The organism is Listeria booriae (assembly GCF_000766865.1).
Lineage (GTDB): Bacteria > Bacillota > Bacilli > Lactobacillales > Listeriaceae > Listeria_A > Listeria_A booriae.
On record NZ_JNFA01000031.1, the window covers coordinates 1 to 115343 of the forward strand.

At 41.3% G+C, this 115343-nt stretch carries 113 protein-coding genes and 1 other RNA gene (1 of these 114 running past the window's edge); 97 read left to right on the forward strand and 17 right to left on the reverse strand.

What is annotated here, in order from left to right:
* The 12 genes from EP57_RS15510 to EP57_RS15565 form a co-directional block, all read left to right on the forward strand.
* The coding region (locus EP57_RS15510) for an immunoglobulin-like domain-containing protein (RefSeq protein ID WP_036088214.1) at positions 1-2751 on the forward strand (2751 nt) is incomplete at its 5' end.
* Between the two features lie 133 nt (positions 2752-2884).
* Positions 2885-3382 carry a DUF4352 domain-containing protein gene (locus EP57_RS15515; RefSeq protein ID WP_036088215.1) on the forward strand — a complete coding sequence of 166 codons (498 nt, stop codon included), beginning with the start codon at positions 2885-2887 and terminating at the stop codon, positions 3380-3382.
* A 28-nt stretch (positions 3383-3410) separates the two neighbouring features.
* Positions 3411-4697 carry a nucleotide sugar dehydrogenase gene (locus EP57_RS15520; protein ID WP_036088217.1) on the forward strand — a complete coding sequence of 429 codons (1287 nt, stop codon included), beginning with the start codon at positions 3411-3413 and terminating at the stop codon, positions 4695-4697.
* Between the two features lie 14 nt (positions 4698-4711).
* A complete protein-coding gene (locus tag EP57_RS15525; protein ID WP_036088219.1) occupies positions 4712-5440 on the forward strand; it encodes a YveK family protein in 729 nt (242 codons plus the stop codon).
* Positions 5441-5446: 6 nt separating this feature from the next.
* Entirely contained in the window at positions 5447-6124 is a 678-nt protein-coding gene (locus tag EP57_RS15530) for a CpsD/CapB family tyrosine-protein kinase (protein WP_036088221.1), read from the forward strand.
* A 10-nt stretch (positions 6125-6134) separates the two neighbouring features.
* Positions 6135-6785: a sugar transferase gene (locus EP57_RS15535; protein WP_052167722.1), complete on the forward strand. Its 651-nt coding sequence runs from the start codon at positions 6135-6137 to the stop codon at positions 6783-6785.
* Positions 6786-6809: 24 nt separating this feature from the next.
* On the forward strand, positions 6810-7544 hold the full coding sequence (locus tag EP57_RS15540) for a WecB/TagA/CpsF family glycosyltransferase (RefSeq protein ID WP_036088225.1): 735 nt from the start codon (positions 6810-6812) through the stop codon (positions 7542-7544).
* A 1-nt stretch (position 7545) separates the two neighbouring features.
* The gene (locus EP57_RS15545; RefSeq protein ID WP_036088226.1) at positions 7546-8058 is read left to right on the forward strand and encodes an acyltransferase; all 513 of its coding nucleotides are present in this window, start codon (positions 7546-7548) and stop codon (positions 8056-8058) included.
* 8 nt (positions 8059-8066) lie between these two features.
* Entirely contained in the window at positions 8067-9311 is a 1245-nt protein-coding gene (locus tag EP57_RS15550; RefSeq protein WP_036088228.1) for an O-antigen ligase family protein, read from the forward strand.
* A complete protein-coding gene (locus EP57_RS15555; protein ID WP_036088231.1) occupies positions 9311-10750 on the forward strand; it encodes an oligosaccharide flippase family protein in 1440 nt (479 codons plus the stop codon). Before EP57_RS15550 ends, EP57_RS15555 begins: the two co-directional genes overlap by 1 nt.
* Positions 10747-11823 carry a glycosyltransferase gene (locus EP57_RS15560; RefSeq protein ID WP_036088232.1) on the forward strand — a complete coding sequence of 359 codons (1077 nt, stop codon included), beginning with the start codon at positions 10747-10749 and terminating at the stop codon, positions 11821-11823. The genes EP57_RS15555 and EP57_RS15560 overlap by 4 nt, the downstream gene beginning before the upstream one ends.
* A 240-nt stretch (positions 11824-12063) precedes the next feature.
* Positions 12064-12624 carry a cyclic nucleotide-binding domain-containing protein gene (locus EP57_RS15565; protein WP_143812820.1) on the forward strand — a complete coding sequence of 187 codons (561 nt, stop codon included), beginning with the start codon at positions 12064-12066 and terminating at the stop codon, positions 12622-12624.
* Between the two features lie 137 nt (positions 12625-12761).
* Here EP57_RS15565 and EP57_RS15570 read toward each other — a convergent pair whose 3' ends face one another.
* Positions 12762-13619 (reverse strand): GRP family sugar transporter, encoded by an 858-nt coding sequence (locus tag EP57_RS15570; protein WP_036088237.1) that lies wholly within the window; start codon positions 13617-13619, stop codon positions 12762-12764.
* A gap of 161 nt (positions 13620-13780) precedes the next feature.
* Here EP57_RS15570 and EP57_RS15575 point away from each other — a divergent pair, with 161 nt between their 5' ends.
* The 9 genes from EP57_RS15575 to ffs all read left to right on the forward strand — a co-directional run bounded on the left by EP57_RS15575 (position 13781) and on the right by ffs (position 22455).
* The gene (locus EP57_RS15575; RefSeq protein WP_036088239.1) at positions 13781-15742 is read left to right on the forward strand and encodes a BglG family transcription antiterminator; all 1962 of its coding nucleotides are present in this window, start codon (positions 13781-13783) and stop codon (positions 15740-15742) included.
* Positions 15742-16206 carry a PTS sugar transporter subunit IIA gene (locus EP57_RS15580; RefSeq protein WP_036088241.1) on the forward strand — a complete coding sequence of 155 codons (465 nt, stop codon included), beginning with the start codon at positions 15742-15744 and terminating at the stop codon, positions 16204-16206. The genes EP57_RS15575 and EP57_RS15580 overlap by 1 nt, the downstream gene beginning before the upstream one ends.
* The gene (locus EP57_RS15585) at positions 16203-16523 is read left to right on the forward strand and encodes a PTS fructose transporter subunit IIB (protein WP_036088242.1); all 321 of its coding nucleotides are present in this window, start codon (positions 16203-16205) and stop codon (positions 16521-16523) included. Before EP57_RS15580 ends, EP57_RS15585 begins: the two co-directional genes overlap by 4 nt.
* 12 nt (positions 16524-16535) lie before the next feature.
* The gene (locus EP57_RS15590; protein WP_036088244.1) at positions 16536-17642 is read left to right on the forward strand and encodes a PTS fructose transporter subunit IIC; all 1107 of its coding nucleotides are present in this window, start codon (positions 16536-16538) and stop codon (positions 17640-17642) included.
* A 17-nt stretch (positions 17643-17659) separates the two neighbouring features.
* Entirely contained in the window at positions 17660-20230 is a 2571-nt protein-coding gene (locus tag EP57_RS15595; protein WP_036088246.1) for an alpha-mannosidase, read from the forward strand.
* Between the two features lie 223 nt (positions 20231-20453).
* Positions 20454-21113, forward strand: a complete 660-nt coding sequence (locus tag EP57_RS16755) for a glycosyltransferase family protein (RefSeq protein ID WP_077916886.1) — start codon at positions 20454-20456, stop codon at positions 21111-21113.
* Between the two features lie 30 nt (positions 21114-21143).
* The gene (locus EP57_RS16760; protein ID WP_255309238.1) at positions 21144-21572 is read left to right on the forward strand and encodes a glycosyltransferase; all 429 of its coding nucleotides are present in this window, start codon (positions 21144-21146) and stop codon (positions 21570-21572) included.
* 23 nt (positions 21573-21595) lie between these two features.
* Positions 21596-22102 carry an acyltransferase gene (locus EP57_RS15605; RefSeq protein ID WP_036088248.1) on the forward strand — a complete coding sequence of 169 codons (507 nt, stop codon included), beginning with the start codon at positions 21596-21598 and terminating at the stop codon, positions 22100-22102.
* Between the two features lie 86 nt (positions 22103-22188).
* Positions 22189-22455, forward strand: an RNA gene (gene ffs, locus EP57_RS16765) — signal recognition particle sRNA large type.
* 72 nt (positions 22456-22527) lie between these two features.
* Here the strand turns inward: ffs and EP57_RS15610 are convergent.
* The gene (locus EP57_RS15610) at positions 22528-23241 is read right to left on the reverse strand and encodes a Crp/Fnr family transcriptional regulator (protein ID WP_036088250.1); all 714 of its coding nucleotides are present in this window, start codon (positions 23239-23241) and stop codon (positions 22528-22530) included.
* A 514-nt stretch (positions 23242-23755) separates the two neighbouring features.
* On the opposite strand from EP57_RS15610, the gene EP57_RS15615 reads away from it, so the two are divergent.
* From EP57_RS15615 to EP57_RS15675, 13 genes are all read left to right on the forward strand, one after another.
* Entirely contained in the window at positions 23756-24418 is a 663-nt protein-coding gene (locus EP57_RS15615) for a Crp/Fnr family transcriptional regulator (RefSeq protein ID WP_036088252.1), read from the forward strand.
* Entirely contained in the window at positions 24406-25887 is a 1482-nt protein-coding gene (locus tag EP57_RS15620; protein WP_036088254.1) for an AcpB/EbpR/MafR family transcriptional regulator, read from the forward strand. Before EP57_RS15615 ends, EP57_RS15620 begins: the two co-directional genes overlap by 13 nt.
* A gap of 255 nt (positions 25888-26142) precedes the next feature.
* Positions 26143-26331 carry a hypothetical protein gene (locus EP57_RS15625; protein ID WP_036088257.1) on the forward strand — a complete coding sequence of 63 codons (189 nt, stop codon included), beginning with the start codon at positions 26143-26145 and terminating at the stop codon, positions 26329-26331.
* 32 nt (positions 26332-26363) lie between these two features.
* Positions 26364-30554 (forward strand): SdrD B-like domain-containing protein, encoded by a 4191-nt coding sequence (locus tag EP57_RS15630; RefSeq protein WP_036088259.1) that lies wholly within the window; start codon positions 26364-26366, stop codon positions 30552-30554.
* Between the two features lie 97 nt (positions 30555-30651).
* Positions 30652-32151: an ArnT family glycosyltransferase gene (locus EP57_RS15635; protein ID WP_036088262.1), complete on the forward strand. Its 1500-nt coding sequence runs from the start codon at positions 30652-30654 to the stop codon at positions 32149-32151.
* Between the two features lie 75 nt (positions 32152-32226).
* The gene (locus EP57_RS15640) at positions 32227-32481 is read left to right on the forward strand and encodes a GntR family transcriptional regulator (protein ID WP_036088264.1); all 255 of its coding nucleotides are present in this window, start codon (positions 32227-32229) and stop codon (positions 32479-32481) included.
* The gene (locus EP57_RS15645) at positions 32478-33098 is read left to right on the forward strand and encodes a class F sortase (protein WP_036088266.1); all 621 of its coding nucleotides are present in this window, start codon (positions 32478-32480) and stop codon (positions 33096-33098) included. The genes EP57_RS15640 and EP57_RS15645 overlap by 4 nt, the downstream gene beginning before the upstream one ends.
* A 15-nt stretch (positions 33099-33113) precedes the next feature.
* Positions 33114-34400 (forward strand): glycosyltransferase family 2 protein, encoded by a 1287-nt coding sequence (locus EP57_RS15650; protein WP_036088268.1) that lies wholly within the window; start codon positions 33114-33116, stop codon positions 34398-34400.
* 26 nt (positions 34401-34426) lie between these two features.
* Positions 34427-35287: a carbonic anhydrase gene (locus tag EP57_RS15655; protein WP_036088271.1), complete on the forward strand. Its 861-nt coding sequence runs from the start codon at positions 34427-34429 to the stop codon at positions 35285-35287.
* Positions 35288-35324: 37 nt separating this feature from the next.
* On the forward strand, positions 35325-36305 hold the full coding sequence (locus EP57_RS15660) for a glycosyltransferase family 2 protein (RefSeq protein ID WP_036088275.1): 981 nt from the start codon (positions 35325-35327) through the stop codon (positions 36303-36305).
* A 149-nt stretch (positions 36306-36454) separates the two neighbouring features.
* Entirely contained in the window at positions 36455-37963 is a 1509-nt protein-coding gene (locus EP57_RS15665; protein ID WP_036088277.1) for a PA2928 family protein, read from the forward strand.
* Between the two features lie 115 nt (positions 37964-38078).
* The gene (locus EP57_RS15670) at positions 38079-38333 is read left to right on the forward strand and encodes a DUF2187 family protein (protein WP_036088280.1); all 255 of its coding nucleotides are present in this window, start codon (positions 38079-38081) and stop codon (positions 38331-38333) included.
* A gap of 116 nt (positions 38334-38449) precedes the next feature.
* Positions 38450-38719, forward strand: coding sequence for a YiaA/YiaB family inner membrane protein (locus tag EP57_RS15675; protein ID WP_036088283.1), 270 nt, complete (start codon positions 38450-38452; stop codon positions 38717-38719).
* Between the two features lie 292 nt (positions 38720-39011).
* Here EP57_RS15675 and EP57_RS17035 read toward each other — a convergent pair whose 3' ends face one another.
* Positions 39012-39164: a hypothetical protein gene (locus EP57_RS17035; RefSeq protein ID WP_159106443.1), complete on the reverse strand. Its 153-nt coding sequence runs from the start codon at positions 39162-39164 to the stop codon at positions 39012-39014.
* A 141-nt stretch (positions 39165-39305) separates the two neighbouring features.
* On the opposite strand from EP57_RS17035, the gene EP57_RS15680 reads away from it, so the two are divergent.
* The 7 genes from EP57_RS15680 (at position 39306) to rpsN (ending at position 44531) form a co-directional block, all read left to right on the forward strand.
* On the forward strand, positions 39306-39758 hold the full coding sequence (locus EP57_RS15680) for a DUF3284 domain-containing protein (RefSeq protein ID WP_036088285.1): 453 nt from the start codon (positions 39306-39308) through the stop codon (positions 39756-39758).
* Positions 39759-39981: 223 nt separating this feature from the next.
* The gene (gene dnaX / locus EP57_RS15685) at positions 39982-41715 is read left to right on the forward strand and encodes a DNA polymerase III subunit gamma/tau (RefSeq protein ID WP_036088287.1); all 1734 of its coding nucleotides are present in this window, start codon (positions 39982-39984) and stop codon (positions 41713-41715) included.
* Positions 41716-41746: 31 nt separating this feature from the next.
* Positions 41747-42064, forward strand: coding sequence for a YbaB/EbfC family nucleoid-associated protein (locus tag EP57_RS15690; RefSeq protein ID WP_036088289.1), 318 nt, complete (start codon positions 41747-41749; stop codon positions 42062-42064).
* 117 nt (positions 42065-42181) lie between these two features.
* Positions 42182-42778 (forward strand): recombination mediator RecR, encoded by a 597-nt coding sequence (gene recR / locus EP57_RS15695; protein WP_036088291.1) that lies wholly within the window; start codon positions 42182-42184, stop codon positions 42776-42778.
* Between the two features lie 17 nt (positions 42779-42795).
* Positions 42796-43056, forward strand: a complete 261-nt coding sequence (locus tag EP57_RS15700) for a YaaL family protein (RefSeq protein ID WP_036088292.1) — start codon at positions 42796-42798, stop codon at positions 43054-43056.
* Positions 43057-43111: 55 nt separating this feature from the next.
* Entirely contained in the window at positions 43112-43978 is an 867-nt protein-coding gene (locus tag EP57_RS15705; protein WP_052167723.1) for an alpha/beta hydrolase, read from the forward strand.
* Positions 43979-44261: 283 nt separating this feature from the next.
* Positions 44262-44531, forward strand: coding sequence for a 30S ribosomal protein S14 (gene rpsN, locus EP57_RS15710; protein ID WP_036088293.1), 270 nt, complete (start codon positions 44262-44264; stop codon positions 44529-44531).
* 45 nt (positions 44532-44576) lie between these two features.
* Here the strand turns inward: rpsN and dhaM are convergent, their stop codons facing one another.
* From dhaM to dhaK, 3 genes are read right to left on the reverse strand one after another with little or no spacing between them, the layout of a single operon-like run.
* The gene (gene dhaM / locus EP57_RS15715; RefSeq protein ID WP_036088295.1) at positions 44577-44951 is read right to left on the reverse strand and encodes a dihydroxyacetone kinase phosphoryl donor subunit DhaM; all 375 of its coding nucleotides are present in this window, start codon (positions 44949-44951) and stop codon (positions 44577-44579) included.
* Positions 44952-45551: a dihydroxyacetone kinase subunit DhaL gene (gene dhaL, locus EP57_RS15720; protein WP_036088297.1), complete on the reverse strand. Its 600-nt coding sequence runs from the start codon at positions 45549-45551 to the stop codon at positions 44952-44954. It lies immediately after the preceding gene.
* An 11-nt stretch (positions 45552-45562) separates the two neighbouring features.
* Positions 45563-46555, reverse strand: coding sequence for a dihydroxyacetone kinase subunit DhaK (gene dhaK, locus EP57_RS15725; RefSeq protein WP_036088298.1), 993 nt, complete (start codon positions 46553-46555; stop codon positions 45563-45565).
* Positions 46556-46662: 107 nt separating this feature from the next.
* On the opposite strand from dhaK, the gene EP57_RS15730 reads away from it, so the two are divergent.
* The 3 genes from EP57_RS15730 to EP57_RS15740 all read left to right on the forward strand — a co-directional run bounded on the left by EP57_RS15730 (position 46663) and on the right by EP57_RS15740 (position 49152).
* Positions 46663-48024, forward strand: a complete 1362-nt coding sequence (locus EP57_RS15730) for an aminotransferase class I/II-fold pyridoxal phosphate-dependent enzyme (protein ID WP_036088299.1) — start codon at positions 46663-46665, stop codon at positions 48022-48024.
* 69 nt (positions 48025-48093) lie between these two features.
* Complete coding sequence (gene tmk, locus EP57_RS15735; protein WP_036088301.1) at positions 48094-48720, forward strand: dTMP kinase; 627 nt, start codon at positions 48094-48096, stop codon at positions 48718-48720.
* 102 nt (positions 48721-48822) lie between these two features.
* Positions 48823-49152: a cyclic-di-AMP receptor gene (locus tag EP57_RS15740; RefSeq protein ID WP_036088303.1), complete on the forward strand. Its 330-nt coding sequence runs from the start codon at positions 48823-48825 to the stop codon at positions 49150-49152.
* A 213-nt stretch (positions 49153-49365) separates the two neighbouring features.
* Here EP57_RS15740 and EP57_RS15745 read toward each other — a convergent pair whose 3' ends face one another.
* Positions 49366-50829, reverse strand: a complete 1464-nt coding sequence (locus EP57_RS15745; protein ID WP_036088304.1) for an AcpB/EbpR/MafR family transcriptional regulator — start codon at positions 50827-50829, stop codon at positions 49366-49368.
* A 238-nt stretch (positions 50830-51067) separates the two neighbouring features.
* Between EP57_RS15745 and EP57_RS15750 the strand changes: the two genes are divergently transcribed.
* The 17 genes from EP57_RS15750 (at position 51068) to EP57_RS15830 (ending at position 70108) form a co-directional block, all read left to right on the forward strand.
* On the forward strand, positions 51068-51736 hold the full coding sequence (locus EP57_RS15750; RefSeq protein ID WP_036088306.1) for a helix-turn-helix domain-containing protein: 669 nt from the start codon (positions 51068-51070) through the stop codon (positions 51734-51736).
* 393 nt (positions 51737-52129) lie between these two features.
* On the forward strand, positions 52130-56695 hold the full coding sequence (locus EP57_RS15755; RefSeq protein ID WP_036088307.1) for a toxin Cry1Ac domain D-VI-related protein: 4566 nt from the start codon (positions 52130-52132) through the stop codon (positions 56693-56695).
* Positions 56696-56938: 243 nt separating this feature from the next.
* The gene (locus EP57_RS15760) at positions 56939-57565 is read left to right on the forward strand and encodes a sugar transferase (protein WP_036088309.1); all 627 of its coding nucleotides are present in this window, start codon (positions 56939-56941) and stop codon (positions 57563-57565) included.
* A 10-nt stretch (positions 57566-57575) separates the two neighbouring features.
* The gene (locus tag EP57_RS15765) at positions 57576-58049 is read left to right on the forward strand and encodes a hypothetical protein (protein ID WP_036088310.1); all 474 of its coding nucleotides are present in this window, start codon (positions 57576-57578) and stop codon (positions 58047-58049) included.
* 11 nt (positions 58050-58060) lie between these two features.
* A complete protein-coding gene (locus EP57_RS15770; RefSeq protein WP_052167724.1) occupies positions 58061-58711 on the forward strand; it encodes a CpsD/CapB family tyrosine-protein kinase in 651 nt (216 codons plus the stop codon).
* Between the two features lie 21 nt (positions 58712-58732).
* Positions 58733-59995 carry an O-antigen ligase family protein gene (locus EP57_RS15775; RefSeq protein ID WP_036088312.1) on the forward strand — a complete coding sequence of 421 codons (1263 nt, stop codon included), beginning with the start codon at positions 58733-58735 and terminating at the stop codon, positions 59993-59995.
* Entirely contained in the window at positions 59992-60657 is a 666-nt protein-coding gene (locus EP57_RS15780) for a YveK family protein (protein ID WP_052167725.1), read from the forward strand. The genes EP57_RS15775 and EP57_RS15780 overlap by 4 nt, the downstream gene beginning before the upstream one ends.
* Before the next feature lie 18 nt (positions 60658-60675).
* A complete protein-coding gene (locus tag EP57_RS15785) occupies positions 60676-60915 on the forward strand; it encodes a helix-turn-helix domain-containing protein (protein ID WP_036088316.1) in 240 nt (79 codons plus the stop codon).
* A gap of 7 nt (positions 60916-60922) precedes the next feature.
* Positions 60923-61699: a glycosyltransferase family 2 protein gene (locus tag EP57_RS15790; protein WP_036088317.1), complete on the forward strand. Its 777-nt coding sequence runs from the start codon at positions 60923-60925 to the stop codon at positions 61697-61699.
* Positions 61696-63015, forward strand: a complete 1320-nt coding sequence (locus EP57_RS15795) for a UDP-glucose dehydrogenase family protein (protein WP_036088319.1) — start codon at positions 61696-61698, stop codon at positions 63013-63015. Before EP57_RS15790 ends, EP57_RS15795 begins: the two co-directional genes overlap by 4 nt.
* The gene (locus EP57_RS15800) at positions 63012-63827 is read left to right on the forward strand and encodes a glycosyltransferase family 2 protein (protein WP_052167726.1); all 816 of its coding nucleotides are present in this window, start codon (positions 63012-63014) and stop codon (positions 63825-63827) included. Before EP57_RS15795 ends, EP57_RS15800 begins: the two co-directional genes overlap by 4 nt.
* 1 nt (position 63828) lies before the next feature.
* Positions 63829-65115: a phenylacetate--CoA ligase family protein gene (locus EP57_RS15805; RefSeq protein ID WP_052167727.1), complete on the forward strand. Its 1287-nt coding sequence runs from the start codon at positions 63829-63831 to the stop codon at positions 65113-65115.
* A gap of 14 nt (positions 65116-65129) precedes the next feature.
* Entirely contained in the window at positions 65130-66107 is a 978-nt protein-coding gene (locus tag EP57_RS15810; RefSeq protein WP_036088325.1) for a glycosyltransferase family 2 protein, read from the forward strand.
* Positions 66104-67258 carry a CDP-glycerol glycerophosphotransferase family protein gene (locus EP57_RS15815; RefSeq protein WP_036088328.1) on the forward strand — a complete coding sequence of 385 codons (1155 nt, stop codon included), beginning with the start codon at positions 66104-66106 and terminating at the stop codon, positions 67256-67258. Before EP57_RS15810 ends, EP57_RS15815 begins: the two co-directional genes overlap by 4 nt.
* The gene (locus tag EP57_RS15820; RefSeq protein WP_036088329.1) at positions 67255-67686 is read left to right on the forward strand and encodes an FAD synthase family protein; all 432 of its coding nucleotides are present in this window, start codon (positions 67255-67257) and stop codon (positions 67684-67686) included. Before EP57_RS15815 ends, EP57_RS15820 begins: the two co-directional genes overlap by 4 nt.
* Positions 67687-67709: 23 nt before the next feature.
* Positions 67710-69128 (forward strand): lipopolysaccharide biosynthesis protein, encoded by a 1419-nt coding sequence (locus EP57_RS15825; protein WP_052167728.1) that lies wholly within the window; start codon positions 67710-67712, stop codon positions 69126-69128.
* Positions 69125-70108: a GDP-mannose 4,6-dehydratase gene (locus tag EP57_RS15830; protein ID WP_036088330.1), complete on the forward strand. Its 984-nt coding sequence runs from the start codon at positions 69125-69127 to the stop codon at positions 70106-70108. The genes EP57_RS15825 and EP57_RS15830 overlap by 4 nt, the downstream gene beginning before the upstream one ends.
* Before the next feature lie 403 nt (positions 70109-70511).
* On the opposite strand, the gene EP57_RS15835 is transcribed toward EP57_RS15830, so the two are convergent.
* Positions 70512-72131, reverse strand: coding sequence for a PucR family transcriptional regulator (locus EP57_RS15835; protein ID WP_036088332.1), 1620 nt, complete (start codon positions 72129-72131; stop codon positions 70512-70514).
* Between the two features lie 306 nt (positions 72132-72437).
* Between EP57_RS15835 and EP57_RS15840 the strand changes: the two genes are divergently transcribed.
* Positions 72438-73649: a pyridoxal-phosphate-dependent aminotransferase family protein gene (locus tag EP57_RS15840; protein ID WP_036088333.1), complete on the forward strand. Its 1212-nt coding sequence runs from the start codon at positions 72438-72440 to the stop codon at positions 73647-73649.
* Positions 73650-73758: 109 nt separating this feature from the next.
* On the opposite strand, the gene EP57_RS16605 is transcribed toward EP57_RS15840, so the two are convergent.
* From EP57_RS16605 to EP57_RS15860, 4 genes are all read right to left on the reverse strand, one after another.
* Positions 73759-74127, reverse strand: coding sequence for a DUF1700 domain-containing protein (locus EP57_RS16605; protein ID WP_052167729.1), 369 nt, complete (start codon positions 74125-74127; stop codon positions 73759-73761).
* Entirely contained in the window at positions 74120-74449 is a 330-nt protein-coding gene (locus EP57_RS15850; RefSeq protein WP_036088336.1) for a PadR family transcriptional regulator, read from the reverse strand. Before EP57_RS15850 ends, EP57_RS16605 begins: the two co-directional genes overlap by 8 nt.
* 311 nt (positions 74450-74760) lie before the next feature.
* Positions 74761-76134, reverse strand: a complete 1374-nt coding sequence (gene allB, locus EP57_RS15855; RefSeq protein ID WP_036088339.1) for an allantoinase AllB — start codon at positions 76132-76134, stop codon at positions 74761-74763.
* 22 nt (positions 76135-76156) lie between these two features.
* Positions 76157-77641 carry an allantoin transporter gene (locus EP57_RS15860; RefSeq protein ID WP_052167730.1) on the reverse strand — a complete coding sequence of 495 codons (1485 nt, stop codon included), beginning with the start codon at positions 77639-77641 and terminating at the stop codon, positions 76157-76159.
* Positions 77642-77905: 264 nt separating this feature from the next.
* On the opposite strand from EP57_RS15860, the gene EP57_RS15865 reads away from it, so the two are divergent.
* From EP57_RS15865 to EP57_RS15900, 8 genes are all read left to right on the forward strand, one after another.
* Complete coding sequence (locus EP57_RS15865; protein ID WP_036088341.1) at positions 77906-78400, forward strand: dual specificity protein phosphatase family protein; 495 nt, start codon at positions 77906-77908, stop codon at positions 78398-78400.
* A gap of 78 nt (positions 78401-78478) precedes the next feature.
* Positions 78479-79471 (forward strand): DNA polymerase III subunit delta', encoded by a 993-nt coding sequence (gene holB / locus EP57_RS15870; RefSeq protein WP_036088343.1) that lies wholly within the window; start codon positions 78479-78481, stop codon positions 79469-79471.
* A gap of 5 nt (positions 79472-79476) precedes the next feature.
* Positions 79477-80307: a PSP1 domain-containing protein gene (locus EP57_RS15875; protein ID WP_036088346.1), complete on the forward strand. Its 831-nt coding sequence runs from the start codon at positions 79477-79479 to the stop codon at positions 80305-80307.
* Positions 80308-80318: 11 nt separating this feature from the next.
* Positions 80319-80708: a DNA replication initiation control protein YabA gene (yabA, locus tag EP57_RS15880; RefSeq protein WP_036088349.1), complete on the forward strand. Its 390-nt coding sequence runs from the start codon at positions 80319-80321 to the stop codon at positions 80706-80708.
* 55 nt (positions 80709-80763) lie between these two features.
* Complete coding sequence (locus tag EP57_RS15885) at positions 80764-81501, forward strand: tRNA1(Val) (adenine(37)-N6)-methyltransferase (RefSeq protein ID WP_036088350.1); 738 nt, start codon at positions 80764-80766, stop codon at positions 81499-81501.
* Positions 81488-81751, forward strand: coding sequence for a GIY-YIG nuclease family protein (locus EP57_RS15890; RefSeq protein WP_036088351.1), 264 nt, complete (start codon positions 81488-81490; stop codon positions 81749-81751). Before EP57_RS15885 ends, EP57_RS15890 begins: the two co-directional genes overlap by 14 nt.
* Positions 81752-81758: 7 nt before the next feature.
* Entirely contained in the window at positions 81759-82640 is an 882-nt protein-coding gene (gene rsmI, locus EP57_RS15895; RefSeq protein WP_036088353.1) for a 16S rRNA (cytidine(1402)-2'-O)-methyltransferase, read from the forward strand.
* A 32-nt stretch (positions 82641-82672) separates the two neighbouring features.
* Entirely contained in the window at positions 82673-83254 is a 582-nt protein-coding gene (locus tag EP57_RS15900) for a nuclear transport factor 2 family protein (protein WP_036088354.1), read from the forward strand.
* Positions 83255-83504: 250 nt separating this feature from the next.
* On the opposite strand, the gene EP57_RS15905 is transcribed toward EP57_RS15900, so the two are convergent.
* A complete protein-coding gene (locus tag EP57_RS15905) occupies positions 83505-83789 on the reverse strand; it encodes an AbrB/MazE/SpoVT family DNA-binding domain-containing protein (protein WP_036060638.1) in 285 nt (94 codons plus the stop codon).
* A gap of 312 nt (positions 83790-84101) precedes the next feature.
* On the opposite strand from EP57_RS15905, the gene metG reads away from it, so the two are divergent.
* The 22 genes from metG (at position 84102) to EP57_RS16015 (ending at position 108182) form a co-directional block, all read left to right on the forward strand.
* Positions 84102-86099: a methionine--tRNA ligase gene (gene metG / locus EP57_RS15910; protein WP_036088356.1), complete on the forward strand. Its 1998-nt coding sequence runs from the start codon at positions 84102-84104 to the stop codon at positions 86097-86099.
* Positions 86100-86255: 156 nt separating this feature from the next.
* Positions 86256-87023, forward strand: a complete 768-nt coding sequence (locus EP57_RS15915) for a TatD family hydrolase (RefSeq protein ID WP_036088357.1) — start codon at positions 86256-86258, stop codon at positions 87021-87023.
* 295 nt (positions 87024-87318) lie between these two features.
* A complete protein-coding gene (locus EP57_RS15920; protein ID WP_036088359.1) occupies positions 87319-88575 on the forward strand; it encodes a G5 and 3D domain-containing protein in 1257 nt (418 codons plus the stop codon).
* 121 nt (positions 88576-88696) lie between these two features.
* Positions 88697-89269 (forward strand): ribonuclease M5, encoded by a 573-nt coding sequence (rnmV, locus tag EP57_RS15925; protein WP_036088360.1) that lies wholly within the window; start codon positions 88697-88699, stop codon positions 89267-89269.
* Positions 89262-90146, forward strand: a complete 885-nt coding sequence (gene rsmA, locus EP57_RS15930) for a 16S rRNA (adenine(1518)-N(6)/adenine(1519)-N(6))-dimethyltransferase RsmA (RefSeq protein WP_036088362.1) — start codon at positions 89262-89264, stop codon at positions 90144-90146. Before rnmV ends, rsmA begins: the two co-directional genes overlap by 8 nt.
* A 122-nt stretch (positions 90147-90268) precedes the next feature.
* Positions 90269-90529 carry a biofilm formation stimulator Veg gene (gene veg / locus EP57_RS15935; protein WP_036067518.1) on the forward strand — a complete coding sequence of 87 codons (261 nt, stop codon included), beginning with the start codon at positions 90269-90271 and terminating at the stop codon, positions 90527-90529.
* A gap of 174 nt (positions 90530-90703) precedes the next feature.
* Positions 90704-91564, forward strand: coding sequence for a 4-(cytidine 5'-diphospho)-2-C-methyl-D-erythritol kinase (gene ispE / locus EP57_RS15940; RefSeq protein ID WP_036088364.1), 861 nt, complete (start codon positions 90704-90706; stop codon positions 91562-91564).
* A 33-nt stretch (positions 91565-91597) separates the two neighbouring features.
* Positions 91598-92338, forward strand: coding sequence for a chitin disaccharide deacetylase (gene chbG, locus EP57_RS15945; RefSeq protein ID WP_036088365.1), 741 nt, complete (start codon positions 91598-91600; stop codon positions 92336-92338).
* Between the two features lie 150 nt (positions 92339-92488).
* Positions 92489-93316, forward strand: coding sequence for a pur operon repressor (purR, locus tag EP57_RS15950; RefSeq protein WP_036088366.1), 828 nt, complete (start codon positions 92489-92491; stop codon positions 93314-93316).
* A gap of 259 nt (positions 93317-93575) precedes the next feature.
* Positions 93576-94253 carry an efflux RND transporter periplasmic adaptor subunit gene (locus EP57_RS15955; RefSeq protein WP_036088368.1) on the forward strand — a complete coding sequence of 226 codons (678 nt, stop codon included), beginning with the start codon at positions 93576-93578 and terminating at the stop codon, positions 94251-94253.
* 29 nt (positions 94254-94282) lie between these two features.
* Positions 94283-94972: an ABC transporter ATP-binding protein gene (locus EP57_RS15960; RefSeq protein WP_036088370.1), complete on the forward strand. Its 690-nt coding sequence runs from the start codon at positions 94283-94285 to the stop codon at positions 94970-94972.
* Positions 94969-96162 (forward strand): ABC transporter permease, encoded by a 1194-nt coding sequence (locus tag EP57_RS15965; protein ID WP_036088372.1) that lies wholly within the window; start codon positions 94969-94971, stop codon positions 96160-96162. The genes EP57_RS15960 and EP57_RS15965 overlap by 4 nt, the downstream gene beginning before the upstream one ends.
* Before the next feature lie 773 nt (positions 96163-96935).
* A complete protein-coding gene (spoVG, locus tag EP57_RS15970; protein WP_036088374.1) occupies positions 96936-97247 on the forward strand; it encodes a septation regulator SpoVG in 312 nt (103 codons plus the stop codon).
* A 139-nt stretch (positions 97248-97386) separates the two neighbouring features.
* Positions 97387-97701 (forward strand): septation regulator SpoVG, encoded by a 315-nt coding sequence (spoVG, locus tag EP57_RS15975; protein WP_036088375.1) that lies wholly within the window; start codon positions 97387-97389, stop codon positions 97699-97701.
* A gap of 502 nt (positions 97702-98203) precedes the next feature.
* Positions 98204-99577 (forward strand): bifunctional UDP-N-acetylglucosamine diphosphorylase/glucosamine-1-phosphate N-acetyltransferase GlmU, encoded by a 1374-nt coding sequence (gene glmU / locus EP57_RS15980; RefSeq protein WP_036088376.1) that lies wholly within the window; start codon positions 98204-98206, stop codon positions 99575-99577.
* Between the two features lie 108 nt (positions 99578-99685).
* Complete coding sequence (locus EP57_RS15985; RefSeq protein ID WP_036088377.1) at positions 99686-100642, forward strand: ribose-phosphate diphosphokinase; 957 nt, start codon at positions 99686-99688, stop codon at positions 100640-100642.
* A gap of 258 nt (positions 100643-100900) precedes the next feature.
* Positions 100901-101614: a response regulator YycF gene (gene yycF, locus EP57_RS15990; protein ID WP_036088378.1), complete on the forward strand. Its 714-nt coding sequence runs from the start codon at positions 100901-100903 to the stop codon at positions 101612-101614.
* Positions 101615-101623: 9 nt separating this feature from the next.
* Positions 101624-103453 carry a cell wall metabolism sensor histidine kinase WalK gene (gene walK, locus EP57_RS15995; RefSeq protein WP_036088380.1) on the forward strand — a complete coding sequence of 610 codons (1830 nt, stop codon included), beginning with the start codon at positions 101624-101626 and terminating at the stop codon, positions 103451-103453.
* On the forward strand, positions 103450-104748 hold the full coding sequence (locus tag EP57_RS16000) for a YycH family regulatory protein (protein ID WP_036088381.1): 1299 nt from the start codon (positions 103450-103452) through the stop codon (positions 104746-104748). The genes walK and EP57_RS16000 overlap by 4 nt, the downstream gene beginning before the upstream one ends.
* Positions 104748-105563 carry a two-component system regulatory protein YycI gene (locus EP57_RS16005; protein ID WP_036088382.1) on the forward strand — a complete coding sequence of 272 codons (816 nt, stop codon included), beginning with the start codon at positions 104748-104750 and terminating at the stop codon, positions 105561-105563. The genes EP57_RS16000 and EP57_RS16005 overlap by 1 nt, the downstream gene beginning before the upstream one ends.
* Before the next feature lie 107 nt (positions 105564-105670).
* On the forward strand, positions 105671-106501 hold the full coding sequence (locus tag EP57_RS16010) for an MBL fold metallo-hydrolase (protein ID WP_036088384.1): 831 nt from the start codon (positions 105671-105673) through the stop codon (positions 106499-106501).
* Positions 106502-106607: 106 nt separating this feature from the next.
* Positions 106608-108182: a S1C family serine protease gene (locus tag EP57_RS16015; protein WP_114982789.1), complete on the forward strand. Its 1575-nt coding sequence runs from the start codon at positions 106608-106610 to the stop codon at positions 108180-108182.
* Between the two features lie 53 nt (positions 108183-108235).
* Here the strand turns inward: EP57_RS16015 and EP57_RS16020 are convergent, their stop codons facing one another.
* On the reverse strand, positions 108236-108616 hold the full coding sequence (locus tag EP57_RS16020; protein ID WP_036088385.1) for an ACT domain-containing protein: 381 nt from the start codon (positions 108614-108616) through the stop codon (positions 108236-108238).
* 127 nt (positions 108617-108743) lie between these two features.
* Between EP57_RS16020 and EP57_RS16025 the strand changes: the two genes are divergently transcribed.
* Entirely contained in the window at positions 108744-109079 is a 336-nt protein-coding gene (locus EP57_RS16025; RefSeq protein ID WP_230910748.1) for a PadR family transcriptional regulator, read from the forward strand.
* On the forward strand, positions 109079-109498 hold the full coding sequence (locus EP57_RS16030) for a permease prefix domain 1-containing protein (RefSeq protein ID WP_036088387.1): 420 nt from the start codon (positions 109079-109081) through the stop codon (positions 109496-109498). The genes EP57_RS16025 and EP57_RS16030 overlap by 1 nt, the downstream gene beginning before the upstream one ends.
* Positions 109499-109532: 34 nt before the next feature.
* On the opposite strand, the gene tatC is transcribed toward EP57_RS16030, so the two are convergent.
* A complete protein-coding gene (tatC, locus tag EP57_RS16035; RefSeq protein WP_036088388.1) occupies positions 109533-110261 on the reverse strand; it encodes a twin-arginine translocase subunit TatC in 729 nt (242 codons plus the stop codon).
* Positions 110258-110455, reverse strand: a complete 198-nt coding sequence (locus tag EP57_RS16040) for a twin-arginine translocase TatA/TatE family subunit (RefSeq protein ID WP_036088389.1) — start codon at positions 110453-110455, stop codon at positions 110258-110260. Before EP57_RS16040 ends, tatC begins: the two co-directional genes overlap by 4 nt.
* A gap of 126 nt (positions 110456-110581) precedes the next feature.
* Here EP57_RS16040 and EP57_RS16045 point away from each other — a divergent pair, with 126 nt between their 5' ends.
* The 3 genes from EP57_RS16045 to efeB are packed head-to-tail and all read left to right on the forward strand — an operon-like array spanning position 110582 to position 114531.
* A complete protein-coding gene (locus EP57_RS16045; RefSeq protein ID WP_052167734.1) occupies positions 110582-112087 on the forward strand; it encodes an FTR1 family iron permease in 1506 nt (501 codons plus the stop codon).
* The gene (gene efeO, locus EP57_RS16050) at positions 112084-113250 is read left to right on the forward strand and encodes an iron uptake system protein EfeO (RefSeq protein ID WP_036088390.1); all 1167 of its coding nucleotides are present in this window, start codon (positions 112084-112086) and stop codon (positions 113248-113250) included. Before EP57_RS16045 ends, efeO begins: the two co-directional genes overlap by 4 nt.
* A gap of 21 nt (positions 113251-113271) precedes the next feature.
* Complete coding sequence (efeB, locus tag EP57_RS16055) at positions 113272-114531, forward strand: iron uptake transporter deferrochelatase/peroxidase subunit (protein ID WP_036088392.1); 1260 nt, start codon at positions 113272-113274, stop codon at positions 114529-114531.
* Positions 114532-114787: 256 nt separating this feature from the next.
* Here efeB and EP57_RS16060 read toward each other — a convergent pair whose 3' ends face one another.
* On the reverse strand, positions 114788-115343 hold the 3' portion of the coding sequence (locus tag EP57_RS16060; protein ID WP_036088394.1) for a carbohydrate ABC transporter permease. Its footprint extends 275 nt past the window's final position; the window shows 556 of its 831 coding nt (coding positions 276-831); the start codon falls outside the window, past its right edge; the stop codon is at positions 114788-114790.

Sequence of the window (115343 nt, forward strand, 5' to 3'; positions counted from 1 at the left end):
TTAACAACAAAATCAACAACTGCTGTAGGAACAGCAGAGCCGAATGCAACGATTGAGATAAAAAATAATGCTGGTGATGTGCTTGGTTCAGGAAAAGTAGGATCAGACGGCAAGTACAGCATTACCATTCCGAAGCAAACCGCTGGAACAGAAGTAATTGCGATTGCAACATTAAACGGCAAAACATCTACAGCACAAACAACAGTCGTTCGCGGTGAACTTGATGCGACAACAATTAACAAAATTACTACGGAATCCGTATCTGTTTCAGGAACAGCAGAACCGAATGCAACTATCGTTATTACAGATCAAGATGGTAAGGAATTGGCAACAGGGCGTGTCGGATCAGATGGCAAGTACAGCTTGACGATTGCGAAACAACCAGAAGGAACAACTGTTTTAGCAACAGCATCTTTAGGAGGTCTTGAATCTGAGGCGTCAACTATCGTTGTACGTGACAGTATTGATCAAACGACGATTAACGCACTAACAACAGACTCTGTATCTGTTTCAGGAACAGCAGAACCAAACGCAACCATCGTTATCACAGATCAAAATGGTAAGGAATTGGCATCAGGACGCGTTGGATCAGACGGTATTTACAGCTTGACAATCGCGAAACAAGCAGAAGGAACAGTAGTAACAGCAACAGCAACAAAAGATGGTAAAACAGCAAGTACAAATACAACAGTAATACGTGATGGAATCGCCCCAACAACAATTGAAGCTTTGACAGCAGATTCCACGGTAGCAACAGGAACAGCAGAACCAAATGCAACAATCGTGCTTACAAACACAGCAGGAGCAACGATTGCATCAGGAACAGTAGGATCAGATGGTAAATACAGCTTGATAATTCCGAAACAAGCAGAAGGAACAGTAGTAACAGCTACAGCTACAAAAAATGGCAAGATTGCTACTGCAAACACAATTGTAACAGCAGGACAAACGATTGCACGAACAACAATTGGTGCTTTAACAACTGATTCTACAGTAGCAACAGGAACAGCAGAACCGAACGCAACAATCGTAATCAAAAATGCGGCCGGAACAATAATCGGATCAGGAACAGTAGGATCAGATGGCAAGTACAGCTTGACAATTGCAAAACAAGCAGCAGGCACAGTGGTAACAGCGACAGCAACAAAAGATGGTAAAACATCTAGCGCTTCAACAACGGTTACAAAACAAGCAACAGGAACAGTCGTAGTTACTGCACCATACTATGTCGGTCATGATTCTAATATTCAAGCAACAGTTTCTGGAGACGCAACAAAAGTATATCTTCTAGTAGATAATACGAAATATACAACTGTTCCAGTATCTGGGAAGTTCCAATATTATGCGAAAGACAAGATTACTAGCATCACACAAGACGCGTATATTGTTGCTACAGATGCATCAGGCAAAGAATTATCACGCGCGAAAGTAACATTGAAAGACGGTAACCTATTAAAAGGTACAGTTAAGGCAGATGAGTTCATTGTAGGTGCTACGAATTTTGTAACTGGTAATTTCACTGGTTCTGTAAGTAAAGTAGCTATTTCTGTCAATGGAACAGTGTACCCTGCTGTTGCAGTAACAGGTGCAGGTAAGCTTCAGTACTATGCGAAAGACAAAATCATTAATGAAACGGATGTTGTAAAACTGATTGGTTACAACTCAGAAGGCACTGTTGTTGCTACATCTGACGTTCCAGTTGCTGGACCAGAAAGCTTAACCGGTGACCTTACAGCAAATCCTAAGAATTTTGCGATTTCAACAGATTCTTATGTAAAAGGTACATTTACAGGGAATGTAAAAACAATTGCACTTGTTGTCAATGGCGTAGAATCAGCTAAAGTTGGTGTGCTTGATGCTACAAACTGGCAGTACTATGCGAAAGGTAAAATTCTAGCTCCAACAGATGTTGTTCTTGTAAAAGGTTACAATGCCGCTGGAACATTAGTGGATACAGAAGCAATCACTGTTTCGCAAAATCCAGCTGGACAAAGCACAATTACACCAGCCGCATTCAAACTGAAAACAGATACGTATGTTAAAGGTACTTTCAATGGTAGCGTGAAATATGTAGCGCTTAAAGTTGGAGATACAGTTTACAACAAGGTTGCAGTATTGGATGGCACAAACTGGCAGTATTACGCAAAAGACAAGATTTCAGATGAAACAACGCCAGTTTCCATTATCGGTTACGACAGCACAGGCACGCAAATTGTAACAGCACCTGTCACTATCACACCAGAAAACAAATCAACTCTAACAGCGAACACGTATAAACTAGGCGATAGTAATGTTACCGGAGCATATACAGGTTCCGTGAAATATGTTGCTGTTAAAATCGATGACACAACATATAGTAAAGTTCCAGTAAACACAGATGGTAGCTATCAATATTACATCAAAGATAAAGTAACAAACAAAGATAACAAAGTAACAGTCTTAGGTTATGACTCTACTGGTGCGGTTGTTGCTCAATCAGCAGTAACCATCGATCCAGGCGTAGCACCAACGATGACAGCAGATGATTTTGTAGTGGGTACAACAAAAGAAGTAACGGGTACATTTACAGGTGGTATCAAATACGTTGCTATTAAAGTTGGAGACACAACATACAGCAAAGTCCCAGTAAATGCAAACGGCACATACAAATATTATGCAAAAGATAAAATTACAGATACAACAACAAAAGTAACTGTTCTTGGTTATGACTCCACTGGATTAGCTCTAGAAGTAGACCTGACAGTTAAGTAAACACTTGATACAAACCGGTGTGATGACTAAATATCATTTAGTCATCACACACTTTTAAAAAATGGCTTTGAAAAATAGCTGTTTAAAAGTGGACAGCTCTATATAAAATAATGCAATACAAAGGAGTAATCAAATGCTAAAAAAAGTTATGTTAATTGCAATGCTAGGAGCCGGTGCTTTATCACTAGCCGCCTGTTCTACATCCACTTCTAATGAGGAAGCACCAAAGACAAAACAAGAAACAAAAGTGGAGAAAGAAACAACGTATCCAGTTAAGACGGTAAATAATATTGATATGCAAATTAAAAATATCGAAACAACAGAAAATGGAAAAGGCGACAAAAATATCGTCCAGCTAAACATGACTTTTAAAAATGAAACAGACAGTAAATATGGTATCGGCGGCAATGACTTTATTTTGAAAGCTGGCGATAAAACATACAACGTGAAAGCCGATGCGAACAATATAGGGACAGAAATTGCACCTGGTAAAACAGCGAGCGGTGCCGTGAATTTTGAAATACCGAAAGACGTGAAGTCTGGTGAGTTCTCTTATCAACCAGTGACATTTGGAAAAGACAAACCCAAAATACTTGCAACATGGAAAATTATGATTCCAGACAGTAAGTAATTTTTAAAATTTACGAGGAGATGATTCTTTGAAAATCGCAGTAATTGGGTTAGGCTATATCGGTTTGCCAACAGCTATTATGTTTGCTAATCACGGGCAAAATGTAGTAGGTATCGATCTAAAAGAAGACGCAGTGAACATGCTTAACGCAGGAAAAATCCACATTGAGGAACCCGGGCTTCAAATAGAGCTAACGAAAGCCTTACTATCTGGAAATTTTAAGGCGCAGTTGCAGCTAGAGAAAGCGGATGTTTTTATCGTGGCCGTACCAACGCCGAATAGAGCGGATACCTATCTATCCTGCGACTTAACGCATGTTCAAGATGCCATTCAGAAAACAATCCCTTATTTGGAAAAAGGTAATGTCTTGATATTAGAATCCACAATTGCACCACGCACGACGGAAGATGTCGTGAAGCCGATGTTGGAAGAAGCAGGATTTATCGTGGGACAAGATATCTTCTTAGTACATTGTCCAGAACGCGTATTACCTGGGAAAATTATTCACGAGTTAGTGCATAATAACCGTATTATCGGTGGGTTGACGTCAGCGTGTGTCGAAGCAGGAAAAAAAGTGTATGGCGTCTTTGTACAAGGAGAACTCATCGAAGCATCTGCGGGTGCAGCGGAACTATCGAAATTGATAGAAAATACGTATCGCGATGTCAATATTGCGCTAGCGAACGAACTAGCCAAAATTGGCAATGCGCTTGGTATTAACGCACTGGAAGTCATCGAGATGGCGAATAAGCATCCTCGCGTGAACCTACATTCCCCAGGACCAGGTGTTGGCGGTCATTGCTTAGCGGTCGATCCGTACTTCATCGTTGCTGCGACACCAGAAAATACACCATTGATTCAGCAAGCACGCGCTATTAATAGTTCGATGCCAGACTTTATTGTGGAAAACATAAAAGGCTTGATGGCAAACATCGATGGTAAAAAAGTGACCGTTTTTGGCACGACGTATAAAGGGGATGTGGATGATATCCGCGAAAGCCCAGCCATTGACATTATACAGCTTCTAGAAAAAGAAACCGATTTTGAATTGGTCGTATTTGATCCACACGTGAAAGCACCTTGGATTGAGTCAGATTTGGAAAAAGCGGTAGAAAATGCAGATTTAGTCTGTGTTCTAACGGACCATAGTGAATTTAAAACGGTAACTGCAACACAATTTGAAGGCATGAAACAGAAAAATATATTCGATACAAAACATGTCATTCCAGAGCTGGAAAAAATGGTGATTTACAATATGGGAAACTTGTATGAGATGAAGAAGGGGAGTAAAAAGTTAGTTCCAATAACGGAATAAGCCAGGAGGAAACAATGGAAGATAGTTTGAATATAAAACAAATATGGGATCTGCTGAAGAAGAATAAATGGATTATTTTTATCAGCGCGTGTGTGTGCACCTTGCTTATGAGTGGCTACCTGTATTTCTTCTCGACACCAATCTACCAGAGTGAAACGCAAGTATTAATCAATCAGTCTGTTCCACAAAACACGATTGTCCAGTCACAAGATGTGGAGGCGAACTTACAACTCATTAATACGTATACATCGATTATCATGAGCCCACGAATTTTGGAACAAGTATCTAACAACATGGATGACGCTTATTCAACGAAAGATCTGGAGCAAATGATTAAAGTAAATAGCACCTCAGATTCACAAGTCATCAAAATTAACGTGGAGAGCACTAATCCTTCAGACGCTGTTAAAATTGCTAATGAAACGGTCCGAATATTTAGTAAAGACGTTCCGAAAATAATGAAAATTGATAATATTTATGTTTTATCAGAAGCTTCTTTAGATGCAGACGCAGCACCAATAAAACCTCATACTACGTTACTCATTGTTGTAGCCGCCTTGTTAGGAATAATTTTGGGAATTATTATCATGTTTATTCGTAATTTATTTGACCGCTCTATTAAAACAGTAGAGGATATAGAACAAACGTTGGGGCTTCCCGTGTTGTCCATTATTAATGAAATAAAAGATGAGGACTTACAAGGAAAGCAAACAGGGAGAAAACGAAAGAAGCGGAAAGGATAATGTCCATTGAGTAGGCCAAAAATAACCAAAAGAAAGTTAATTACCGCAGTAAATCCAAGCTCGCCGATTTCGGAACAATTCAAGACGTTGCGGGCAGGCATTCATTTTTCATCCGTAGATAAAGAATACCGATCTATTTTAGTAACTTCGCCAGAACCAGAAAGCGGAAAATCCACGGTATCAGCGAATCTTGCAATTTGTTATGCCAAGCAGGGTAACAAAACATTATTAATTGACGCAGATATGAGGAAGCCGACAAGTCACCGTACATTTGGCATTCCTTATAATGTTGGTTTATCCAATATGCTTACAGATAGCAAAACAGAGTTTAAAGATGTATGTCACCCCACAGAAATCGAAAATTTAATGGTTTTAACGAGTGGTACCATGGTGCCTAATCCAAATGAATTATTAGGCTCTAATAGAATGGAGCAGTTGTTAAAGCATTTATCAGAACAATTCGATCAAATTATTATTGATACCCCACCTATTTTAGCTTCATCGGATGCGCTTGTTTTAACCCCCTATGTAGAAGGCGCAATTGTCGTGCTCTGTAGTGACAAAACGCTAAAAGAACGCGCAAAAATAGCAGTGCAACAACTTCAAAAAACACATATTCCGATTATTGGTACGGTTTTGAATCGTGTGACGAATAATTCGGATAATTACTACTACTATCAATAAGGAGATTACCATGGAATCCATGAAAAGTGTGGCTAAGCCCACAAAAACAACTATTAAATTTTACCCGATTGTCAAACGCGTAATGGATGTGCTCGGTGCAAGCGTTGGCCTACTTCTTTTGACGCCATTTTTAATCATCTTAGCATTAATTATTAAATTAAGCGACTTGAGAGCTCCTGTATTTTTTAAACAAGAACGAATTGGAAAAAATGGAAAACGATTCCTGATGTATAAATTCCGTACGATGATTCCAAATGCTGAGGAAAAGCTTGCGGAGCTGCTTCAGTTCAATGAAGTAGAAGGTGCGATGTTTAAGATGAAACACGATCCACGGGTTACGAAACTAGGTAGTTTTTTACGAAAGACAAGTATTGACGAATTACCACAACTTCTCAATGTAATAAAAGGAAATATGTCCCTTGTCGGACCACGACCGCCACTGGAACGTGAAGTCGCTGAATATTCTGTACGTGATTATGGAAGACTATCCATTACTCCAGGCTGTACAGGATTATGGCAAGTGAGTGGACGTAATGATGTGAGTTTTGCAGAAATGGTGGATTTGGATTTGGAGTATATTCAGAAAGTTAGTTTTGCGCTAGATATCCAAATATTACTCAGAACGGTACGGGTTATTTTTGTCCCGAATGGCGCCTATTAAGTCAGAGGAGAAGTGAAATATAGTATGGCACGAGCGTTTTTGTTAGGTAGCTATGTCGATTTGCTTACGATGCAAGAAACTTTGGATAAAGTCGAATCGATTATTCAAATTGGAAAGCCGGTGCAACATGTTGTTATTAACGCTAGCAAAATTAATTTGATGGCAGAAAACAAGGAATTAGCGGCTATTGTGAATGCGTCACCGCTGATTAATGCGGACGGACAGTCGATTGTATGGGCGATGAAATTCCTGGGACATGGAGCTCAGGAACGAGTTACAGGCATCGATTTGTTTGAAAAGTTAGTGAAAAAGAGTGCGGAGAAGGGCTATCGTGTCTATTATTTCGGTGCTAAAGAGGACGTAGTGCAAGAAGTCGTCCGCCTACATCAGCAACAGTATCCGAATCTGGCGGTTGCTGGATATCGAAACGGGTATTTTGACGACATAGAATCAGAAGAGATTGCGCTGGATATTCGAAAATCGAAAGCCGATATCGTCTTTGTTGCTTTTTCCAGCCCTAAAAAAGAGCAGTGGATTCATGCCTATAAGGACACTATGGGTGCACCATTTGTGATGGGCGTCGGCGGTAGTTTTGATGTGATGGCTGGTGTAACGAAACGTGCGCCGCAATGGATGCAGAAAACAGGGCTCGAGTGGTTTTACCGATTTATGCAAGAACCAAAGCGCATGTTTAAACGTTATTTTATCGGTAACCTAAGTTTTATGTCAAAAGTTATACAAGAAAGGTGGCGGCAATAAGATGTTAGCAAAATGGACTTTCTCAGTCTTTAATGTGCTTCCGATGCCGAATCGATTGCTTTTTGGACGGATTATTCGTCACATAAAGAACCAGATGGCCCAGTCTTTCTTTGGAAGTTGTGCCAAAAACAGCAATTTGCGTCCTAAGTTGAAATTACGCCATCCTAAAAATATTCACCTTGGTAAACGTTCGTCGATTGGGGACAATGCGCGCATTATTGCGACGGCTCCTGTTCATATTGGTGATGATGTATTGATGGCGCCAGATGTGGTGATTTTAACGGATACGCACTGTATTAATGGCAGGGAGAAGATTTTAGATAGTGGAACAACAAAAAAACCTGTGTTTATTGGCAATGACGTTTGGATTGGGACGCGTGTCACCATTTTAGCAGGTGCGGAAATTCCAGATGGTTGCGTGGTGGCAGCAGGTGCCGTTGTGCCAGCTAAAAAATATCCGCCATATAGTGTGATTGGTGGGGTACCTGCCAAAGTGATTAAACAAGAGAGGTAAGGATAACGTTGCTCAAAGAAACCAAAATTTTCATCATTTTATTCGCCATGTTCCCTGTCGTCGATGCGCTGAATGGATTTGTGCTGTCAGCTGGTATCAACCTCCCTATCGGTGTTGTCTATCGCCTGATTTGTGTTGGCTTTCTCGTTTTTCAAATCGCTAGAAAAGGATTCCCAAAAAGGCTCTACACGATACTGTCTATGACCTTTATCTTGTATGGTGTAATCGCGCTGTTCATACAGACTATCGTATTACAAAATGATGTGTCGGCGCTCTTCTATGATCTGACGAATATGACTAAGTTTTTCCTTTGGGCGCTTATTCCTTACTACGTCTATCAAAGGCGGAATCAGCTGATGGAAACGAGTTATGAAAAAATTTTCTTAGCGATTAGTATCTTCTTTACGCTCGGACTACTTATTCCGTATACACTTGGGATTGGTAATCAAACATATGCTGGTTCGGATGCAGGGTATAAGGCTTTTTTCTTTGCTAATAATGATACGACAATTGGATTCATTGTGTCGGCGACGTTCACGGGTTGGTATTTGTTTCGACAGACGAAGGCAACGAGATTACGGACACGTCTGATGTTGGCTTTGCTCTATTTAGGCAATTTGCTTAGCTTGTTGCTTTTAGGAACGAAAACGGGGATTGTATACGGCGTCGTGTTAACGATTTTCTTACTTCTGCGCTTTTTCTTCTTTCAAAAACGTGTTGGTCCAGCTGTGAAATGGGGGGTAGGCGTGACAGTCGTTACGGTGTTGACGTTTATTCTATTCCAAGGTCGCGCTTTTATTGTCGAGACGATGTCTGGACTTGTACAACGACTCACGTATTTCTACACCTTGTACAACGGCGATTTAGTCCGGTTTATCACAAGTTCGCGCAGTGAATTTCTAGATTCGGCTTTCCGCTCTTTTATAGATAGCGGAAACTTGATAACACAACTTTTCGGTTATGGATTTAGTCATCGTGTCGCGACATGGGGACTAGGCGATTTAGTGGAAATGGATTTCTTTGACGTATTTTTCTCGCTGGGCATTTTGGGTCTCCTAGTTACTCTAAGTCTCTTACTCTTCTTTTTTGTAACAGCCTGCAAAAAACGAAGCATCTACAGTATGCTTTTCCTCATCCTCATACTTTATGGCGTTTTTGCCGGTCATGTTTTATTTTCCGCTCTATCATCCACTTTGTTCGGTCTCGTATGCGGTGGCCTATTCCTACAAAAAGAAAGTTTGTGTGAAAAATAATGAAAGCTTTTGTAACACGTTTGATGCAATTTGCAGTTGGTTCCCTCGGCGCGGCACTATTAAATTTGCTGACGATTCCAGTTATTACGTTTTTTATCTCCCCAGAAGAATACGGTAAAACCAGTATGTTTATGCTGGCGCAGACATTGTTAATTTGTGTTATTTATTTAGGTTACGATCAAGCCTTTGCACGTGAATTTTACGAGTATCCAAATAAGAAAAAACTGTTTAGCACGGCGATAGTGGTTCCTTTTCTATTCTCCGGTGTTGTCATTGGTTTGATGTGCTATTTTGCCAAGCCTATTTCTGCTTTTTTGTTTGGCAGTGACATGTATTATCATGCGGTGTATCTCATCGCAGCATCCATCCCTTTTCTTATCTTTGAGCGATTTCTATTCTTGTACGTTCGGATGCAAAACAAAGCGTTGGAATTTTCCTTGTTCAATATTATCGTGAAATTTAGTATCTTACTTTGCACCGTTCTTTTCCTCTTATTCTTTCCTCATACGTTTATCACGGTGATTTATGCCACTATTATTGGACAAGTAATAGGAGACACTATTTTAATGCTCCGAAATGTGCGAATTCTTTATATGAGTCCGGTTAAAACAGATCCAGACCTTTATCCGAGACTCGCCAAGTTTGGTCTGCCGATTGCAGCGGCGACGGTAATTTATAGCATGTTTGTGGTTATTGATAAGCTGTTTATCCGTTATTTTTGTGACTTTGAACAGCTGGGCTTATACACGGCCGCTTTTAAAATTGCGAGTGCCCTATTGATTTTGCAGACAACATTTTCTAACTTTTGGGTACCGACGGCGTATGCCTGGTATAAAAAGCAAAAACCGATGCACTATTTTAAATTGGTGAGCGATAGCATTATGTTCCTCATCGCGATTCTCTTCATGGGGCTACTTCTTTTTAAAGGCGTGATTATGCTGGTTTTGTCACCAGAGTATAGTCAGGCACAGTATATTTTCCCATTCTTATGTTTCTATCCCCTGATGATGACAGTGAGTGAGACGACGAATCTAGGTATCGTTTTTCTGAAACGAAGCTCGCTGAACATTCTTGTTTCTATTATTGCGCTGATTGTATCTGTTGGCTTGAATTTGCTACTCGTGCCAACATATGGAGCGATTGGAGCTTCAATTGCAACAGGATCCGCTTACATTGCGTTTTTCTTGGCACGGACGTATTTCTCGATGCGGATTTGGAAAGGCTTTTCTGTTAAAACACATATGATGACAACCTCGTTACTTGTTGTCGCAGCTAGTTTAAATAGTATGATTCACACGGTGTGGCTGATCTCGATTATTAATGTGGCCGTATTGTTGTGCATTATCATTATCTACATTCCCTTACTTCGCACGCTATATCGTTCTTATTACGCCAAGCGGCAACAATCTATTTCACACGAGAAAGGAATTGAAGCATGAAAATACTTGTTATTTCCAATATGTTTCCATCGAAAGAATACCCATCTTACGGCATTTTTGTTAAAAACCATGTTCGCTTGTTAAAAGAAGCAGCAGACAAAATAGAGACGATTACGATGAGAAAAGAGTTAAATAAAATGAAGAAATTATGGCTTTATATTCAATTTTACTGTCGCATTTTCTTTACCTTATTATTTAAAAAATACGATATAGTCTACTTGCATTATGCGTCTCACAGCGCGTTCCCGATTTTAGGTGCTAAGTTTTTGAAGCGCCAAATAAATCTTATTGTTAACCTCCATGGAAGTGATGTATTCCCGGAAACCCGTCTCCAAGAACGTTTACAAAAATGGGTAGCGCGACTTCTAAAACAAGCAAGTCATGTTGTCGTCCCGTCAGATTATTTTAAGCAGGTGGTTGTCAAACGATATAAGCTTGCATCTCAGGACGTCTTGATTTCTCCATCAGGAGGCGTCAACCGCGAGCTTTTTACACCGCAACACATAGTGAAAGATCCGTCTGTTTTTCAGGTGGGTTATGTTGGACGGATTGATGTTGATAAAGGATGGGATGACGCGTTGCGAGCTTTTTCTGAATTTAAGCATCAATCGAATCGACCGGCGCAATTAATTATGGTTGGAAGTGGGAAAGAAAATCCGCGAAAAGAAGCAATGATTCAAGCCTTAGGATTAGAAGATGTGGTACGTTGTTATGATTTATTGCCACAAGAAGAACTGGCGGCGCTATACAACGAAATGGATGTGTTTGTTTTCCCAAGCCGTAGAAAAGGGGAAAGTCTGGGCCTTGTTGGACTTGAAGCAATGGCTTGCGGGATTCCAGTGATTGGAAGCCAGATTGCAGGGATTCAAGGCTACCTTGTGGAAGGAAAAAACGGTTACTTAACAGAAGTCGGAAATCCTTATTCGATTGCGGAAAAATTGCTAGCGTTTCACGCCAATAGTGAGGAAGAAAAAGCTCGGTTACGTCAGAATGCTTTTGATTCTGCGATTCCTTACGATCAGCAGCAGGTACAAAAAGAGATGGTTCATATGCTGGCAGTTTTAGCGAAATAATGAGTTGGATGGTTAATCGAACTGGGCGCTTAAAAAGGAACACTTATGCACTTAAAAGATGAAATCACTGAAATACTAGTTAATCAAATTAGGCCGTTAAAATAATGCTTGCTTCCCGTTTTTTTAATCAAGCATCAGTTTAAGGTCAGTAATTTATGGAGGGGGCTGGTGTCATTAGTGAAAGTGATAGCGCAAGGGGATTTTGTGGCTTTAATAAGAAAGTAGAGAGAGGAGTAACCAATGATGAGAGAACAAGATTTAATTTATTTAAAAAAAGGTGAGAAGGTAACACAATCAGGAGGATTAAGCTTGATTGAAGGCTATATTGAGTGCACGACGTCAGGTAGGTTAATCTGTTTTATTGGGCCAGGGAACATTTTTATAACAAGTGATAAGCTTAACTTTAAAAATTCAATCGTGTACAAAGCAAAGTGTGATGTTATTCTGCTGGAAACGTCGGATATAGCATCAAATAATTCGTTTGATGCAGAAAAGAAATGGAACGATTACATTTTAACGCAGATATTTACTAAGTTCGAAATTCTTTATTTTCCAGCAAAAGAGCGATTTTTGAATATACTTTTTCAAATTGCCAATGATATTGGAGATCAGATTGCAAGTGATTGTCATGTACCCAAAATATTGGTACAGCGAGAACTTGCAGAGTACGCTAATTGTACCCGTGAATATTTGAGTATAATCAGAAAAGAGCTTATTTCTGATGGATGGATTACGGATTCAAAACAGTTGGTATTACTTGATTGGAAACGATGGAAGCGAAAATTTGGAACGAATATCTAAATGAAAACGAATTACTATGGAGTTGGAGTTTGAAATTTTTAATTCTAAAATAGCTTTATTTCTAATGGTAGTCGTAGTTTAAGTAATCCAATATAAAGAAAAGGAATGAAGTCGACTGCTGACTCCATTCCTTTTCTCTATTTCAATATACTAAGCAACACAACCCCAATCATAATTAACACAATCCCCGAAATAATAAACCCCCATTCCAACAAGTTTTTCTTCTGCTTAAATATTAAAATCCCACCAATTGTCGCTACAATAACACAGGCTTGCGAAATCGAGAAGCTGGTCGCAACTCCAAGTACCGCAGTCGCCAAGAACATGCCTAAATTCGCGATTGACCAAGAAAGTCCGGTCATCAGATTGAAGGCTACATTTTTGCTAGAAATGGTAGATTTTTTCGCTAAGTTAATGCCAATGGCGCATGTCAGCATCCCGATGGCTTGTGGTAAGATGATAGAAAAGCCAGTGACATGAAACAGCTGGTTTGTCACTACGTAAAGCGTTAAAAAGAACGAAGATAAAATAACGATACCGTAGACATGAATGGAAACCGACTCCGTGATATGATTCCCACGTTTTTGAAAACCGGTCATTACAACCCCAATCAATATTAAAATTACTGCAAAAATACCAATCACAACGGCCGTCATCGTCTGCCACTCTTGAAAAACAAGAACCGCAAAAAGTGTCGCGCCAATCAATTGTGTCCCGTTCGAAATCGGCATAGCTTTGGCGACACTAGAAGCCGCAATCCCTTTAAATTGCAGTAATTGTCCAAAACTCCAAAAGATTCCTGAAACAAAACTCACAATAAAAGAAAGACTTGTTATCTCTGGCGATAAAATCCAGAATAAAACGAAAGCAAACAATAGCGCGCTAATCGATGTCCCCAAAAGCTGTTCCTCGGGGGTACTTTTTCGCAAGTTTGCAATAATCGGCATGAATCCCCACCCAAGAACAGGGAGTAAAGCGATAAAATAAATCAACATAATTAAAAGCTTCCTTTCTAGGTTAGTGGTGCCATTTAAATCTATCATTCTCCCAATTCAACAGCAATATCCCAAAATTACGGTATTCAATGCGGTAATTTTCGTAGTTTTCGGGAGGAGGAACTTTGTAATAGAATAAGCGTAGGGAAAGGAAATTAAAAATGAAAGCGGTAACGAAAATGATTGCAAATCGCGAAAAAAATATCATTCAGTTTCTCATGAAAACAGGTCAAACAAGTGTTGGAAATATCGCGAATCACCTCGGACTCTCAGAAAAAACTGTCTCGAATTCACTAAAAGAAATTGATCAGTTTCTGCAAAGTTTCAATATGACGGTCGTTCGCAAACCAAAAATCGGCGTATACATGGAAGGCGATAGCAACGCGCTTGCTCAAGTTACGCGCTTTCTGGACAATCAAGTCAGCACGATTCCATCAACAAAAGAAGAACGTGTCATCTACATTTTCAGTACATTACTAAAAGCAGACGACTACATCACGATTCACCAACTCGCAGAAGCGCTCTACATCAGCCGCGGTACCATCGAAAAAGACATGCTAGAAGTCGGAAAACTGCTTGAAAAAGAAGGCGTCACCTTGTATAAAAAGCCTAGTAAGGGGATGAAATTACTTATTAGCGAGCGAGAAAAGCGCGCCCTAACATCCAAATTCATCAATAACTTCTGGGGCAACAATTGGTATTTGAAACAAGAAGGCGAAAAAGTATTGCAGGCTTTCGACACGATTCAAGCAGATGTTACAGGCATTTTTCCAGAAGAAGGCCTGAAAGAAATCATTGCGATTGTTCAAGAATTCAGTGAAAAACATGATTTTGCCTTCACGGATTACGCGTTTCAATCCATCGTCATTCATTTGGCCATTGCTGTCGAGCGAATTCGCAAAGAAGAATACGTGGAAAACATCGGAATCGATCCAATGAAAGACGTCTTCGAATCACAGCAACAAAACACCGAAATCCTAGTCAATATGTTAGAACAACGCCTATCTATCAAGATTCCAACATTCGAAGTAGGATATATTCAGCTTCACTTGACCGCCGCCTACAACCAGCGCCACGACGAACTGCTCGTAAATGAACGCACCACAGAAGACCATGTCGCCACATTTGTAAGCACATGCCTAGCGGAAACGAACTACGACCAGGAGCTGCTTGAAGGCCTAACAACACACATGAAATCCGCGATTAACCGGTTAAAACTCGGTATGCACTTCAAAAATCCCTATCTCAGCAAAATAAAACAAAACTTTCCCCAAGCATTTGAACAAGCGCTGTATTTCAAAGCCAATTTTGAAAAGGAATATGAAGTGCAGGTAAACGAAGACGAAACGGCGTACATCGCGTTACATTTTGAAGCCTATAACGAAAGAAGTCGTTCCTTCCCAGACCAAATTCGCGTTATCCTTGTGTGTAGCACCGGCCTTGGTTCATCCAGACTACTTGCCGCTAGAATTAAAAAATATTTCCCAATGATTACAATTGAAAAAATACTGTCCGTTCAGGCGCTCATGGAAACCGAAGTGGACGTGGACTTAGTTATCAGCACGATTTACCTCGAACTAGAAGACATTCCAAGCATTGTCGTGAGTCCGATGATGAGTAAAGCCGATTTACAACAAGTCGAACGCCAAATGGAACAAACGAGACGCCGAAAAAAGAAATATAGCCAAGCATTTCTTGATTTAATCCAGCCAAAAACGATTTTTGCGCAACTCGATGTTATTACAATGGAAGACGCGATTTTTGAAATTGGCAACAAGCTAATCACAGAAGGCATCGCCAAACCAGGCATCGTAGAAAGCGCTCTGCGACGGGAAGCCTTGTCTTTCACATCGTTTGACGAAATGGCCACACCACACGCCGAACCAGCGCTTATCACGGAATCTCGAATTGTCATTGCGACTTTAGCGAAACCTGTGAAATGGGGAACCGTCGACGTAGACAAAATCTTCTTTATCGCCTTAACGGAGCAGAACGGACTCGATTTAGACGCAGTGTACGAACAGTTTTACAAATATATTGATAATAAAAAATGGATGGAAAAGCTTGCCCAACTACAGAGCGCGGCTGAAATCTATGAGCATTTATTAAAGGATGGGATGTAATGGAAGTAAAAGATATTTTAACAAAAGAACTGGTCGTCTTTGATTTAGAAGCAACGACGAAAGAAACGGCAATCGAAGAAATGGCAGAAATTTTGAATGCGCATGGATTTTTGGCGGACAAAACAACGTATGTCCAAGCCGTCTTAGAACGAGAAGCGCACGCGACGACAGGAATCGGCAACAACATCGCCATCCCTCACGGCAAAAGCGAAAGCGTCACCAAATCAGCTATCGTTTTTGCCAGAACAAAAGCCTTGATTGAGTGGGAATCGCTTGATGATGAGCCGGTAAATATGATTTTCCTGTTAGCAATTACCGACTCGGATAAAACCGACGGACACTTGAAAATCCTTGCTGAAATCGCGACCAAACTCATGGACGACGACATAGTAGCAAGCTTGAAAAACACGCGCGACCAAGAAGAAGTTATCCGAATTTTAAACGAAGGAGTGGTAGAAGTATGAAACGCAAAATTATCGCAGTAACTGCCTGTGCAACAGGTGTAGCCCACACATTCATGGCCGCACAAGCCTTAAAAAAAGGTGCGAAAAAAATGGGGAATCTAATCAAAGTAGAAACACAAGGCGCGACAGGTATCGAAAACGAGTTGACAGAAAAAGACGTAAACATTGGCGAAGTGGTCATTTTTGCAGTAGATACGAAAGTTCGCAATAAAGAGCGCTTCGATGGCAAAGTCATTCTAGAAGTACCGGTGAGCGCGCCAATCAAAGACGCAGAAAAAGTAATCAACGCAGCGCTTGCGCTAATCGACGAAAAATAAGGAGGATGTACCATGTTCAAAAAAATTGGGAGTGAACTGAAAAAACACGTTTTAACAGGTATTTCATATATGATTCCGCTCGTTATTGCAGGTGCCGTCATTATGGCGATTGCCCGTGTTGGCGGTTCGTTTTACGGTATTACAGATATTTGGGACGCAAAATACGCGGATAGCGCGAATAATATTATTTCATTGTTGCATAGTTTAGACGGTTTTGGTGGCTTGGCATTGGGGATGATGTTCCCCGTTATCGCCGCGTTCATCGGTTATTCGATTTCCGACAAATTAGCGATTGCACCAGGTCTTGTTGGTGGTTTGCTAGCTCGCGATATCGGCGCAGGTTTCCTTGGCGCATTAGCAGCTGGTTTGATTGCAGGTTATGCGTGTCTTCTAATTAAAAAATACGTGAAACTGCCAAAAGCTGCGGCTTCCATCGTGCCCGTCTTTTTAGTTCCTGTTTTTGGGACATTGATTACTGTTCTTATTATTAATTATGTTGTAGGAATTCCGTTCGCAGATTTGAACAAAGCGCTGGAAAGCTGGCTAAACGGTATGTCAGGCACGAACCAAATTTTGATGGCGGCAATTATTGGCGCGATGGTTGGTTTTGACTTAGGCGGACCAGTGAATAAGGCAGCGGTAACAACGGCGATGGCCCTTTTAACCAGTGGGATTTATGCTCCAAATACGGCGGCGCAAGTAGCGATTATCATTCCACCGCTTGGTCTTGGTTTGGCAACACTCATCGCAAAACGCAAATACAACGCGGAAATGCGCGAAGCTGGGAAATCCTCACTTATCATGGGCCTAGTCGGCATTAGTGAAGGCGCGATCCCGTTCGCAGTAGAATCCCCGCTAAAAGTTATTCCGGCAACCGTTATCGGCTCGGCAATTGGTGGCGCACTCGCTGTGGGACTTGGCGCAGTGAACCAAGCACCAATCAGCGGCTTTTATGGCTGGTTTACGGTACAAAATTGGCCAGTTTACATTCTTGCCATTGCAGTCGGAACTCTGGTCGTAGCAGGGATGTCAGTGGCTTTGCGTAAAGCAAGTGCAGGACAAGAAATGGCTGGTGCTGTAGACGAAGATGATTTTGATGAAGCAGAATGGGAAGCTTAAAAAAAACGGAGGTAGTTATGGTAAAAGCACATATTGTGAATCATACGCATTGGGACCGGGAGTGGTATTTCACTTCGGCCGATGCGCTGGTTCTAAGTGAACAACTTTTTACGGAAGTCATTGAGGAGTTAAAGACGCATCCAGAAGCGAATTTTGTATTGGACGGTCAATTGTCGATTTTAGATGATTATGTCGCGCTGTATCCAGAGAAAATGGCGGATATTAAGCAGTTAATTGCAGACAAGCAGTTGTTTATTGGCCCGTGGTTTACGCAAACCGATGCCTTTTTCGCGCACGGGGAGTCGATTTTGCGAAACGCGATGATTGGGATTTTTGATAGTAAGAAGTACGGCGATTATATGAAAATTGGTTATTTGCCGGATACGTTCGGTTTTAATGCCCAAATTCCGACTTTATTGGCGCACGCAGGGTTTGATAATGTGATTTTTTGGCGTGGGATTCATCTTGGAGAGCATGTCAATTCGCCGTATTTTAAATGGCAAGGTCTTGGCACAGATTCATCAGTTTACGCGATTAATATGCCCCAAGGTTACGGCACGGGGATGTTGCTTGAGCCAACGACGGCGTATGTGGATGGTCGGCTTGATCCAGCGATTGATTTTATTGAAAAGTATAGCAAAACGACGGAAGTTCTGATTCCATCTGGGAATGATCAGCTGAACATTATTACCAATTTTGCGGAAAAATTAGCGGAGATAAACAAGATGGGGCGCCATTCTTACGCGTTAAGCACGTATCAGGACTTCATCCAATATGTGAAAGAACTGCCTGATTTAGAGGAATATCGCGGCGAATTCCGAAGCCCAGTTCTAGCCCGAGTACACAAAACAATCGGTTCAAGCCGCATGAACATCAAGCTAAAAAGCGCCGAATTAGAACAAAAATTGCTAACTCGCATCGAGCCACTTCTAGTCATCGCGAAGGCATCAGGAATTTCTATTAGTGAACGCTTGCTGATGCATACGTGGAAGAAGTTGCTGGAAGGGCAAGCACACGATAGTTTGGCGGGATGTGTTTCGGACGCGGTTGCCGAGGATATTTTGCATCGTATGAAAGAAGCTGACGAATTATGTGATAGCATAGAAAACACGATTGTGAAGAAAATCGCCGACGACTTGTCACTAGCAGCAAATGAAATTCTCGTTTTTAATACCGAATTACACGATTTTGACGGCTATAAAGAAATTCAAGTAGTAACAAAGCATAAAAACATTCATTTCCCAGAATTTCCGAACGCGACAATTATTCACGAGCAGTTTATCGAACCGCGCCAGAACGTGTTGGAAGAAACGCCAGCCGGGAATCGTTACATCGAGGAGCCGGGCTATTATGTCCTTCAAGTGCGCGTGAAGATGGCGCTCCCAGGCCTCGGCTACCGCGTCATTCATTTTACAGAAAATCAGCAAGCCTTAGAGTCTATGACGCAAGCAAGCGGCACATCAATCCAGAACGAATTTTACAAAATTGCTTTTGAACACGGCGAAATCATAATCGAAAATGGCAAACAAACAGCTTCTATCGAATTAGAGGACGACGCGAATGCTGGAGATACGTACGATTATTCACCGCTAGCAGGAGATATAGCGCGAGTTCTCACTTTTTCAGAAGCAGTGACGGAGAAATCGAGCGAAGTAGAGCGACTAATTTTGACAGGTACAAACACATTGCCACTAGACCGTTTAGCGAACAAAGGGCAAGGCGAATTACGCATTCAAATGACACTAGAATTAAAAAAAGGCAGCGAATTATTGGACTGCGAAATAGGAGTCGACAACCAAATCAAGAATCACCGTCTCCGCCTGAAAGTGAATACAGGCGTTGTAACAGATTACAATATCGCTTCCTTACCATTTGGCTACATCGAACGAAAACCAGGCGTACCAGCGAATTGGCAAGAAACATATAGTGAAATGCCGATCGACATCGAGCCGCTAGAACAAAGCGTAACATTAACCAATGAAGCCCAAAGCTGTACCATTTTTACACGCGGAATCAAGGAATACCAACAGCTAGACCAGCACATCGCACTGACCCTACTCGCAACAACAGGTGAACTCGGCAAACCAGATTTAGCCTACCGACCAGGTCGAGCGTCCGGCGACACAACCAAGAAAGGCCACGTCCTTATCCCCACCGAAGGCGCACAACTCATAGGCACACACCAATTCTCACTAGCCATCTATCTCGGCGCCGAACCGTTCGATGCCCGCAAAACAGCTTGGCGCACAAGAGAATTTAACCAACAAACCGTGTCCTATCAACGCCAGCCGTTCAATCACTTTTTACATCGCTTAGACAACAAAATCCAGAAAACCGAACGACAACTAGGCGCAAAACGAACATTAGGCCTGCAACATTTACCGAAAGAATATCTCATCTCAGCATGCCATCCATCCTACTACGACCCAAATAAATACATCATCCGCATTGAAAATCCAACAAGTACACCGCAAAAAATCGATTTGCACGGCGGGGAAGTAGTCAATGCCATCGAAGAAACTATACAAAACACAAACAACACGATTCCAGCGTATGATGCGATAACATTACGATTACAAATTAAATAAAAACAAGAGCTTGTTCAAAATGTCATATTCGGCATCTAGAACAAGCTTTTTTGACCCTCAAAATCAACTTTTACAAATCTGTGTCTAAAAATACATAATTCTGTCCATAAAAATAATAGTACTGTGATTTCTATCTCTTCATTCAGAAAAAACTTGATGCTAGACTAAATATATGAATATGTAAAGGCATTGCGCCAATTAAATATAGAAATGGAGAATAGAAGTGAACAAAAGAATTTTAATCGTGTTAGAAGCACTTGAAATGGGTGGAGTTTCAAGAGTCTCCTGTGTTATTGCGGATGAATTGGTCAAGAATAACCATAATGTGACGCTATACTCAACGCTAAGCAACACATCTTATTACCAAACAAATGCCAATCTTCATTTTGCGAGAAATAAGAGCGGCTTGTCACATAAAGCCCGAAAAGCGATTACTAAAGCAAGAGCCATTTTCAAAATAGAAACATCACCAGCATTTACTAATAAAACAGAACTCGCTAATTTGCTCAACTATCTAGAACAACACGAATTCGATACGGTAATTCTGACTGCCAGATTTATTTCGTATGCACCCGATATTAAGCGGAAATTTCCCGAAATCAAAGCGATTGGCTGGGTGCATAACAACGCGCTAATCTATTTAGATAAATACTATGTCAGAAGCAGAAGTTATTTCATACAGGGCTTATCCGAATTAGACTGCTTAATCGGCCTAACAGAGTCAGACGTCCAGACTTTTTCGAAATACACCCCGAACGCCAGATTAATTTACAATCCAATAACAATTGAAAAAAATGACGTAATCTCGAATTTAACAGCTAAAGTAATTTCATTTGCAGGACGCGTCGATTTTCCTCACAAAGGCATTGACTACCTCATTTAACTTGCCTCGAAATTACCGAGCGGCTGGCAAATAAAAATGGCAGGCGACGGAAATCCGAAAGAAATAAAACGCTTTTACGCACTCCGAAAAAAACTAAATGCAGAAGAAAAAATCAGTTTTGAAGGAAAAATGAATGATACACAGCTACAGAACCATTATTTAAATAGTTCTATCTATGTCATGACGTCTAGATGGGAAGGTATGCCTCTTGTATTAGCAGAGGCGATGAGTTACGGCCTCCCAATTGTGGCATTCGAACAAAGCGGCTCAAGCGAAGTACTAGCAGCAGGGAAATACGGAGTGCTAATTGAAAATGGTAATATCGACGAAATCGCTGAAGCCATCCATACGCTGATACGCGACACGGAGCTCCGAAAGCACTATCAACAATTATCCTTACAACGGGTTCACGATTTTGAATTAGCTCGTATCATGAAGCGATGGGAAGAAGTACTATAAACTCAATTGTCCGGAGGTTAAAGATGATAAGTTGGAAAAAATGGAAGAGAATCATCGGTGTTAGGCGAGTTCGATGCTACATTGCTATTAAGAATCTATTCGGAACTTCGATTTCAATCGGTCGAGGTCTTTATTTCAGACGTAACTTCTCAATAGTTACACTGGCAGAGGGACATATCTCGATTGGTTCCAATGTATTTTTCAATAATAACTGTTCTGTCAATTGTTGCGATGCAATCACGATTGGGAACAATGTAATGTTCGGTGAGAACGTTCATTTATACGACCATGACCACAGATATGCGTTAGGAACAGACCTTTTCGCAGAACAAGGCTACAGCACTGCGCCAATTATAATAGGAAATAATTGCTGGATAGCCACTAACGTAACCATTCTAAAAGGTACGCAAATTGGAAATAACGTCGTAATCGGAGCAGGCTGTACGATAAACCAAAACATCCCTGATAACACCGTGGTAACCGCATCACAGCATTTAAATATTAGAGAAAATACGAAAACCTACAATTAGGCAAAAAGCACAAGTTTCTACTTGCACTTTCACAGAAATAAAGGTATATTAATAAGTGAGCCGTTTTTAAAGCGGCAGCCAATTTGTCATGCTAGATGGGGACGTAGCGGAGCCCTGTAACCCACAATCCGCTCTAGTGGGGTTGAATTCCTTACCGAGGCTTTGCACCTGTTTGGTCAGCCCTTTGTAAGTGGTGTTGACGTCTGGGTCTTGCGCAATGGAAACCTGTGAACCATGTCAGGTCCGGAAGGAAGCAGCATTAAGCAGTGCTTTCCATGTGCCGCGAGGTCGCCTGGGCTGAGCTAACTGCAGAGGTAACGCAGATGGATGTATCGCCGGAGTAAGGTGCATGGCATTAAATTAGAATATACCGAAGCCTTCTTTCAGTTTTTGAGAGAAGGCTTTTTTTACATATCTGAATCTAGTTAGTATTTTTTCCGATTAATAAAAGGCGCTACAAAAAAATGTGATACCCGAATCGCGTCTATATCAAGAATAATCCATTGCCCTTTTTTTATCGTAATAAGCCCGTCCTCTTTCAGCTTTTCCACAATCTTAATCGTGTGGCTCTTGGAAAGGTTCGAAAATTCACTGAGCTTATTATAAGTCAAAAAGGGAGGCAATAGTCGGTAACCATGCCCATCAACGATTCCAAAATTCTCAGCAAGATACTCTAAAAGATACTGAATCCGTTGTTGCGCACTAATCTGAGCTAACGTATTAACACGCGCGATATCAATAATAACATTCTCCATTTGAGAAATAAGCACAAAGTTTTTCGGATCTTCCAGTAGCAAACAATTCTTCAAAAACTGAAAATCAATCACCCAAACAAGCGCGTCTGCAAGCACCTCCAATCGGATTTCCCTAGGAATGTATTTACTAACAACAGGCAGAACCGGAAAATCCCCATGTTGCGAAATATAAAGAAAGTTAGGTTTATCATCGATGACATTCGATACTTGTATAAAACCGCTTTGAATAAGGTAGCAATGATCACGATGCGCGTCTAAATATATTTTCTCCCCTTTTTTTAGCTTTAACTGACGGGAATGTTCATAAAAATCCTCGCTTTTGTTCAACATAAGCAGCACCCGGTTATAATTAGTCAGACTATTAATGTATTCCGAATTATACATAATATCATTCCTCCTACCTATTTCTATATTAACCTAAATAAATATACATAAACACAAAGGTCCAAAATCAGAACAATAATCACAAAAACAATACTATTCCGAGCATGAAGTCAAATTAACAAAAAGACACGAAAACTCCATAACTAAAAGAAAACCCCCATTTATAAGCACCAAAATACAATCAAAAACCCCCGAATTGTTATTATTTCATACCTTTAAATCTCGCCAAAATAATATGAAGAAAATATGAATAAAAATAAAAAGAATATACTAAGATACAAGAAGAACAGCAAAACAGTAGTAAACCAATTGATAAATAAAGAAATTTAGCTTGCAAAAAAGCATAAGAAAGAAGGTTAATTTTATCAAGTTGTGACAGAAAGTACACAAATAAGCAAGGATAAGTCCAAAAAACGCACTTTTAAATTAAATAAGAGCTGTTAAGATTTAAACGTGGAGAACCTACGAGAGAACACACGTAAAACGAAATAAGAATAGTGAAGGAGATCATGAAATGGAACAAATATTGGAATTATACGGAAGAGACACACTCGAGGATAAATTCAATGATTCAAACTTATTTAGACAGCTTTCCTCGTTGACTCCCAAGAAAATGGAGATAAAGAAAAGAGATGTCCTAACAAGTTCTAGCGACTACATTTACTACATCGTAAACGGAACACTGGCCCAAAAAAAGCTAGGCGTCCCATTAGCGGTTATTGGAGGAGGAAGTTTCATAGGCCTTAATTCCTTCCTATTTCAAAAAAATGATGTCGAAAAATACGAGGTTCTCGAAGCAGGAACGGTGCTAGCATTTAACAAAAAAGATACCTTATTCTTACTATTAAGTCTCCAAGAAGGCTGGCTCTATTTACTATTCCGCGAAAAAAAACAAAATGAAATTCTGGTAGAAAATCAACTCCTACTATATAAAAGTGGCCAAGACCGCGTAAAAGAAACATTATGCCAACTCGCAGAGAAATTCGGAACTCCGGTACAAGAAGGCTGGATCATTCCAAGATGCTTCAATAAAAAATTCCTAGCAGACTACACCAACATGACACTCAATTCCATCAAAAGAATCACAGAAATATACATCGCAAAAGGCTGGCTAACAATAGAAAAATATCACTTTATTATTAAAACAAAAGGTGGTGACGATCCTTGGGAATTGTAGGCTCATTACTCTCACTAGAAACAAAGACCAATTTGCTTATAAAAATATTGAACATTCTTAATAAAGATAGTTTTTTCATTAAATTAAAAGATTTATCAGACCAATTTGACGTAACAATTTCAACGATGAAAAGATATTTATCAGAACTTGAAGAAATTTTACCAGAAGGCTTTGAAATAGAAACTGTTTCTTATAAAGGCGTACAACTCATCAAACCCAGCAATCGCTCCATCCTGGAAGTAGAGCAAATATTAATCAAAGAAACACTCACCTTCAAACTGCTTTCCGCCGCTTTTAGAGAACAACATGACAGTGTTGTAAACATAGCCGAAGAACTATTCATTTCCCAGCCACTACTCTATAAAAGCATTCGCAATATCAACCAAAGGCTATCCAAATTTCATATTTCCATCTCCAAACGTCCTTTCCAACTATCCGGAAAAGAAACCGACATCAGGAATTTCTATTTCCAGCTCATAAATGAAGCGAAGTCAGATGTAGCAATGCCAGACGAAGTCCTTCGCATCGTCCAAGACTTTATCGCCAGGCTCGAATTAGAACTCGATAACCACCTGCCCGCCAAAACAGCCCAACAAATTATTCTACTTACCATCATTACCATCATCCGCGTCCAAGAAAAAAACGATATTGGCGAAAACATATCTAGCGAAACCGCTAATCCCAACGTTTCCGTAGCCGTCTTTTGCATGATAAAAGAAATTCGCGAAAAGCTAGATCTCTACGTATCCCGCGAAGAATACAGTTGGCTAACCTATGTCATTAGCAAACAACTAAAAGAGTACCCAGCACCAGTTGGCAGTTCTAACTTCATCTATGGAATTGAAGGACTAGGCCATTTTGTCAGTCAAGCAGAAAAAATCGTAGAACAAAGCTTGACGACCAATACACAATTTCTCACACTTTTGCATACCCAGCTCGTTTTTGAAGACACAGGAACCTATATGGCGGATTACCTCGACTACGAAGAAGGAAAGCTATATAGCGAAGTGCAACGACTCTACCATTCCGATTTTAAAAAAGTAAGCGCATTTTACAACGAATTCAGCAATACCCACCCAATGTACAAAATCAATACCCGCAAAAACATCATGGAAATGCTCATCTTACTAATCACGTTAAAAAGAGCAAGAAAACGAATCGCGCTACTCACAGCCAAAGGCGAGCTATGGGAAACCTTCATCAGAATCAGTCTAGAAGAACATCTATCAGGCCATTTTGAGTTGGTTACCGTTACAGAAGCCGATTTACAACACACTATGGAAGGGTACTGTCTGCTAATCAGCGATATAGAAGTTGAAATCGGAACTTTACCCGTCGTTGTTATTAGCGATGTCCCGAATCCAAAAGACATCAGTAACATAAGAAATCAATTGGCCAGCCTGCAATTCAACCCACATCCAAACGTCGTATCATTTTCCTATATTCAAGACACAGCCTATAAACATTAACACCAAATTATTTAAAAACGAATAAATTCCCGCGGCAAGCCTAAAAATTTAGCAAATCCAATCCCTATTCATAAAAGCCAAACAGCAAAATTCTCACCCACAAAAACTAAAAAACAGCTTGCCACTGCGATTAAGCACCATTTTAAAACCTACTATTTTAAATAAAATAAAAGTAAAGAATTGGATTAAGATAAGAGTGTAAATGATGCATCCAATCATTTATTCATTTCTTTAGGTCATGAAAGGAGGAATAGTATGAGTCAAGGAGGAAATTTGAACCCCTTAGTACCAATGACTGGAGGAGGCCCACTCTTAGGAGTAGCTTTTCTACAGGGCTATCCATTAATGGCAGCAACAATAGGAGTTGCGCTAGCAGCTGTTACAGCAGGTATTTTGTTCGTAAATGCCAAACGTAAATCAAGCGAGACACAAGAAGAAATCTAAGTTTAAGTATATTTTTAAATCAGGAGGAAGTTATGGAAAAGAATTTAATGGTCAAAAAATGGGGTTCTAGCTTACTAGTCGTTTCTTTAGTAGCAGGTAGCTTAGTTCCAACATTGCACCCTTATCAAGCATCCGCAGCAGTTGGACAAGGCGTAGTTACAGACACAATGTTTGAAGATTTAAACGGTAATAAAATTCAAGACAACGGTGAAAAAGGTGTTGCCGGCATTCAAGTGAAACTATACAACGATCAAGGTCAAGTTGTAAAAACAGTCACAACAGATGCTACAGGGAAATACCTGTTTGATAATCTAGACGATGGCACTTACTATTTGAACGTAGATGTAAACAATTTACCAAGCGATGAAAAACTTTTCTCAGCAGAAGGAATAAATCCAAGCGATGGTAACTCAAGCTACTTCACAATTTCAAACGGATCTACGGTTACTGGTAACTTCTTCACATTCACACCAGTGAAACAAGTAGGAACTAGCTCAATCAAAGACGCAATGTTTGAAGATTTGAATGGTAATAGCCAAAAAGACAGCGGTGAAAATGGCGTTGCAGGCATTAAAGTTCAGTTGTACTCTGATCAAGGAGAACTTATCCAAACATCAACAACAGACGCAAATGGTGAATACGCATTTACCGAAATTCCAAATGGCACATATTATATTCACGTAGATACAGCAACAATTCCATCAAATGAAAAACTTTATACAACACAAGGTATTGGTGGCGATGGTAACTCCGGATATATCACAATTACAGGTGATCAATCTATTACAGGTTATCATTTCGGTCTATACCCACAACGCGGAACAATTCAAAGCTTCGTGTATAACGATGTCAATGGCAATGGTCAAAAAGACGGCAGTGAAGCTGGTATTCCAAACGTAACAGTTAGCCTTTATGACTACGCTGGAAACAAAGTTGGAACAGCAGTGACAGACAGCACTGGTGCTTACGGATTTAGCGTACAACCAGGACGTTATTACGCACAAGCAAATATCCCATCAGGCTATCAATATGCATCTAGTACGTACTACGGGGCAGACGGTAGCACAGGATACTTTACAGTAGGAAATGAACAAAATCTTCGCAATGAACTGAATTTAGGTCTAAAAACAACTGCTAATTCTTCCGTTGCAGGTTCTGTGAAGAGTGATCAAGGAGCAGGACTTTCTGGTGTAACAGTTGAATTACACGACGTACAAGGAAATACAATCGCAACACAAAAAACAGATGCTAGCGGAAACTATTCTTTCCAACAAGTAGCTGAAGGTGACTACTATACAAAAGTTCTAATCCCAACAGATTACAGCTTTGTTAGTGGACAAGGTTACGGCTCCGATGGAAACAGTAATTATGTACACGCAACAGGCGACAACGCAATTACTGGCTACTCTGTAACATTGAAACAACAAGCAAATGCAAACATTAGCGGACTAATCAATACAACAACAGGCGCAGGAGTTAGCGGTCAAAATGTATCCTTATACAATGTTGACGGAACATTAGTGAAGACAGTGGCAACTGCAGCTAACGGAAGCTTCGCGTTTGGTTCTCTTCCAGCGGGAGATTATTACGTGAAAGCATCAATCCCTGGAGACTACACATTTGCTTCATCTAACGGTTTTGGTAGCGACGGTAACTCTTATTACTTGCATGTTGGCAATAACGACACAATCAATAATCTACGCCTAACATTGGCACAAGAAGCAGGTCAAATTCGCTCAACTGTTTTTGAAGACAAAAATAGGAACGGTACGCAAGAAGTTGGCGAAAGCGGTCTTTCAGGTGCAGTAGTTACACTTTATGGCACAGATGGTACTGTTGTAGCAACTGCAAGAACAAATGGCGACGGAACTTATGTATTCAAAGGTGTAACACCAAGTGATTATTATATTAAAATAACACCACCAACTGACTATGCAGTGCTTGCTAATGCTGCATTTGGTAAAGATGGCGTATCTGGTTACATCAAAGTAGATTCAAATCAAACACGTACAGACATGAACGCAGCTTTGGTGATTCCTGTTAATACTATTTGGTTAAGAGGACCATATACAGTACAAGTTGGCGATAAGAGTCAAGTATATGCTGGCGTGAAACCTGAAAATGCAACAGATCAACGCATGACGTATACCGTTGCTGACCCAAGTATTGTATCTATTGACCCTGTTACAGGTGAATTTACAGCATTGAAAGTTGGTACAACACAAGTAACAGCTAAAGCACCAGCTACAGTTCCATTGACAACAAGTATTACTGTTACAGAAGTTCCATTAGTGAAAGCAACAGGTATCACATTAGGTGCATCAAATATTTCTGCAACTGTAGGAGATAAAGGTAAAGTTGATGCAACTGTTGCACCATCAGATGCAGCTAATAAAACATTGACTTATACACCAGCAGATACTTCAATCATTAGTGTTGATGGTAACGGCAACTGGACTGCGAAGAAAGCAGGAACAACAACAATCGCTGTGAAAACAACAGATGGAAGCAACATCACAAAAACAATTACGGTAACGGTGAAAGCTGGAGACGTAGGTGTTGCAGGAGTAGTTATTGCAGGACCATATAATGTTCAAGTAGGTGAAGCAGATCAAGTAAGCGCATGGGTAACACCAGACAATGCGACACATCAAGAGCTTGTGTACTCTGTAGATGATCCATCTATCGTATCTATTGACCCTAACACAGGTAAATTCACAGGCTTGAAAGTTGGTTCAACAACTGTATATGCTAAATCACCAAGCGTTAACATTACGGTTAAAACAGTAATCAACGTAACCCCAGTGAAAGCAACAAGCATTACATTGGGAGCAACAAATATCGCAGCAAAAGTTGGAGACACAGGTAAAGTAAATGCTACAGTAGCTCCATCCAACACAGCCAATAAAACACTAACTTACACACCAGCAGATAGCTCTATTATTAGTGTCGATGCAAACGGCAACTGGACAGCGAAAAAAGCAGGAACAACAACTATCGCTGTGAAAACAACAGACGGAAGTAACATCACCAAAACAATTACAGTAACAGTGTCACCAGCTGATATAGGTGTTGGAGGAGTGTATATTTCAGGACCATATAATGTTGAAGTAGGCGGAGCAGGTCAAGTAAATGCATGGGTAACACCAGACAATGCGACACATCAAGAGCTTGTGTACTCTGTAGATGATCCGTCTATCGTATCTATTGACCCTAACACAGGTAAATTCACAGGCTTGAAAGCTGGTTCAACAACTGTATATGCTAAATCACCAAGCGTTGGCATTACGGTTAAAACAGGAATCACCGTAAACCCAGTGAAAGCAACAGACATCACATTGGGAGCAACAGATATTACAACAAAAGTTGGAGCTACAGGTAAAGTAGATGCTACAGTAGCCCCATCCAACACAGCTAATAAAACACTAACTTATACACCAGCAGATAGCTCCATTATTAGTGTCGATGCAAACGGCAACTGGACAGCGAAAAAAGAAGGAACAACAACAATCGCTGTGAAAACAACAGATGGCAGTAACATCACAAAAACAATCACAGTAAAAGTAGGCCCTGCAGTAGCCATTTCAGAAGTAATTATTTCAGGACCGTACAATGCTAAGGTAGGTGCAACGGGTCAAGTACAAGCACATGTAAATCCAACCAATGCAACGCACCAAGAGCTAGTATACACTGTCGATGACCCATCCATCGTATCGATTAACGCCAACACAGGTGCATTTACAGGCTTGAAAGAAGGATCTACAACAGTAAATGTTACATCACCAACAACTGGAATTACTGTTAAAACAACAATCAACATAGCTTCACACTTCTCAAGCATCGTTGAACAAGGTAATTTCAATGGGGACAAACCTAATGGTGGACCAGTCCAAATCTACAATGCCATTGAAGGTCTAGCTGATAAATCTAGCGTAACATTAACTTACAACGCCCTAGATGCAGAGAAAGAATCAGATCAACAAACAAACGGTCGTCGTCAAATTATGTTCTACGTAGATGGCGCACCAGCTGACTTCAATAACGACTATAGCTTCAGTATCTCTAACACAACTGTATTAAATCCAAACATCACAAACAACAATGCAGATACTAGAGCTCTAGGCCACATTGAAGTACAAGTAACAAAAGGAACATCAACAATTACTGTCAAACGTAAGAGCGACAACATGGTAGTTAAAACAATGACAGTAACCGTTCAATAAAACAGCATCACGAAAAAATTAATAAATAAAGGGGATGTGGCATTGGTAATAAGCCGATGCCGCATCTCTTTTATAAATTTTGAATAGGAGGAAAGGCGTGCTGAAAAAGAGTTTAACAGGATTAGCAATGTGGTTTCCAGTAGTTATCATGATAGCTTTACTCGTACTCACAACATGTTTGTTACCAGAATCTTGGAGTAGTAGCGATGCATTTACAATCTGGACGATGTTGGCAGTAGGCTTAGGCATGATTGTTCTCATTGTCTTACTAACATGGCTATTTACAAAATTATATCAGTGGAAGAAGGGTTACTTTTATTTAGCGCTAAGTTTACTCATTCTTGTTCCACGAATCATCTGGATTGCTTGGCTACCAACAGATGCAGTCTCAGATTATTATTACTACAACGTTATCGCCAGTTATGTTGCCGATCAAAATAGCTGGAGTGTTTTATTCGATAAAGGTATTCTATTTTACGCCCCATATTTTACACATATCCTCAATTTCTCCAATGTTCTATCGGTTGTTTACAAGCTTTTTGGAAATTCCTATTTTGTTGGGCAACTGTTTAATATTTTTCTCACCGGGCTTACTGGTGTGTTACTTTATATTACGCTTGCCAAACGGTTTTCAAGAAATGTAGCGACTAGTGCGGCACTTATTTTTGCTATCTGGCCAGCCTATTTTCTGTATAGTACGTTACTAGGTACGGAGCCACTGTTTTTATTTTTATTTGTGCTTAGCATTTATTTGTATATGAAAATTGAAGAGAATGGATTCAGTCCTTTATGGGCATTATTACTTGCATTGACGCTGATTTGTATGAACATGATTCGGCCTCTCGCAGCGGTTGTCTTAATAGCCTTTGTGATTACGGCGCTAATTGTGCAAAAGAATCGACGAAAAACCTTGAAAGCATATTCCATCGTAATTATCTTATTTGTGCTTTTTTCACTAGGGCAGTCAACGATTAATAGACTTGTTTACCATATCCCAACGTCGAACTCCTCGCTAGGTTACAGCTTATTTGTTGGAGCTAACGAAAAAAGCGGAGGGCAATGGGCGAAGGAAGACGCCAATCAGTTCTGGAAATTATATAATGATACATCGCTGACAAATAGTGAAGTAGATAAAGAATTGATGTCTAAAGGTATTACTAGATACAAAGATATGGCCAAAGACGGCGATCTAGTATCTCACATGAAAAACAAGTACATCCACTATTCGGATGAAAATTATGGATACAACTGGAATGTGTATAGCCAAGCTGGATTTGTTTGGTACCATTCAGATATTATTTTGATGATTTGCAATGTCTTTATGTATGTCATGTTGGCAATTAATTTTGTAGCGGCGATACTTGCGCTCATTTTACGAAAAATCCCGAGTATTTATTTGTTTACGCTATTCCAAGTAGGCTTTACTTTGTCAGGATTGCTCGTAGAAGTTCAAGGAAGATATCATATCCCGCTTATTATTGGCTACAGTGTTTTAGCTGCATGGGGATTAAACGAAATTCGAAAACTATGCCTCGCCTTTGTACCGAAGAAGAAGAAAAAACGACAAGCGATATTGACAACACCAGAAGATGTCTAAATTTGGAGCGTGGCGTTTATTTAGCGGACAATAGGAATACATGGTTTATTTAGAAAATTTATGGGAGGAGAATATATGGAGAATCGAAAAAGACGTTTGGAAGAGACGGCTTACAATTATATCTTGGCACAAATTATTAACGGGACGCTGAAACCAGGCGACTTTGTTAACCAACGCGAGCTGGCAGATACATTGAATATGAGCCGCACACCGATTAAGTCTGCCCTATCTCAATTGGCTGGAGAAGGGTACATCCGGATACTTCCTTACAACGGAACATTTGTGGCGTACAAACATGAGGCTTTCGGCAATGGAGAAGGTCGCCTGTGAGAAAACGGATCATTATTTCATGCATTATCGTACCAATTCTCATCGTACTAGCCATCGTATACGTCTATCAAATATCCGAACAACAAACCATTGCAGGTGACGCAGAGCAACAACAAACAACAAGCACCCCTGCAGAACAAAAAAGTTCAACCGATCAAACAAAAGAAAACAATGTTATGCCAAAAAGCATCACTTTTCAGCCCGGTGGTGAGAAACCTGTGGTCAATCCGATTGCCCCTGTTGGAACGGATAAAGACGGCAGAATGTATATTCCCGATGACATAACGAAAGTCTACTGGTATAAATTCGGTCCAACGCCAGGCAACAAAGGAAATGCAATTATCGCAGGCCATCGTGACTGGGGCGGCAAATTAGGTTTATTTCAGTATTTAGAAGATATTAAAATCGGAGAAAAAGTAGTTATTACCGATGCCAATGACAAAGCACAGACATTTCAAGTAGTTTCAAAAAAGGCATATTCCTATAAGAATTTCCCAACGGATCTTATGGACACGACAAAAGGGCATAAAGTCACCTTGATTTCATGTACAGGAAGATTTATTAAATCAGAAGAAAGTTATGAAAATAGGGAAGTTGTTATTTTGGAAAAGGTATAAAGTAAGGAGCCGATAATGAATATTCTTTTAGTTATATTAGCAGGAACGAGTGTCTTTTTGATCTTTGCCTATTTTTTGTACTCGAGTTTGATTTTGCTGTTGCCACCATTTAAGAATTCTAATGCCAAGGAACGCGTAAAAGATGACACGGAATTGACCTATCTCTTTTTAATTCCCTGTCTTAATGAAGAGCTTGTCATTGAAAAAACGATTAACTCAATCCTATCTTTGAAATACGATAAGAAAATGGTCGTCGTTATTGATGACGATTCAGTAGATAACACGGTTAACATTATAAAAGGTCTAAAAAATCCTAATGTCCGCATTATTGAACGGAAGAAACCAAACGCGCAGTTAGGAAAAGGCGAATCATTAAATTATGCGTACAGCAAAATTAAGCGTGCTGTATCATTGCTCAACTTAGATCCAGACAAAATTATTTTAACAGTCATTGATGGTGATGGCCGTCCAAGTACAAACTTCTTAGAAGAAGCGTCCAAATGTTTCAGTGACCCAAGTATTGGAGCAGCGCAAGCCAGAGTTCGCATTACAAATCGCGCGAAAATGCTACCGATGTTGCAAGACATTGAGTTTTATTCCACTGTTGCAGCGATTCAAAACAGTCGTGAATACACAGAAAGCGTTGGATTAGGTGGAAATGGCCAGTTTACAAGACTGTCAGCCCTATACGATTTAGGCGAAACACCATGGTCCAAATGTTTGTTAGAAGACTTTGATTTAGGATTATCGATTTTGTTAAAAGGTTGGAAAAGCAAATATTTAGGCAAAGCCATCGTGTATCAACAAGGCTTAACATCAATAAAACGGTTTATCAGACAGCGCGCCAGATGGGTGCAAGGAAATATTCAATCTATGAGCAGACTTCGAGAAATCGTGAAATCAGAAAAGTTACAAGGCATTTCGAAATTAGACATTTATTATTTTTTAGCGCAGCCGTGGATTAACTTGTTAGGAAGTTTAATTATGGTGTTCTCATGGTTCATGATTTTATTCTTCTTTCAGGCCATCGATTGGCAAGCAGGATTTAATAATAGCTTAGAAAATAGTGGTGCGATTTTAATTATTTTAGCGCTTATCTTTGGCCCAGGACTGGTCTGGTGCATTTACTATTACGAACAAAGTAAGCAAGACGCAAATGGAACATCCCTATTTCGCGCGATATTAGCCAGTATTTGTATGCCTTTATACAACATACTAACCATCCCAAGTATCTGGCTAGCCTTTTGGAAGCAAGTAACGAGAAAAGAAGGCTGGGCAAAAACCGAACGAATTAAAGAATAAAAAAATGAAGCGAGGTTATTAGGACAATGAATAAAAAAGTAATGTTATCAGGAATGGCGATTTTAGCAAGTAGTATGTTGGTTTTAGGCGGATGCGGTGCCTCAGATGATAAAGCCAAAGAAGAAAAACCGAAAACAACCGAAACGAAGACTGAAACAAAAACAGTCAAGAAAACCGATGAAAAACAACTGCTAGACTGGTCTTACTCTGGCAAAACAGGCCCTGAAAACTGGGGTTCTATCAAACCAGCCTACAAAATTAGTGACACTGGCAAAGCACAATCACCAATTAACATTAAAACAAGCGATACAACACAAGACGCCAAACTAAAAATCGATTACAAATATCAACCAACGATGTTCAAAGTAACGCGCAAAGACCAAAGCGTCCAAGCAGTCGCAGAAACAACAAAAGGCAGAGCTGACAGTAAAATGACACTAGGCGGCAAGGATTACATTCTAAAAGAAATCAACATCCACACGCCAAGCGAACACGAACTAGACGGCAAGAAATTCGACGCAGAATTACAATTAAAACACGTATCAACAGACAAGAAAACAACTATCGTGAGTGTTTTCGTGAAGTCAGGCAAAGAAAACCTAGCAATTGGTGACCTGCCTAGTCTAATCAATGATTCTAAAAACGGCAGTACAACAGACATGAAGAAAATTGTAAGTACACTAGGCTTAATACCACAAGATAGCGCGTTTTACGTATACGACGGCTCGCTAACAACACCAGCCACAACAGAAGGCGTGAAATGGGTAGTATATGAAAAACCAATTACGATGTCTAAACAACAACTTCAAGATTTAAGCAGCCAACTAAAAGGCAACAACAGACCCGTTCAAGAACAAAACAATCGCGTAGTCAGCAGTAATCAATAAAAATGTGATGGCGAAAATTTAGAAAGGAGCAGGTTTGATGAAGGAAATATGTATTTTGATACCTGTGTATAATGAGGAAGAATCGTTGCCCTTTTTATATGATAGGCTGTCACAAATAAGAGACCGATTACACCAATATGGTTTCTACTTTCTGTTTATTGATGATGGGAGTAAGGATGATACGGTTCGTGTGATTCAAGAGTTGCAAGAGCGAGACGACGCTGTTCAGTATGTCAGTTTATCCCGAAATTATGGGAAAGAAGTGGCGATGATGGCAGGCTTTGATTACACGAATGGTGACGCCGTTATACTCTTGGATGCCGACTTGCAAGATCCGCCTGAACTAATCCCACAAATGTTGAAATATTGGGAGCAAGGCTATAAAGATGTCTATGCAAAACGAGTATCCCGCGACGGAGAATCATGGTTTAAAAAATGGTCATCAAAAACCTATTATCGCTTCCTTCAAAAAATGACATCCATTGACATTCAAGAAGATACAGGTGATTTCCGTTTACTAGATAAAACATGTATCGAAGCGCTGAAACAAATGCGCGAATCACAACGCTACACAAAAGGCATGTTCAGCTGGATGGGCTTTAAGAAAAAAGAAATCCTATTCCACCGAGATGCACGAGTAGCAGGAGAAACCAAGTGGAGCTATAAAAAATTATTCGGACTCGCGATGGAAGGCCTAACTTCGCTTTCCATTGCCCCATTGCGAATCGCGACAATCATCGGAAGCTTGGCGATAGTGGCGGCTGTAGTTTTATCAGCTTATCTAGTCATTCATCTATTAGTCAGCGATGCAGGCGTGACGTCAATGCCACTAATTATCGATGCGTTGCTACTGATGGGCGGAATTCAGCTACTTTGCACGGGTCTACTCGGCGAATATGTCGGTCGTATCTTCATGGAAACAAAAGAGCGCCCACTGTATTTCGTCGAATCATCAAGCATAAAACCAAGACGTGTACTACTCAGTCAAAGCAAATTCACTGAACGCAGGAAAATATAATATTTAATAACTTTAAAAGTCGGAATGTATCATCGATATGTTCCGACTTTTTTGTTGCATTTAATACCAATTGGAAATCTTTTGTAGTAAAATAAAAGAGAAAGCACGACATCGTACCAGAAAACATAATTAAAAAAGGGGTTTTACAGATGGAAATGACATTTTGGGACAAAGTAGTGGCAGCATTTCAGTACAACGATGTGATTTGGCATAATGTTTTTTTGACGATTGTTTATATTATTATTGGTGTTGCAGTTGCGGTTTTCGTTTCTGCATGCATTGGACAGATTAGGAACCGGAAGTATGCAGCAGAAAGAGGAGGCAAGTCATCCAAAGGTTTCTTGACGGGGTTTTTGGTAGGACTTGTTATTCTTATTTTTCCCATCGGTTTGTTTTTAACGCTATCCATAGCTTTGGGGAGCGCGGGCAGTGTGGATGTAAGTGCGCAGAGCGTCTTTTATACGCATGAAGGTAAGTCTACGATGATGACGCTGACCAGTGAATTTCAAGCAAATAGTGTAGAAAATGGGATTACATCAGGCTCTTCCAAAGTTTATGCCGTGGCGATTCAACCCGAAACAGGGAAGCGAATTTGGAAGACCAAGCTTTTAAAAGGTCCCTCTCCAGGCAAAAAAATAATCGGTGTGACTAACGAAAAGACATGGATTTTTGACGGGAAAAATTTGCAAGTAATCAATAAGCAGAACGGCAAAATCATCGCAGACGAAGAAAAATTAGCAGAAATAAGTCCAACACTTAAAAATCAGTTTCCAACAAACACTGCATGGTATATATTTAAAGATAAACATGTTCTTTTTAAAGGATTGGATGGGCAAGTGTATGAGGTAGACGCGGATTCCATGAAAGGAAATGTCAAAGAAGGCGTGAATGCTAGTAATATTTTTGAATCAGGTGATTTGAACAATATCCAGAGCGCTCAAGGGCAAATTGTTGCTTCAGGTAAAAGCGATGGCAAGTATTTCGTCATGATGGGGGCAGAAGATGTTCAGGCGATACAGCGCGGATTGGAGCTAGCTGCTACATCATCAGAACGTAAATATGTGTACACGACTTCCCTCATAGACAAAGGAACTAGCACAATCGCCGATCAAACGAAAGTAGTGGACCAAGTATTTCTAAACGGCGCATTCTTGCTGACACCAGCAAACAATAACGACAAGTATACGTATAAACTAATTGAAAGCATTGCAGCACCCCCAAAAATGCCGTCATACAGCGATTATTCAGATACGCAAGCTTATTTAGACGCGCTGGAAGCTTATCAGAAAGCACTGTCCAACTATCAGGATAATGATTCGACATATAGCAATCTGATTGGTAGACTAAATGCTTGGAAGATGTCAACGCCAGTGCATATAGGTAACAATGCGACCTTTATTGTAGAACATAACGAAACAACAGAATCTGCTTCTAACATATTACTTAGCGCTGTGGATACGGATAAGAAGAAAGTTCTCTGGACCATAAATACAAAAGCTCCCTCGATTCATTTCACACATCAAGACAGTGGCAACTTAGTAGTGTCCACGAGTGGTAGTTCGGAGGCAAAAAATATGTTAAACGTGTCTTTAGAAACAGGGAAAACGACGGGGTATAATTTTCAATATAATCGTACGTTCTCGATTGAACCAAATTAAATACATCTAAAAAGCCGAGATACAGTCCTGTTTCGGTTTTTTTATGGGAAAAACAACAACAAAGACTATCTAATTATAGCCAAATCAACTATACTAGATAAAAGAGGTGAATGAAATGCCCGCAGAAAATCAAGGTGTGAATTTACTAGAGTTGCGCAAAGCTCCTAAAGCTAACGCAGAGAAACAAGGCGAAGTAGAGGATTATATCACATGGAAACGTGAAGAAAAGACATACTTCGGACGAATCGAGAAATTCCTAATCAACTCGGCAATTGTCGCGATTGATGAAGACTTGCAAAAGGAACATAAAGCTCCTGTTCGCACAGTTGTGAATTTTAAGAAATATCAGGTAGTGGAGTTAGGAGAATAATAGAGAAAAGAAGTACTATTCTCCCATCTTAAAGAAACTGTTTTATTACTTCCTGTAAAATTGTACTATCCTTTTTACTAAGGAATTGGTATAATTGTAAAAACAGGAGGGATAATATGAAGAGAAAAGCATATCGTAATTCACCGGCATTTGTCTTGTTAGCATGGGGTTCATTTTTGGCTTTCGGGACGTTAATGATTATTGGCCTAGTAACATTGAAAGAACCATTGATGGTAAAGGGATACTATCTCATGGGCTCAGTTGGCCTCATTTCATCCGCATTTACAGTAGCGAAAGTAGTACGTGATAACCAAGAAGATGAAGAACGTTACAACCAAATGTTCCGGGCTAAAGACTTGGAGCATGTTGAGAAAGTTGAAGAATAATATAATAAAAACTATACGTCACAAAAAAATCTGTCCGTGCCTCCAAACTTCAGCGTGTCGACAAATGTCTAGTTCCTAGGCAAGGACTAACCCTTCACTTCGTTCACGCTTATATTGGAACTGTAACTCGTCACACGTCGAACAGTTCCAACAAAGCGGAGCGTACTTGAGTACGAGAGCATCGGAACGGAGCTTTTAACGACGGAAATGGGCGTTTGTCGACACGCTGATATGAATAAAGCACTATCTCTAGAATATAGAGACAAGTGCTTTTTTGTTGTTCCGCAAAATATTAATCTTCACGCTCAGAATCGTTTTTCTTATCCTCAGTCTTCTTTTTTGTCGGCAAGACAATTTCTTTATCGCCAGGAAGTACAATCGTATAATCGTTCTTCTTCACGAGTTTGCCGTTGTCGAAGTCTGGGAAATCTGCTTTTTGTGCCATACTATGACCTCCATTTCTCTCCCATTATACTACAAATCGTAATTTCTTTCCTTGGAAAGCTTGTAAAAGATGCGCGTAAATGGGATAATTTTAAAGAGGAAAGTTGCCATGGAATTAAGAAATAAAGGAGCGTAAAAACCATTGAAAATAACGAAAAAACTCGCAATCTCGCAAAAAGAGTGTTTTGATACAATTATCAACTCGGTATTGCACGATGTGAAGCAAACGACAGGCAAGAAACCGCTTGTCCAAAAGCTTGAAGGCATGAAGTTCAAACGCAAAATGGCGAACGGTTCAGAGGCAATCATGATTATCACCAAATGCACTCCGCCAGAAGTCTACGAATTCCAAACAAAAACGCACGTAAACACGCACACAACACGCTACACCATTGAAAACACGAGCGAGCACACCTGCGAAGTAGTCTATGACGAAACCGTAGAAGCCAAAACCGCGATGGCTCGCTGGAACAATATTTTAGTCGGAGGCATCCTAGGCTTCACCCGCAAAAAACGCATCACCCGCACGCTAGCTGGCATCGAAGCCTACGTCATCCAACAACACAAAGAGCTAGCCGCCAAAATCGAAAAATAAAAGCCCACCCAGCTTATCAAACACCACGCAATACGCTATAATAGAAGAAACAGCCGAATTTGTTATTAAATATCCCGCCAAACCCTTCAGCGCGCCGACAAATGCTTAGATCCTAGGCAAAGTCGAGCACTGGAGCGGAGCATACTTGTGTATGAGAGCACCGGCGCGGAGACTTTAACGACGGAGATGAGCATTTGTCGGCGCGCTGAACGGAGGGGAAAGTGTGGCATATCAGGCCCTGTATCGTGTTTTCCGCCCACAAAGTTTTCAAGATGTGGTAGGACAAGAACACGTAACACGAACATTAAAAAACGCAATCGTCCAGAATAAAACATCGCATGCCTATTTGTTTTCTGGCCCTCGTGGAACTGGGAAAACAAGTGCAGCGAAAATTTTTGCAAAGGCGATTAACTGTCCGAATAGTGTGGACGGTGAACCGTGTAATGTATGCGATATTTGCACGGGAACAACAGATGGTTCGATTCCGGATGTACTAGAAATCGATGCGGCGTCCAACAACGGCGTGGAAGAAATCCGAGACATTCGCGAAAAGGTGAAATACGCGCCAACTGTTGCGAAATACAAAGTTTACATTATCGATGAGGTACATATGCTTTCGACGGGAGCCTTTAATGCGCTCTTAAAAACTTTGGAAGAACCGCCAAAGCATGTGATTTTTATTTTAGCAACGACGGAACCGCATAAGTTGCCGCTGACGATAATTTCGCGGGTGCAACGCTTTGATTTTAAACGAATTACGACGCAAGACATTATTGGGCGACTAGCGTTCATACTGGATGAGGAAAAAATCGCTTATGATGAGAAGGCGCTAGACATTGTGGCTCGCGCTGCTGAAGGCGGGATGCGGGACGCGTTAAGTTTGCTGGATCAAGTCATTTCTTATGGCACACAAGAAGTAACGGTTGCCGATGCGCTAGAAATCACTGGTTCAGTCGCTCAAGGCATGCTGACGGAACTCGTGCAAGCAGTCATTGATTCAGACGCCAAACAAGCTTTGGAGAAACTTTCAGGCTTACTTGCAGAAGGGAAAGACCCAGTTCGTCTAGTGGAAGACCTGCTCGTCTTTTTCCGCGACGTATTACTATTCCAAAAAGCGCCTGATTTGACGGATGCGATGGAACGCGCAGTTATCGACGAGGCTTTCCAAACATTAGCTACAGCCGCTGACGCCAATAAAATTTATCAGTACGTGACGATTTTAAATGATGCAGGGCAACAAATGCGTTTTTCAAATCATCCGGGAATTTATATTGAAGTGGCGCTTGTGCAGTTAATCCAAGTCGGCGGTGGCGCCACGCCAGCCACGTCAAACCAACAAGCCGTCGCACCAAGCGGGGACGTAGCGGAACTCACCAACAAAGTGGATCGCTTAGAACAAGAACTAAACGAACTGAAACGGCAAATTGCAAGTGGTGCAGTAGCCGCAAACAATGCTGGGGCGCAACAAGCCGCGCCGCGTAAGAAGCAAGCTATTTCTGGTAACAAGCAATTCAAAGCACCAGTCGGTCGAATCAACGCCGTACTAAGCGCCGCGAAAAAACAAGATTTGCAACTCATTCGCAGTTGCTGGAGTGACCTTATCTCGATGCTAATGGCGTCACAAGCCGCACTTTTAAATGAAGCTGAGCCTGTAGCTGCCTCTAATGACACTTTTGTGTTAAAATTTAAGCATGAGATTCATTGTCAAATGGCGATGGACAATCCCAATTTTGTGGACACAGTAACGAACGGTATTTCAAGGCTGACGAAGAATAATTATTCCTTCATCGGCATCCCCGAAGATCAATGGGGCGAAATCCGTGAGAACTTCCTGAAAAATGCGGACAACACAGAAGCAGAAGATGGCGGCGAAAAAGCCCCAGAACCTGCGGAAGACCCGCTCATCAGTGAGGCTGCGAAACTAGTTGGAGAAGGTTTAATTGAAATTAAAGAATAAAAACTAATCAAAAGAAAGAGGAGATTTTATAATGCGTGGAATGGGAAATATGCAAGGTATGATGAAACAAATGCAAAAAATGCAAAAGGAAATGGCGAAAGCTCAAGCTGATTTAGAAGCGTCTATGTTCACTGGAACAGCAGGTGGCGGTATGGTAACTGTTGAAATGACAGGAAAACGCACAGTCACTGATGTAGTAATCAAAGAAGAAGTAGTCGATCCTGAGGACATCGAAATGCTACAAGACCTAGTTTTGGCAGCAACAAATGATGCACTGAAACAAATCGAAGACACAACAGCTTCAACAATGGGCAAATTTACGCAAGGTATGAACTTACCAGGCATGTAATAGGAGAATAAGCGCACAGGTTCAGGATGTTCCGCGGAATCGCCTGAACCTGTCTGTTTGGTACGTTACCTCAAAGCGTTTGAAACACATAAAAGAAAGTTAAGTTTGGAGGATTTTATGCATTATCCAGAGCCGATAACTAAGCTGATGGACAGTTTTATGAAATTGCCTGGTATTGGGCCAAAGACAGCGGCTCGACTGGCTTTTTTTACGTTGGACATGAAAGAAGAAGATGTGCTTGATTTTGCGAAGGCGCTTGTGGATGCGAAGCGTAATTTAAGTTTTTGCTCCGTTTGTGGTCATATTACGGATAAAGACCCGTGCTATATTTGTTCGGATACTTCTCGTGACCGTAGTATTGTGTGTGTGGTGCAGGAAGCCAAAGATGTTATCGCGATGGAGAAAATGCGCGATTTTCACGGGCTATATCATGTGCTTCACGGAACGATTTCGCCGATGGACGGGATTGGGCCAGAAGATATTAATATTCCAGACTTGTTAAAACGACTGCAAGATGATACGATTCAAGAAGTTATTTTAGCGACAAATCCGAATGTTGAAGGGGAAGCAACGGCGATGTATATTTCCCGCTTGCTAAAACCATCAGGCATTACAGTAACGCGGATTGCACACGGTTTGCCAGTTGGTGGCGATCTAGAATATGCAGACGAAGTAACGCTTTCCAAAGCTCTAGAAGGACGGCGTGAAATTTAAAAACGAGGTGAGCAAACATGGAATCAAGAAGTAACAAAAATGCAAAAACCAAACGCCATAGAAAGCAAAAAATCGGCAAGTTGCATAAATCGTATGATACGTATTTGTTAGAATTAATGGAAGTCACACAAGAAAAATGGAACCAGCAAAAAGGCATTGTGCATAAAAGCTTTGGTTACAATCCAGAAAGCGAATACGAATTAAAGAAAGCAGAAGCAAAATATTTTTATCTTTTTCGCGAAGCAAGGCAGCGTCAATTAAGAAATTCGCCGAAATAAGGATTAGAGATTCTTTCACGAGGGTCTCTAATTTTATGGGATTTGGGGTGTGATAATGGGGAAGAAAGCGTGGATTTGGACGGGAGCTATTGTTGTTGTGCTTTTATTTATAGGGTTTCGGACGACTTTGCTTGATCCGCTAGGATTTCGGGTGAAGCATACGCTACATATAACGACGGCTGCAAAATCGGAAGATGAACCTATTGTGTTTATTCACGGGTATGATGGCTCGAATTGGACGTTTTTTACAACGACGGTTCGTTACAGTGCAACGGATTTTGGGACGCGGTCGCTGAAATTATTAGTGCGTGAGAACGGTGATATTGATGTTTCTGGCGTTTATGATAAAGCGATGAAGCGACCGATGATTCGTGTGAATTTTGAAAATCCACGATCGATTATACCGAATAACGCGACATGGTTTTCCAAAGCGATGGAATTGTTGAAAAAGGATTACGGGATTGAGGATGTGGATGTTGTCGCGCATTCTTACGGCGGCTTAACGTTCGTGAATTTTTTGCAGAAGTATAATTATAAGGCGAATTATTATCCGGAAGTAAACACGTTTACAGCTATCGGGACGCCGTTTAATGGTTCGGTTGTATCGAGCGATGGCAAGACGCCGTATGATTTAACGGCTATGGGGCCAAAGAAGGAATCGCAGTATTTCAAAGAGATGATGGCGCGTAAAGATAAGATTCCAGATAATTTGGAGATGCTGAATATTGTCGGCGATTTGGATGACGGTAGTCGAAGTGATGGCCCAGTGGCGGTCGATAGTGCGAAGAGTGCGGCATTTATTTTTAACCCAGCGAATTATCAGCAAGTTTTGTTCACGGGGCGATTTGCGCAGCATAGTTGGTTGCATGCAAATATTGGCGTGGATAGGGAGATTAAGAGCTTTATAGAAGCAAATCGATAGTAATGCTGACAAATAAAATAGTCAATACGGCTAACAAAGTATTAATCAACACAAATGTTGACGAATACCAGAAAATAGTGTAGAATAATGGAAGGCTTTGTTAATGAGCTTTCTTAATGTGTGCGGCTTTGCCACAAGGTCTTCATCCCGAGTAGGTAGTGTTGTAAGTGCTAGTTATAACGCTACCTACTTTATTTTTGTCTCGATAGCTTGCTTTATTTCGAAAGCAGGCGTATACTTAGTAAATCGTAATGATTACTATTTATAAAGAGGAGGAAAGACGATGGCTAAGAAATCAAAAATAGCAAAAGCTGCAAAGCAACGCCAACTAATTGCACAATACGCAGAGTTGCGAAGTGAGTTGAAAGCAAAAGGCGATGTTGTTGCATTGGCGAAACTACCGAAAGATTCCAACCCGATTCGCTATAAAAATCGTGATTTAATAGATGGCAGACCAAGAGCTTACATGCGTAAATTTGGCATGTCACGGATTACATTTCGAGAATATGCGCATAAAGGACAAATTCCTGGCGTGAAAAAAGCAAGCTGGTAAACAAAATGCCCCGCGTTACATGAAAATCGTAGCGCGAGGCATTTTTTATTTTACAATAATTGTTTTGAGATTTTCGTTGATGGTTTCGATTTTCTCATCGATTTGCAGTTGGGCAGCTGTGGCGTAGGCGCCTTCTAAGATTGGGACGTCGAACAGGAGAATTTCTTTGTCGGAAATGTCCATGACGGTCTCGATGTTCATTTTAGCGCTGCCAAGGTCGTAGAAGGCGTAGATATGGTCGGCTTCGTTGGTTTCAAACGCAATACTCACTTTTTCAAAACTCGTGCCGATTCCGCCTTCATCTGTGCCACCTGCATGGGTAATCGGGACGTCGCGGGCGATTTCAAGAAGGATTTGGTGAATCCCGTGCGCGACTTCTGCGGAATGAGAGATTATCACAATACCATATTTTTCGCTCATTTAGTTGACCTCCTCTCGTGCAAGTAGGGCTTGGAAAAGTAATGCAGAGGAATAGGCGCCAGGATCGAGATGGCCGATGGAACGGTCGCCAAGATAGGCAGCACGGCCTTTTGTTGCTTTTAAGTCTTTCGTTTTTTGAAGGGCGGCTTCGATAACATCGCTGGTCAATTCGTCTTGGCGCAGGGCGTGAATTACGGGTTCCCAAACATCAATCATCGTTTTTTCACCGGCATGTGATTTGCCGCGATGTTCGATTCCCGCCAGCCCAGCTTCGAGTGCTTCGATGAGTTGGGTTTCCGTTAATGTGTCGTTATCGATTGCCTTACTCATAGCCAAAAAAGCACTGCCATATAGCGGTCCAGAAGCGCCACCGACTTTGCTAAGTATCGTCATGCCAGCAGTTTTAAATGTATCTTTTACGCTTGCGGGTTCTTTTTCGGCTAGCGCTTTTTGGAGTTCGGTGAGGCCACGAGCCATGTTGATGCCATGATCTCCGTCGCCGATTGCTTGGTCTAAGTCGCTAAGTAATTGTTTGTTTTGAATGACGCGTTCACTGAAGTCTTGTAGCCATTGAACCGCCCATTTTGTATTATAAGTCATTGCCATCCCTCCTATTTCCACGCGCTAGTTACGACAGGGTAGTTCACCATATCAAGCCATTTCTCATCCGTTAATTTCAAAATTGTTAAGGATATGCCGTTCATGTCAAGGGAGGTCATGAAATCGCCAACGATCGTTTTAGCAATCGGAATCCCATGTGTCGCAATGACTTGGTGGACATCGTTTGCAAAAATATACTGCTCCATGAGTGGCGTCGCGCCCATTCCGTTAACGAGAACGACGATTTTATCTTCCGTGCCAAGTATGAGTTCCGCGTTAATCCGTGCAAAAAGTAAATTCGCGAGTTCATGCGATGTCATCACTTTTTCACGGCTTGATCCAGGTTCCCCGTGAATGCCGACGCCGACTTCGATTTCATCGTCCGGTAGCTCAAAGCCGCGATGGCCCACTTCAGGAACGGTTCCTGCCGATAGGGCTGCGCCAATGGTTTTGACGGAAGCTACCACTTTTTCACCGAGGGCTTGGAGTTCTTCCAAAGATGCTCCAGCTTCTGCGGCTGCGCCAACGATTTTATGGACAAACACGGTTCCGGCGACACCGCGTCGACCTGTTGTAAACGAGCTGTCCTCCACGGCGATATCGTCATTCACAAGAACGGATGCGACGCGAATATCTTCTGCTTCGGCAAGTTCCGCCGCCATTTCAAAATTCATCACGTCACCAGTGTAATTTTTCACGATTAGAAGTACGCCTTTTCCTTTATCTGCGGCTTTAATTCCTTCCAAAATTTGATCTGGCGTCGGGGATGTAAAGACGTCACCACAAACTGCTGCGCTAAGCATTCCTTTGCCAACATAGCCTGCATGTGCGGGTTCATGACCAGAGCCGCCACCGCTTACTAGTCCAACTTTTCCGGGGCGTTTATCGTTTCTGGCAATGACGCGCGTGCCTTCCACACGATACACCAAATCGCTATGCGTTTTGACTAGGCCTTCCACCATTTGTTCTACAGCTTGATCCACTTCATTTAGAATCTTTTTCATTTTTGCTGTCTCCTCCTTGGTTTTAGTTACTACTATATAAATTTCCCTGATGGTAGCAGATTAAACGTTTGTGATACAATAGATAGTGAAGTTTGGAGGGATAAAGCATGCAAAAACGAATGCCGATTGTGGAGAGCTTGCAGCATCATGTTGGAAATACGTCTTTACATGTTCCAGGACATAAAAATGGTGTATTATTTCCCGGGAAATATCGAGAAGTGTTGCAACACGATCTCACGGAAGTTTCAGGATTAGACGATTTGCATCATCCAGAAGGCGCCATATTGGAGGCAGAGCAATTATTAGCAGCTTGTTATAACGCGGATTATAGCTATCTATTAGTGAACGGGTCTACCGTCGGAAATTTAGCGATGATTTTAGGAACTTGTAAACGTGGCGATACGGTCATTGTGACGCGAGATTGCCACAAGTCGGTGATGCATGCGCTAGATTTGGCAGGCGTTCACGCGATTTATTTGGCGACACAAAAAGAAGTTCAGACGGGGACGGCGAACGTTATCACGGGGGCATTATTGCGCGAAGCTTTGCGATTAGAGCCAGTTCGTGCGGTCATTTTTACTTATCCGAGTTATTACGGGTTTGACTATGATTTGGTGTCATGTATCGCCGTATGTCGAGAATTTGGCACGCTCGTACTTGTCGACGAAGCGCACGGTGCCCATTTTCAAGCGAACGCGTCTTTATTTCCAAAGTCAGCAATCGAACTCGGCGCCGATGTTGTCGTTCATTCCGCACACAAAACATTGCCAGCATTGACGATGGGGTCCTATTTACATATACCAAAATGGCACGAAGAACTAGCCGAAATCCCGCGCTACCTTCAAATATTGCAATCAAGCAGCCCGTCCTACCTCATCATGGCGTCCCTTGATTACGCGCGCCATTACGTGGCAAATTACAGCGCACAAGACATCGAAGCCTTCCAAGCAATGCGCACCGACTGGCTACAATGGCTACACCAAAACAAACTCACCGTCATCACACCAGCCGACCCACTGAAAATCATCGTTCGCAAAACTGGTCTATCAGGATTCACATTACAAAAAATCTTCGAACAAGCCGGCTACTTCCCAGAACTTGCAGACGCAACCAATGTCCTACTCACATTACCACTCATCAAAAACGGCATGACATTCCCAGCACCAACCACATCACTAAACTGGGAAAACAGCCATTTTGACGAGCCAAAAACAACACACACCATCGAAATCCCACCAATCACTAGAATTCCAGCAACAAACAACCGACCAAGCCGCTTCGAAGCACTCGAATTTACCGTCGGAAAAACAGCAGCAGAAATGGTAATCCCGTATCCACCAGGAATCCCGATTCTCTTAATCGGCGAACAAATCACAGAACAGCACATCGAAACGCTCCAGTCAGTCAAACAACACCACTACCAAGGCGGCGAAAAACTTCACGAAAACAAACTTAAAATTTTCATATAAACATAGGCGTTTTACTTCAGTTCATGGTATGCTTAGAACTAAGAAAACGAATAAGGATGGTAACAAAAAATGAACGGTATTTTTATCACGTTAGAAGGTCCAGACGGATCAGGAAAAACAACGGTCAGCACGCGACTAGCAGAGCGCTTAGAAGAAGCAGGAATCCAGTTTGTCAAAACGCGTGAACCTGGTGGTAGCAAAATTTCAGACGTCGTTCGGGACATTTTCTTAAACGACCTAGACAGCAGAATGGACGCGAAAACCGAGGCGCTCTTAATTGCAGGTGCGAGACGCCAACATGTCGTGGAACTTATCCGCCCAGCACTCGCCGAAGGAAAACTAGTTTTATGCGATCGATTTATCGATAGTTCACTGGCCTACCAAGGCGTTGGACGTGATATTGGCATTGACGAAGTTTTGAAAATTAATCAGTTCGCCGTAGAAACCACGATGCCAGATGTCACATTTTATTTAGACGTTCCAGCAGACGTTGGTTTGGCGCGAATCGCTGCAAATAAAGGGCGCGAGGTCAATCGACTTGATATGGAAGATGTCACATTCCACAGCAAAGTACAAGCCGGCTACGAAACCGTTCGCGATATGTTCCCAGAACGCATTGAAATCATTGATGCCACGAGAACAGTAGAGGAAATCGTCGCGGATATTTTTGACCGAATCCAAGCGAAACTAAGCTGACAAAAGGTGTTACATACGCCAAAACAGTGAGGTTTTATTAGTAAAGCTTTTGTAGAATTTCTGATATAATAAAGAAAAAACTTATGTAAAGGGATGAAAGACATGAAACTTATTTTTGCGATTGTCCAAGATCAAGACAGTAACCGCCTATCCGATGCCTTAACGGACGCCAATTTTCGCGCGACAAAGCTAGCATCAACAGGAGGATTTTTAAAAGCAGGGAACACGACTTTTATTATTGGTGTGGAAGACAAACAAGTAGATCAAGCGCTTGATATTATCCGCAACAACTGCAAAGCTCGCGAACAAATCATGAGCCCAGCAGCATCCCTTGGCGTAACGGTAGATACTTATGTGCCGTACCCAATCGAAGTTCAAGTTGGCGGTGCAACGGTGTTTGTAATGCCAGTTGATCAGTTCCAACAATTTTGACTGAAGATCTGAGGAAGCTGGATTCGAAGGCGCTAAGCATAAACAAATGCAAGCATCTAAGACTAAACTTCCTTTAAATTTCAGAACTTCAATAAAAACGAAGAACTACTTCAAAACATAGCGTATCAGAACCAACACCCAATCACAAACTAAATAAAAGCCAAAGCTACTCGGTCGGGGTTACGACGGATGGCTTTGGCTTTTTTCCTGTAATCAAGTGGATTGCATTGCTAAAATCAGATGATAAATGTTATCCCAATCTTTTGTCGTAGGATGTCGAGATGTGTTGTATGTCTGGCAATCGAAATTTTCCGATGTTTCTTTATAATTCTTCACAATTAAGTCCACACCAAGACTGTTGGCAAGTTCATTTGTAATATGTTTATTATAGCTAAACGTTACCTCCGTATTCCCACCCATAAAATTCTCCACAAACATGTGCAAGTAGTTCAAGTAAGCCGTTTTTCCATCAAATGAGAACAGGATATGCGGCATGCTGTTAACATCTTTATTCTTAGCATACAACGTAAACATAGTTAGATTTACACACACATCTTCGGCATACTTAATTTTTTTGAAATCGGCTATTTCGCTAGCAGAGATCGCAGCCATCCATTTTTTAAACATCGGATAATGCATCGTCTTCACAAACTGATTCACCTCAAAAAAGTTCTTTTGAAAGAGAGGCGTTAGTTGCGTTAACAATAAGATATTTCTAATATAAAAAATAAAAATATAAAGTGTTGCGTCACTAGGTTTAGCAAGGTTTTCTTTAGCAAAAAAATCATTGACAAACAGATGAAGATCCTTAGTCAAAAATGGGTACAAGCGCTCTTCAATTGGCCCAGCTACACCTTCTCTATACATATAATTATCCAGAAGTAACATATCTAAAAAAACAGTTTCATCAACGGGAATATCTGTTGTAGACGTAGTTATCAATATCTCGTGCGCAAGTTTCTCAATATATTTGTAGGTTAAGGACTGCTGCTGTTTCACTTTGACCTCATCAGGAATTGTAATATAATGCTCGTGTTCAATGCGCTTATTTACAATCATAGTCCAGTAAAGAATACTTCGGTGTTGAAGAGATACACTAATATCCGTATTTTGTATAAAAAAATCATAATTCGCTTGGAAAATATCAAACAACTCTTGCCCAGGACGATACTTTGGCGAAATATCATTCGTACTATAGAAGAAATAGAAGTAAAAATAACGAATGTCTACTTCCTCACCTTCAATTTTAACTGGCGTAAGAGAAAGTGTTAGATTGAAATCTTTTAGAATATTTTTAAGACTAGAAAGATAACGGTATAAAGCCGAGGATGATAAAAATAAGTCGTCTGCCCACTCATCTATAGTTAAGTAAATCTCTTCATACATATTTTGGATAATAACGAAAAGTGGCGACTGCTCTGATATATCGAGTAAAAGATCATCAATTAATGCAGTATTTTCAATTTCATATCCAACTGCTTTGTGTTGGACAACGAATTCCTTATCGATATTCCCTATTTCAGCTATATCTCGTTCTAGTGTACGAACAGATACATCAAATTCAATGGCTATTTCCTCCAAGGCTATAGGATACGGTGATTGCATAATCCTTTCAACTAAATGGATTTGACGCCGTATTTTCTTATCAGCTATGATGCTTAGACTAAAATTGTTCATCAATATCTCACTCCCTTAATCATAGAATTGTGTCGAAAAAATCGACAAAATAAAATAGCGAACTAACAAATACCACTATATAATCTAAGTATACCTAAAGAGATAGCTGGTGAACAGATGAAAAGTAAGGCATTTAACAAAATTCAAAGAAAAGTCACAAGATCTATATGCTAATGTTCAAATAGAGAATTATGTGACAATAAATTGATGAGATACTTAGTATTAGGAGGTGATAAGCGTGCTGTTAAAGGATTTGTATTCACACGAAATCATCGAGAAAGAATTTAATACAGAAAAATTATATAGAATGCTTTTAGATAATGATTTTTTTGAAGTAAAGAGGCAGGAAGTTATTTTGAAAAAAGGTGAATTTGTTGAATTGGAAAAAGGTAGTATTGATTACGTCTATTACATCAGTGATGGAGTTGCTGCTATTAATATAGGAGACCAAGTAATCGATTTTCGAGGACCAGCTGATTTTTTTGGTTTAGTAGATAGCACTTCTGTTCAAGGGGCTAAATTTAGCCTCAATCCTTTGAATGAAATAACAATGTCAAGATTTGAAAAAAATGAAGTCATGGCGAAAATTATGAGTTTACAAGATGGTTATCTGTACCACTATACTTGTATGTTAGATAGGTATCGCATGTATGAGAATAGGATTATTGTTAACGATGCGACAGATGAAAAACGTACATTACTAGAGTTAAGGGAGATTGGAAGTAAGTTTGGGAAAGATGAGGTGCAAAAAGATAAGATTGTAGTACCGGGCTTTTTCACGAGGAAGTTGATTGCTAACTATCTTGGAATAAGCAGAACTAAGTTGAGTGATATACTGTTAAAATTAAGGCATGAAGGACTGGTCACAGTGGATAGTAAGAGACAAATATTAGTTTGTCTGAAGTAGATTTGAATAGTTGAGATTGAGTATATTCCTAGCTTATTAACTACACAAAAGGTAATATGTTAACGAAAAATTCATAGCATTTATGTATAGATGTTCAGAAAGAGAACAATACATTGATTTAAAGGTGAGATAATAATAAAAGAACGTTGATAAAAGAAAGTTCACAATACTAATTAATATATTATTAAATCGGAATATTCGGTCTTTAAGGTGGTGGTGTAGTAAGAGTATAGTTTATGCATGTAGAGAATGAGAGTGTAACGAAAATGATGAGTTAGGATGTATAAGAGTATCGTTTAAGCCAAGTGAACAACTGATTTTATTACAAAATAAAAAAGCATTAATACAAGTTCAAAAATAGTAAATAAAAAATGAGAGTAGGAATAATTACAAATGAAAAAAACAATTAGTACTTTAGCAGTAACAGCAATTATTAGTTCGAGTGTGTTAACACCCTATAGTATGTATACACCAAATGTAGCAGCTACAGAAGTAATCGCACCAACAAATTTAGTAGATAATCCAAATTTGATTAGTTCAGATATCACTATAAATCCTAATAACGATAAGCAACTTTTTAGTTGGAATAGTTGGTATGGATATTCTAAACTCAAAATAGAAGGTAATTACGCAATAAGTAGTATTGATGGTAGGAAGTCTAAAATTTATGATGATCACCGAATTGCACTTGATTTTAAAGCAGGGCAAAATGATACCTTGGGACAAACGATTTCTACAGAAATTGGTAAAGAATACACCTTTGGCTTAAAATTTAAAGTCCCAAAATATATGGATAGAACGATTAAGCTAAAGGCTGGAAAAAATTCCATGGTTGCTTTTCAGGAGTCTGGGGTTGGGGAAGCCGTAGATATCCTAAGATACGTAACTTTTACTGCAACTGAATCTGAGACACGGGTTTATATCGAGATAACTGGTCCAGCAACTACTCAACACGATATGTTCTTCTATGATATAAGTGCTGCTAAATCTGCCAAGCAGGTAGCGGCAGACAAAAAAGTAGTTTCAGATAAAGCGGAAGCAAGTGTAAAAGCCTTATTCAACAACAATGATGTTAAAGGAACGATCAAAGACGCAACAAACCAAAAAGCAATAGATGACGCTAGAACATTAGTAAACGCAGTAACAGACGCAACAAAGAAAGCAGAATTAGAAAAGAATTTAAAAGAAGCACAAGAGCAATTAGATGCCCGTAATGTAGCAGAGGCAGCGGAAAAAGCGCGTCAAGAAGCAGCGGATGCAAGCGTGAAAAATCTATTCAACAACAATGATGTTAACGGAACAATCAAAGATGCAACAAACCAAACAGCAATAGATGACGCGAAAAAATTAGTAGATGCAGTAACAGACGCAACAAAGAAAGCAGAATTAGAAAAGAATTTAAAAGAAGCACAAGAGCAATTAGATGCCCGTAATGTAGCAGAGGCAGCGGAAAAAGCGCGTCAAGAAGCAGCTGACGCAAGCGTGAAAAATCTATTCAACAACAATGATGTTAACGGAACAATCAAAGACACAACAAATCAAAAAGCAATAGATGACGCGAAAAAATTAGTAGATGCAGTAACAGACCCAACAAAGAAAGCAGAATTAGAAAACATTCTAAAAGAAGCACAAGACCAATTAGACGCCCGTAATGCAGTAGCAGCTGAAAAAGCTCGCGAAGAAGCGGCAGAAAAAGCAGTTAACGAGCTATTTATAAACGACACACCAGCAAGTAATACTTTGAAAAACACAACAGATCAAAAAGCTATTGACGATGCTAAAAACCTAGTAAATGCTATACAAGATGAGACGAAAAAAGCAGAACTACTAGAGAAATTAGACAAAGCCCAAGATCTATTAAACGAAAAAAATGCTGAAAAAGCACGTCAAGAAGCAGCAGAAGCAGGTTTGAAAGATCTATTCAACGGCAATGATGTGAATGGGAAAATCAAAGATACAACAAATCAAGAAGCTATTGATAAAGTACAAGACCTAATCAACAAAGTAACAGATCCAACAATCAAAGCAGATTTACAGAAGGATCTAGATCGTGCCCAAGAATTACTAGACGCTAAAATTGCAGAAGAATTGCAAGCAGAGGATCAAGGTCAACAACTAATCGCTAACTTCCTTGTAAATCAATTATTCCAAGATAATGATCCTGCAACAGATGAAATTAAAGACATCACAAATCAATTAGCAATTGACACAGCACAATCACAAATTGACCTTGTCAAAGTTAGCACGGTAAGAGATAGCCTACAAAAAACACTAGATCGCGCGCAAGAACTACTAGATGCAAGAAATAAAGCCGCAGAAAAAGCAGCCGAAAAAGCGAGTGAAGAAGCAGCGAAAAAAGCAGTCGACGAATTGTTCCAAGGTAACAACCCATCAACAGGTGTTATTAAAGAAACAACAGACCAAGGCGCAATTGATGCAGCACAAGATCTAATCAACAAAGTAACCGATCCAACAATCAAAAAGGACCTACAAAAAGAACTAGACAAAGCACAAGACTTACTAGCAGAAAAGGTAGCCTCAGAGAAAGCCGAAAAAGCACGTGAAGAAGCAGCGAAAAACGCAGTTGACGAATTGTTCCAAGGTAACAACCCATCAACAGGTATTATCAAAGAAACAACGGACCAAAGCGTAATTGATGCAGCACAAGATCTAATCAACAAAGTAACCGATCCAACAATCAAAAAGGACCTACAAAAAGAACTAGACAAAGCACAAGACTTACTAGCAGAAAAGGTAGCCTCAGAGAAAGCCGAAAAAGCACGTGAAGAAGCAGCGAAAAACGCAGTTGACGAATTGTTCCAAGGTAACAACCCATCAACAGGTATTATCAAAGAAACAACGGACCAAAGCGTAATTGATGCAGCACAAGATCTAATCAACAAAGTAACCGATCCAACAATCAAAAAGGACCTACAAAAAGAACTAGACAAAGCACAAGATTTACTCGATATTAAAAATGGTCCAACTTCACCAGAATTTATCGCAGCACAAGAAGCGATTCAAGACTTATTGACAACACTAGTCAACTTTGGTCAAAAAACAGATGTTTATGGTGCAGTGAAGCTTGACACAACACAAGCCAAAGTTTATGAAGCACAAGATAAATTAGATCTAGTACCAGATAAGGTAGTTGAAAAAGCTGAATTAGTAGCACAACTTAAAAAAGCGCAAGACCTATTAATCGCACGTAACAATGAACAAATTGGTAATCGCGTGGTCAATGGTAATTTTGATAATGCTTTAAATGGTTGGAAAACATGGATTGGTACAGGCTCAAGCGCTCCAACAGTAGTTGCTAAAGATGGCGTTGTAAATAATGCAGTCAAACTTGCTTCTAACTCAAGTATTGAACAAACAATCCAAGGCTTAAAACCAAATACAAATTACGTCCTAACATTCTACGGTAAAGTAGACGATAAAACCTTCCTATCTGCGGGTATTAAAAACCACGGTGGTACACAGCAAAGTATCCGTGTGACAAGTGCGGATTATAGTAAAGGCCAAATCGCTTTCACAACAGGAGCTAATGCTAAATCAGCTACTTTCTTCTTATTGAAAAGCGCCGGATCTGGAAATGGTTTCGCAGACTTTGTTATTGCAAAAGCAGATAATGGCGAAGATCTAATTCCAGAAGTAATAGAAGCAACGAACACAGTTGACAAGTTGTTTACCAATCTATCAGTTATTGGCGTGAATGATAGCGCAGCAACACTTTACAAAAATGGTGCACTAAAAATAACAACAAAACAAGCAGAAATTGATGCAGCAAAAGCAATCGTAGACGCAATGAAAGATAGCTATGAATCAAAAGCTGACTTACTAGCGACATTGAAAACAGCGCAAGATCTTTGGGACATCCGCAGTGCAGCAGACACAGGCAACTTAGTGAAAAATGGCGAATTCGACAATGGAATCGCTAACTGGAAGCCATGGAATAACGCAACTTCAACACCACCAACAACAACACAAGAGAACGGCAACAATATCTTGAAACTTGCAACAGGCTCAAGTACAGAACAAATCATCACTGGTTTACAGCCAAATACAACTTATACGCTTGAAGTTTACGGTAAAGTTGACAACAACGGTTATGTAAGTGTCGGCGTCAAAAACTATGGTGGAGCACAAAAAACTGCACGTATTAGTGGTGCAGACTACGCAAAAGCAAGTGTAACTATCCGTACTGGTGCAACAAACAAAACAGCAACAATTTTCATGATGAAAGGCGCTGGAACAGGTTCTGGTTATATCGATGACGTAAGATTTCAAGACTCAACACCAGAAGGAGAACGCCCAGAAGTTATTGCAGCAACAGAAGCATTGGCAGGTCTATTCACAGCACAAACAACTGTCAGCACAACACATTTAACACCTGTATTAAGCGACAATGGTGCTATCAAAATGACAACAACAGATGCAGATTTAGCAGCGGCAGCAGAAAAAGTAGCAGCAGTACCAGCTGACTTAGCAGCGAAAGCCACTTTAGATGCAGAACTAGCACGTGCAACAACATTATTTGAAAACTTAAAAGCTTCTCAAACAGACAACTTAGCAAAAAACAGCCAATTCGATAACAACTTAACAAGCTGGAAAACGTGGAAAGCAGCTACAGCATCAACACCAGTTGTCGTAACAGAAAACGGTAATAAAGTACTGAAACTAGAAGGTAATTCTAGTGTAGAACAAACAATTACTGGCTTACTACCAAACACAACATATACAGTTTCTGCATACGGTAAAGTAGAAGAAGGAGCTCGTTTAGCAGTAGGTGTTAAATCGTTTGGCGGTTCACAAACTAATGCATACGTGACATCTTCAGACTACGCACAAGGAACCTTAACGTTCACAACAGGGGCAACAAACACTAGCGCGATCATTTTCTTAAGTCAAGGATCAGCAAATGGAATTGCTTACGCTGACCTTGTAGTTGCAAAATAATTTTCTAATCGAGGTAAAAGATATGCTAGTCAAAATCTAGCATATCTTTACCTTATTAATGACTAAATGAACTTCATTGATTTTTGTCGAAAATGCCGACAAAAATCGAATGGTGGGTTTAGGCGTAGTATTATATGATATAAGTAGAGCAAGAGATAATAAGGAAAAGTAACATCAGGAACTATAAAATTCCCGTAATCAAGGAACGGAAAATAGTTCTAAAGAAAAGAAAGGACGGAGACAATGGAGTATGAAATTAGATACGATCAAGTAAAACCTAAGAAAAAATCCACGATGTTCCAATGCACAAAACGAATATTTGATTTCGTTTTCGCGATAACATTGCTAGTCATTACATCACCGATTATACTCATGACCATTTGTGCCGTGAAATTAGAATCTTCCGGACAAATTATCTATAGACAACGCAGAGTTGGGCATCAAGGCAATGAATTCACGATTTACAAAATTAGGTCTATGGAAGAAAGCGCTGAAGCGAGTGGTGCCAAGTGGGCTGAAAAGAATGACCCACGAATTACGAAAGTCGGCCGCTTTATTCGGAAGACGCGAATTGACGAACTCCCTCAACTATGGAATGTAATAAAAGGCGAAATGAGCATGATTGGCCCCCGCCCAGAACGACCGATGTTCACGAAAGAATTCCAAACACTTCACCCCGACTTTATCCAACGCTTAGCTGTCAAACCAGGACTTACCGGTTGGGCACAAGTTAACGGAGGTTACGATATTACCCCAAGAGAAAAATTGAAATACGATTTGGAGTACATTGATTCCATGTCTGTCAAAAATGAAGCGCGCATACTATACAAGACGGTCCAAGTGATCTTTAGTGGTAGCGGTGCAAGATGAGGAGAAAAGAATGAAAAGAATTATATCAATAATCGCAATTTTGGCAATTTCGACTGTAGCTTGCTCCAATCAAGAAAAAGACTATAGTCCAATCACATCTTGGAAAAATGAGGACGTAGAAGTAAGCAAGCAAGAATTCGTAGAGTTAACAAAAGGTAACAACGCGCTAGAATTTAAGAATGGTAAGGTCGTGATTCACGATAAAGACGCTGTTGTTAAAAGCAACGCGGGCGACGTGACAACCTACTTCGTACAAAATGCCTATATCCCGATTATAGATGCTAAAGAAATAATCAAAAAAGATGACTGGACAAAAGAAGAATTGCTCACAAAATACGCAGGTGCTGCACAGAACATTGATGTAAATGCAAAGGAAAATACGATAGAAGCCTTCTTTATCACTGGTCCCCGTGGCTATGGTGAACTGCGCGTGACTTTTGATGGTGGTAAGTTGAAGTCGATGACAAATACTTTTCAAGAATAGGTGAATGATAGATGAGAACAAAAGAAATGTTGAATGAGAATCTATTTTTCCAGGAACAAATGGCGCATATTAGAACGACGATTGAGCTCTCTGGACAACGCGACACGCAAGCAATAAGTGTAACATCTTCGCTATCTAGTGAAGGAAAGAGTTCGATTGCGATTGGGATAGCAAGAAGTTTTGCGGAGGCAGGTAAGAAAGTATTGCTGATTGATAGTGATTTTAGACGACCCTCGGTACACAAAAAATTAGGATTATCGAACGCGGTCGGATTTTGCGACGTGTTGAAAGAGGATTATACCTTGACAGAATGCATGAAGGATATTGGTGTGCAAGGCTTAGACATCTTGACGAGTGGCTTAGTAGAAGATTCACCTAGCATATTGTTTGACGCAACGACGCTAAAGAAATTCATTTTGGAAGTGAAAAAAGAGTATGACTTGGTGATTATTGATACGCCGCCAGTACTACTCGTGCCAGAAGTGAAAACTATCTTGAACCACAGTGATGCCACGCTACTTGTTGTGAAATATGATGAAGTGCGAAAAGAAGAAGTAGAACGAACGTATAGAGTATTGAATCAAGTATCGGCAACATGCCTTGGGATTGTATTTAATCGTGTCAAAGTGAAAGTCAAAGATCGATACCGTTATTATTACTAAAGCGCGGGATAGGAGAATAAATTGGTTGATTATAAAAGTGATATAACATGTGATTATAATAACAATATCTCCCCTCGCCATTCTAAGAAACAGATATTTTTCCTCACGTTGATGATGCTTTTCCTCAGTATTGGGAGTCAGTTTAATGTACAAATTGGTTTGGCGTTTAAGCCTTACATGCTACTATTTCTGGTTTTAATGATTTACTACACTCCGAAAATGACAATTTCTAAACTCTTGTTTTGTGAAGTGGCGTTTATCGGATACTATGTGTACTACGATTTGCGCGGCGTGATTACTGCTTATCCAGCTGCTTCACTTCGAGCGATTGGTGCCACATTTATCTTGATTGTCTTTTACTTCTTTTGCCGGTATTGGCTGAATCGAATAAGGTGGAGGGACATTGAGTGGGCGATTATCATATCTGGCTTTGTTTTTAACATCTTGAGCTTTGCTTATTATGTGATGGGGCTTGTGAATTTGGGCTTCAACATGCATGGCAACGGGATTCGTGAGATGGGTGTGATGATTGATCGGAATTTTGCGAGGTTGCTGGGGTTGACGAATGATCCGAATATCTTCGTTTTTATCAACATGTTATTCATCGCTTACTTTTTAACGCATCGAGAAAAATGGTGGAACTTACTTGGCGGATTTATCGCGATATTATGTGTAATGCTGACGCTATCGCGTGGTGCTATTATCTCGCTAGTCATCGTGTTGGTGCTGTGCTTACTTGTCGGCAGTTGGAAATCAAAATTGCTGATGATTCTAGGGTCGGTTGGATTTTTCCTACTTGCAAATTTCTTCTTTGATCAGTTCATGGAAGTATCGTTGTGGGAGTTAATGGTCGAGCGATTTGGAACGGTGGGCGAAGATGGTGGTAGTGGCAGGTTTGATATTTGGACAGACGGATTCGCGTATTTTATGGATAAACCGCTGTTTGGGATAGGGTCCTTCAACTTTCAAGCATATCATTCTTTTGAAGCTGGAAAAGCAATTTTCATGCATAACTCCTTTTTGGAAATTTTGGTAGAAACAGGAATTGTCGGGATGATGCTTTATGTAACGGCGATTGTCGCGATTCTGTGGGCACTGATAAAAGCGGCTTTAGTGGATAGGGAACAATGGTGGTTAGTGATTGCCTTGATTGGTTATTTATCCATGATGACGTCCTTATCACTGATACTGAACGAAATATTTTTCTTCTTCTTTGTACTGGTTGCGAGGAGTTTGAAGGAAAAGGAAGCAAATATAGAACGACGTAAAGGTTGGAGAACATGAAACGAGAAGTATCCTTAGTAAATATAGTTAACATCATTCGTAAAAAGGCAATCATTGCGCTTGTCGTTGCGATTATGGTGACGTGTCTTGTGGGTGTTGCGAGTTATCAATTTATGGCACCGAAATATGATGCCTCTGTACAACTGCTCATTAATCCAAAAGAAACAGAAGGGCAAACCGGTAATTATCGTAGCTCAGATTCCAACACACAGTTGGTGAACACATACAACGTTATTTTGCGGAGTAAAGTGATTTTAGCAGATGTTATCGAGCGTTTGGACCTTCAAACGAGTGTTGGTGGATTGCGTGAAATGATCAGTGTACAAAATGAGAAAGAGTCGAAAGTTATATCGATTCATGTCGAACAAGAAGATCCAGAGATGGCGAGGGCTATTGCGGAGACGCTGGCCTTATCGATGGAAAAAGAAGTACCGAAGTTGATGAATATTGATAACGTAAATATTTTATCAGACGCAGAATTAAGCGGTAATTTAACAACATCACAGATTCGAATTTATATGATATTAGCTTTTGTCATGGCGTTAACGTTAAGCCTAGCTGGTTTTGTAATTCGAGAATCTCTGAAAAATACTTTTAAAACGGTAAAAGATTTTGAAGACGTGACGAGTTTGCCAATCATAGTAACAATTCCAGAGATATAAGAGGGGTGAAAACGGAAGATGGCAATACAAAAATATGAAAAGCAATTGGAAGTACTGAATGATTTGTTTTTGTCGACGCAAGAAGCGATTGATCAATTGGGCGTTTCAAAACAATGCTTTCATTCGCTCGTAGCACGTGGGAAAATCCAGAAAATAAGGAAGGGCTCAGCGGTACTGTATTATGCGGATGAAATTAACGAACGCAAGCATCAACAACCTTCGCTGCGCCAAAAATATCGCCCATTTCAAGAAGGATAGGTGTTTCATGAGTCAAGTATATCAAGAAAATTTAGTTAGTGTTATTATGCCGACATACAATAGTAGCTCGGTTTTGGAAGCCAGTATTGCAAGCATTCAAAAGCAAGGATATCAGAACTGGGAATTGCTCGTGGTGGATGATTGTTCGAAAGATGGGACACAGGAAATATTACGGCAGTTAGCGAAACGAGATATGCGGATTAGACCGTTTTTTCAGACGGAAAATCGTGGTTCTGGTTTTGCGAGAAATGAAGGCTTAAGTAAGGCGCGTGGACGGTTTGTAGCATTTTTAGACAGTGATGATTTATGGCATCCGGATAAGTTGGAGGAGCAATTGGCATTCATGAAGACGCACGGTTACGGTTTTACTTTTACGGCGTATCATGTGTTTGAAGAACAGCCAACAGCGATTAAGCGAACGGTACGTGTGCCGAGGAAAATAAACTATCAACAATTGCTGAAAAACACGATTATCGGTTGTTTGACGGTCATGATTGATCGAGAAAAAGTTGGTGATTTCCGAATGCCGTTGCTGCGAGCGCGTCAAGATACGGCGACATGGTTATCGATTTTGAAAGAACAGGATTATGCATATGGTTTGACGGAGCCACTCGCATATTACCGGGTGAGCGCGACGTCATTATCAAGTAATAAATGGAGAATGCTCAAAAAAAATTGGCAGATGTATCGAGAATGCGAAGGATTGAACATCGTGTATGCGAGTTATGTTTTCAGCTGTTACGTGTGCAATGCCTTATGGAAAAGGAGACGACAAATAGGATGAAAATAGCAGTTGCAGGTGTAGGTTATGTAGGCTTGGTTTCCGCAGTGGGCTTTGCTAATCATGGGCATACGGTCACAGCGGTGGATTTAGATGCGATGAAAATTACAGGGCTTACGGCGGGAATTTCACCGATTTTTGAGCCAGGTTTGGAAGAGTTGTTGCAGGAACAATTGGAAGCTGGACGGATTCATTTTACGACGGATGGCGCCAGTGCTTATGCAGATGCAGACGCGATAGTAATTGGCGTTGGAACACCAGAAAACGAAGACGGATCGGCGAATTTATCCGCAGTATATCAAGTCGCGCGTGAAATTGGTGCGAGCATCCAAAAAGATTGCCTCGTTATTGTGAAGTCCACGGTGCCAGTTGGGACGAATGACAAAATTGAAGCAGTTGTACGTGGTGCATTGCGAAGCGCGGTGGATGTGGATATTGTTTCGAACCCGGAATTTTTAGCACAAGGAACCGCGGTGCACGATACATTGCACGGTTCGCGAATTGTGGTGGGAAGCGAGACGCCAAAAGCAGATGCCAAAATGCGTGAAATCTATGCGGAATATGGCCAGCCAATCATTTCTGTCTCTCGCAAAAGCGCGGAACTCGTCAAATACGCCAGTAATGATTTCCTAGCTCTCAAAATCTCATTCGTGAATGAAATTGCGAACTTGTGTGACATTTTGGGTGCAGATATCGAGGAAGTCACAGAAGGAATGGGTTATGACGAACGAATTGGAAAAAGTTTCTTGCGTGCTGGTATAGGATACGGCGGATCGTGTTTTCCAAAAGATACAAAAGCACTTCACTGGCTCGCGGAAGATCATGGTTTTATCTTACGCACCATCGAAGCTGCTATCAAAATTAACGAAAAGCAAAAATATGCGTTACTTCATAAATTACGCAAAGAGATGCCGAATCTAGCAGGGAAGAAAATCGCAGTGCTAGGCCTCACATTCAAACCAAACACCGATGATTTACGCGAAGCTCCGTCGATACCGAACCTGCGAATTTTACAACAAGAAGGCGCGATTATTCAAGCATACGATCCGATCGCGATGGCGCAAACAGCGAAAGAACTCGGCGATGCATCGATTATGAAGGATTCCATCGAAGCGGCATTAGAAGGTGCAGACGCGTGCTTGATATTCACCGAATGGGACACAATTCGTGCTATCACGCCCGATACCTTCCGAAAATGGATGGCGAATCCGCTCGTACTAGACGGTCGTAACTGTTTTAACAAAAATGAGATGGAAGCATCCGGCATCGCGTACAAATCTATTGGCCGTCCGCTAACCAAAGTAGGGCAGCTACAATGAATCAGCACCCAAAAATATCAGTGATTGTCGCAACACTCGGTAATCGCGGTATTGAACTTAAACGGATGTTGGAAACACTGGAAAATCAGACGTACAAACATTTTGAGGTAATCCTCGTTTTGCAGCAGGAACAAGATACATGGAGTGAGATATTAGCAGGATATAAGTTGACGACGCAGGTTGTGATGATGTCAGGACGCGGACTTTCTAAAGCGCGGAACATCGGGCTAGCACACGCAACCGGAGATATCGTGACATTCGGCGATGATGACTGCTGGTATGAACGCGAGACATTTCGACAAGTGGTCGCCTCCTTTCAAACAGGCAAAGACGTTATTAGTCTCAACATGTACGACCCAGACCGTCAAAAATTCGGTCGAGTACAGCGTATCCAAACACCAAAATTCCTAACGAAACGCGAGCTCATGAGCCGTTCTTCGATTGAAATTTTTGTGAAACGAGGATGTTTAGAGAATAACGAGGCAGGGCCAGAAATTCGTTTTGATGAATTATTTGGACTGGGAGCTACTTACATTTCTGGAGAGGAAAATATTTTCTTATCCGACTTATTCCGACAAGGATACGTCACTTATTTTCACCCAGAATCGCTCGTCTATCATGCCGTGCAACCACGAATCACCAGACTTACAAAAACTCAAATGTTGAGTAAAGGCCCGCTATTCAAAAGAATGTACAGCGCACCAACAGCCTTTCTACTTGTATCACTATTTTATTTTAAAAAGAAGCAAAAAAAAATATTTCGGGAGGTCCTGAAAGAAACGTGGACCTATCAACCAAGAGGAGAGCGTTAACGTGTATCAATGGATTTATAAGCAGGGCGTCAAACGCCGAAACCCACTTTTACCAGCAGCAGAAAGTTTTTTACAAGAAACAGATACGTGGACACGAGCAGAACTAGAGGAATATCAGTTAGAGAAATTGCAAGAACTTGTACATTGGGCCTATGAAAACTCCGCATATTACAAAAAACTGTTCGATGAGACTGGTGTTCACCCCGACGATATTCGAGAATTAAATGACCTCCAAATCATTCCCCCAATCACAAAAAAGATCTTATTAGCAGAAAATGAAGCGATTCATGCGACGGCGAGTTTTGAGCGTTTAATCTTTTCAGAAACATCCGGAAGTACGGGTTCTCCACTCACCTTTCACCGAAATCTAGAGTGGGATGCGAGACACCGCGCCGCAATTCACCGCGGTTATGATTGGTATGGCATTAAACCTTGGCATCGGAACGGCTATTTTTGGGGCTATAACCTCGATGTGAAGAAGCATTGGAAATTAAAAATGATGGACAAATTGGTGAACCGATTCCGCATCTTTTCCTATGAAACAGATGAAATCAACGCCTTCATTAAAAAATTAAAAAAAGCCGATTATCTAGAAGGTTATTCCTCGATGATCTATCATATCGCACAAAAAATCGAACGAGAAGACCTGCCAATACGAGCTAATTTAAAAATGATCAAAGGTACATCCGAGAAAATTTTTGACTCATACCAACCAACTGTAGAAAAAGTATTTGGACGCAAAATTATTAGCGAGTACGGCGCAACAGAAACAGGAATTATCGCGTTTGAATGTCCGGATGGAAACATGCACATGACAATGGAAAACGTGATTGTAGAAGTGATTGACGGAGAAATTTATGTGACGAATCTGTTTTCTAAATCATTTCCGATTATCCGCTATGCACTAGGCGACTACGTCGAATTAGACACAGAAACCAAGTGTTCTTGCGGACGCGAGCATACCATTGTGAAATCTGTCATTGGACGTATCGGTAAAGAAATTCTAGGTGAACAAGAAACGTATCCGAGTTTCATCTTTTATTACATTTTCAAAAATATTGTGATGGATGGAGGAGAAGCAATCGGTTATCAAGTGTTACAACATGAGAAAGGGCATCTTGAGTTCCGCCTGGAGCCTCATCTGAGTGACCATACACGAAGACGTTTAGAAACTGAAATCGTGAAATATTTTGCAACAGACATGACTTATGAGATAAGCGAAGGAGCCACATTCTATCGTGATGGTGGAAAGCTAAAAGACTTTGTTTCGTTCATAGAAACAGTGTAGGAAAGGAGCACATCATGACAGCCGCAAAAGTATCAATTATTATTCCGATTTATAACATTGAAAAATATGTGGAGCGGTGCCTGGATTCAATTCTAGCACAGAGCTATCAAAACTTTGAGGTGCTCGCTGTAGATGACGGTTCGACGGATCAGAGTGGGGTGCTAGTGAAACGATACGCCGACCAAGATAAGCGTGTTTCAATCATCAAAAAGCCCAATGGAGGACAAGCGAGTGCGAGAAATTTAGCGCTGAGCCAAGCAAAAGGTGACTACATTTTGATGATTGACGGTGATGATTATATTTTGCCCAATCTGCTTGAAAAATGTATCTCCGAACTCACAAAAGGCGCTGATATCGTCGTATTCGATTATCTGGCGCTGGATAAGAAGCAACAGCAGCATTACGTAAGCGTTGGAAGTTCGCCAATCACAGCAGGCACCGCACCATGGAACAAAATGTATGCTGCACATCTATGGCAAAACACCGTGTTCCCAGAAGGCTATTGGTATGAAGATTTAGGCGTGGTACCGTTCTTACTTTTGAAATCTAAACAAACTTGCAAAATCAACGAAGCATTCTACGTATACGATCAATCCCGAGAAGATTCCCAGACAAATACGATAAACCTGACGCGCTATCTCGATATTCTAGTGGTTCTTAATTACTTAAAACAGCAAGTCGAAACATTGCCAGAAGCGCATAAAGATACGATTTCTAGTATGTACTTGGAGCAGTTAGGTTACGTGATGACATTAAATAAAAGCCAGAACATCCAAAATAAAAAAGACCGACACGCGTTTCTGGGAAAAATGCAGCAGGAACTAGAAATAGCATGCCCAAACTGGTACAGCATCACACATAAACCAGAAAATACAAAATTGAAAATGATGCGTCGAATGGCAATAAAGGCGTATTTTAATGGCCACTTCTTGTTAGGTGACATCCTTTATATATGGCCGAAAAAATTAAAAGAGATTGGAGCTAGAGAATGAAATTAATCATGAACTTCTTGCTTGCCTTATTTCGTCTATTCCCAGTGAAAAATATCATGCTGTTCGAAAGTATGTCTGGATTTCAAGATAACTCAAAAGCGCTTTTTGAAGAGATGATAGTACAGAAGATAAACGAGAAATATAAAATGATTTGGTTTGTAGCCGATCCAGATATGATGGAAAACAAAGGCTATCCGAATGTCCGATTTATGAAAAAAACAGGTGTAACAAGAAAATCATTGCGTTACCTCTACTACAACTGCGTCGCGAAATACTGTTTTTATACACATGAAGTACTAGGATATCGCACAGACGACAAACAAATCCGCTTTTTCCTCACACATGGCACACCTTTAAAGGATAGTCGTGGATGCTTCGGTCCAACAGAAAATCACACATACATTTTATCTACATCCGATTTTGCAGCAGAATTACGTGCGACATCATTGCTTGGCGGTACCGATAAAATGCAAGTGTTAGGTTTTCCGCGCAACGACAAAATGTTTCGAGAAGACACAGGTACAAAAGAATTTCTCGCCCAGTATGAATACAAGAAACTGATTGTCTGGTTGCCAACCTTCAAGCATATTCATAACAGCGACCGCGTTGATTTTGCGACAGACAGCGATCATGATATATCCCTGATGAGCCCAGAATTTTTCAAAATGTTAAATGAAAAGCTAGCCATGACAGACACCTTACTAATCATCAAATTCCATCCAAATCAAGATCTCCGCTTCGTTTCTTTTTACGATTTATCACACATCGTAACGCTATCCAACCAGGAAATGTTGCAAGGAGGTATCGATTTATACGCCTTACTTGGAAAGTCTGACGCATTAATCACAGATTTCTCCTCGGTCTATTTTGACTACTTGCTTCTGAATAAACCTATTGGCTTTGAACTGGGGGATATGAGTAACTACAGAACAGGGCGCGGCTTTCTCGTTGATGAACCACTAGATTATATGCCCGGTAACAAAATTCATGACGAAGCCTTATTTCTGCAATTTATAGATCAAACCGCGCGAAACGAAGATAATTACGTCATCGAACGCGCTAAGTTATGCGTAAAAATGAATCATTATCACGATAACAAATCCGCAAAACGAATCCTGGAATTTTTAGAATTGGAAGGTGCAAACGTATGAAAAAATATAAATTAGGCTATACATCGGGTGTTTTCGATCTTTTCCACATTGGTCATCTCAACATTTTAAAAAAAGCGAAAGAGCATTGTGACCATCTAATCGTTGCTGTGAGCACAGACGAACTCGTTCAAAGCTATAAAAACAAAACACCAGTTATCCCACATGTTGAACGAATGGAAATCGTAAAATCAATCACGTTTGTCGATGAGGTCGTGGCACAAACGAACCGCGATAAAGTAGCTGCGATGGAAAAACATCAATTTGATGTCATGTTTGTTGGTTCCGATTGGAAAGGCAATGCATTATTCAACGAAACCGAACGAATTTTTAACGAAAATGGTGTCGATGTTGTCTATTTCCCTTACACGAGCAACACGTCCTCAACCCTGTTAACCCAAGTTCTCACTAAAATAGCACAACCAAATTAAAAAATGGAGATGAGCCAAAATACATGAGTAGTAAATATAAAAAATTATTTCAAAATACAGTCCTCTTCTCAATTGGGAGTATGGGGAGCAAGCTTATCAGTTTACTGCTCGTCGTGGTTTTTACCCACCACTTGAATCCACAGGAATATGGTGAAGTTGAACTCATATCTGTCATTATTAATCTCTGTTTACCATTTGTGACCCTTTCGATTTATGATGCTGTTCTAAGATTTGTGATGAAAGACAATGAGAATAAAGGTAGCGTCCTAATGAATGGGCTTATGATATGTGTAGTAGTTGGAATTCTTTTCATAACAGGAAGTATCATCGGAATTATCTTTTTCGGATTAGGAATGAATACACTTGTGATTGCAGCGATTATTTTTGCCCAGTCAATTAACCTGGTGTTTGCACAATATGCACGCGGAACAGGGCGAATTAAGCTTTATGTCGTCAATGGATTACTCACAGCTATTCTAATTTTCAGCATCGTTAGCGTCTTGCTTGTTTACTTCCACATTGGCATCATGGGTTATTTCATTGGGATGGTGATTGCCTTCTCCGTCAGTAACGTCATATTGTTTTGTTTCAGCGGAAAAGTTGCAGAGACACTTGTAAAAGCGCCTTGGGATCGTGATTTAATGAAACGGATGTTGCTCTATAGCTTGCCACTTATCCCGAATACGCTTATGTTTTGGGTGATGGACACCTCCGATCGCCTGTTGATTCAATCTTTCCTTGGACTTGCTGCAAATGGCTATTACGCTGTTGCTAATAAAATTCCAGTCATTCTAAATACACTCAGTTCCATCTTTATGCAGGCATGGCAATTAACCGCGATTGAAGAAGGCGAGCAAAAAGACCGTGATCGTTTTTATTCCAGTGTATTTAACGCACTTGCCTCCTTCATGATTATCGTCAGCGCACTTATCCTTTCCATTTTAAAATGGGGATTTGGCATCGGACTAGGTAGCGAATTTTACGAAGCGTGGAGGTTCGTTCCAATCCAGCTATTTGCTGTCATTTTCGCAAGTTTCTCCTCTTTTATCGGAGTTATCTACGCAGTGCAAATGCGCACCAAGCAAGTATTCACAACATCTTTCGTTGGCGCAGCACTCAACCTCTTGCTCAACCTCTTGCTTATTCCCCGAATGGGACTATACGGCGCAGCGATTGCCACAACAATCAGCTTTCTCTCCGTCTGGATTGCGCGCTTACTACAAACAAGAAAATATGTCAAAATACGTATCAAATTCCTAACTCTTGTCCCAGCATTAGCAGTACTCGCAGCTCAAGCCATGTTCCTATACCAAACAAAAGTACCAAATTTACTTACAAACATATTAGCCGTAAGCACGATACTCCTAATTAACCTCCGAAATATCCAATTTATGATTCGAAATTTATTAACAAAAAAACGAAGAAAGAGTGATATAGCATGATTTTAGAAACAGTTTTAGTTACAGGTGGCGCAGGTTTTATTGGAGGGCATTTAGTCGAACGATTACTGGAAAAATATCATGTCGTCGTGATGGATAACTTAAGCACAGGAAAAATATCCAATTTACCACAGCATCCACAGTTAGACTTTTTATTTGGTGATGTGAGCAAAGAAAAAGACGTCGCGCGCGTTTTCGAGTTGTATACTTTCACATACGTGTACCATTTAGCCGCCATAGCAAGCGTTGCGGCATCCATCGAGAATCCATTAGGAACTCATCAAACCAATATGGACGGGACCATACATCTGTTAAACGCCTCTAAAAAACAAGCCAATACCATGAGAAAATTTGTTTTCGCATCTTCAGCCGCAGTCTATGGTAGCGAACCAACCCTTCCGAAACGAGAGACTTCCGCCATCGCACCAATCACACCATACGGTATCGATAAATTAGCTTCTGAAAGCTATGTCATCTCGTACAGCCATTTATTTGGCCTTAAAACAAGTGCGGCGCGCTTTTTCAACGTTTACGGACCAAGACAAAATCCAGAATCACCGTATTCAGGAGTCCTTTCCATTTTGACTAATTGCATCCAGAAAGTGGTAGCAGGAGACGAAAAAGTAGCATTCACGCTATACGGCGATGGCTCGCAAGTCCGTGATTTTGTGTATGTAGATGATATTGTAAATGGATTGATATTGCTGGCAGAATCAGCAGAAAGCCAATCCGAAGTATTTAATATCGCCTCCGATGAAAACCACACATTGCTTGAAGTTATTGCTATGTATGAAGAGATTGTAGGTAAAAAACTCCCATTAAAGTATAAAAATGCAAGAGCAGGAGATATTCACCAATCCTACGCTGATATCAGTAAAATAAAAACAATAGGATATAAGGCAACGAACACACTAAAAATGGGCTTGAGTAAGTATAACCAGCATGAAATGGAACAAGCTCAGCAATCTATTGGTATTTCATAATTTAGTACTAAACAAAATCAACCTCCAGTATAGAGCCTAGTTTCATTATTTCATATAAGATTTGATTATCGTTTGTTTGGTGCTCCAGCTTTAGTTGGAGCACCGATTGCGCCGATGTTTTTAACTACTTGACCATGTTGGTTAATAATTTGTAAATGCATGGTTGCATCTTTTGAACCGCGAGGCAGTAATGTTTAGAGTTGTAAATACTTTAGAGAAATCAGGTAGTGCTGGATATAATGTTCTTGATATTGTCGTGTACATACAAATTTGGTTACTATGGATGAAGTTTTTAGCTATTTACGATCTACCATGATTTTTTCTTCATCAAAACAGATAAAAAAACAAAAAGCATGCTACTCGTAGTCCCGCCATTGGGAAAACAAGTAGTATGCTTTTATGCTCAACCTTTCTTATCCGACAACAACAACGCGAGCCGCAACTTCAGCGAAAAATCCGCATGCGTAATCGGATGATCGAGCAGCGCCGCACATTTCGCAATCCGATACTTCACCGTATTCCGATGAATATAAAGCTGTTTCGCCGTCTCCGTAATCTCGCACTGACAACTCAAGTACACTTGCAACGTCCGCCGCAACTCTTGGTGTGTCTCCGATTGCGGATAGGCCAGTGTCTTAAGCGTAAACAAACAGAAATGCTGAATCTGCTCCACTGGAATAAACTGCATCAATTCCATAATCCCTTTCGACTCATAAAAATGCACAAACGAATGATAATGATCCTTCTCACTTTGCCGATACGTATCCACAGCTTCCATATACGAATAATGAATCGACGCCGTCTCATACACCTCATTACCCGCCGCAAATGAAATCGAAATCGGGAATAGCCGGTCAAGCGATGTTTGAATCGCCACTAATTTTGCCTTCAAATCTGCCTCATATTGTTGCAACAAAATAATAAACTTATCTTCCGTCGGATGTGGGAATATCAACGCATTCTCGAAATTCCGATGCAATTCCCGCTCCAACCACTCATATGTCAACGAATAAACTTCCTCTTGCAACGTCGCATTTTTCAAAGCCATCGAACTCTCGTCAATACCAGCAACCAAGCACCGATAGTAATCCGAGGGCAGCAACCCATAACTTTTCCCATAGTCTAGCAAGTTCCGCGTGTATTCCGCGTTATCCTCACCTTTTTGCAACAACTTCGTGAAAAATTTACCGCGCAACGTCCGATTACTCTCCGCCAACTTCTGATTTTTATAAATCGTAAACGAAATAATCGTGTTCGCTTGCTCAATCGCGAGCTGAGAGTAAGGGTACGGAATCTGATCCGCCTTCAAAATAACCAAGAAATACGGATAATACGTCGTTACTTTCACCGGGAAAACCGAAATGAGTAGCGAATCATTGTCTAATAAAAACGTCAACTCCGTCGCCAGCTCAGGCGTCTTTTTCAATCGATCCTGAATCTCATCCAATTTCGCAGCATAACCCGCCTGCTTAAAATGTTGCGTACTTGCCACGACCTCCAAAAACGGATTCACTAGCAAAACAGGCCGCTTCAAAATCCCGCCCAAATTCTGAATCAAAGACTGTAGTGAGGCGCCCTTAATCATCATTTTCGAAAACTTCTGCTGAATATCAATCGCATAATGGAACTTCTCCGTTTGATGATCCCAAATATAAGACAACAACTGGTGCGAAATCGTTCCTAGCGTCACCGTCAGCGGAATCCGCAAAATAGGAAACCCTAACCGATTCGCCGTCTCAATCACCATCGGATCTAACTTATCAATAAACCGACCAAGCTTTATACCAAGCCCAGCAGCAGGTAAACGATGCAAGTCTTCAATCAATTTGCACAACGCTTCTGGATCATTTTGAAAAGCCATCGCCGTTGTTAACAAAAACGTGTTTTTAGGTAAATAAGCGACAACATCTGGCGTCTCTGAAATCTCAATCGTATCGACCACATTATCTAAATTCGCAGCCTCATTTATCACTTCAATATTAGAAAACCTTGGCGTCAGTAGTAGTTCGGACATTGTTGTCATTTTAAAACCCCCTCATTTTACAGATGAACAACGTGGTTGCGCTTACTTTCTATCCTCATTGTACTATACAAAAGCCCCGTTTGTCGTTAGAAATTTTTGGCTACTATGGACAAAACATAACTGTCTTTTCGTGCTATCTAGCTAATGTTTCCGATTTCAAAATATTTTAAAATATAGGTAGAGCATAGCTATTAAGGCGGTCGGTCACTGGAGAGTGTGTGCATTTTCAAAACAGTTGTGAATTAGTGTACATAATACGGCTGACCGCTCTTTTCGAATCAGAGATAACTTAAGGAGGAACTAAAGATGGTAAAAGAACTACAAGCTTCCATTCGGACAATTATGACCCCAGGGCCCGTTGAGGCGGAGCCACGCGTATTACGAGCAATGAGTACACCGATTCTAGGACAATATGATCCGGAATTTTTTGCGTTAATGCAAGACGTTACCGACCTGCTAAAAATGCCATTCCAAACAGATAATGAATGGGCGTTAGCCGTTGATGGAACAGCGCGCGCAGGACTAGAAGCAGCGGTTTGCGGCATTATCGAACACGGTGACAAAGTACTCGTTCCCGCTTTTGGCCGTTTTGGCTATTTAATGGCAGAACTTGCCCAGCGTGCCGGTGCCCAAGTGAAAATAATCGAACAAGAGTGGGGCACCATTTTTGATCCAAAAACAGTCATTGACGAAATAAAAGCATACAATCCAAAAATGCTAATCATGGTGCACGGCGAAACATCGACAGGCCAAATGCAAGACCTGAAAGAAATCGGCTTATTCTGTAAAGAAAACGACGTGCTGTTCATGGTTGATGCCGTAGCTACATTCACAGGCGCAGACTTCCAAACAGATGCGTGGGGCGTAGATATCGCCGTAGCCGGAACCCAGAAATGTCTGAGCGTCCCAACCGGTATGGCACCAGTCACATACAACGATAAAGTAGAAAAAATCCTAGCATCTCGCTACCAAGTAGAATTAGGCCTAACAAAAGACGTTCGAAATGACCGCTTCATTTCAAGTAACTACCTTGACCTTAGCCAAATTCAACAATACTGGGGACCAAAACATATCAACCACCATACAGAAATGACATCGATGATTTACGCACTACGCGAAGGTTTGCGCATCGTCCACGAAGAAGGCTTAGAAAACCGCTTCGCTCGCCACCGCAAACATGAGAAAGCAATGATGACAGGCTTGAACGCGATGGGCTTAACCCTATTCGGCGACATGTCCAGCAAAATGCCAACCGTGACATGCGTAAACATCCCAGAAGGACTAGACGGAGAAGCTGTTCGCGCAACGCTATTACATCACTACGGCGTTGAAATCGCAAGCTCATTCGGTTCACTAGCCGGCAAGATTTGGCGTATCGGCAACATGGGCTTTAGCAGCCGCAAAGAAAACGTCCTACACACACTAAACGCACTAGAGGCTTCGATCACATTCCACGGCGGCAAAATCGCAAAAGGCGAAGCAGCACAAGCGGCGTTGAAATTTTATAACGAGAATTAATAACGAAAGAAAATCCCCGTTCTGATGTAGAGTGGGGATTTTTGTGTGGCGATGTATCTTTTACTTTCATTTTAAAAACCAGAAGCCACATCACCATGGCCTCTGGTTTTTAGTCTAATGCGTCTAATAACAGCATCAATATAATAAAACACATACCCGCAATCAAAACAATTTTAAACGGAGATACTTGTTTAGAAGTAGGTTTTTCTGGCGGAGCCTCCGTTTGCGTTGGTGCAACGACTGGTTTTTGTATCACCGGCGCTTGTTCGCGTTTCGGTTCGGTGATGTCTCCGTGCACGTATTGCGCGATGATATCAGCTGGCTGGCCTAATAATGCAATCGCCTCGGCTTCACTCACGCCATTCTCCAAACTAACAGCAATATGCTCGTCTAAATCGTTGATAATGCTTTCTCGTTCCTCAACTGGCAGTGAGCGCAGTCCGTGTTGCAATGTCTCCAAGAATTCGCTTCTATTCATGCGGTTTTATCTCCTTTCGTAATGCTTCGATACTCGCTGTGAATTCGTCCCATTCCTTCAATGTTTCCTTTAAAAAAACGCGACCTTGATGCGTAATGTGATAATACTTACGTTGCGGTCCATTCGGCGATTCCACCGTATACGTCGCACAATATCCGTCTTTCACAAGCCGACGCAAAAGCGGATACAACGTACTTTCGGTAATCGGTATATGTTTTTTTATTTGCTGCGTCAAATCATACCCATAAAAATCATCTGTCTGCAAAATAAAAAGCACACACATATCTAGCGCACCTTTTCGAAACTGCGTCGTTACGCTCATATCTGGCCTCCAATAAACGTTATTTCTAACCTAAGTATAGCAATTTTAGCCCCTCACAGCAATAAAAAAAGAGATTGGTGCATAACCCAAATAAATCGGCGACAAGCGCTCGCATTCAAAAAGTTTGGCGGACTTCCGGTTCTCACATACCCAAGTATGCTCCGCTTCCGGCTTCCACCAAACTTCCTGAATACAAACGCTTTCGCTCGATTTGTGTATAGCAGAGAACACGTCTTACCCGAGAAATAGACCCGTGGTGTTCTGCTTATTTTGTGCGAACTTAGCTATATATCAGGCTTTTTTTTAACTCCTTATTGAACGGTTTCTTTCGCATTTTGAAGAACAAACGCGCCTTCGTGTGTATCGCGAACACCGTTTTCTTTGTCGTAAATCACCGAACCACGTAGGATTGTTGTTACGACTTGTGCGCCAATGGTGCGTCCGATATATGGGCTGACTTTGTGACGGTATTCTAGGTCTTCAGCAGCCAATGTGTATGGCGCATTTGGTTGGATTAGCGCGAAGTCGGCGTCTTTGCCAATCGCGATATGTCCTTTGTTGTTTAGTTGATACAGATCAGCCGGATTAGAGGCGATAAGTTTTGCGAATTGTGTCAATGTCATGCCGCGTTTTTGTACGGCTTCGTCGAACATGATGTCCACGTTATTTTGAAGTCCTGCAATGCCGCCCCAAGCTGTGAAGGCATTACCGATTTTCATATCTGGAGGACAAGGGGAGTGATCGGATGTTACGAAATCGATTTCACCGGCGAACAATTTCTCCCAAAGACGTTCTTGATTCGCTTTATCGCGTAATGGTGGTGCGCATTTTGCTGTTGTACCAATGCTTTCGAACTGCTCTTCGTCGATTGCGAAGTAGTGAGTACAAGATTCACATGTCACTTTTTGGCCTTCGTTGCGGGCGCGGGTTACTTCTTCTACGCCTTCTGGAGTGCTTAAGTGACAAATGTGGATTTGGCAACCTGCGATTTTAGCAAGGTAAATGGCGCGACGCACGGCTTCTACTTCTGTGAAAACAGGGCGTGATGCCACGTAATCTTTAGCCGATGTTTTGCCTTCTGCTTGTGCGACTTTGCCTAATTCATCGCAGATTAACGCATTTTCGGCATGGATTGCTAAAATTTTGTTCATTTTGGCGATTTTTTGCATGCCAGCGAAGAAGGAATAGTCGTCAACGTTACGGAAGTCATTGTCTACGCCGTCAAAGCCACACGTTGCTAAGAAGCATTTGTAAGCTGCAACGCCATCTTCGTTTAGTTCGTGAAGTCGGTCTAAGTTATGCGGAACGAGCCCACCAAAAAGTGCTACATCGACGCTAAGTTTGCCTTTTGCAGCATCAAATTTCAATTGTAACGATTCGCGGTCAATCGTTGCTGGAAGCTGGTTTAACGGCATTTCGATGAATGACGTCACGCCACCTTTTGCAGCTGCTTTTGTACCTGTTTCATAGCCTTCCCATTCTGTACGACCGGGTTCGGAGATATGCACATGCGCGTCAACCATACCTGGAGATACGACAAGACCACTTGCATCAATGACTTCTTTTGCTTCGCCAAGATCTGCGCCGATTGCCACAATTTTGCCGTTTGTTACTGCTACGTCTGTCACTACTGCCTCTGTGTCCAAAATTACTTGTCCGTTTTTGATAATTAAATCATAACTCATTTTTCCTTCAACTCCTATTTTTTTAAATATTAACTTCTGTTTCTAATTTTTCGGTTGTGTCTTCGTAAAATGAGGGATTTTTCTTGCGGTGCAGGGAGGCGAAGAACGCATAAGCGCCGAAAGCGACAATGACACCGACAAACCAAGATAGTCTGGAAACTGGTTCTAGCACTGGGATGAACTTACCGCTTAGCGATACGATAACCGCCACAATCGTGACAACAAAAGCCAGTGAATTAAAGCCGTTTTTATAGTACGAAAATTGTCCGGGTTCTGTGTAAAGGCTATCCAAATTAATATTGCGCTTCATAATGATAAAGTAATGCGCCAACATCACGCCGATAACAGGTCCTAAAATACCGCCAATAATATCGAGGAACAAATAAATACTTGCTTGGTTTTCCATCAGTTTCCAAGGGCAAATAAGAACACTAATAATACTTGCAATCATAACGCCATGTTTATACGTCAATTTTTTCGGGAAAATCGCGGCAATCTGATAACCCGCTGGAATAATGTTCCCTGTGGCATTCGTCGAAATCGTCGTCATCAAAATAACCAATACTGCAAAAATCGAAGCAAACAAGCTATCCCATTTCTGCACGATATCAAGCACGTTCCAAGTTTCTGTACCGTAATGAATGCTTGCGCCAGCCAAAATACAAACACTAGCTACAGCGAACAATACGTAAGCAACGGCAAGTCCGAACGTTTGTCCAGTTGCTTGTGCTTTGAAGCTTTTCGCGTTTTGGGTGAAGTCAGAAGCACTAACCGCTGGAGCCGCCCAAACAGCAACAACCGCGTTAATTACGACTAGGAATAAGAACAACGAATTCCCGCCAGTCTGCACATTCGCCGGCACATAATGAACGATATTGCCGAATCCAGCCAAGTAAATTGCCCAGATCGCCATTCCACCAAAAACGATGTAAATACAAGGATTTAGAATCGCGGTAAACTTATTTAAAACACCGCCACCGCCAAATCCAATAGCAACGTTGACCGCCCAGAAAATCAAGAAGGCGATAAGTCCAGGAATCGTAATCCCTAAAATACTAACGCCGCCGCCAATTTCCAAGAAACCAGGCCAAATTTTGCCGATTAGAATTAAGAAAGCGAGCGATCCAGCGTAACATTGTAAGCCGAACCACATAATTGCGGCGACACATCCCCGTAAGATGCCTGGGAAAAGTGCGCCCCGAACCCCGTAAGAAGCCCGTAAGATCATTGCAAATGGTACGCCGTACTTAGAACCAGCCGCTCCATTTAGGACCATTACCGCTGCAATAATGAAAGCACTAACAACAATGGCCGCCATAATACTCACCGTTGATAATCCGAGAATTAGAAATCCACCAACCGCGACGTAGTTTGGAACGTTATGTACAGAACCCATCCACAATGTGAAATAGTTAAACGTACCCCATGTCCGTTTTTCCTCTGTTTTCGGTAGCAGGTCATCACTGTACCCGCGAGACCGATACTTCTCTAGCTGCGCGTCATCCATACCATCACTTCCTCTTTGTATTTTACGAGTAAGCGCTTTAATTTTATGTGAAAAAGAAAACGCTTCCCTTTTTGCCTTTTAAATATAGCATGCCGTGAAATGGATTTCCTTAGGCGTTTTACATAAACTTTAGAAATAGTTTGTCTGTTTCGAACAAAGTGAAAAAGGGCACAAACAGAAGGCGTTAACAGTAGGGTAATCGGACAATTAATGCTAGAATGAAAGGGAGTGAAAAAGCCGTTCGAAAATAGGAGCGTGAAAACAGTGGCTAATTATATTAACGAGAAACGTCGCGAAATTGACTTTGATCCATATACATTGCCCATCATCGCTTTACCAGAAGTTATTGCGACCTCTTTTAAACCAATCGGCAAAAATCCAATTATGATTCGGATTGCCGATAAAGATAAAACATTCGCACCTCTTCAAGACCCTGGTAAATATCAAGGCGTGCTAGAAGTGCATTTCAATGACATTAACGAAGAAGACGATTATTGGGGGCTCAGTAAGAAGGAGTCTGACGAAATGGTCCTTTTTAATAAAAAACATGCCGAGATGATTCATGATTTTGTAGACCAGTTTTCAGAAATAAGTCAGATTGTCGTGCATTGTAACGCTGGTGTGAGTAGAAGTAGTGCCGTGGCAATGCAGTTGGCGGAATACACGAATGACCTTGATACGTACGCCAAATTACGCGAAATAAAGCGCTATATTCCAAACACGCGTGTGCTAGCAATTATGCGCGGCGAAGAATTTTAACCATTTTTTTAGCAAAATTAGCGCCACAACCTTGCCCGTCATGTTATAATGTAGAGAAATGATTGGAGGGGTTTTTTCGTGGGACGACAAGCAGATTTGCTATCGATGCAACCAATCGCGATGCAGCTATTCACCAAAAGCATTACAACGGACCGACTAGCACATGGTTATTTGTTAGAAGGCGGGCGCGGAACTGGGAAGAAACGTACAGCGAAATGGCTGGCTCAAACACGTTTTTGCCTAGAGAAAAGCGACGATGAACTGGCTTGTGGTACATGTAATAACTGTTTGCGAATTGAAAGCGACAACCACCCCGATGTTCATTGGCTAGAACCAGACGGTAATAGTATCAAAATCGATCAAGTACGAGAATTGAAGCAAGAGCTGGCCAAGCGCGGTATGGAATCGGATCGTAAAGTTCTGATTATCGATAGCGCGGATAAGATGACGGTTCAATCTGCCAATTCCTTACTTAAATTTATAGAAGAACCAGACGGAGGGATGTTGATTTTATTTTTGACAGCCAATCCGCAGCAAATTTTGCCAACAATCCAATCGCGCTTGCAGCCGGTGAGCTTTCGGGCTTTGCCGTTTGATGCTTTTGTGAATGATTTGATGGCGCAAGGAATTTCGGAACAGAAGGCACGCGTACTAGCGAGTGTTGCAGGAAATACGGAACAGGCGCTCATTTGGAATGAAGATGAGTGGTTTGGCGAGGCGCGCAATGTGACGGTGAAGCTTTATGAAGGCTTGCATCATCAAGGTGTTGATCCGATTTTGCTCATTCAAGAAGCGTGGATGCCAGTTTTTAAGGACAAGTCACAGCTACATCTTGGCTTGGAACTGTTGATATTACTTTATCGCGACCGTTTGCATTTATCGTTAAACGAGGATTACAAGCCGATTTGCATGGAGCAAGAACAGTTACTAAAGCAAGGCATATTGCGGAAATCATTGACTGATACAACCGCTGAGATGGAATGTATTCTAGATGCTAAGCGCAAACTAGATTCCAATATGAATACCCAACTATTGATGGAACAACTCGTATTGAAAATTCAAGGGAGGTAGTCCAATTGCCAAAAATCGTAGGCGTTCGTTTTAAAGAAGCCGGTAAAATATATTATTTTTCGCCTGAGAAACTCACGATTAAAGAGGGTCAAGGCGTTATTGTTGAAAATGCACAAGGCATTGAATTTGGAAAAGCAGTCATTGCACCACGCGATGTAGACGAAGAAGATGTTGTATTACCTCTAAAACGTGTAATTCGTGTAGCGACAGACGCTGATTATAAATGTGTGGAAGAAAATGCAGCATCATGTCAGCGCGCGTTTTTATTGTGTGATGAGAAGATTCATGAACACAAAATCGAGATGAATTTAGTTGATGTCGATTATACATTTGATCGCAACAAAATCATCTTTTACTTTACAGCAGAAGGACGCGTCGATTTCCGTGAACTCGTGAAGGACTTGGCGTCAATCTTCCGGACGCGAATCGAGTTACGCCAAATCGGTGTGCGCGATGAAGCCAAACTGCTTGGCGGTGTTGGTCCATGTGGCCGGATGCTTTGCTGTTCGACATTTTTAGGCGATTTTGAACCAGTATCTATTAAGATGGCGAAAGATCAGAACTTGTCGCTTAATCCGACGAAGATTTCTGGACTTTGCGGTCGTTTAATGTGTTGCTTGAAATATGAGAATGATGAATACGAAGCGGCGAAAAAAGAGATGCCGGATGTTGGTCAAAGCGTTGTGACACCAGATGGTAAAGCACGCGTTGTCGGCATTAATCTACTGAGCCGTCTTATGCAAGTGAGACTACCAGATCAAGAAGCGGTTATTGAATACGCATTAGAAGAATTACGTCCTTTCAATGCTTTTTCAAAAACACCAGCGAAGTCTTGAGGTGACAAACCATGGACAAAAAAGCACTTTTCGATACAGTCAGCAATATGGAAGAACAAATCGGTGAGTTATACCAACAACTTGGTGATTTAAAACACAATTTAGGCGAGATTTTAGAAGAAAACAACCGTCTGAATTTAGAAAATGAACACTTGCGTCGCCGCTTAGAAGAGCTGGACGGAAATGAACATGTCAGCAAAGTCCCAGCCGAACAAGCGCTTGGTGCAATGGCGCCAGCCCGTAAAGAAGCGATGCGACAAATGATTGAAGTTGGCGAAGGTTACGATAATCTAGTCAAACTATATAAAGAAGGCTTCCACATTTGCAACGTCCATTTTGGAAGTCCACGCGGAAACGACGAAGATTGCCTTTTCTGCATGTCGTTATTAAATAAAAAATAAACAGCGGCTTTCTCATTTTTGTGGGAGAGCCTTTTTATTAAGAGAGGTTTAGAATATGTTAGTTGGAGACGAGCGATTAGATCATTTATTGGCAGAAGGCCTGCGGATTATCCAGAGCCCATCCGTGTTTTCCTTTTCACTTGATGCGGTGCTACTGGCACGATTCGCCTACATTCCGTATCAAAAAGGTCCCATCATCGATTTATGTAGTGGAAACGGGATTATTCCGTTATTGATTAGTTCGCGCACAAAAGCGCCAATCATCGGTGTGGAGATTCAAGAACGACTCGCAGATATGGCGCGCCGGAGCGTAGCGTACAATGATTTAACTGCCCAAATTGAAATTTTGCAATATGATTTGCGGGATGTTGTGCCGGTGCTTGGCAGAGAGAAGAACAGCTTTGTAATGTGTAATCCGCCGTATTTCGCGCTCGATACAACGGCGATAAAAAATGAAAACGAGCATTTGCGAATTGCCCGTCATGAAGTGCATTGCACGTTGCGTGATTGCATTCAAGTATCCGCGAAACTGTTGAAGCAAGGCGGAAAAGCAAGCTTCGTTCACCGTCCCGAACGCTTGCTTGAAATCATTGATATTATGCGTGAATATGGACTGGAACCGAAACGCATCCAATTTGTACATCCACGTGTGGAACGCGAGGCTAATACCATTTTGATAGAAGGTGTGAAGGGCGGCAAACCGGGCATCAAATACTTGCCACCAACTATCGTCCAAAACGAAGATGGCGAGTATTCTAAACAAGTGAGGGAGCTGCTTTATGGCAAAGAGTGACGCACATTATTTCTATGTATTGCAATGTAAAGACGGTTCTTATTATGGCGGTTATACGACGGATGTAGCGCGCCGCGAAGCCGAACATAACGCGGGAATCCGTTGCAAATACACCCGAAACAGACGTCCCGTGCACGTCATCCATTCCGAATGTTTCGCGACACGTTCGGAGGCCACCAAAGCCGAAGCCGCCTTCAAGAAATTACCACGTGCGAAAAAAGACAGCTATCTACAAGAAAATAAGGAGTGAAAACCCAATGAAAAGCCAGAAAAGTTTTGCCGAAACAGAGAATGGCCAAGGCCTGTTATATCTAGTTCCAACGCCAATCGGCAACCTCGAAGACATCACGATGCGCGCCATTCGTATTTTGCAAGAAGTGGATTTAATTGCCGCTGAGGACACGCGTAACACCATTAAGCTACTCAATCATTTCGAGATACATACAAAAATGGTCAGCTATCACGAACATAACAAAACAACCCGTCAAGACGAGCTCATCGAAAAACTACAAACCGGCACAACAATCGCCGTCGTAAGTGACGCTGGCATGCCTTGTATTTCCGACCCAGGTTATGAACTAGTTGGCGCTGCCATCGAAGCAGGCATCACAGTTGTTCCTTTACCAGGAGCCAACGCCGCATTGACCGCCCTTATCGCATCAGGTCTAACACCACAACCGTTCTATTTCTATGGCTTTCTGCCACGCAGCAACAAAGACCGCGAAGAAGCGCTGAACAAACTAGCGTGCCGTGAAGAAACATGGATCATCTACGAATCGCCACACCGCCTAAAAGAAGTTTTAAAAGCGATGGTAAAAACGCTAGGAACGACTCGCAAAATCGTCTTATGCCGCGAATTAACCAAGAAATATGAAGAATTTTTACGAGGAACGGTAGAAGAAGCGCTAGAATGGGCAAAAGAAACCGAAATAAGGGGTGAATTTTGCATCATTGTGGAAGGAAATGAAGAAGCGCCAAATGAGGACGAAGAAATTTGGTGGGAAAGTATCACAATCAAGGAGCACGTCGAACAGGTGATGGAAGCAGAAAACCTGTCCTCCAAAGAAGCCATCAAGCAAGTCATGAAAACCCGCCAACTTCCAAAACGTGAAGTATACCAAGCATATCACGAGCTATAATTGGGAATACAGAAGTAAAGGAGGAATTTCTAATGACAAACTTACCAAACATCGGCAAACCAGCTACAAACGCACTACAAAACATCGGTGTAACAATGCTGGAGCAAGTCGCAGCAATGGATGAGCCAACATTACTAAAAATTCATGGAGTCGGTCCAAAAGCTATTAAGATTTTGCGGGAAGCATTGACAGAACAGGGAATGGGGTTCCAATCAGATGAATCCTTATCGAAAGATTTCGCAGTTATTTGTGATTTTGAATGTGAGAATGCTCCGAAAAAACGGATGATTCGTGACTATTTGATAGCAAGTGCTACTGCAAACCAAGCTGATTTGGAGGCAGTGCTAGAGGAAGACTTTGTTTGGACGGTTCCAGGTGAATTTCAAATAGAAGGGCGTCAAGAATTCATTAAAGAACTCGCAGCGCATGCTCAGCCGATTAGTACGCTTGAGATTCAGTCGTTGTTAACTCATGGCAAAGGTGGGTCGGCACATGGGACTGTTACGGATAAACGTGGGAAGAAGGTTTATTTTTCGGATATTTTTGTGTTTAGGAGTAGTGGGAAGGATGCGAAGATATCTGGGTTGACGTCTTTTGTGGTGATTGAGGATTAGGGGGATTGATTCATCGCTGCGCTTTGTAGGAACTGGAGCGAAATTTGATGGGTTTTCTTTTAAGGATAAGTGTGTTTTTATTTATACATCGTGCTTGGCGAAGAGAACGGGGAGGATTAACCCATCGCTGCGCTCACGCTTATATTTGGGTTCTAACGAAGCAGAGTACGCTTCGTAAGAACCCAAACAAAAAAGCATCCTATTTGAGGCTAGCACGCTTTCAAATAGGATACTTTCTTTAGTTGTAGGCTTAGATATCATCGCCGAATTGACGACGGATGTCAGCTACTAATTTCTCAGCACCATCACGGCTAAGTGTTAATTTACCGTCAACAACTTGTTTGTTTTGATCGGAAAATTCACCAGTGATGTCACAAAGGTTGCTAGCTGTATATTTCTTTAGAATAATTTCATCTTCATTGATATAAATTTCTAAAGCATCTTTCACAGCAACGCCTAGGTTACGACGAATTTCAACTGGGATTACAATACGTCCTAGTTCGTCAATTTTTCTTACCATACCTGTAGATTTCATTTTCTTACCTCCTATCTATGTGGTCTACTATATATAATACCAAGAATTTCCTAGGAAAGCTAGACGAAAATAGCAATTAATACAAAAAAAATCATATTTCTTAAGAAAATGCGCTACAAATGGCTATATTATGCGATTCCTGAAACAAAAGTTGCGCAATTGCCAACTTTCATTCTTTGTTAGATTTTGCACAATAATATTTTTTTGGGCACATAGTATTTTGTTTTGGCGATAAAATGATATAATAGAAGGTAATTGTGAATTTAACACCGGAAAACAGAAATTTCGGCGGAGGAATGGGAGAGGATTAGTTTGCCAAAAGAGAATAATACATTTTATCTTACAACGCCAATTTATTATCCAAGTGGAAAGGCGCATATCGGACACGCATATACAACGGTTGCAGGGGATGCGATGGCGCGTTATAAACGTCTGCGTGGATTCGATGTGTTCTATTTAACTGGAACGGACGAGCACGGCCAAAAAATTCAGCAAAAAGCGGAGGAGCAAAATGTATCACCGCAAAGCTATGTAGATGACATCGCTGCTGGGTTTAAAGAGCTTTGGGAGAAGCTTGAGATTTCGAATACGGATTTTATTCGTACAACGGAGCCGCGTCATAAAGATGGTGTTGCGAAAATTTTCCAAAAGTTATTGGATCAAGGCGATATATACTTAGGTCAATATGAGGGCTGGTATTCTGTTTCTGATGAGGAATATTTCACGGAAACACAATTAGAAGAAGTTTATCGTGATGAAAATGGTAAAGTCATTGGCGGGAAAGCGCCGAGCGGGAATGAAGTGGAGCTAGTGAAAGAAGAGTCGTATTTCTTCCGTATGAGCAAATACGCAGACCGTTTATTGGCTTATTATAACGACAATCCAGAATTTATCTTACCAGAATCACGCAAAAACGAAATGATTAACAATTTCATCAAACCGGGTCTAGAAGATTTAGCCGTTTCCCGAACTACTTTTGATTGGGGAATTAAAGTGCCTGGCGATGCAAAACATGTTGTTTACGTATGGATTGACGCGTTGTCCAACTACATTACAGCACTTGGCTATGGTTCGGATGATGAGACGAACTTCAACAAATACTGGCCAGCAGACGTTCAAATTATCGGAAAAGAAATTGTCCGCTTCCATACGATTTATTGGCCAATCATTTTGATGGCACTAGATTTGCCATTACCGAAGAAAATTTTCGGACACGGCTGGATTCTAATGAAAGACGGCAAAATGTCGAAATCAAAAGGAAACGTCGTAGATCCATATATGTTAATCGACCGCTACGGCTTAGATGCTGTACGTTATTACTTACTGCGCGAAGTTCCATTCGGCTCAGACGGCTTATTCACGCCAGAAGACTTTGTGGACCGCGTAAACTATGACTTGGCAAATGACCTTGGCAACTTATTAAATCGGACAGTGGCGATGATAAATAAATACTTTGACGGCGAAATTCCAGCGTATCAAGGCCATGTAACACCTTTTGATGCGGAGTTAGAGACTTTTAAAGACAATGTATTAAAAGAATACGAAACCAATATCGAAACAATGCAATTTTCAGTAGTGCTGTCTCAACTTTGGACTTTAGTAAGCCGTACAAATAAATATATCGACGAAACAGCGCCATGGGTATTGGCCAAAGAAGATGACAAACGCGACGAATTAGCGAGCGTTATGACCCACTTAGCAGAGAATTTGCGTATTATTGCGGTTATGTTAAAACCATTCTTGACACAATGTCCAGAAGGCATTTTTACACAGCTTGGTGTAGAGGACGAGTCGCTAAAAGACTGGGCGTCGATCTCAGGCTACGGCAAAATCCCAACCGGCACAAAAGTAGTCGCAAAAGGAACACCGATTTTCCCACGCTTAGACGCGGCGGAAGAAGTAGCGTACATTCAAGAACAAATGAAAGCAACCGCACCGGCTCCAGCAGCTGAACCAGAACCAACCGTAGTGGCGCTAGAAACACCAGAAATCGGCATCGAGGATTTCGACAAAATCGATCTTCGCGTCGGTGAAGTAAAGCAAGTCGAGAAAGTAAAAAAAGCCGACAAACTATTATGCTTCCAATTAGACCTTGGTGAAGGCAAACTCCGCCAAGTATTATCAGGAATTGCCGAATTCTACGAACCAGAAGAATTAATCGGCAAAAAAGTCATAGTGGTTTCTAATCTAAAACCAGTCAAACTTCGCGGACTTATGAGCGAAGGCATGATTCTATCCGGCGAAAAAGCCGGCGAACTGCGCATCATCGAAGCAAGTGACGCTTTGCCAAACGGTGCAAAAGTAAAATAAACAATAAAAGGCAGTTCCGAACTCGGGAACTGTCTTTTCATACAAGTAAAATCCGACTTTCTACTATAGTAAAAAGCAACGATTAATCCCCAAAATAAAATTATGTGCTATTATATAGAAGAAAGTTGCATAAAAATAAAGAAATGAGGGGTAAAAATGCTTTTTGATACGCATGTACACTTAAATGACGACGCGTTTAACGACGATTTAGAAGAAGTCATCGCGCGCGCTAAAGAAAATGACGTAACACGAATGGCCGTTGTTGGCTTTAACGAAGAAACCATTAATCGAGCACTCGAGCTCGCAGAACAATATGATTTTATTTATTTAATCGTTGGTTGGCATCCGACAGACGCGATTACATTTACACCAGAAAAGCTAGAATGGCTAAGAGAACTAGCATCGCATCCTAAAGTCGTGGCGCTTGGCGAAATGGGCTTAGATTATCATTGGGATACCTCGCCAAAAGAAACACAATTTGAAGTCTTCCGCCAGCAAATCCGCCTTGCAAAAGAAGTAAATCTTCCAATTGTTATCCATAACCGCGAAGCAACAGAAGACGTTGTCCGCATTTTACAAGAAGAAAACGCAGCAGAAGTTGGTGGAATCATGCACTGTTTTGGCGAAACTGTCGAAGTGATGCAAGCCTGTCTTGACATGAATTTCTACATCTCATTCGGCGGAACAGTCACTTTTAAAAACGCAAAATTACCAAAAATTGCAGCAGAAATGGCGCCGTTAGACCGTATTTTGATCGAAACAGATGCCCCATATCTTGCGCCGCACCCAAATCGAGGGAAGCGAAATGAGCCGGGTTACGTCAAGCTTGTTGCCGATAAGCTCGCAGAATTAAAAGAACTGAAATATGAGGAAATCGCCTACCACACCACAGAAAATGCAAAAAGGCTCTTCCGGATAGAGTGATTTCTGTAACACGTTTGTAACAATAAGCGAACTCTGTAACGGAATCTTAAGCAAGGTTTGCCAAAAGTTAAAGAAATCTTTAAGAACCCGCTATATTATGCCTACGACCAGAGACTGAATGCTTTGAAACATTTTTGACATATTAGACATAGAATGTAATGAAAGAGTTTTACAATGGCTTGGTAGCAACGTTTAGGCATGTTTGTTTGGTCTAGACATTTCGATTCCTTAATTCGTTGACAGTTCTTTCGTCCCCCGTATATAATCACAACAGAACTAGAAAGGGGAGAAATACATGACCATGGAAACTAGCAGTAACGCAAGCCAGAAATCAAAATGGCGTTTACCAATTATGATTGGCGCGTTTGTTATTGTCATAGCTTTGGTTTTTTATTTCGTTTTCGAGGGAACTAAAAACGATATCACCATTGTAAAAGCAGGCGAGGTTACAAAAGTAAGCACACATGCTAAAACAGTAGCTGAGGTACTAAACGATGAAGGTGTCAAAGTTGGAAAACATGATGAACTATCTGTTTCCAAAGACGCAGCATTAAAAGATGGAATGAAAATTACTTACGTTCCAGCTAAACAAATCACAATTAACGACGAAGGTAAAGAAGTAAACGTGTGGACAACAAAAAACACCGTTGCTGAAGTACTGAAGGACGAAAATATTACAACACGTCCACAAGATGCTCTAAACGTAGCGCTAGATGCCAAAGTTGCTAAAAACATGGAAGTTAAAATCGACCGTGCAGTAGCTTTAGCAATCCAAAATGGTGCTAAAAAAGAGACAACTTGGACTACAAAAGATACAGTTGCAGACCTATTAGCAGAAAAGAACATCAAATTAGACGCACATGACAAAGTATTGCCAGCAAAAACGGCGAAACTTGCAAACAATATGACGGTTGTTGTTACATACGTGGACAAGAAAACCGACGAAAAGAAATCGCAAGTTGCTTACAAAACAGTTGTTAAAGAAGACGATAACTTAGCAGCAGGCGTTGAGAAAGTAGTACAAGAAGGAAAAGCAGGCGAAAAAGTAGCCAAATACGATGTTGTCCTTGAAAATGGGAAAGAAAAACAACGTAAACTACTTGCCGAAGAAGTAACTGCAAAACCAGAAGATAAAATCGTTGTTCGCGGTACAAAAGAGAAAGTCGTTGCAACACCAGTTAGCAATAGCACTTCTTCTTCTAAAAAAGCAACAACATCTTCTAAATCTTCATCATCAAACAGTAATGCGACACAAGTAAGCAGCAAACCATCTGGCGGTCAAACGATCAAGATGGAATCTACTGCCTACTCAGGTGGCGGTACTACTGCAACAGGTATTAACTTAACAGCAAACCCAGGCCTAAAAGTAGTTGCCGTTGATCCAAGCGTTATTCCACTAGGCTCTAGAGTCTACGTTGAAGGCTACGGAGAAGCAATTGCTGGTGACACTGGCGGAGCTATTAAAGGAAATATCGTTGACGTATACTTCCCGAATGAAAGCCAATGCTATTCATGGGGACGCCGTACTGTGAACGTAACAATTTTAAACTAAGTTAAATCAAGGAAGCAGGTCACTAGCCCAACATGCGGCGGTTTTCTGCTTCTTTTTTATGTTCAGCTTTTTTAGAATGTATGGTATGATAGAAAGACTATGAAAAAAAGGAGCGCTAGAGATGGAGAAGCCAGTGATTCACGAGGTCATCGTTGTTGAGGGACGGGATGACACAACAGCCATACATCGCGCGGTAGAAGCAGATACCATCGAAACAAATGGCTCAGCGCTATCCGAGATGACAATCGAGCAAATTCGCCATGCAAAAGAAAAACGCGGCGTTATCATATTAACCGACCCAGATTTCCCTGGTGAGAAAATTAGAAAGCAAATCGATGCAGCAGTTCCTGGTTGCCATCACGCGTTCATCAAACGTAGCGATGCCTTACCGAAATATGGTCGTGGTCTGGGCGTTGAACATGCCACACCTGACGTTATCCGCGAAGCACTGCAGCATTTCCACACGAGCGATGATCGCATCACAACAAGCGAAATTTCCTACGAACGCCTTGTTAATCTTGGTTTGATGGGCGGTTCAGGCGCTAAAGCGAAACGACAAAAGTTAGGAGAAATCCTTAAAATAGGTTATACCAATGGCAAACAACTGCAAGCACGACTACGCATGTTTGGCATTACCAATGAACAATTTGAAGCCGCATGGGGCCTCATAATGCAGGAGGAAGCGAATGAATAAAGATATAGCGACACCCGGTCGTACGAAGGAAATCCTAAAGAAATACGACTTTCTATTTAAGAAAAGCCTAGGTCAGAACTTTTTAATTGATAGCAATATTTTGCGACGGATTACGGAGACGGCGGAGCTGGATAAGGACACAGATGTTATCGAAATCGGGCCAGGAATCGGCGCGTTAACGGAGCATTTGGCGCGGACGTCCAAGCGCGTATTGGCATTCGAAATCGATCAGCGTTTGATGTCTATTTTGCCAGACACATTGGCAGCCTATGATAACGTGGAAATCGTGAACGAAGACATTTTGAAAGTAGATGTTGGGGAAATGATTGCAACGAAGCTTCCGAATCGCGAGCAGCCTGTGAAAGTCGTTGCCAATTTACCGTATTACGTGACGACACCGATTATTTTGCAACTACTCCACGAAGACCTACCTGTTTCTAGCATGACATTTATGCTACAAAAAGAAGTAGCAGACCGCATCTCCGCAAAACCAGGTACGAAAGCATACGGCAGTTTATCCATCGCCATCCAGTATTACATGGAAGCTGAGCTGTCCTTTATCGTTCCAAAAACGGTCTTCATGCCACAACCAAATGTAGACTCGGCGATTATTCACTTGAAGCGGCGTCAAGAACCACCAGCAGAAGTGAACAACATCGACTTCTTTTTCGACATCACACGATCTTCCTTCGCGCAAAGACGTAAGACGTTATGGAACAATCTCGTGAACCGTTTCCCTGAATTAAAGGCAAAAAAAGAGACGCTAGAGCCCGCGCTTGCCGAACTTGGCATTGACGTAAAACGCCGCGGTGAGACGCTTACAATCCCTGAATTTGCGATTTTAAGTAATTTTCTTGACGATTTCATGAGAAAATGAAGAAAAATTGCTTAAAAAGTAATCATAGAGGTTGACACGAAGGCGTTTCGCTGTTAAAATATTTGTTTATTGATTTTTAGGCCTCATTATGCTATACTGGTATTTAGTGAGGTGGAAAATAAATGTCAAAAACTATTGCAAGCATCAAACAAAATCTTGAATCCAGACTTGGAACAAGACTAACTTTGAAAGCTAACGGCGGACGTAAGAAAACAATCGAGCGTTGCGGTGTATTAGCCGAAACTTATCCATCTGTTTTCGTCGTTGAGTTAGATCAAGACGAGAACAATTTTGAAAGAGTATCTTATAGTTATACAGACATTTTAACAGACACTGTAGAATTAGACTTTACTGATGATGTAAGTAAAGAGTTAGCACTTTAATCACTAATATCTCAAGACCAGTTCGCATGCGGGCTGGTTTTTTGATGCGCCGAGTTCATGCGAGAAGCTTAGCGTATACATTTCTAGTACATATTTAGGTAGCGATGTGGTAGAATAAACAAAGAGAAAATAAATGGTTGAACGATATGGTTCTATAGAAAGGCTGTAGAAACGATGAAAATAAATGTGAAAGCACCTGCGAAGATTAATTTATCATTGGATGCATTGTACAAAAGAAAAGACAATTATCACGAACTCGAAATGGTAATGACAACAATTGACTTAGCGGATCGTCTGCAGCTTGTTTTACTCGAAAAGGACTGCATCAAACTCGACGTAAAAGCGCACTTCATTCCAGATGATAAACGCAATTTGGTATATCAAGCCGCAGCGCTTTTGAAAGAACGATTTCAGATAAAACAAGGCGTAGCGATAACGCTCGACAAGAGTATCCCTGTAGCAGCGGGTCTTGCGGGTGGAAGTAGTGATGCGGCGGCAGCCCTTAAAGGCTTGAACCAACTGTGGGATTTGAACTTGTCGCTGGAAGAATTGGCGGATCTCGGCGCAGAACTTGGCTCGGATATCCCGTTTTGTCTATACGGCGGAACAGCGCTTGCTACAGGACGCGGCGAAATAATCGAACCATTACCAATGATGCCGAATTGTTGGATTGTGCTTGCCAAGCCATCGATTAGCGTCTCCACACCTGGCGTATACCGCGATTTAAAAGTTGGCGAAGTAAAGCACCCGAACACGAAAGGGATGGTACAAGCCATTCAAGATGGTAGTTTTGAAGGGATTTGCGATAATATCGGGAATGTTTTGGAAACGGTCACGCTTGTGAAACACCCCGAAGTAAAGCGGATCAAGGAGAAGATGCTGGAATTCGGCGCAGATACGGCTTTAATGAGCGGTAGCGGCCCAACAGTGTTCGCCCTTGTCAAACAATACTCACGAGCGAAACGCGTCTATAACGGCTTGCGTGGCTTTTGTGAGGAAGTGTACTTAGTAAGACCATGGCAAGAAGAAAGATAATATAAAAGTAAATTCACGAAGGAGTCGGTAATGATGAAAGTGATTTTTAATGCGGATGATTTTGGTTTATCTAAAGGTGTTGTCTATGGAATTCTAGAAGCGTACAAACATGGTGTCGTGAAATCAACGACGATGCTTGCGAATTCCCCTGCTTTTGATTTAGGTGTAGAAGTGGCGAAAGAAAATCCAGGACTCGATATTGGCGCCCATTTAACGCTAACATTCGGTAGCCCGATTTTAAAAGACGTGCCTACATTAACAGCGCCATCTGGTAAGTTCCTAGCACAAGATGTTTTGCGTGCTTCAGGCGACAAGCTTGATTTTGATGAAGTAGAACGTGAATTCACCGCGCAAATTGAAAAAATTCTAGGGGCTGGTCTTTCCATCTCACATTTTGACACGCATCATTTAATCGAACCAATCGTGCTTCCTGTTATTCAAAAATTAGCAAAGAAATACGGCGTCGGTATGCGTCGGTCTGTACACGATGCAGATTATACTGGCATTCCAACAACGGATCGTTTTGCAGACGAGTTTTACGCAGAAGGTATTAACGCAGAAGTTGTTAAACAAGTCATTACCAAACATAAAGACGATACGAAAACATTAGAGTTCATGTGTCATCCAGCTTTCATTGACGAAACATTGTTATCTCTAAGTTCGTATTCTGATTATCGCATTAAAGAGCTGACATTCCTTACATCAGATGAGGTAGTAGAAGCCTTGCAATCAGTTGGCGCAGAAGTAGCTAGCTTTAAAGAGGTTATGAAATAAAGCGATTCAAACCAAGCCGCGCATGAATAAATAGTTTATCGCTATCTTTTCCAGCCAAAAATCTTTATAATAGACTTAAACACGTACAAAAAAAGGGAATCATGTTATATTGTTTGGAAAAGCATCTTTAAAAAGAGGAGAAGAAGTGCAATGAAAATTCGGCGTAGCGAACGTTTAATTGATATGACACAGTTTTTGCTAAGTCATCCACGTAAATTAGTCCCATTAACGTTATTTGCAGAACGTTATGGTTCAGCGAAATCGTCTATTAGTGAGGATTTAGTTATTATAAAGAAAACATTTGAAGATAGAGGCATCGGTACGCTTGAGACAGTTCCAGGCGCTGCTGGTGGCGTGAAATACATTTCGATTGCGGATAACGCAGATGTGCTAGATTTTGTTCAAACGCTTTGTAATCGCATCGCTGAGCCTAATCGTCTTTTGCCTGGTGGTTATTTGTATTTATCTGACTTACTAGGGGAACCAGTGACGCTCAGCCATATCGGCAAAATTTTAGCGACGAAGTTCAATAAACAACCAATCGATGCTATCATGACTGTGGCGACGAAAGGCATTCCGATTGCCCAAGCTGTGGCAGAACATCTGAATGTCCCATTTGTTATCGTTCGTCGTGACAGCAAAGTAACAGAAGGTTCGACGGTAAGCATCAATTATGTCTCTGGTTCCAGCAAACGAATCGAGAAAATGGAGCTTTCCAAACGCAGCCTGCCAGAAGGTTCGAATGTGGTCATTGTCGATGACTTCATGAAAGCCGGCGGAACCATTAACGGCATGAAGAACTTGCTTGAGGAGTTCAATGCGAACCTAGTTGGCATCGGCGTCCTTGTCGAATCAGAATACGCCGAAGAACGCCTTGTAGACGATTACATTTCTTTAGTCAAAATCAAGAATGTCAACGTTAAAGAAAAACAAATTCAAGTCGTCGAAGGCAATTATTTTCAATACCCAAGTGAATAAAATAGAAACTGGAATCCATGAGTAGCAATTGCGATGCGCTCTACGGGTTTCAGTTTTTTTATGAATAGATTATGAATGAATAAATAAGACTTCCGTATGACTGGTTTTATTTTGATTTGTGCTACAATAAGAACTTATAGAAAGGAAGCGAACAGTTTAGTTAGTGAAGTTTTTTTGTTTGCGGACTTTTTGTATGATTGGTTACCTACATAATAAGGCAACTAACACATTATTACTGAATTTGGAAGGGGCAATACACATGAAGAAGTGGGTTAAATGGTTGATTGCGATCGTTATCATTGCAGTCATTGTCGTTGGAGCAGTCCTATTTTTGGGCAATAAATCGGGTTCTGACACGGCAGCAACGAAAGATCTTGTAACAACGAAAGTGAAACAAGGCGATTTAAAAATTAACGCGACAGCAACAGGCGCAATTGTTCCACAAGATCAAAAAGCACCTGATTATGATGAGTTAGAACTACAAGTACAAATGGACGAGCTTGACGTTCCGAATGTAAAGAAAGATCAAGAAGCAAAAATCTCAGTAACTGCACTACCAGACAAGACGTTCATCGGTAAAGTTAAAGAAATTGCTGAACAAGGAACAGTGATGAACGGCGTATCTTCATTCTTAGTAACAATTTCTATCGATGACACAACTGGTTTGAAATCTGGCATGACAGCCGACGCTTCCATTCTTGTAAAAGAAAAGACAGACGCGTTATACGTTCCAGTCGAAGCTGTACAAAAAAATGACGACGATAAATATTACGTACTCGTTCCTAAAAAAGGCAAGAACAACACAACAAAAGAAGTAAAACAATACGTAACAATTGGACTTCATAATGAGGACAACATGGAAATCACCAAAGGTCTAGAAAAAGGCGATGAAGTTATCCTACCAACGAAAACAACGTCGTCACAACCAGGATTTTAATGCCTAGACGAAACAAGGAGGTGAATAGCATGACGAGTCCACTTATAGATATGAGAAACTTAACGAAAACATATACACTTGGCGGTGAAACATTTAAAGCACTTGATAATGTGACATTAGCCGTTGAACAGGGCGAATTTTTAGCGATTGTTGGTCCGTCTGGTTCTGGTAAGTCAACCTTGATGAACATGATTGGTTGTTTAGACGTTCCAGATTCTGGCGAGTATCACTTGGACGGTGTCGATGTGGCAACGCTAAATGATAACAAACTATCCGCTATTCGCAATAAGAAAATCGGTTTTATTTTTCAACAGTTCAACTTACTGACGAAACTTTCTGCTTTTGAGAACGTCGAACTGCCGCTGATTTATGGCGGGATGAGCGTCTCAAAACGAGAAGAAATCGCATTAGATTGTTTAAATAAAGTAGGCTTGCTAGAGAAGAAACGGAATTTACCAACGCAATTGTCAGGTGGTCAACAACAACGTGTTGCTATCGCTCGGGCGCTTGCGGCGAATCCACAAATTCTACTAGCCGATGAACCGACTGGCGCGCTCGATTCCAAAACAGGAAAAGAAGTCATGTCGATTTTGCAAGAATTGAATCGTGCTGGAAATACAATCGTGATGATTACGCATGATTTGGATATTGCAAATTACGGAACACGAACAATCCGCATCCAAGACGGTCAACTTTTTCATGAGGGGGTTAAACAATGATCCTTCAAAGTATGAAGATGGCTTGGAAACAGCTAAAAACAAGTAAAATGAGATCGTTCCTAACCATGCTAGGCATCATTATCGGGGTTTCTTCGGTAATTCTACTAGTATCACTAGGAAAAGGCGTGACGGAGCAAGTAAACAGCCAGATGGGCGACCTAGGCTCTAACCTAATCACTGTCATGAACAGCTCCACAAATCCAAACGACAAATTCACCTACGATGATGTCATGAAATACAAAAATATCGATGGCGTTAAAAGCGTATCACCAGAAATTTCAGGCCAAGTCAAAGCTACGTATGATTACAAATCCAAAGACCTGAAAGTAGTTGGAACAAACGAGCAATATAAAGACGCCCGTGGCTTGAAATTAGATAACGGTCGGTTCCTGCTTCCCATTGACGTAGAATACGGACAAAAAGTAGCCGTAATCGGACCAAACGTAGCAAGCGATTTATTCGGCTTCTCCAATCCAATCGGGGAATACGTCCGAATTGATGGCATGCCGTATAAAGTTGTCGGAGTTCTTGAGGAAAAAGGAAATTCGATGATGGGCTCAAGCGACGATCAAATTTTCATCCCCTTATCTGCAGCCCAGCGTATGTTAAAAGACACCAACGTTCGAACTTTGTACGTGGAAACAGATACAGCAGATGATGTGGACCGTGTAGTCAATACATTAGAATCACGACTTTCGATTCAATTCGATTATACAGCTTCGGATTCATCAAGCGGCGAAACAGCCCCATATCAAGTTATTAACCAACAAGAGATTTTAAGTGCCTTCAATACGATCAGTTCAACATTAACGACAGCATTAGGCGCTATCGCAGGAATCTCCCTTGTCGTTGGTGGCATTGGAATCATGAATATTATGTTGGTTTCCGTATCCGAACGAACAAGAGAAATTGGTATCCGTAAAGCATTAGGTGCGAAGAAACGCGATATTTTGACACAATTCCTAATAGAATCTATCGTTATAAGTGTTGTAGGTGGCCTGATAGGTATTGCTATCGGTGTATCCGGCGCACTCGCGTTTAGCTCTTTTGCAGGAATAGCATCCGGAATTGCAGCAAGCACAATTATAGGCGCATTCCTATTCTCCATGTTAATTGGTGTTATTTTTGGAATTATGCCAGCGAATAAAGCTTCAAAATTACGTCCAATTGATGCATTACGATCTGAATAACGGCTTTAAAAAAGAGGATTTTCTTACATAAATCCTCTTTTTTTATTATTTAGGCACAAAAAAATGATAAAAAAGTGTGACGTTTTTGTCTAAAAGGCTTTAAAATAGGGATAAAATACTCTGTCATATATTTTTAATCTCTTTGTTACAATTACGATAAAAATAATGACGAAATCACTCTATTTATCTGAATTAACTAGCTTCGGAAACAATGAAACCTATTGATATAACTAATTTTTAAAGTAAAGTTTTCTCTCTGTTTTATTTGTCATAATAGCGCTCGATTTCCCAATAAATTAAAAAAACAGTGTGCAAAAATACCAGTAAAAAACATCACAATAGCCCATTTTAGTATACAAAAATAGATATAATATTTATCGTCAAACAATATAAAACAGTTCTTTTTAGCGATTGAAATTATGTTTGTAAATGAGCAAAAGCATTGTAACAGCAAGTATTGCGAGTATATTTAAGACGCCTGTTTAACGATAGTATACAATAATAAATATGTTAAAAACAATTCGTTTTTGTCAATAAAAAAGTACATAGAAAACCAATTTTTATATGCGAAGTCACAAAGTTGTCAAATTTAGCTTTTTTTATTATGATGTTGTTAGAGAAAAATTCTGGGCTTTCCTTTTTGGGAACAAGGAGCGTTACTTCTTGTATGGGAGAAATGTCAGTAGAACAATTCTCTAGTGTTATCTTTATGATGTTGCGTGTGCACTGATTCAACAAGTAGCATGTCAACAAGAGCTAAGGTGGTGAAGAAAATGGAAATTACAGATGTGAGATTACGTCGAGTTGAGACTGATGGAAGAATGAAAGCTATTTCTTCAATTACGATTGATGGCGAATTCGTAGTACATGATATTCGCGTGATTGATGGTAATGACGGATTATTTGTGGCAATGCCAAGTAAGCGTACTCCAGATGGAGAGTTTCGCGATATTGCGCACCCAATTAATTCAGATACTCGTGCTAAAATTCAGGACGCTGTTCTAGCTGCTTATGCAGAGGCTGATGAAGTTGTCAGTGAAAGCGCTGAGGCACCAGCTGAAGCAGAAGAAGGAAATGAAGAATAAACACTACTTTTTATAGGCCTGGGTAAAGCTTGTTGTGATGTAGAGGGCTTAAAGGGAAACCGTGTTTGTCCCAGTAACAAGATGAAAAACCCCAAGATTCTATGAGAAGACAAAAAAATGGGATAAGGAGTGACTAATAATGCAGGTAACTGATGTGAGATTACGTCGTGTAGAAACTGATGGAAGAATGAGAGCAATTGCTTCTATAACTTTGGATGAGGAGTTCGTTGTTCACGATATTCGTGTAATTGACGGAAACAATGGTTTATTCGTTGCAATGCCAAGTAAACGTGGCGTTGACGGTGAATTCCGTGACATCGCTCACCCAATCAATTCTGACACTCGTGGAAAAATCCAAGAAGTAGTGCTAGCTGAATACGTTCGCGTAGGCGAAGAAGAAGCAAGCGCAGTTTCAGAAGATGTTGCAGTGGAAGAAGAAGTAACAGCTGAATAATATAAAATATTTCAACAACCAGCCATGCGCTGGTTGTTTTTGTTTGAAGACAGATCTTAAGCGATGTAAATCGGCGGCAAGCGTTCGTATTTCATGCGTTTGGCGGACTTCCGGTTCTCACATACGGGGGTATGCTCCGCTTCCGGCTTCCACCAAACGCATGAAATACAAACGCTTTCGCTCGATTTGTTTAAAGCATAATGTACGTCTTACCTGATGTGAGTGGTATGGCGCTCTCCGGATTTGTTTTACGGTTAATCGGAGTAAAACATTTAATAAAAGCAAGATTAATTAAAGCGAAACCCATGTTTTCTTACATATTCTAAACGTCCGAAAAAACCTTCCGATTCTGTCGTTAATTGTTGATTAGGCATTATTCACCAAAACGTTATTTTTTAAATTCTAATGTAATTTCTTACTCGGTCTATTTACACCTTGAAAAAAAGCTGTATTTACGGTATTATTCATTATGAAGAATAGTGGATATTGGAGGGTCTTGTCAATGATGAATAGATATGCAATCGTTTTAGCGGCTGGGCAAGGTACAAGAATGAAATCGAAGCTTTACAAAGTGTTGCATCCCGTATGTGGAAAACCTATGGTGGAGCACGTAGTTGATCAAATTAGTCAACTTCAACCTGAGGAAATTGTAACGATTGTTGGGCATGGCGCCGAAGCAGTACAGACCCATTTGAAAGATCGAAGCACGTTTGCAGTACAAGAAGAACAACTTGGAACGGCTCACGCTGTATTGCAAGCCAAAATCGCTTTAGGTGATAAAGATGGCTTGACGCTTGTTGTGTGCGGTGATACGCCGCTTATTCAAGGACATACGATGGAAGCCTTGATGAAATACCATCACGAGAAACGCGCAAAAGCAACGATTTTGACAACAGTTTTAGATAATCCAACAGGTTACGGACGAATTATCCGTGATGACCTTGGAATCGTTGAAAAAATCGTGGAGCAAAAAGACGCTTCTGAGAAAGAACAACGCGTCAATGAAATCAACACGGGAACATATTGCTTTGATAATTTAGCCTTGTTCGAAGCTCTAGAGAAAGTTTCCAATGAAAATGCGCAAGGTGAATATTATTTGCCAGACGTTATCAAAATCTTGAAAGACGAAGACGAAGTTGTTGCGGCTTATCGTATGGAGAATGCTAAAGAATCTCTAGGCGTTAACGATCGCGTAGCTTTGGCGGAAGCACAAGAAATTATGCGTCACCGTATTAATGAAAAACATATGCGTAATGGCGTAACATTGATTGATCCTGCAAACACTTATATTGATGTAGATGTAGAAATCGGTCAAGATACAATCATTGGACCAAATGTCTCCATTCACGGTAAGACGGTTATTGGCGATGATTGCGAAATTACAGGAGCGAGCTTGCTTGATAATGCGATCCTTGGCGAACGCGTCAAAGTAAGACACTCATCAATTTATGACAGCAAAGTAGGCGATGACGTACAAGTCGGGCCTTATTCACACTTACGCCCTGAATCAGAAATCAGCGAAGGCGTTAAAATTGGTAACTTTGTCGAAACGAAAAAAGCAACCATCGGCAAAAACTCTAAGATTCCGCATTTCATCTACATGGGTGACGCGGAAATCGGCGAAAACGTCAATATTGGTTGCGGCTCTATCGCAGTCAACTACGACGGCAAAAATAAAGCCAAAACGATTATCGGCGACGATGTATTCATCGGCTGTAATTCCAACTTAGTAGCACCAGTCAAAATTGGCGACAAAGCATTTGTAGCAGCAGGTTCAACGATTACAAAAGACGTTCCAGAAGGCGCACTAGCCATTTCTCGCGTAAAACAAGAAAACAAAGAAGGTTACGCGAAACGACTTAACTTTGGTAAATAGAAAGATTAATTTTTAATCTTTTGTATATTGGGGATTTCACTCGAAGTCCCCACCAACTAACATCTTGGTAATTAAAAAAATTATATAAAATCTATGTGGAGGCTGATTATGTCTAACGATTATTTTGATCCAAAGTTGAAAATTTTCTCTTTAAATTCTAACAAAGCTTTAGCGGCTGAGGTTGCTGAAGTGGCGGGGATTTCATTAGGGAAGTCCAGTGTGACCCATTTTAGTGATGGTGAAATTCAGATTAATATTGAAGAAAGTATCCGTGGTTGTCACGTGTATGTTGTACAGTCCACTGGTTTTCCTGTTAACCAAAATCTGATGGAACTTTTGATCATGATTGATGCACTTAAGAGAGCTTCAGCAAAAACGATTAACATTGTGATGCCGTATTATGGTTATGCACGTCAAGATCGTAAAGCGCGTAGCCGTGAGCCAATCACTGCGAAATTAGTAGCAAACTTGATTGAAAAAGCTGGCGCTACACGCATGATTACGCTTGATCTTCATGCGCCGCAAATTCAAGGATTTTTCGATATTCCAATCGATCACTTGAATGCTGTTCGCTTGTTGTCTAACTACTTTAGCTCACACCATATTGATGAGGATTTAGTTGTTGTATCTCCTGATCACGGTGGTGTAACTAGAGCGCGTAAAATGGCGGATCGTTTGAAAGCACCAATCGCTATTATTGATAAACGTCGCCCACGTCCAAATGTGGCGGAAGTAATGAATATCGTTGGTAATGTAGATGGTAAAGTGGCTATTTTGATTGACGATATTATTGATACGGCAGGAACAATAACGCTTGCTGCTAATGCTTTAATTGAAAGTGGAGCAACAAAGGTGTATGCATGTTGTTCACATCCCGTTCTTTCCGGACCGGCAATTGAGCGCATCAACAATTCTCCAATCGAGAAACTAATCGTTACGAACTCACTTGTATTACCAGAAGATAAATGGATCGACAAAATTGAGCAATTATCTGTAGGACCGTTACTTGGCGAAGCAATCGTTCGCGTACACAAGAATGAATCTGTCAGCCCATTGTTTGATTAATAATAGGGAACAAATAACACAGACGCCTTTTTCGCGCCTGTGTTATTTGTTTGGACTGGAACTTTTCCTATCATCAAAATGTATGGTATAATGGGGAATATGGCGCTCTATCAATCAATAAAGCGCTTATGTGAGAAATAAAGCATTTAAATATCTCATAAGATAAGCATTTTTCAGTAACAACGTACGGGTTATTTCTCTAAATAAAATATGTGAGCATCGCAAATACGCGATTTTTAAATGGGAGGACTGGATGAGATGGCGGAGAAAAAAATATTAGTTGTAGACGATGAGAAACCGATAGCAGATATTGTGAAATTTAATTTGAATAAAGAGGGCTTTGATGTATATTGCGCGTACGACGGTGACGAGGCGATTGAGTTGGTTGAAGAGATTCAGCCGGATTTGATTTTGCTGGATATTATGTTGCCAGGACGCGATGGTATTGAAGTATGTCGTGAAGTCCGTAAGAAATATGATATGCCGATTATTATGGTTACTGCGAAAGATTCGGAAATCGACAAAGTGCTCGGTTTGGAATTGGGTGCGGATGATTATGTGACGAAACCGTTTAGTAATCGTGAATTGATTGCGCGTGTGAAAGCTAATTTGCGTCGCCATAGTACGACGGGAAGCACAGCTGCGGAGGAAGAAGAAAATAGTGAACTAGAAATCGGCTCGCTAATTATTCATCCGGACGCATACGTGGCTTCTAAACGTGGTGAGACGATTGAATTAACGCATCGTGAGTTTGAGTTGCTACATTACCTAGCGAAGCATATGGGCCAAGTGATGACGCGTGAGCATTTATTGCAAACGGTTTGGGGCTATGATTATTTTGGTGATGTGCGTACGGTCGATGTGACGGTTCGCCGTTTACGTGAGAAGATTGAAGACAATCCAAGTCATCCAGCATGGCTTGTGACACGACGGGGAGTAGGCTATTATTTGCGTAACCCTGAACAGGAGTAGAAGAAGATTATGCGGAGAATGAAGTTTTTTCAATCGGTTCAATTTCGGTTTGTCATGATTTATTTATTGCTTATTTTAGTAGCGATGCAAGTCATCGGCGCTTATTTTGTGCGGGAATTGCAGGACCAGTTGGAGAAGAACTTTAAGACAGCAATTACAAATAGTGTGAATTTGTTGGAATATAATGTTCGTGAGGAAATGTTGAAGTATACGAATGATGACCAGACGAAGCTTGAGAGCAATATCCAGAGTATGTTGCTCGACTTCGTTCGTGGTAGCAATGATTTTGAAGAAGTCCTCGTGGTGGATAACAAGATGAAAATCATTGGTACGTCGGATGTGGATAATCAAGGTATCGTTGGACAAGTCTCGACGAACAAGATGATAAAAAATACGATAAATAGCGGCAATGGCGAAAATAAAATCTTCATGGGGAAAAATCCAAAACGGCAAATTTGGGTGGACGTTTCTCCGATTACTTCAAAAGGAGAGGTTATTGGCGCCATCTATTTGGCTACCGATATTGAGTCGGTGTATGAGCAAGTGGACAGTATAACGAGTATCTTTATTACCGGGACTTTGCTTGCGATGGTGATTACGGCGATTCTTGGTATACTGCTGTCGCGAACGATTACCAAACCAATTACGGACATGAAACGGCAAGCTTTTGCAATGGCACGCGGGAATTATACGCGAAAAGTAAAAGTTTACGGGATGGATGAAATTGGGCAGCTCGCGGAATCGTTTAATGCGCTCACGAAACGAGTGCAGGAGGCCCAAGCCATGACGGAAGGGGAACGGCGTAAGTTGTCGTCGGTACTTTCTTACATGACGGATGGCGTGATTGCGACGGATCGACGTGGGAAGGTTATTTTGATTAATACGCCTGCGGAGAAGATGCTGAAAGTGCCGCATGAGAGTGCGAACGGGAAGCCGATTATTGATGTGCTAGACGTTGCGGACGAGTATTCTTTTGATGATTTGATGGAGCTTGATGAGCCGCTAACAATGGATCGCAGTACGTTTGAAGAACCGTATGTGTTGCGGGCGAACTTGTCGGTCATCCAACGCGAAACTGGTTTTGTGAACGGGATTATTGCCGTTTTACATGATATTACCGATCAGGAAAAAGTAGATCAAGAACGCCGTGACTTTGTATCGAACGTGTCACATGAATTGCGGACGCCGCTTACAAGTATGCACAGTTATTTGGAGGCGCTAAGTGATGGTGCTTGGCGTGATGAAGAAATTGCGCCGCGGTTCTTAGAAGTAACGCAGAGTGAGACGGAGCGTATGATTCGGCTTGTGAATGATCTTTTGAAACTGTCACGCATGGATAGTGGTCGCACGAATTTGGAGAAGAATTTTGTGAATTTTAATGACTTCTTTAATCATATTATTGATCGATTTGAGATGATGAAGAAAGACGGGATTACGTTTAAACGGCATTTCACGCGTGAACCGGTGATTATTGAAATTGATGAAGATAAGATTATGCAAGTGATGGATAACATTATCTCGAATGCGAATAAATATTCACCAGATGGTGGACGGATTACGTTCTATTTACGCAAACGTGAGGATGAAATTGAAGTAAGTATTAGTGATGAAGGTATGGGAATTCCTGAGGAGGATTTGACGAAAGTATTTGATCGATTCTTCCGGGTGGATAAAGCGAGATCGCGTGAAATGGGCGGAACGGGTCTTGGTTTAGCGATTGCACGTGACGTGATTAAGGCGCACGGTGGCGAAATTTGGGCCGAGCGTAATCGTGGCAAAGGAACAACCATCTCGTTTACACTACCGTACAATGATTTACCGGAGGATGATTGGGAATGAAGGGGACAAGTATAAGAGGTATTATTTTGACCGTCCTTGTAGTTATTAGTGTCTTCTTAAGCTACAGCCTCTGGAAAGTACAGCCCGATTATGAAGTGATTGATAACGAGACTGTGAAAAAAGAACAGATTGCAAAACTGCGCCAGCCAGAGCAAGTGTTTAGGCCAACGGTTGTGTATTATAATCAGGCGGAAAAGCATTATACGACGCAAAATTTGGCGATGATTAATGCTTTAGTGAAGGCTGGAACGACATTTGATTTTTCGGAATTGATTCGGACGGATAAAATGAATGCGAGTTATCAAGGGATGGTGCATCAAGATAATTCTATCGAACTCGTATTCCCGAACGCCGTGCCGCTTTCGGTTTACAGCCAAGTGTTTCCTTTGAAGGGTGATAATTTTGATTTGAATTCGTTTAATCGGATTACATTTAATTTGAATAAGTCGGAGAATGGGTTGTTCTCGGTTTATTTCGGAAATGATTCGAATGAGCAGATTTATCAAGGGTCGATTCAGCAAGAACAAGTAGATGTTTTGAAGAATATTATGAAAGAGCAGAAGTCTGAGCTTGCCGAGATGGACACGATTTTCAAGAATAAGCAGTATCTTTTCTTGAGTGATAAACCGGTGAAATTGAAGCAGCAGCAGTATGTGATTGAAACGATTGATATCGGTTTGTTCAAAAATGCGTTGTTTGGTGATGGAAACAAAGTGAAGGGGCAGGATAATTCCTTTACGAATGGTTCGAGTTCGATGACGGTGAATCCTGAGGAGAAAGTGCTCACGTATGTGGACCCGGCGCAAGAACGCAGGGATACGTCGCAACTCAGCAGCTCGATGAAGTCGGAACAAATTCAATCTAGTTTTAATTTTATTAATGATCATTGGGGTTGGACGGGGAATTATTATTATTCGGGGTATTCCGCGGATAGTTCGACCACGGCGTTTTCGTTGTTTGTGCAAGGGTTGCCTGTGTTTAATAGTGATGGCATGGCGCAGATTCTTGTTTCGGAAGGGACGGAGAGCGTGTATAAGTATCAGCGCCCGTTCTTTAAGTTAGGAGCGCAAATTACGACGGAATCCAAAGAAGTGACGCTACCTAGTTCGGCGAGTGTGTACAGAGATTTGATTAAGACGGTGGACGCAGACGATATTCAGATGATTATTCCGGGTTACGTGATGCGTTATGAGCAAAGCAATACGAGTTATAATAACCGCATTATTGAGCTGATGCCAGCATGGTTCTATAAATACAATGGCACGTGGACTCCTGTGAAGGGAGGCGAATCGTAATGGATTGGAAAAAGACCGAGACAATTTTTATTATCGCGTTTTTGATTTTGGATATTTTCCTGTTGGTGTTGTTCATTGATTCGCGCATGGCCTCGTCGCCGACACCACTCGTTAGCCAGACGTTGGAAGAGAAGCTGAAATCAGAGAACATTACGTATGGCAAAATTCCGTCAGACGCAGAAAAAGGCTCGTATTTATCGACAGAACCGCTTGCCTTTACGCAAAAAGACATTAACAATTTGAAGGGACAGAAAATCACGTTGCAAAATGCAAATCAGCGTATTTTCTCGTTTTTGCAAAAGCCAGTGAAGATTGATCCGGATAAGTATGGTGCGGATTTGGCGCCGTTTTTGAAGAGCGATGTGTTTAAAGGGGATAAATATACGTACTGGAGTTACGATAAAGATAAAATGCAAATGACATTCAACCAAAAAATTGATTCGCGTCCTGTGTTGTTTAATACGGATGGGCAAATTGTTTTTACATTGAATAAAGATAATGAGGTTGTGTCTTATATGCAGACGATGTTGGGCGATACGCAAGTGTTCGATAAGCAGGATGATGTTATTTCTGGTACGGACGCGCTTGAAGTGTTGCATCAGCATGGGGATTTAAAGCAAAATAGTAAAATCATCAATACGACATTAGGCTATTATAATTTAGTAAGTTTGCCTAGTTCGGATGTTTATTTGCCAGTTTGGGCTTTTGAAGTGGAGCATGAGAAGCAAACGACGTATTTCCTTGTAAACGGTCTGGAAGGATCGGTTATTAATACGAATGATACGCAAGCTGTGCCTTCGGAGGAAGCGAAATAAGAGAAAGGGAGGGTTTTGTCGAGCCGGCAAGACTGCTCCTTTTTTCGTGCATTTGTGAATTTTTAGTTGTACAATGGGATTATGGAATTTTTAAGGAGGCGCAAAAGATGTTTGCAAAGGAAGTAAAGACTGCGAGCCAGACGGATGAGCTTCGTTTTAGTATATTAGCGAGTGGAAGCTCGGGTAATGCGACGCTTATTGAAACGGCGAATCAGACGATTTTAGTCGATTGTGGTTTAAGCGGAAAGAAAATTGAGAATTTATTTGGTGAAGTCGGGCGTAGTATGACGGATGTTGACGCGATTTTAGTGACGCATGAACATGTCGATCATATTAAAGGACTTGGTGTGCTGGCGCGTCGTTATGAAGTGCCGATTTATGCGAATGCCAAGACGTGGGCTGCAATGGAACCTTCCATCGGCGAAATTAATAGTGCGCAAAAATTCCAATTCGATATGGAGACGGTGAAATCATTCGGTAGTTTGCAAGTAGAATCATTTGGTGTATCCCATGATGCTGCTGAACCGATGTTTTATATATTCCACAGTGGGAAAAAGAAGTTTGTCATGATTACCGATACAGGATACGTCAGTGATCGTATGAAAGGGCATATTGCCAATGCAGATGCGTATCTTTTTGAAAGTAACCACGATGTCGGTATGCTTCGTATGGGACGCTATCCGTGGAATGTAAAGCGCCGTATTTTGGGCGATGAAGGTCACGTTTCAAATGAAGACGCAGGAATTGCGATGAGCGAAGTAATTGGCGATGCAACGAAGCGTATTTATTTGGGACATTTAAGTAAAGATAACAACATGAAGGATTTAGCGCGCATGTCTGTTTCCCAAACATTAGCCGGCGAAGGTATCATTGTTGGCGAACAAATTGAGCTTTTTGACACCGATCCCGAAATTCCAACGCCGATTTTTTCAATTTAATGCCTTTTATAGCAGAAAATTTAAGAAAATTTCATGGTTTTTTCATAATTAGGGTATAGAATAACTATATGGAAATGTCTATCAATTGGAAAGGGATGAATTATGTATGGATGAGAAAAACAAAGATTTAGAAACGCAAGCAAAGGAGCCGGCAAGTGGGGCGTCTCCTGAGAAATTACCAGAATCACAATCCTACACACGATCAGAGCCAAATGGGGATGCGGCGGTACATAATCCTGAAACCGCAAGCACCAAAGATATACCAGTAGAAGCAGTGCATTCGGCGGAAGGCGTAACTCCAGAAGGCGAACCTTTTGCAACTGCGACAAAAGAAGAGGCGGAAGCGAGCTCAACACATGCCTTTTTTGATGAAGCAGCAAGTGAACCAGCAAGACCAGCCACACAAGCGAGTGGTAATAACGGCACTGTTCCACCGGTCCCTCCAACGCGTGCGGGCGGCGGCAATTTAAGCGGGAACAATGGTGGTGGCGGTGAACCACCGAAAAAAGACGGCAAAAAGAAAACAATATGGGGCGCCTTTTTAGCCGGAATTCTTGGTGTACTCATCGGAGCGTTAATCGTGCTAGGCTTCTCTTGGGGCGCGTTACACGATGATAACAATAATGATGCCACATCAACAACAAGCAACACAGGAACAACGAAGAAAGTCACTGTCGAAAATACAACAGGTACAACTCAGGCACTTGAGAAAGTACAAGATGCGGTTGTCAGCGTATTGAATTACCAAGCGGGAACATCTATCGCAACTGGTGACACGACAGAAGACGAAGCATCATCTGGTTCAGGTGTTGTTTATAAGAAGAGCAATGGCAAAGCATATGTTGTAACGAATAACCACGTCGTTGAAGGCGCGAATAAATTAGAAGTAACATTCTCAAGCGGCAAAAAGGCCGAAGCGAAATTAGTTGGAACTGACAAATGGAATGACTTAGCTGTCCTTGAGATTAGCGATAAATACGTAACAAAAGTAGCGGAATTTGGTAATTCAGATGCTGTTAAAGTCGGTGAAATTGCGATTGCGATTGGTAGCCCACTGGGTACAGAATTTGCTGGCTCGGTAACACAAGGTATCGTTTCAGGTGTTAACCGTACTGTCCCTGTAGATACAAATGGTGACGGCACAGAAGACTGGGAAGCAGAAGTTATTCAAACCGATGCGGCAATTAACCCTGGTAACAGTGGCGGAGCGCTAGTCAATATCGAAGGTCAAGTCATTGGTATTAACTCGATGAAAATCTCAACGGAAAACGTAGAAGGTATCGGTTTTGCCATTCCAAGTAATACAGTCGTGCCGATTATCGATCAACTTGAGAAAAATGGTGAAGTAGAACGTCCTTCACTTGGCGTAACATTGCGTGATGTTGATACGATTCCTGAAGTGCAACAACAACAAGTCTTGAAATTGCCATCTGGCGTTGATTACGGTGCGATGGTGCAACAAGTTGTTGCTGGCTCAGCGGCTGACAAAGCTGGCTTGAAAGAGTATGACGTTATCGTTGAAATGAACGGCAAAAAAGTAACAAACTCAATGACATTGCGTCAAATCTTGTACGCTAATGATGTGAAGATTGGCGATAAGATGGAAGTGAAATATTACCGTGAAGGCAAGAAAGAAACGACAACGGTAACACTTACTGCCGCATCATCCACCAATCAATAATACAAGTAGAAACACGATTCCTTGATTTTGGAATCGTGTTTTTTCGTGCGTATTTAGCTGATTTCATAACCTGCTGTGACTAGTGTTTCTGTGGCCAATGCTAAATCAGATTGCTTCATCAGTATGTAGTCTGTATTGTAAGTCGAGATGGCGAAGATGCTGATTTCTTTTTCGGCGAGCGGTGTTGTGATTTTGTTTAAAATGCCTGTAAGTGAGAAGTCGAGGATGCCTTCGATTTTGAGTAAGAACCAGTCGGGCTCTGCGGCTTCTGCTTGCGCTGCGTTGATGATGTTTGTCGGGGCCACGATGGAGCATTCTTCGGGTGTGTAGGTGATGCTAGTAAATTGGGATTCGCCTTGTAGTGATGCGGGCATTGGAAAATTTGGTGGGAATTTTGCGATGGTGTAGTTGGTTTTGTCGATTTGTAGTTTCATTTGGAACGCCTCCTTGTTGTTAGCGTATCATGAATGGAAACGGTTTGCAAAAAGCTTTGACAGACTTGGTTTCTGATGGTAAAGTTAGATGGAGATAATAATTCTATCTGGTAGAGTAATTTGAGGGGTGATTTTAATTCGTAGCGATATTTTAAGAGGGCATGTGGACTCGATTATTTTGCGGATTTTGGCGGATGGGGATTCATATGGGTATGAAATCTCGAAGCAAATAAGTGAACGAACGGGTGACCGGTTTCAAATTAAAGAGGCAACGCTTTACGCGGTTTTTCAGCGGTTGGAGAAGAAGACGCTGATTGAGTCTTATTTTGGGGAAAGATCTCATGGTGGGAAGCGCAAGTATTATATGATTACAAGTCTTGGCCGGGCTTATTTAAGCGAGATGGCACGGGAATGGCGAGAGATAAAAGAAATTATGAACATTTTTTTGGAGGAGATTGATTAGTGGGCAGAATAACAGAATTTATAGAAAAGCTATTTGAAAATGTTCCGGAAAGCGAGCAGGCGGCGCAAGTCAAAGAAGAAATTACGTATAATTTAGAGGAAAAAGTAGCAGACTTGATGGAGGAAGGTAAATCCGAGGAGGATGCGGTGAACAAAGCGATTATCGAGTTTGGTGATATGGATGAAATCATTGCTGAATTAGAAGTGGCAAAACCGAATACGAAAAAACGACGGGCCTTGGCGAAAGTGAATTTAGGGTTTTCGATTTGGGGTTCGGCGTTGCTCATTATTTTGTTTATCGTGGTGAATGTAATGTATTCGCCGGACGTATTATGGTGTATTTTTCCGATTTTCGCGGTGCTTTGGTGGCCGCTTTCGATGTTTTATTTTTGGTATCGACGCAAAGCAGAGGACAAATAAAAAATCTCCTGAGCAGTGGTTGTATGACGCTGGTTCAGGAGATTTTTGCGTTTAATTTGCGGTAGGTGAGGCTTGAGATGATAATGCTGAATTCGTAAAGCAGGATGAGTGGGAGTGTCACGAGCAGGTGGGAGAGTAGTTCTGGCGGTGTGATGAGGCCTGCGATGACGAGCAAGATGAAGTAGGCATATTTACGAAAACAGCGCATGATGTCTGGGTTGATGAGGCCTAGGCGGGTTAGGAATGCGACGAGTAGTGGCATTTGGAATAACGCGCCGAATGGTAGTATCGTTTGAAGCATGAACTGGAAGTAGGTTGTTAGGCCAATCGTGTTTTGAACGCCTAGTTGTTCGCCGAATTGGAGCATGAACGTTAGGACGAACGGGAAAACAACGAAATACGAGAAGGCGACACCGATTAGAAATAGTACGCAAATGATTGGTATGTAACGCAATGTCGCTTGTTGTTCGTTGCGATAAAGCCCTGGTTTGACAAAGGCCCAGAGTTGATAAAGTGCAAATGGGGCGATGAGAACGAGGGCGATAACGAATGCGAACTGCATGTAAATCGAGAAAGCATCGGTGACTTTAAAAACGTTCATTGTAATTGTAACGGGCATTTCATCCGTTTGTAAAAATAAAATAAGAGGCTTAGCGACAAGCATACCAATAATAAAGCTTACAAAAAAGGCGATGAAAACGAAAATAAGCCTTGCGCGTAATTCTTGCAAATGCTTCGTGAGTGGCATGGAACGGTCCGTCATTTAGTGATTTCCTTGTCTTCTTTTACTGGTTCGGCAGGTTGTTCTTTCGTGTCATCCATCATGCCTTTTGTGGCGTTTTTAAATTCGCGCAATGTGTCGCCAGCTGCTCGTCCGAGTTCTGGTAATTTTTTTGGTCCGAAAATAACAAGGGCAGCGCCGACGATGAGTACGATACTTGCAGGTCCTAGTGCCATTTTTATGTACCTCCTTTTGATTAATTAGGAATGATTCTCATTATCAATTGATTGTACGTCTGATTTCAAAAATTGTCAACGGTTTTCTATTTTGGATTGACTTTTTGGATGTGTAGATATATGATAATGATAATCATTTTCAATTGTGAAAGGGATGGTGTTTTGAAAGGGCGAATTTGGAGGAGCTTGTTGCTGTTGATTTTTGTCATAGTGCTTTTTCCAAAGGGCGTGATGGCGGCGGAGAAACCGGATATTTCGGAAGCTGAGAAGGCAGTGAAGCCGACGATGGTTGCGCTTGATAAGGCGGATTTTGACCAGGCGAGAGTGGCTTTTCAGGGCGGGAAATTGTGGTGGACGCGCAATAAGCAGGATGTGAAAGGGAAGTCGTATGATTTGGCGCAGCAGATGGATCGGCAGGTGGCGGTCGTGTCACTTGGCATTTTGAATGGTGAGGCGAAAACGGCGACGGATGGTTTGCAAGTTTTTCAAGGGTTGTTGCGGGATTATCGGGATGGAACGTACACGGATAATGACGGGAACACGAAAATTACGCTTGCTAGTTATATTAAGAAGTTAGGTGAAACGCGGCAGCTCGTGGAGAATAAAGATTGGGGCGCGGCGGATCAGCAAGTGCAGGATTTGCAGAAACAGTGGCTTTCGGTGGAAGGCGATGTGGTGAGTCAGTCCCAAGTTGCGTATGACAATATGGAGCGCGATTTAATGCTATTGGCGGCTTATGTGCAAGATCCGACAAAGCAAGAGCGAACTGCGGATGTGCTTGATGGCATGGAGGATACGCTAAAACCGTTTGCGAATGTTACATATACTTGGTTTGATGCGGCGCTAATTCCGTTTCGTGAAGGTTTGGAGGCGCTTTTGATTGTGGCGACTTTACTAACATTTGCGAAGCGTGCTAAAACTCCGAATGCGCGGAAGTGGATTGTTGGCGGGACGGCGGCTGGTTTAATGGTGAGTCTTGTTCTGGGCTTAATTGTAGCAGTTTGGCTTTCGACGCTTGCTTTTGGGAAGAATAATACGTTGATAAATGGCTGGACTGGCGTGATTGCGAGCTTGATGATGCTCTATGTGAGTTATTGGCTACATAGCAATTCAGATATGGCAAAATGGAATAACTACATGGCAACAAAGAGCGACCAAGCCATTTCGAACGGAAAAATGATTTCGTTTGCTGTGTTGGCATTTTTGGCGATTATGCGAGAAGGCTTGGAGACGGTAATTTTCTTGATTGGGATGGTCGGGCGGATGTCCACGGCGGAACTGATTACGGGAATTCTTGTGGGACTCGGCGTGCTTTGTATTATTGCTGTCGTGATGCTGAAATTTAGTGTGCATTTGCCGCTGAAGCCATTTTTCATGATTTCTAGTGCTATCGTGTTTTATCTTTGTTTTAAATTTATGGGGTCGGGGATTCATAGTTTGCAACTGGCAGGCGTGATTCCAGCGACTGTGCAGGATTATTTGCCATCGATTCCAGCGCTTAGCATTTACCCATCGTGGTACAGTTTGTTGCCACAGCTTATTTTTGTACTGGTGGCGGTTGTTATTTTAGTAAGATCTGCTTTAAAAAAACGGGCTATGAAACAGTTAGTCGATAAGGGAGTAAACGGATGAGAAAAATAGGTATGTTATGTATGTCGGTATTGGCTGCGGTGTTGGTACTTGCGGCTTGTAATTCGAATGATGGAGCGAGTGACACGAAGGCGGACGCGAAAAAGGAACAAACGGATAGCAAACAAGCGACTGCGGTGAAAAAAGATGTGAAGCAAATGCAAGACGAGTTGGCTACGGTGGAAAAAGATATTGCTGCGAAAAATGATGCAGATGTAAAAAATAGTGCTGCGGCAATGCATAAACATTGGTTGGCTTTTGAGAACAATGTGCGTGATTTGTACCCGTTATTGTACACGGATGTGGAGAAATATGAGACGCCGATTTTCTATATGTCTAAGCGTGATAAGCTGGACTATGCGGAACTAGCAACGAATGCAGCTAGTTTGAAAACGTCACTTGAGGCAGTAGCGAGCGCGAAGGAAACGAAAGCGAAGACGTCAGAAGTTTTGGATAAGGCAGTGGATAATTATTCAAAATATGTAGTGGAACAGACGGCTGCATTTGTTGGGGATACGAAGATTTTCGCGGATGCTGTGAAGGCAGGCGATACGGCAAAAGCGAAGGAATATTATTCGAAGGCACGCGTTTATTATGAGCGTATTGAACCGATTGCGGAGAGTTTTGGCGATTTAGATCCGAAGCTTGATGCGCGGATTAATGATGTGGATGATCAGACGGAATGGACTGGTTTCCACCGTATTGAAAAGGCATTATGGCAAGATAATTTGCTAGCTGGGATGGATAAATATGCAGATCAGTTGGTGACGGATAGTTTGGCATTGCAAGCGGAAGTTGGGAAGTTGAAATTGGAGCCTAAGCCGATGGTGGCTGGTGCGATGGAGCTTTTGAATGAGGCGGCGACAACGAAGATTACTGGAGAAGAGGAAGCGTATTCGCATACGGATTTAGTGGATTTGGCGGCGAATGTGGAAGGGTCGAAAGTGGTTTACCAAGCGATTATTCCGGCGCTGAATGCGAATGATAAGGATTTGACGCAACAAATTGATGATGCTTTTGTGAAAATGGAAGACACGCTGGAGAAGTATAATACGGACGGGAATTATGTGTCGTATGATAAGTTGACGCCGGAGCAAATTCGCGAGATTAGTAATCAGTTGAGTCATTTGTCGGAATTGATGGCACAGACGGGGAAAATCTTTTAATAAACGGAGCTGAAAAGGCAGATGAGGGATAAAAAGGAAGGTCAGACGGAACCGCTGAAAAAGGACGGGATGACGCGACGGGAAATGTTGAAGTTATCGGCTGTGGCTGGGACGGGAATCGCGATTGGCGCTACTGGTCTTGGCAGTATTTTGAGCGTGGTGGACCAGGTGGATAAGGCGCTGGACAAAGATACGGCGCAAGCTGATGATGGTGTGCCGTTTTATGGGAAGACGCAGGCGGGAATCATTACGGAGCAACAAACGTATTGCTATTTGGCGAGTTTTGATTTGGAGACGGAGAGTAAGACGGATGTGATTGCGCTTTTTAAGACGTGGACGCGATTTGCGGACTTGACTACGAGCGGTGGTGCGCTAGCGGATGCGGATAATGACATGTTGCCGCCGAACGATACGGGTGAAGCAGAAGGGCTTGGCACGGGTAATTTGACGGTAACGATTGGTTACGGCGCAAGCTTTTTTGAGAAAAATGGCAAAGACCGGTTTGGCGTCAAAGCGAAGATGCCGCGACATCTTGTAGCAGTGCCACACATGGCGCATGACAGTTTAAACGCAGCGTATTGTGATGGCGATATTTGCTTGCAAGTTTGCGCAGACGATCAGCAAGTCGCTTTTCACGGGATTCGTAATTTTATCCGTCTGGCTACTGGAACTGCCGCGGTTCGTTGGCTCGAGGAAGGTTTCATTCGTTCGGCAGATGGCGAAACACCGCGGAATCTGTTTGGTTTTAAAGATGGTACAGCAAACACAGATCACGCCTCCAAGCAAGGTTTTGCAGACGTTGTTTGGAGTGCGACCGATGAACCAACTTGGATGAAAAACGGCTCCTATCTTGGCTACCGCAAAATCCAAATGTTACTCGAAGTTTGGGACCGCTCGTCATTGATGGACCAAGAAGATACATTCGGCAGACATAAAAAAACAGGCGCACCGTATGGCAAAAAGAAAGAATTCGATAAAGTGAATCCTGCCAAAATGCCAACCGATGCCCATGTCCGTCTCGCCAAGGATACAAAACAACAAATGCACCGTCGCGCGTATTCCTACACGTCAGGCGTTGATGCCAAAACAGGCCGTCTAGAAGCTGGCCTCCTATTCATCTGCTTCACTCAAAATCCCGAAACGCAATACTTACCAATGTTGCGTGTTATGGGTAAAATGGATAAGCTAAACGAGTACACCGTCCCAATCGGCAATGCACTGTTCGCGTGTCAAGGTGGTTTGCAAGTTGGTGAATATTTTGGACAGAAGTTATTAATGTAATTTATTATCTATTTGAGGGTGTACAAACCAAATAATCTGTGTTACAATATACCTAATAAAACTCCGCACACCTCTCATAAATTCTCCGGAATTTATGATGTGGAACAGGCGGGGTCGTTTTTTTATAGGGGAGAGTGCCTGATGCTAAAAATAGATAAACCAGCAACTACTTATAAAGAACAAATCAAGATTTTGAAACGAAAGAGATGAGACTGGCATGAACCTACATGGTACGCCAATCTCATCTCTTTTTTAGTTATTTCAACCCGGAAACATTGAAGCCTTTCAAAATATATTTCTGGAACATCATGAAAATTAGTATAATCGGGATGACCATAAATGTGGAACCAGCCATTTGTAGCGCGTAGTTGCTCGCATACTGGCCTTTCAATAAGGAAAGCCCGACCGATAGCGTATAGTATTTCTCGTCGTTCGCAATAATCAGTGGCCATAAGAAGGAGTTCCAACCAGCGATGAATGTCAGAATACCTTGAACTGCCAGAACGGGGCGCGAAATTGGTAAAATGATTTTCCAAAAAATGAAGAATTCACTGGCGCCATCGAGTCTTGCGGCTTCCATTAATTCATCCGGAATGGTTGACATGAACTGGCGGAATAAGAAAATCCCGAATGCGCCAACGAGGCCTGGCAAAATAATACCTGTCATCGTGTTTGTTAAGTGGAACATGTTCAGAATTAAATAGACCGGAATCATTGTCACTTGCCCAGGAATCATCATCGTAGCTAGTACTAAATAAAATAATTGATTCTTCCCACGAAACCGAAATTTAGCGAAGCCATAACCGGCCATA

Coding starts and splice junctions, on each gene's coding strand:
- EP57_RS15515 (WP_036088215.1), top strand. CDS start 2,885: ATGCTAAAAAAAGTTATGTTAATTGCAATGCTAGGAGCCGGTGCTTTA.
- EP57_RS15525 (WP_036088219.1), top strand. CDS start 4,712: ATGGAAGATAGTTTGAATATAAAACAAATATGGGATCTGCTGAAGAAG.
- EP57_RS15535 (WP_052167722.1), top strand. CDS start 6,135: ATGGAATCCATGAAAAGTGTGGCTAAGCCCACAAAAACAACTATTAAA.
- EP57_RS15540 (WP_036088225.1), top strand. CDS start 6,810: ATGGCACGAGCGTTTTTGTTAGGTAGCTATGTCGATTTGCTTACGATG.
- EP57_RS15545 (WP_036088226.1), top strand. CDS start 7,546: ATGTTAGCAAAATGGACTTTCTCAGTCTTTAATGTGCTTCCGATGCCG.
- EP57_RS15555 (WP_036088231.1), top strand. CDS start 9,311: ATGAAAGCTTTTGTAACACGTTTGATGCAATTTGCAGTTGGTTCCCTC.
- EP57_RS15560 (WP_036088232.1), top strand. CDS start 10,747: ATGAAAATACTTGTTATTTCCAATATGTTTCCATCGAAAGAATACCCA.
- EP57_RS15565 (WP_143812820.1), top strand. CDS start 12,064: ATGATGAGAGAACAAGATTTAATTTATTTAAAAAAAGGTGAGAAGGTA.
- EP57_RS15570 (WP_036088237.1), bottom strand. CDS start 13,619: ATGTTGATTTATTTTATCGCTTTACTCCCTGTTCTTGGGTGGGGATTC.
- EP57_RS15575 (WP_036088239.1), top strand. CDS start 13,781: ATGAAAGCGGTAACGAAAATGATTGCAAATCGCGAAAAAAATATCATT.
- EP57_RS15580 (WP_036088241.1), top strand. CDS start 15,742: ATGGAAGTAAAAGATATTTTAACAAAAGAACTGGTCGTCTTTGATTTA.
- EP57_RS15585 (WP_036088242.1), top strand. CDS start 16,203: ATGAAACGCAAAATTATCGCAGTAACTGCCTGTGCAACAGGTGTAGCC.
- EP57_RS15590 (WP_036088244.1), top strand. CDS start 16,536: ATGTTCAAAAAAATTGGGAGTGAACTGAAAAAACACGTTTTAACAGGT.
- EP57_RS15595 (WP_036088246.1), top strand. CDS start 17,660: ATGGTAAAAGCACATATTGTGAATCATACGCATTGGGACCGGGAGTGG.
- EP57_RS15605 (WP_036088248.1), top strand. CDS start 21,596: ATGATAAGTTGGAAAAAATGGAAGAGAATCATCGGTGTTAGGCGAGTT.
- EP57_RS15610 (WP_036088250.1), bottom strand. CDS start 23,241: ATGTATAATTCGGAATACATTAATAGTCTGACTAATTATAACCGGGTG.
- EP57_RS15615 (WP_036088252.1), top strand. CDS start 23,756: ATGGAACAAATATTGGAATTATACGGAAGAGACACACTCGAGGATAAA.
- EP57_RS15625 (WP_036088257.1), top strand. CDS start 26,143: ATGAGTCAAGGAGGAAATTTGAACCCCTTAGTACCAATGACTGGAGGA.
- EP57_RS15630 (WP_036088259.1), top strand. CDS start 26,364: ATGGAAAAGAATTTAATGGTCAAAAAATGGGGTTCTAGCTTACTAGTC.
- EP57_RS15640 (WP_036088264.1), top strand. CDS start 32,227: ATGGAGAATCGAAAAAGACGTTTGGAAGAGACGGCTTACAATTATATC.
- EP57_RS15650 (WP_036088268.1), top strand. CDS start 33,114: ATGAATATTCTTTTAGTTATATTAGCAGGAACGAGTGTCTTTTTGATC.
- EP57_RS15655 (WP_036088271.1), top strand. CDS start 34,427: ATGAATAAAAAAGTAATGTTATCAGGAATGGCGATTTTAGCAAGTAGT.
- EP57_RS15660 (WP_036088275.1), top strand. CDS start 35,325: ATGAAGGAAATATGTATTTTGATACCTGTGTATAATGAGGAAGAATCG.
- EP57_RS15665 (WP_036088277.1), top strand. CDS start 36,455: ATGGAAATGACATTTTGGGACAAAGTAGTGGCAGCATTTCAGTACAAC.
- EP57_RS15670 (WP_036088280.1), top strand. CDS start 38,079: ATGCCCGCAGAAAATCAAGGTGTGAATTTACTAGAGTTGCGCAAAGCT.
- EP57_RS15675 (WP_036088283.1), top strand. CDS start 38,450: ATGAAGAGAAAAGCATATCGTAATTCACCGGCATTTGTCTTGTTAGCA.
- EP57_RS17035 (WP_159106443.1), bottom strand. CDS start 39,164: ATGGCACAAAAAGCAGATTTCCCAGACTTCGACAACGGCAAACTCGTG.
- EP57_RS15690 (WP_036088289.1), top strand. CDS start 41,747: ATGCGTGGAATGGGAAATATGCAAGGTATGATGAAACAAATGCAAAAA.
- recR (WP_036088291.1), top strand. CDS start 42,182: ATGCATTATCCAGAGCCGATAACTAAGCTGATGGACAGTTTTATGAAA.
- EP57_RS15700 (WP_036088292.1), top strand. CDS start 42,796: ATGGAATCAAGAAGTAACAAAAATGCAAAAACCAAACGCCATAGAAAG.
- EP57_RS15705 (WP_052167723.1), top strand. CDS start 43,112: ATGGGGAAGAAAGCGTGGATTTGGACGGGAGCTATTGTTGTTGTGCTT.
- rpsN (WP_036088293.1), top strand. CDS start 44,262: ATGGCTAAGAAATCAAAAATAGCAAAAGCTGCAAAGCAACGCCAACTA.
- dhaM (WP_036088295.1), bottom strand. CDS start 44,951: ATGAGCGAAAAATATGGTATTGTGATAATCTCTCATTCCGCAGAAGTC.
- dhaL (WP_036088297.1), bottom strand. CDS start 45,551: ATGACTTATAATACAAAATGGGCGGTTCAATGGCTACAAGACTTCAGT.
- dhaK (WP_036088298.1), bottom strand. CDS start 46,555: ATGAAAAAGATTCTAAATGAAGTGGATCAAGCTGTAGAACAAATGGTG.
- EP57_RS15730 (WP_036088299.1), top strand. CDS start 46,663: ATGCAAAAACGAATGCCGATTGTGGAGAGCTTGCAGCATCATGTTGGA.
- tmk (WP_036088301.1), top strand. CDS start 48,094: ATGAACGGTATTTTTATCACGTTAGAAGGTCCAGACGGATCAGGAAAA.
- EP57_RS15740 (WP_036088303.1), top strand. CDS start 48,823: ATGAAACTTATTTTTGCGATTGTCCAAGATCAAGACAGTAACCGCCTA.
- EP57_RS15745 (WP_036088304.1), bottom strand. CDS start 50,829: ATGAACAATTTTAGTCTAAGCATCATAGCTGATAAGAAAATACGGCGT.
- EP57_RS15755 (WP_036088307.1), top strand. CDS start 52,130: ATGAAAAAAACAATTAGTACTTTAGCAGTAACAGCAATTATTAGTTCG.
- EP57_RS15760 (WP_036088309.1), top strand. CDS start 56,939: ATGGAGTATGAAATTAGATACGATCAAGTAAAACCTAAGAAAAAATCC.
- EP57_RS15765 (WP_036088310.1), top strand. CDS start 57,576: ATGAAAAGAATTATATCAATAATCGCAATTTTGGCAATTTCGACTGTA.
- EP57_RS15770 (WP_052167724.1), top strand. CDS start 58,061: ATGAGAACAAAAGAAATGTTGAATGAGAATCTATTTTTCCAGGAACAA.
- EP57_RS15780 (WP_052167725.1), top strand. CDS start 59,992: ATGAAACGAGAAGTATCCTTAGTAAATATAGTTAACATCATTCGTAAA.
- EP57_RS15785 (WP_036088316.1), top strand. CDS start 60,676: ATGGCAATACAAAAATATGAAAAGCAATTGGAAGTACTGAATGATTTG.
- EP57_RS15790 (WP_036088317.1), top strand. CDS start 60,923: ATGAGTCAAGTATATCAAGAAAATTTAGTTAGTGTTATTATGCCGACA.
- EP57_RS15795 (WP_036088319.1), top strand. CDS start 61,696: ATGAAAATAGCAGTTGCAGGTGTAGGTTATGTAGGCTTGGTTTCCGCA.
- EP57_RS15800 (WP_052167726.1), top strand. CDS start 63,012: ATGAATCAGCACCCAAAAATATCAGTGATTGTCGCAACACTCGGTAAT.
- EP57_RS15810 (WP_036088325.1), top strand. CDS start 65,130: ATGACAGCCGCAAAAGTATCAATTATTATTCCGATTTATAACATTGAA.
- EP57_RS15815 (WP_036088328.1), top strand. CDS start 66,104: ATGAAATTAATCATGAACTTCTTGCTTGCCTTATTTCGTCTATTCCCA.
- EP57_RS15820 (WP_036088329.1), top strand. CDS start 67,255: ATGAAAAAATATAAATTAGGCTATACATCGGGTGTTTTCGATCTTTTC.
- EP57_RS15825 (WP_052167728.1), top strand. CDS start 67,710: ATGAGTAGTAAATATAAAAAATTATTTCAAAATACAGTCCTCTTCTCA.
- EP57_RS15830 (WP_036088330.1), top strand. CDS start 69,125: ATGATTTTAGAAACAGTTTTAGTTACAGGTGGCGCAGGTTTTATTGGA.
- EP57_RS15835 (WP_036088332.1), bottom strand. CDS start 72,131: ATGACAACAATGTCCGAACTACTACTGACGCCAAGGTTTTCTAATATT.
- EP57_RS15840 (WP_036088333.1), top strand. CDS start 72,438: ATGGTAAAAGAACTACAAGCTTCCATTCGGACAATTATGACCCCAGGG.
- EP57_RS16605 (WP_052167729.1), bottom strand. CDS start 74,127: ATGAATAGAAGCGAATTCTTGGAGACATTGCAACACGGACTGCGCTCA.
- EP57_RS15850 (WP_036088336.1), bottom strand. CDS start 74,449: ATGAGCGTAACGACGCAGTTTCGAAAAGGTGCGCTAGATATGTGTGTG.
- allB (WP_036088339.1), bottom strand. CDS start 76,134: ATGAGTTATGATTTAATTATCAAAAACGGACAAGTAATTTTGGACACA.
- EP57_RS15860 (WP_052167730.1), bottom strand. CDS start 77,641: ATGGATGACGCGCAGCTAGAGAAGTATCGGTCTCGCGGGTACAGTGAT.
- yabA (WP_036088349.1), top strand. CDS start 80,319: ATGGACAAAAAAGCACTTTTCGATACAGTCAGCAATATGGAAGAACAA.
- EP57_RS15885 (WP_036088350.1), top strand. CDS start 80,764: ATGTTAGTTGGAGACGAGCGATTAGATCATTTATTGGCAGAAGGCCTG.
- EP57_RS15890 (WP_036088351.1), top strand. CDS start 81,488: ATGGCAAAGAGTGACGCACATTATTTCTATGTATTGCAATGTAAAGAC.
- rsmI (WP_036088353.1), top strand. CDS start 81,759: ATGAAAAGCCAGAAAAGTTTTGCCGAAACAGAGAATGGCCAAGGCCTG.
- EP57_RS15900 (WP_036088354.1), top strand. CDS start 82,673: ATGACAAACTTACCAAACATCGGCAAACCAGCTACAAACGCACTACAA.
- EP57_RS15905 (WP_036060638.1), bottom strand. CDS start 83,789: ATGAAATCTACAGGTATGGTAAGAAAAATTGACGAACTAGGACGTATT.
- EP57_RS15915 (WP_036088357.1), top strand. CDS start 86,256: ATGCTTTTTGATACGCATGTACACTTAAATGACGACGCGTTTAACGAC.
- EP57_RS15920 (WP_036088359.1), top strand. CDS start 87,319: ATGACCATGGAAACTAGCAGTAACGCAAGCCAGAAATCAAAATGGCGT.
- rnmV (WP_036088360.1), top strand. CDS start 88,697: ATGGAGAAGCCAGTGATTCACGAGGTCATCGTTGTTGAGGGACGGGAT.
- rsmA (WP_036088362.1), top strand. CDS start 89,262: ATGAATAAAGATATAGCGACACCCGGTCGTACGAAGGAAATCCTAAAG.
- veg (WP_036067518.1), top strand. CDS start 90,269: ATGTCAAAAACTATTGCAAGCATCAAACAAAATCTTGAATCCAGACTT.
- ispE (WP_036088364.1), top strand. CDS start 90,704: ATGAAAATAAATGTGAAAGCACCTGCGAAGATTAATTTATCATTGGAT.
- chbG (WP_036088365.1), top strand. CDS start 91,598: ATGAAAGTGATTTTTAATGCGGATGATTTTGGTTTATCTAAAGGTGTT.
- purR (WP_036088366.1), top strand. CDS start 92,489: ATGAAAATTCGGCGTAGCGAACGTTTAATTGATATGACACAGTTTTTG.
- EP57_RS15955 (WP_036088368.1), top strand. CDS start 93,576: ATGAAGAAGTGGGTTAAATGGTTGATTGCGATCGTTATCATTGCAGTC.
- EP57_RS15960 (WP_036088370.1), top strand. CDS start 94,283: ATGACGAGTCCACTTATAGATATGAGAAACTTAACGAAAACATATACA.
- EP57_RS15965 (WP_036088372.1), top strand. CDS start 94,969: ATGATCCTTCAAAGTATGAAGATGGCTTGGAAACAGCTAAAAACAAGT.
- spoVG (WP_036088374.1), top strand. CDS start 96,936: ATGGAAATTACAGATGTGAGATTACGTCGAGTTGAGACTGATGGAAGA.
- spoVG (WP_036088375.1), top strand. CDS start 97,387: ATGCAGGTAACTGATGTGAGATTACGTCGTGTAGAAACTGATGGAAGA.
- glmU (WP_036088376.1), top strand. CDS start 98,204: ATGATGAATAGATATGCAATCGTTTTAGCGGCTGGGCAAGGTACAAGA.
- EP57_RS15985 (WP_036088377.1), top strand. CDS start 99,686: ATGTCTAACGATTATTTTGATCCAAAGTTGAAAATTTTCTCTTTAAAT.
- yycF (WP_036088378.1), top strand. CDS start 100,901: ATGGCGGAGAAAAAAATATTAGTTGTAGACGATGAGAAACCGATAGCA.
- walK (WP_036088380.1), top strand. CDS start 101,624: ATGCGGAGAATGAAGTTTTTTCAATCGGTTCAATTTCGGTTTGTCATG.
- EP57_RS16000 (WP_036088381.1), top strand. CDS start 103,450: ATGAAGGGGACAAGTATAAGAGGTATTATTTTGACCGTCCTTGTAGTT.
- EP57_RS16005 (WP_036088382.1), top strand. CDS start 104,748: ATGGATTGGAAAAAGACCGAGACAATTTTTATTATCGCGTTTTTGATT.
- EP57_RS16010 (WP_036088384.1), top strand. CDS start 105,671: ATGTTTGCAAAGGAAGTAAAGACTGCGAGCCAGACGGATGAGCTTCGT.
- EP57_RS16015 (WP_114982789.1), top strand. CDS start 106,608: ATGGATGAGAAAAACAAAGATTTAGAAACGCAAGCAAAGGAGCCGGCA.
- EP57_RS16020 (WP_036088385.1), bottom strand. CDS start 108,616: ATGAAACTACAAATCGACAAAACCAACTACACCATCGCAAAATTCCCA.
- tatC (WP_036088388.1), bottom strand. CDS start 110,261: ATGACGGACCGTTCCATGCCACTCACGAAGCATTTGCAAGAATTACGC.
- EP57_RS16040 (WP_036088389.1), bottom strand. CDS start 110,455: ATGGCACTAGGACCTGCAAGTATCGTACTCATCGTCGGCGCTGCCCTT.
- EP57_RS16045 (WP_052167734.1), top strand. CDS start 110,582: ATGATAATCATTTTCAATTGTGAAAGGGATGGTGTTTTGAAAGGGCGA.
- efeO (WP_036088390.1), top strand. CDS start 112,084: ATGAGAAAAATAGGTATGTTATGTATGTCGGTATTGGCTGCGGTGTTG.
- efeB (WP_036088392.1), top strand. CDS start 113,272: ATGAGGGATAAAAAGGAAGGTCAGACGGAACCGCTGAAAAAGGACGGG.